The sequence below is a fragment of the Dysgonomonas sp. GY75 genome, from assembly GCF_015234155.1.
Lineage (GTDB): Bacteria > Bacteroidota > Bacteroidia > Bacteroidales > Dysgonomonadaceae > Dysgonomonas > Dysgonomonas gadei.
Genome location: NZ_JADCLQ010000052.1, coordinates 288,356 through 387,710 on the forward strand (window position 1 = coordinate 288,356; position 99,355 = coordinate 387,710).

Below are 99,355 nucleotides of genomic sequence, written 5' to 3' on the forward strand. Positions count from 1 at the left end.
ATGGCCGCATCGAATTGTTACAGGCTAACTTTGCCCCTTACGAAAAGATTAAGAGATACTGGCTGTTGCCCGAACCATTCACAATGGAAGGCGGTGAACTCACCAATACATTGAAGGTTAAACGTAAGTTTGTGGCAGAAAAGTATAAAGATATCATCGACAAGATGTATAAAGAATGAATTCCGCTTTCTTATTGATGGCTGCTAACTGTTTACTGTTAACTGTTTACTGATTATGGTAGGCATTTATATACACGTTCCTTTCTGCAAGACAAGGTGCATTTATTGCGATTTTTACACCCGCACCGATATGTCCCCCAAGCATAACTATGTATCGGCTGTATGCAGGGAAATGGAATTGCGCAAACATTATATCTCAAATGAGATAGTGAAGACAATCTATTTCGGAGGAGGAACGCCTTCCCAATTATCATACGGGGACTTCCAAAGAATATTTGATACCATCCGGGCTAATTTTACGCTTGCCTCTGATGCTGAAATAACAATGGAGGCCAATCCGGACGACCTGGATACAAAATATTTGGAAACGCTCCGGGGATTACCTTTCAACCGCCTGAGTATTGGTATCCAGAGTTTCGATGACAATGAACTGAAATTCCTCAAGCGCAGGCATTCTGCCGAAAGGGCAATAGACGCGGTCAGCTTATGTAAGTCGTCAGGCTATAACAATATCAGCATCGATCTGATGTATGGCCTGCCAAATCAGACAATGGATATCTGGCAACGAAATCTGGAACAGGCTATAAATCTCGATGTGCAGCATATCTCATCTTATCACCTTATCTATGAACAGGGAACACGGCTGTACCGTTTGTTCAAATTGGGCGATGTAAAGCCTGTAGATGAAGATTTGAGCGTGCAGATGTTCTCTGCGATGATTGACAGCCTGAGCGCTGCCGGATTCCAACATTATGAGATATCGAACTTTGCCCGGAATGGCTTATATTCGAAGCATAATAGTTCGTACTGGCTTGGCGAAAAGTATCTCGGATTAGGGCCTGCTGCACATTCTTTTGACGGGCACAACCGCGCATGGAACATTCCCTCTATCTCTAAGTATGTGGAAGCCATAGGGCAGGCGAATCCGGCTATTGAAACGGAATGTCTGGATAAGAATACAAGTTATAATGATTTTATACTGACGGGTATGCGTACCATGTGGGGAGTAAACCTCGTTGTGCTGGAAAGCCGTTTTGGTACATCAATGAAAGATTATTGCATGAAGAATGTACAGAAGTATATCAATCAGGGATTTGTAACCAATAACGATAATGTATTGAAACTAACGCGTGAAGGCATCTTTATCTCGGATGGTATTATGAGCGACCTGATGTGGGTAGAATGATCTACTGTTATTACACCGAATAAAAAAGCTCCGGATTTCCGGAGCTTTTTTTGTATGCTGTGATATTATCTTTCAATATATTATTCAGCACTTTTTTCTTCAGCCGGAGCTTCTGCTTCTGCAACCGGAGTTTCAGTTTCTGCAACTTCTTCAGCCGGGGCAGCTTCTTCTTCAGCTTGTGCCTGAGCAGCATTTTCTTCAGCTTTCTTTTGTGCTACAGCGTCTGCTTTAGCTTTGTTTGCAGCTTTTTCAGCATCTAAACGGGCTTTTGCATCGGCTTTAGCTTTTGTTTCGTTTTTGTTGATGATAGCCTGGGTGCCTTTTTCTTTATCTGCTTTCCATGCTTCGAATTTTTTCTCTGCATCAGCTTCAGTAAATGCACCTTTAGCAACACCACCAAGAAGGTGTTTCTTTAACAATACTCCTTCTTCAGAAAGGATGTTACGAGTAGTGTCGGTAGGTTGAGCACCAACTTGTAACCAGTACAAAGCCCTGTCGAAATTTATAGATATTGTAGCAGGATTTGTGTTCGGGTTATATGAACCAACCTTTTCAATAAATTTTCCATCACGTGGAGCTCTGCTATCTGCAATGACGATGTGATAAAAAGGATAACCTTTACGTCCTCGTCTTTGTAAACGGATCTTTGTAGCCATTTTTCTTTCTTTTGTTAATTTTTAATTAATACATAATTGTTATTAGCGGGTGCAAAGATAAGAATAAGTTTTTGGAATACAATGAAATATTCCCTGTTTATTCTGCCGGATATAAATTTAAAAAAGGCCAAACTCCGTAGAGCTTAGCCTCTGTTTTATATTGACAGTTCTTATATTAGTATCTTATGCTAATGATTTGACGTGAGCAGCTAATTTAGATTTTAGGTTACCCGCTTTGTTTTTGTGGATAACGTTCTTTTTAGCCAGTCTGTCAAGCATAGAACATACCGAAGGGTACAATTTTTGTGCTTCAGCCTTATCAGTCAGCGTACGGAACTTTCTAACTGCATTACGGGTTGTTCTTGCTGAATATCTGTTTCTCAAGCGTCTTACTTCGGCTTGTCTGATTCTCTTTTCTGCTGATTTATGATTTGCCATGTTGACTAATCCTTATTTTTTAATTTTTTATTTTATTTTGTAGCCCATAGGGGAGTCGAACCCCTCTTTCAAGAATGAAAATCTTGCGTCCTAACCGATAGACGAATGGGCCATCTTGCGGAGTTATTGTTCTGTTTTTACAGCTGCTTTCTCCTTCGATTGCGGATGCAAAGGTAATTCATTTTTGATTACTTGCAAATGTTTGATACTATTTTTTTGAAATTAATTTTAGTTATTTTATTATGATATTGATTTTCAATGCTGTTTATTTATCACGAAAATACAAATTCATTTGCGCAAAAACGAAATTTATTTAAAATAAAATTGTCAAAGATCGATGAAAGGGTATAAAAGAGTAAAAAAACGAGAATAAGTTTAGAGATTTTACCTTTCCATATATAGATAAATGATAATTGGCTTTATGCAAAAAAAGGCTATTTTTGTATCTCACTCTTAGTAGCCGTTTAAATCCGGCTCTATTTATTAATACAATTTACAAATGAAAAAGATTCTTTCGGTTTTACTCATTATATATACTTTTAACTTAAACGCACAGAATACATACCGTTCACCCCTCGATATTCCGCTTATCCTTAGCGCAAATTTCGGGGAGTTGCGTCCTAATCACTTTCATTCGGGCATCGACCTGAAAACTCAGGGTGTGATTAATAAGCCTGTATATTCTATTGCAGACGGATATGTATCGCGTGTATCTGTATCTCCTTCGGGCTACGGATTAGCAATTTACGTGACTCATACCAAGGGGCAGACAAGCGTTTATGGTCATATAGAGAAATTTGTTCCGAAGATTGCCGGGTACGTAAAAGAGAAACAATATGAGCAGGAGTCTTACAGGGTAGATCTCTCATTGGATCAATCGGTATTTCCCGTTAAAAAAGGAGATCTGATTGCTTATAGCGGTAACACAGGTTCTTCCGGCGGACCTCATGTACATTTCGAAATAAGAGATACAGAAAGCCAGTTGGCTCTCGATGCACTTGAGTATTATAAGGGTCAGATAGAGGATAACGTTCCGCCTGTGGTAAAAGGCTATACTGTGTATCCCGTAGAGGGGAAAGGTGTGGTTAATAACAGTCCTGAACCCTTTCGTCGTATTATTGGAGCAGCACCAAGGAAGAAAGGCGCGAAAGTAGTTCCCGATTCAATAAAGGTATGGGGCAAGATTGGTATAGGCGTTTATGCAAACGACCGTATGACAGGAACTAACAATATATACGGGGTAAAGATAGTACGCCTGTTCTGCGACGATAAGGAGATATTCTCCTCGGATATATCATCTGTAGACTTTGGTAATACCCGAATGATAAACAGTATGATTGATTTCGACTATTGGTACCGTAAAAAGAGTTTCTATCAGAAGTCATTTATTGAACAGGGTAATAAACTGCCTATATATAAGACTGTCAATGACGGTTATATCGACATAAACGAGGAAAAGGTGTATAAACTGAAATACGAACTAGAAGACCTCTATGGCAACAAGGCCACCCATTCTTTCGATGTGTACGGCAAAAAGCAGGATATTCCCCGGCGGAAAGACTGTACACTACTAATGGCATGGGACAAGGAAAACCATTATGAAGGTAATATGTTCTCTATTTCCATTGCCGGCGGGTCACTGTATAAAGACCTGTGCTTCAATCTGAAGAGAACCTTGTCGAAGAATTATATGTCTGCCATCTATGAGGTCAACGATAGTTATGTCCCTCTCGATAAATCCTGCGATATAACCATCAAGATGACCAAAGACAGTATGAACAACAAATCCCAGTATGGTATCGTACGCATCACCGGCAGCCGTGAATCCTGGATAGGTGGTAAGTACAACAATGGTGCTGTTACAGCCCGTATCAGGGAATTGGGTAATACCTATGCTGTCGCCATTGATACCGAGGCTCCTACCATTACTCCTGTGCTCCCTGCCAAATGGGTGGCTAAAGGAGAAATAAAGATAAGGCTTTCTGATAATAAAAGCGGTATAGTTTCTTATCGTGGAACTATCGACGGAGCGTTCGCACTGTTTGAGAATGATGTGAAATCTCCTGTATATACCTACAAATTCGATCCGAAACGTTTGACACGGGGACAAACTCATAAATTGGTATTCACCGCTACCGATGCCTGCGGGAATGAAGGTAGTTATGAATACGAATTTAAATATTAAGGGTTAATTTCAAGATTTGGCTCCGCCGATTTTCAATTCATAAATACTTTATCAAATCACTGCTATTCATTCCCTCTATTCCATATTTCTTAGCCGCCTTATCTCCGGCCAGGCCATGCATATATACCCCCAGAATAGCTGCATGCATACTATTATAGCCCCGTGCCAGCAGGCCTGTAATATAACCGGTAAGGACATCGCCGCTACCGCCTTTTGCCATGCCGCTGTTACCTGTAGAGTTGAAATAACAGTTACCGTCCGGCAAACAGACCATGCTATGAGCCCCTTTTACAATGATGACGGATTTAAGATTGGCAGCAAGCCTTTTCACCTGTTCCATTTTTTCTTCTTCACTGTTCCATTCCCCGATCAGCCTTTTCAGTTCTCCGATATGCGGCGTAAGGATGGAGCCGGCTGGAATATTATGCCTCATCTTGTAGTGATCCGATATAATATTCAGTGCGTCGGCATCTATTACAACCGGTTTATAAACTGCAACCAATAGTTGCTTGAGTGCATCGGCTGTTTGCGGGGCTTGTCCCAATCCGCAACCAACCCCTATAGATGAATATTTGGAAGCGTTCGTTGGCAAAACGGAAAAATAAGATTCATCATCCATACTTAGTATGGCGGATGGATATACCATATTTACTGCGTACCGTTCTTCGGCAGGAATGTGTGTGGTTACCAGTCCGCATCCTGAACGCAAAGCCCCGCCTGTCGCCAGTATTGCAGCTCCGGCCATCCCTTTCGACCCGCATATGAGCAAAGCATGTCCGTATGTTCCTTTGTGTGCGAATTTATCTCTTGTCAACTTTATTTCCCCGATGAAACCGGGCGTTATATAATGATAGGAAGTTTTTTCATTGGATATGTATTGTGAACTGAGTCCAATCGGTAATATCTTGATTTCTCCGCAGTATTCCCCAGCTTCGGGTAATAGCATCGCCAGTTTGGGAAATTCAAGGGTCAGTGTTATGTCAGCCTTTACGATCTTTTGATTCTTGTTCCCGTATTCACTTATCATGCCGGAGGGCAGGTCAATGGATATAACTCTGTTTGGCAAAGAATTTACTTTGTCTATAAGGGATGATATGGGCTCTTTTATCTCTCCTTTTACTCCCGTACCCAGCAGGGAGTCGATAATGACAGTATCCCCGCTTATATTCTCTAACCCACTGTTAGCGACGCCGGAGGGCAGACGATCCAGATTGTATCTGCACTCCTCGGTGAGTTGTTCTTTATCAAATGTCATAGACACAGAACAGTTATATCCTGCATGGTACAGGATACGCGCAACGGCCAGTCCGTCACCTCCGTTGTTACCTTTTCCAATAAGGAAGAGCAGGGGATAACCTTTCTCTACATTGTTGCATATCCATTGTGCGATGGAATTAGAAGCTCTTTCCATTAATTCTATCGAACTGATAGCTTCATTTTCGATAGTATACCGGTCAGCTTCCTTTATTTGTGCGCCTGTTAGTATTTTCATATATCAAAGGTTTATATTATCGATTAACAATCAGCAGCTGATGATTTATTATTTAAAAATTACGACTTGTTAAAACTTGACAAACTTTACACTTTTTACAAAAATTCCTTATTCCTATCTTTTCCTTGTAGGGGCGAAAAATTTTTCACCCTTACTTGAACACAAAACTTGACAAACTTTACACTTTTTTATACATTTTCATCTGTAAGTTCTATCCTTTATTATTAATTATTCTTGTAACTTGTAAATGCCCATGGGGCACACTCAATTGTAACATTAATGTATAGATAAAGTTCTATGCGATCCCTTCAAAAAAAAGACTAAAAGAAAATAATTTCCCCGCCATCCGAATCTGCAAAATCTTTCAGCAAAGATTGCATATATTTCACGGTTTCGTCCAATCCCTCTTTTCCGCTATATCCGTTTATGATAGCCAGAAAATTAGTTGTACTTGGTTCTATCTTTGTCCGCTCATTGTCACTTGTCGGCGTTCCCACACCACCGGTAGCATCGCGATATACGGGGATTCCTTCAATATTCAGCATACCCCGCCCGATTCCTTCATAGGGCTCATCTGCCATCCCGACACCTAATGTCAGCGTGTTGCCTTTTATCTTATCGGCATCGAATCCTCCGATAGAATAACCTGTACGGATAGAGACCAGATTAATAAGGTCTACCAATGTATCTATCTGGTACAAGGGTAATTCCCTGACGATGCGGCGGCAAAGGGCTTCAGATGAGGGGCGATAACGGTTCGGGTCTTTTCCGAGCTTTTTATATGTCGCACGGGTAGCGGCGATAGCCGGATTCTTCTTTATATCTTCTATCTGGTGATTTTTCTTGTATTCAGCGACACACTTGTCTATCTGTTTCCATAAATCTTCATTATGAGGGGTATTCTTTACTTTGGCACAAATGGCTGCTCCGGCAAAAGCGGGGCAGGATTTCCTTATTTCCTCCGATACCTTTATTTCTATCATTCTAATAATATATCTCGATTAACAGAATTTCAAAGTTACAATTTTCGTATTGTATAACCTCAATAAAAAGCTATCTTTGTAACTGTTTTGGTGATGTAAACAGACACTCGTCTTTTACATGAAAAGGGAATCCGGTCAGAATCCGGAACAGTACCCGCTACTGTGGTCTCTATTCAGTTAACAGTTAACGGTCATCAGTTAGCAATGTTGCTGAAAAGTCTTTGAGCAATACCAAATACCACTGTTTCACAGTAATCAGTGATACAGTAATCAGTAAACAGTCAAAAAAAACTGTTAACTGTTAACTGATAACTGTTTACTGAAAATGGGAAGGCCGTTCAAAGATAGAGCAAGTCAGGAAACCTGCCGGACAAAATATTCGGTTTTTATATCCCCGGGGTCAGGGATATATTAAAATACATAAGGATTAAAATATCAGAGGATCAAAAATAATGACGAAACGGCTCAATCCCATTATGTTTGCGGGAACAGGCAGCGATGTAGGTAAAAGTATTATTACATCGGCCTTTTGTCGCATATTTCTGCAAGACGGTTATCAGCCGGCTCCATTCAAGGCGCAGAATATGGCTCTCAATTCATATGCTACCCCCGAAGGGCTTGAGATAGGGCGTGCACAAGCCGTTCAGGCCGAGGCTGCGGGTGTTCCCTGCCATACCGATATGAACCCTTTGTTGCTGAAGCCTACGACCGATAAGGTCTGTCAGGTCGTGTTAAATGGCAAACCGGTGGGAAACCAGCATGCTTATGAGTATTTCAGGGTGGAAGGGCGCGAAGAACTGCGGAAGGAAGTAAATGATGCATTCGACCGTCTGGCCCGGCGGTACAACCCTATTGTGATGGAAGGGGCAGGCAGTATCTCCGAAATCAATCTGCGGGCTGTGGACCTTGTGAATATGCCGATGGCGATACATGCCGGGGCTAATGTAATATTGGTAGCGGACATAGACAGGGGCGGAGTATTCGCTTCGGTGTATGGTTCTATAATGTTACTTACCGAGGAAGAGCGCAAGTATGTAAAAGGTATTCTTATCAATAAATTCCGGGGTGATATCAGGCTTTTCGAATCGGGAGTGAAAATGATCGAAGACCTGTGTGGCATCCCTGTTATCGGGGTAGTACCTTACTATAAAGATATATATATAGAGGAGGAAGATTCAGTGATGCTGCAAACCAAAAACTTGCAGGCAACACATGGCAAGGTGAATGTGGCTGTTGTCTTGCTACGTCATCTATCCAACTTTACCGATTTCAATGTGCTGGAACGTGATCCCCGCGTGCATCTGTATTATACCAATAATACGGATGAAATAGAAAAGGCGGATATTGTACTTATTCCCGGAAGCAAGAGCACGCTGCATGACCTGTACGAACTGCGTCGTAATGGTGTAGCGCAAAGTATTGTGAAAGCCCATAAGAACGGAGCTACAGTAGTAGGTATCTGCGGTGGTTATCAGATAATGGGGCAGGAGGTCTGTGACCCTCATCATGTGGAAAGCAATATTGAGCGTCTGCCCGGATTGGGCTTGCTACCTGTAACTACACAGATGGAAGGGGAAAAGGTGACCCGTCAGGTGAAGTTTTCTTTTCTCGGTTCCGACACCGTTTGCGAAGGATATGAGATACATATGGGGGCAACTATTCCCGTGGAAGATACCAGCCTTTCGCCATTAAATACATTGGAGGACAGCCGTACTGACGGCTATTTCCTGAATGAGAAATGTTTTGGCACATATATACATGGCATTCTTGATAACGGGGCTGTCATTGATTATCTGTTAGCTCCTTATATTGGAAAGCTGTCGGATACACCATTCGACTTCAAGGCGTTTAAAGAAGAACAATACAATAAGCTAGCCGACCATGTGCGCAGTCATGTGGATATGGAGCTGGTGTATAGGATAATTAGTTGATTAGCAAACTCGAAAATTAGCAAATTTGATGATGAAATTATTTTTTAACTCTATTTGCTAATCTGCTAATTTACGAATTAACTAATTACGACATGATACTCGGACACGGCGATGATATATATACTCACGGAAAGAAGATTGTAAGCAATTTCAGTTCCAATATACGCAGCGGGCAGGATTTATCCACCTTGCAGGAGCATCTGTGCGCTCATATCAGTGCTATACATTCTTATCCCGAACCCGACGCATCCTCTCTGGTTGAATTGTTGGCTGAGAAGTACAAGGTTAATACGGATAATATATGTGTGACCAATGGAGCCACGGAAGCCATTTATCTGATCGCTCAGGCGTTTAACAATACCCAATCGGCAATAATATACCCTACTTTCAGTGAATATGGCGATGCCGCAACTATCAACAATCATACGATATACTGGTCTGCATCTCTCGGCGAAGTACCTCAGGATGCCCGTTTGGTATGGCTTTGCAATCCTAACAATCCGACGGGTACGGTAACGGATAAAAATATACTGAAAGCATATATTGAAAATCATCCGTCTCAATATATTGTTATCGACCAGTCATATGAGCATTTCACACTCAGGGACTTATTCAGTATTGAAGAGGCGGCGCAATATAAGAATGTGATATTATTGCATTCCATGACAAAGCATTTTGCCATACCCGGGTTGCGGTTAGGGTATATTACGGCATATGCTGAAACTTTGGCTCGGGTCGCAAAATACCGTATGCCGTGGTCTGTAAACGGATTAGCAATTGAAGCCGGGAAATTCTTGTTGAATCGCGGCTTGGAAACAATAAATATCAAAGAATATTTACGAGATACTATACAATTGCAAGAGTCTCTGAGAAAAATAGAAAAAATTGTCGTTCAATCTACTGATACACATTTCTTTTTGTGTAAATTTGAAGATGGGAAAGCATCTGAACTGAAAAAGTACCTTATAGACGGATATGGTATCCTAATTCGCGATGCTGCCAATTTTTATGGACTGGATGAGTCTTACTTTCGTATTGCCACACAGTCATTTGAAGAGAACACGATACTAGTGAAGGGGGTATCAGAATTTCAGAGTTGAAAATAAGCCTTGAAATTGGAGCTAAATGGATTTGAATTTACTATATATTCTACTACCCTTAGTTCTGGGATGGATTATCGATAAACTCATCGGTGATCCTGCTTGGTTGCCGCATACAGTGGTAGCAAAGGGTAAGATAATAGCATGGGGCGAAAAAATATTGAATAAAGGTAAGAGTAAGATGCTGAAAGGCGGTTTGTTTTCCATTGTCCTTATCCTTGCGTGTTATTTTCTTATCTATTTTATAACAGAAGGATTAAATGATATCCACCCTTGGGTTTCCATAGCATTTTCTACAATTATTGTATTTTATTGCCTTGCCGGAAAAACGCTGATAGATGAAGTTCAGAAAGTGTTTATTGCAGCAGATTCGTCAGTAGAAGAAGGCCGGATGCAAGTTGCACGTATTGTTGGACGTGACACATCTAGCTTATCGCCGCAGCAGATCCGTACGGCAGCATTGGAAACATTGGCCGAGAACCTGAGCGATGGTGTTATTGCTCCACTATTCTGGTATATGATACTCGGCGTTCCGGGTATGTTTGCCTATAAGATGATAAATACGCTGGATTCGATGATCGGTTATAAGAACGAGCGATATAAACAATTCGGTTGTTGGGCTGCGCGCATCGATGATGCCGCCAATTATATTCCCGCCCGTCTTACCTCTCTACTGATGATTATAGTTAGTGGTAGACTATCGTTGGTCCCCTTTATCGAAAAGTTTGGAGGACAGCATGCCAGCCCTAACTCGGGTTATCCCGAAGCTGCTCTGGCCGGGATTCTGGGTTGTCGTTTCGGTGGGCCAAACGTCTATTTTGGTGAACTGGTAGATAAGCCCTATATAGGATATAAAGAAAAAGAATTGACTACCGCCGATATGAAAAAAGCTGTACAGGTAAATATCTGGACTGAAATATTGATGGTGGCTTTGATTGTAGCGATTGAAACTATTTATTATATAAATTTTAAATAATTTAGTTGCAAGCTGCAAATTGACAGTGGACAATTGACAATGGAAAGTATAATCTTTTTAGGACTTTGCTTCACTAAGGCGTCAGCGGACGCGCATTAGTGACGCAGGCGGGCACCCAATCCGTTGTAGACGGCGTAGAAAGGGATGGGGCGATAGCCCGTTTGTCCCTTTCAGCCGGCAAAATGGTTTTGGGTCGCCGAGGAATGAAGCGCTAGCTTTTTGCTTACTTTTGGGCAATGCCAAAAGTAAGGACAAGCCCGAGAGGGCGCGGCTGCAATTAACAAAAGAATTAGAGTTATTACAAAGAACTAGGGCAAACGCATGAAATTGTTCAACTTCTATCGAAGGCCTGTAGGGGCGTATTGCATACGCCCGCATAGCAAAATATCACAATTGGGCGTATGCAATACGCCCCTACATGAGACTGAAAACAACTTTAGGAATTTTGATGCGTTTGCCCTAACAAAGAACAGTTATATAATAAGAAATAAAAATAAAATAATATACTTATGAAAATATATACCCGCGGGGGCGATAAAGGAAAAACCGGGATTTTTGGAGGACAGCGTGTCGATAAAGACGATGTACGCATCGAAGCCAACGGCACAATCGATGAACTCAACTCCGTAATAGGAGTTGTAAGAGCCAATCTTCCGGCAGACCATGAATGGCAGTCTCTTTTATTTAAAATTCAAACCGAAATGATGTCCGTCATGTCGCAAGTGGCAACCCCTTCAACTATCAGAGATACCAACACAAATACGTTGGATGAAGATTTGGATAAACTTTGCGAGGAATGGATGGACAGAATGACCGATGAGATGGGGCCCAGCGAAACTTTTATCCTGCCGGGCGGCACTATTGTTTCGGCACACTTGCAACTGGCAAGAGCTGTTGCCCGCCGGGCGGAACGCCGCTTATGGACATTGAACAAGCAGGATGAAGTTCCGGCATCGGTAATGCGATTTATCAACCGCCTGTCCGACCTTTTCTTTACTATGGCAAGATACGATATGTATAAGGCCGGAAATATAGAAGAACGCTGGAAAGACTTTTTGTACAAAAGAAAGAAAAATGGCTAAGCAGATAATACTTATTACAGGAGGGCAACGTTCGGGAAAAAGCAGTTATGCCCAGAAACTGGCATTGTCCCTTTCTACACACCCTGTCTATCTTGCTACTTCCCGTGTATGGGATGATGAACATCGTAAGCGTATAGAACGGCATAAGACCGAGCGGGGTTGTGAATGGACTAATATAGAAGAAGAAAAAGAATTGAGCCTGCATGATCTCGCAGGACGGGTTGTGCTGTTAGATTGTGTGACCTTATGGGCAACAAACTTTTTCTTCGATATGCAAGCAGATGTTCAATCTTCCTTACAGGCATTAAAAACAGAATTCGATAAACTGATAGGACAGGATGCCCGCTTCATCATTGTTACTAATGAGATAGGCATGGGTGAGATGTCGCAAAATGATGTGCAACGCAAATTTGCAGATTTGCAAGGATGGCTCAATCAGTATATTGCAGAAAGAGCCGACAAGGTTTATCTGATGGTTTCAGGTATTCCATTGATGGTGAAATGAATAAAAAGATAATAGACAAACAATGAATATAGCGGACATCACAACTATGCGGCTTGCCAACCAGCAACTTGTTAAGACCAGATATAAAACACCACGCGAGATAGTATCATGGATGGGCGCCATGCAGGCTCAGGATTTCAATATGGCAAAATGGGGCATTGGAGTACGGCTGCCGGGAATAACCGATAAGCAGGTGGAAAAAGCTATAGACGGCGGTGAGCTGATCCGTACTCATATTTTGCGTCCGACATGGCATTTTGTGTCCCGTGACGATATACATTGGATGCTTCAATTGAGTTCTCCACGTGTAAAATTAGCCGTTCGCTCAAGTGATAGGGAATTGGAACTTTCCGACGATTTGCTGAAGAAGACAAGTGCTATTATCCGTAAAGCATTAGAAAAAGAAAGTAATCAGACCCGCCAGGAGCTTGGGGCAATATTGAAGAAGGCAGATATTGAATGTGATAGCCGCCGTTTAAGTCATATTATGTTTCATGCCGAATTAGACGGCTTGGTATGCAATGGTACGGTAAAAGATAAGAAGCAGACATATGCCCTGTTGGAGCAACGTGTGCCAAAGACATCGAACTATAACATGGACGAAACATTGTACCGTTTGGCATATAAGTATTTTCAGAGCCATGGTCCGGCTACAATACAGGATTTTATCTGGTGGTCGGGACTGACTGCTACCGAGGCAAGAAGCGCGGCAGCTTTGATAAAACCGGATTTTATATTCGAAACGGCAGGAGAACAAACATATATATATCATCAATCTTCATCAGGCTATAAGCAAAGAGATGATATCGTGCATTTTCTCCCTGCATTCGATGAATTACTGGTGAGCTATAAAGACCGGAAAGAGATTCTGTCTCTTGCTCACCACAAAAAAGTGATTACGAGCAATGGTATTTTCAAACCTGCTATTTCCTATAATGGAGAGATTATTGGCCTCTGGAAAAAAATCTTGGATAAGCAGAATATATCATCTGAATCTGAATTCTTTTCTCAGCCGGATAAAGCACTGGAGAGGCTGATAAAGAAGGCTTCAGGCGACTTTGATGCTTATTTGACAGGCTCTTAATGATGATAAACATAAACCATATAGATTCCCAGAATAGCATACAGGGTGGTTATCAATATAATCATAAAGCTGTTTATCAGAACCAGAATTCCTGATTTCAGATTGGAAATGATCCTGTTGTCATCATAGAAGCGGCGACATCCCCTGAAGAAATAAAAGGTGATATAGAAGACCATAAATGTCCATAGCAGACCCGTGGCCCATTCTGCCCCTATCCAGTCAAAAAGACAGGTGAAAATGTTACAAATAGTAATAGATAACAACACTACAGAAAAGAAGTGGAGGGTGAAGATGCCGCTATCGAAATAGATGCGTTTTCTTTTATTATGGAACAACCACAGCCAGAAGGCAAATATAGGCATATAGACAAATAAAACCTTTGGCATATTGTGGATTAAAAACTCGACAGCCTCTTTGTTTTTTTGTTTATCCTTGGAGCTCTCCACTATGGCAAGTCCCGTTTTATACATTATACCGTCGGGAGACAAAAACTGTTTTTCCTTAGGCAGAGCTTTGTATTTAGTATCTATTTTCTCTGCTGTAAGTTTACCTTGCGGATCGGTAGCGATAAGACTGTCCTTTAGATTCATTGCTTCAGCCACTTCGGCTTCCACCTCTATGTTTTTATTGCTTTTAGAAGCGTCCGGTAAAACAGAAGGAATAAAAAACGTGATGAAGCTGATGAATATATAAAGCGTAAACGGATTGACATAAGATTTTCGCTTGCCGTTCATATATTCTATCGAAAGTTTTCCCGGGGAGAGGAACAGATACTTAACTGTTCTCCAAAAGGAGCTGTCGTAATGAATAAAGTCGAATACAAAATGAGTAAACAGATGATGGAAAGATTGACGGCTCTCACTGTTTTCCTGCCCGCATTTAGGGCAATAATGAGTTTCTACAAACGCTCCGCAGTTTAAGCAGGTTTTCTTATGTCTGATTTTATGTTTACTCATATTCTATCAAAAAAATAACTAAGTAAAGGAATGTCGGCAATAAAAGGTTGTAATCGTATTTTATTTCTCTGTCGTTATTTCTACCGAAAACTCAGTCGTAGGCTTAGTGAAAATAGAGCCGCTATATTCAATTATAGCAGTTTTTCCATCCTGGGAGAATACTGCATCCGGATTGCTTATCTTTTCTATTTTTTTAGGAAAATGATATTTTACCACCATTTTTCCTTTTTCTAAAAACATGCCGAACGGATTATTACCTTTCAACAGACTATCCACCCCATTTTCAGGCTCTATATCCTTATTTGGTTCTACGGTTCTAGTCATAACCGACCCGTCCCATGTAAGTGACGTTAGATTGTATAGTTTATCAATAGAAAGGTTCTGACTCAGGGATTGTGCTTCATCATCTTTCGATTTTATTTTGTCTTCCAGTTTCTTCATAGAAACAAAAGCCTTATTGAAAGCCTCTGCATCCTTGAAAGTTCCCGATAAGGAGATTCCAAGCTTCTTGTTTGCCACATCATTCTGCATTCTGATAGCCAAAGGAGCAATATTTATCATGTCTTCTTTCATATCGTCTGTGATATTCAATGTATCTTTGAGGATGTCGGACAGATAAATGACACTGTCTGTCGGTATTTTGTCAGCCATATTCATGTTCATATCCGATGTCATGGACAATATCTCGCTGGCGTCGATAGACATATCATATTTTACACTTCCGTCTTCCTGAAAATATATATTTTCGTATATAGCACAGCTATTAAAAAATACCGTGATGAGTAGTAAAAGAGTTGATAAATATCTTTTCATAGTTTCGGTTTAAAAAATAATCCCCCTCCATATACAGATGGAGAGGGAATATAATAAAAATTGCTTATTCTAAATATGTGTATCCATAGAGGCCAGAGCGATAGTTGGAGAGGAATTCCTTCCCTTCTTCTACTGTTATGGAACCTTGCTTCACACAGCTGGTAACCCATGTTTCCACAGTGCGTACAAGTTTCTTGGCATTGTACTGAGCGTAGTCGAGTACTTCGGCTACCGTTTCACCGTCTATCATTTGTTCTATCTTATATCCTCCTTCATCTACTGATATATGTACGGCATTGGTATCGCCGAACAGATTATGAAGGTCACCCAGTATTTCCTGATATGCACCTACAAGGAACACTCCCAGATAGTACGGTTCATTTTTCTTCTTTGCATGTACAGGCAGATAAGAAGACTGGTTGCCATTAGAGATGAAATTATCGATCTTACCATCCGAGTCACAGGTTACATCCTGCAATGTGGCGGTACGGTCGGGTTTTTCATCCAGCCGGTGGATAGGTATAATAGGGAATACCTGGTCTATCGCCCATGAATCGGGTAGCGACTGGAACAAAGAGAAGTTACAAAAATACTTATCCGGTAACAGTTTCGATAATTGCTTCAACTCTTCCGGAGCATGCTTCGACCGGCCTGCGATATGGAATATTTCGCGGGCGATGGAGAAATATAAACGTTCTACCTGCGCCCTTGTTTTTAGCGTAAGTAATCCCAGGCTGAACAAGTCCAGCGCTTCTTCTCGGATTTGCTGGGCATCGTGCCATGCTTCCAACATACGCGACTGGCTGAGGTCGTCCCATATTTGATAGAGTTCGCGAACCAGTTCGTGGTCATCGTCAGACAACTCTTCGTCTTCGTCCCATTCGGGTAAAGTAGCTGTTTCCAGCACTTCGAACACTAATATGGAATGATGTGCCGTAAGTGAACGCCCCGATTCGGTAATGATATTAGGGTGGGGGATATCATTCTTATTTGCAGCGTCTACCATTGTGGCGATAGAGTCATTCACATACTCCTGTATGGAATAGTTAACGCTGCTTTCGTTGTATGATGAGCGTGTGCCGTCATAGTCTACACCTAGTCCGCCACCGATATCCACAAATTCTACTTTGAAGCCCATCGTATGCAATTGCACATAGAATTGGGCGGCTTCTCGCAGAGCTGTCTTGATACGGCGGATTTTTGTAATCTGGCTACCAATGTGGAAATGGATCAGACGAAGGGATTCTTGCATATTATTCTTCTCAAGGTAGGCAAGGGCTTCAAGCAATTCACTCGAATTCAGTCCGAATTTGCTGCCGTCACCTCCCGATTCTTCCCATTTGCCGCTACCGGAACTGGCCAGCTTAATACGGATACCGATGTTTGGTCTTATTTTCAATCGTTTGGCAACCTTGGCAATGAGCGGAAGTTCATTTAGTTTCTCAACAACTATAAAGATACGCTTGCCCATCTTCTGCGCCAACAGAGCCAATTCGATATAGCTCTCGTCTTTATACCCGTTGCATATAATCAGCGAGTCAGAGTCGGTATTAATAGCGATAACGGCATGGAGTTCGGGCTTTGAGCCGGCTTCGAGACCGATATTGAATTTTTTACCATGGCTGATAAGTTCTTCGACCACAGGGCGCATTTGATTTACCTTGATAGGATATATGATATGGTTCTGCGCCTTGTATTCGTATTCTTCTGCCGCCAGTTTGAAACACGTCGATATCTTTTCAATCCTGTTATCCAGAATATCGGGAAAGCGAATCAGTACGGGAGCCGATACATCGCGAAGTTGCAGTTCGTCCATCAGTTCTTTTAAATCAACAGCCACTCCGTCTTTACGAGGAGTTACGACAACGTTACCTTTCTCGTTGACAGAAAAGTAATTAATTCCCCATCCCGGGATGTTATACAGCTCGGATGAGTCTTCGATGCGCCATTTTCTCATTCTTTCTTGTAAAGTGATAAATTATTTAATGGATAAAAATGTGGTGATTTTCGCATTGGCAGGATCTTTTGCTTCCTTACCATATACATCAAAATCAGCCAGGTATCGTCTGTTTATATCCGATTGCCAGATATGCGCCCAAGTTTTACCAACGGCATATGGCAATTCACCTTCGGATATATATTTATAATATTTGCTGGAAGGAATCTCTTTGATAGTCAGGCTCAGGTTGGTGGGGATACTTTCTGCATCCGCAACCTTATAGCCCAATACGGTGGTATATTCACCTGTATAGTCACTCTCGTAATCGGTGTAGATACAGTAAATATCATCCGATACCTTCGGCATCGACTCCAAATAGCCGTTTCTCAGGAATATTTCCCACAACTTGGCTATATCACCCTGTGACTTATAATCCTGATTGGTAGTCCTTACGGAGATGCCAACAACAGAGAATTTATCCAAGACTACTTCCTCTTGTTTCATTTTTCCAAAACTTTAGTTATTTCGGCAATATATAAATAATGGAAATCTTTTTCGGGATACCATCTGTCTATTATCTTTTCATCAAGGAAAGCCCCTTCTTCGATACGCTGTACGAAAAGCTTCTTTGCAAAGATTACCCTTTCTGCTTCTTCGAAATAAGGCACACCATTGTCCATCGCAACGGATAATCCTGCTTTTGTTATCTTGTCCTCATCTCTTCCCGAAGCTTTTCCCAGATAAGCAAGAGCTTTCTTATAGCTGTCGTCGAAGAATGTCAGCGATAATGATTCTGAACTTTCTACGAATTCCCTTGTAAAACGTTGAGGACGTATAACAATAAAAACCACTTCTTTGTTCCACATGATGCCGAAACTACCCCAGCTTGCGGTCATTGTATTTACCGTACCATCGGCTTTGGCAGCGGAGATTAGCATCCATTTGTCTTTTATTTCAAACGGGTTGGGGGAGAAGTTTTTTATATTTATTTCTTTGAATAGACTCATTGTTTATTTATTGGTTGCTTAAACTCAGGAAATTCATAAAAATACAGGCTTTCTCCTTTCTCTTTATATTCTTTATTTTCAGCCTCAATTCTAAATACTATATAAGGTTCAGCAGACTTGTTTTTAGGCTTGTCAACTTGCACAATATAGCCTGTTATCGGCATGCCTCCTAGGAATTCTTCGACAGGCTGTATTGAATTTATCTTGAGCAATTCATTGTCAGCAAAAACTTTAATAGCCAAATTTTCCGGTTTTACAGAAATGTCAGCCACTTGTTCAGCTTTCTTTTTATCTAAATATATTTCTTGAGAATAAGATAAATATTTAGTTATGCTCATTGGGCGAAAATAAATGAAAAAACCGGGATAGCCGCCGAAGTTCTGAAATACTGTTGTACCATATACTTCCAGACGGTGGTAACGTGGGTTTATAACTAAATCCTTATTGGCTATAACGTTCCATGCCCAAAATTCTAAACGCATATCATCTTTAGGCACAGCATTCTCCCTTGGATATTCTTTTTTGCGCATAGCATACATTGCCATGTATTTACCTTTATCTACATTCTCTAACTTATAATATCCATCCTTATCTGTATATGTTATATAAGCATTGCTAAAGTCAGGATATAAAAGTCTGACCACACTGCTGTCTTTTGGCATACCTTCAAAATCGGTCACTTGTCCCGATATTGTAATTGTTTCCTGTGCTTTGATATATACTTTAGTATACATCAGTAATATAATTGATATAAAGATGATTTTTTTCATCCTTAATCCAGTTTTAATACTGCAAGGAATGCCTTCTGAGGTACTTCCACATTACCCACTTGTTTCATGCGTTTCTTACCTTCTTTCTGTTTCTCCAGCAATTTACGTTTACGGGAAATATCACCACCATAGCATTTGGCAGTAACATCCTTACGAACCGCCTTTATTGTTTCACGGGCTATAATCTTAGCACCGATAGCCGCCTGTATGGCAATGTCGAATTGCTGGCGGGGGATCAGTTCTTTCAGCTTTTCGCACATGCGGCGTCCGAATGTTACGGCATTATCCACATGGGTAAGCGTAGATAAGGCATCCACCGATTCGCCGTTAAGCAGGATATCCAGCTTGGCAAGTTTCGCCTCGCGGTAGTCGTGCATATGATAGTCGAACGAGGCATAACCTTTCGATATGCTTTTCAGTTTATCATAGAAGTCGATTACAATTTCGCCCAGAGGTATATCGTAAGTGATTTCCACACGGTCGCCCGATATGTAATCCTGCTTCAGTAAGATACCACGCTTACCGAGACACAATGTCATGATAGGGCCTATATAGGTCGTGTTTGTAATCACGGACGCGCGTATATACGGCTCTTCTATATAGTCGATCAATGTCTGGTCGGGCAATCCGGCCGGATTATGCACTTCCTTCGTATTTCCTTTTTTATCGTGCACAATGTAGGATACATTCGGCACGGTGGTTATCACATCCATATTGAATTCCCTGTCGAGACGCTCCTGTATGATTTCCATATGCAGTAGCCCGAGGAATCCGCAACGGAAGCCAAAGCCAAGGGCAACCGATGATTCAGGCTGGAAAGTAAGGGAGGCGTCATTCAACTGAAGTTTTTCGAGTGAGGCGCGCAAATCTTCAAAATCTTCACTTTCGATAGGATATACTCCGGCAAATACCATGGGCTTCACTTCTTCGAATCCGTCGATAGCCTCTTTACACGGGTTCTTTACATGGGTAATGGTGTCACCTACTTTTACCTCTTTCGATGTTTTAATACCGGATATGATATAGCCAACGTCTCCGCATGTCACTTCATTGCGGGGCGACATTTCGAGCTTTAGGACTCCGACTTCATCAGCGTCGTATTCCTTGCCGGTGGCGAAGAATTTAACCAGGTCTCCTTTACGGATTGTTCCGTTTACCACTTTAAAATATGCGATGATACCACGGAAAGAGTTGAATACCGAGTCGAAGATCAGAGCCTGTAAAGGTGCTTCCGGATCTCCTTTTGGTGCAGGAATACGCTCGATGATGGCATCGATTATATCATACACACCTTCTCCGGTTTTCCCACTGGCACGGATTATCTCTTCACGTTTTACTCCGAGCAATTCTATAATCTGGTCTTCCACCTCATCCGGCATTGCGCTGGGCAGGTCTATTTTATTCAGAATCGGTATAATCTCCAAATCATTTTCTATAGCCATGTAAAGGTTAGAAATAGTCTGAGCCTGTATACCCTGCGCGGCGTCTACAATAAGCAAAGCACCTTCGCAAGCCGCGATGGAGCGAGAAACTTCGTAGGAAAAGTCGACGTGTCCGGGAGTATCTATCAGGTTGAGGATATATTTTTCGCCTTTATATGTGTATTCCATCTGGATGGCATGGCTTTTGATCGTGATACCACGCTCACGCTCCAAATCCATATTGTCGAGTACCTGTGCCTGCATATCTTTACCTTCGACAGTGCGTGTGTATTCCAAAAGCCTGTCTGCAAGCGTACTCTTACCATGGTCGATATGTGCTATAATGCAAAAATTCCGTATTTTATTCATCTATATAATTTGATTCTTTTAATCTTCTTCAAACCGGGATAGAAACACTACCCCAAATTAGAGTGCAAATATACAAAAGAAATATCAACTTTTAATTATCGGACATTGCAAGCTTAGCGTAAACCGGTAATTTTTAAAAATTGTTTTATCGGTTTTGATTTTATTAAAGAAATATGTTCCTTTGTATGACTTACTTGTAAGATTCCCACCTGTTTTTATCCCTTCTTTTTTAAGGAAATTCAATTACCTGCCCGGATACGATCCTGTATGTTTAATCCTGATAACGAAGACTAGATTTATTCTTATATTAATAAACTCAGATAGTATAAATTATGATAGTAAAAAATAACTTTTATATAATTACCAGAGGTCCCGGTGCAGGTAAGACAACTTTGTTGAACGAACTTCGGAAAAATGGTTATAACTGTGTTCCGGAAACCGCACGGAATATAATCAAAGAACAGGTCGAAGCCGGAGGTCGTGCTTTGCCTTGGGATGATACCAGAGCATATTCGGATTTGATGCTTTCCCGTTCAGTACAGGATTTTATCAATTTGAAAGATAGGGAGGATATTTACTTTTTTGACAGGGGTATCCCCGATACATACGGATACGAGGTATTGATGGGGTTTGATATTGGCGGTGTATTGAAAAATGCTGTTGAGCAATATCGTTACAATCCTCTTGTATTTATTCTGCCTCCGTGGAAAGGAATATATGAAACAGACAGCGAACGAAAGCAGGATTTCCAGACTGCTATTGATACATACAAAGTGATGGTTGATGTATATAAGAATTTAGGTTATATACCTGTTGAAGTACCTCTTCTGACTGTATCAGAAAGAGCAGCTTTTGTAATACGGGAATTAAAATAGATATTACTGTATCAGTATAAATACATTTCCCTCATTTTCTGTATGTCAACACCTAAAACCTTTGTCAGATAGTTTTCTACCGAACCATGGTCTTTTTTTATCTGATCCAGTCCTGCCTGAAGAAATTCAGGTTTTACCTCGAAAAGTGAAGATATAGCCGGATATTGTGATTTTAACCCGGCATATTTATTAGCCAGATATGTATTTGATAATAAATAATCTTTCAATATAATTTGTTCATCAACACCTAGTGCCGATAGAACTAATGCAGCACCCATTCCGGTACGGTCTTTTCCTGCCGAACAATGGAACATTAGCGGAATATCATCGCCGTTCTGCAATAATTTGAAGAATTCCTTGTATTGATGTATACAAGCCGAATCGGTAACTAAGAGAATATTCATGTCTTTCATCATCCGGTTGGCTTGTTCTGCATTAATTTTGCTTATATCTTGTTTTACTGCTGCCATCAGGTCTCCCGGACTGATGGAATAAGTATAATTGTTCTTTACCGAAGAAGGATTCTTATCGGGGGCCTGTTCCATTTCTTCACCCGAACGGAAATCCACAATGGAAATTAACGGTATGGCAGCAAGATAACCCAGATCGGAGTCGGTCAGCTTGTGTAAATCATCGGAACGGAATATTTTACCCCATTTCACAAATTTGCCATCAGTGGTTTTGTATCCGCCTAAATCTCGGAAGTTATAACCTCCCGTCATTGGCAAATGCCTGTCGGATACAATTGCACTTCCTTTTTCTGTAATTATTTCAAAATAAGAACGTGCCGAATCTGTAATATTTAACGGGAATGTGCCACTGTCTATGCCTTGTGCTACAGGCTGGGAAAAGTCGATTCCATCAACAGACCTGCCTGCGTAAAGCACCCATTTACCTTGTGTATATATCTGTATAGTTGCAGCTTTCGTTGTTTTGTCCCTGATGATGGATACATCTTTCGAAATGTCTTCCCCGGTATATCCGGCTTGGTTCTGCGTCGCTTTCTTGTCGCATGATATGGCAATGAGTGAAGCTAAAATCATAGGTATAATAAGTTTTTTCATTTGTGCGTGTAATTTATCAGATAACAAAGGTACTCTGGTTTGTTGTAGTAAGCAAAACAAAGAATTCGTTTTCGGCCTTTATATGATTGAAAATACCTTTATTTAACATTTTGTATGATATTGATTATATGTGAATTGTATATAGGTTACAGAATGTGATGAAAAGTTAAATAATAAATATGGATTAAACCCCGGTCTCCAAATCATATCTAACCACTATAAAACATTTAAAATAAAGATTATGAAAAGATTATTTTTATCATTGGCTATAATAGCATCTATTTCCCTTACAGCATCAGTTAGTGCACAGGGAGGAAAAAGGGATGGAAAGCGTGGTACAGATTTTCAGAAAGAATTGAATCTGACTGCTGAACAGAAAGAAAAAGTAGAGTCTACCAATAAGGACTTTAAATCTAAAATGGCCGAACTAAGAGCTAAGTCTGATTTGTCGAAAGAGGATCGGCAGGCAAAAGTAAAGGAATTAAGAACGCAGCATCAAACAGCGGTAAATAATATACTGACTCCCGACCAACAAACTAAAATGAAAGAACTCATGGCTCAGAGGGGAAACAGAGACATGAAAAAAGGAGGTAAGGAGTTGAGCATGCGTGGAAAAAAAGATGGACGCAGTAAAGACATGAGAGCGGAAAGAAGAGGAGACCGTATGAAGGATTTAAATCTGACAGAGGATCAGAAACAAAAGATCAAATCATTGAATGAAGACTTTAGGACAAAATCACGAGAGTTGGCAAAAGCGCATGGTGAGGAACTGAATAAAGTATATACTCCTGAACAACAAAACAAACTGAAGGAATTCAGAAAAGATTTTAATAAAGACCGTCGTTTCGCGTTTAATGGAAGGAGAGAAATGGCTAAACTTGATGAAGCAAGCAAGACCAAATTGAAATCATTGCGTGAAAACTTTGAGAAGGAGAAGAAAGCTGTGGAATTGAGCCGTATTGCTCCTGATGCTCAAAAACAAAAAATTGCTGATTTACGTCAGAATTTCCGAAGAGAAAAACAAGAGATAATCAAAGAAGCGCGTAAAACTCAAAATAGCCAACCTACATAACACATTTATATATTTTCAAGAAGGCTGTCAAATATTTTGACAGCCTTCTTTTTTTGGGGTATTCTACTGCCTGCTTTGTTTTTCAAACTCTTTGGGTGTCATACCATATTGAATCTGAAATAATTTGATAAAATAGGATGGAGAGTTTATTCCTACAAGATAACAAATTTCATTTATCCTGTATTTCCCTTCCTGTATCAGTTGAGCTGCTTTTTGCAGGCGGACCAACCGTATAAAATCGGTAGGAGTAGTATCTATGGTTGCTTTGATTTTCCGGTGGAGGCTGGAGCGGCTCATATGAATGCGGTCGGCCAGACCTTCAACATTGAAGTCTGCATCAGTTATATTGTCATTAATGACTTCTATCACTCTGTTCAGGAATTGTTCGTCGGCTTTGTTCATATTTGATTGTTGAATAGGTAAGAATGGTTTTTTCAGGAATAGCTCTATTTCCCGTTTCCTGTTGTTCATCAGCGAAGTCAGCAATGTTTGCAGGTATTGAAATGAAAAAGGTTTCTCTACATATGCGTCGGCGCCTATCTCAAGACCTTTGATTTTGCTTTGCAGGTCGTTCTTAGCCGTAAGCAGAATGACAATTATATGGCTGTATTCTATATCGGATTTTATAGATTCGCATAATTCGAATCCGTCCATTTCCGGCATCATTACATCGCTGATTACAATATCTATACTTTTTACCTTTAATATTTTTTGAGCTTCTATTCCATTTTTTGCCCGCTCCACAATATATAGCTCGTCTAGTTTGTCAGCTATGAAATTGAGCATATCCGTATTGTCTTCAACTACTAAGACCGATTCTACATTCCTTTTCTTTGTCGAGGTTGTGTCGTGCTCTATAATATATTCTGATTGGGGTTCCGGTGGTAATTTATCTTCTATTCTGGACTCCTGATGCAAAGGGATTTTTAATATAAATGTATTCATTCCCGATTGTGAACTGTATAATAAATACCCGTCATGAAGTTCTGCTAAAGAGCGGGCAAGGGAGAGACCGATCCCAGAGCCGGAGGTTTCACGGAAAATAGTCTTTAATTGAAAGAACGGTTCAAATATTTTTTCTTTTAACTCTTCAGGTATTAAAGGCCCGTCATTTGATATCTGAAAAGTAAAGTATGTTTTGTCTCCGGAGAGAGAAATATCTATTGATGAATCCGAATACTTGAAGGCATTCGACAATAAATTGGTTAATATTTTAGTCAATCCTTCTCTGTCTACCGATGCAAAAATAGGATTATTGTCTGATGGCTGTATATTGATTGATTTTTTTGCAGAGGTAAATTGTTCGTCGAAGCGAGAAAGTATTTCGTTTAACAACAGGGTTATATCTGTATTTCTGAAACTTAGCAGGAACTTGTTGCTATCCACTTTTCTGAAATCCAGTAATTGATTGATGAGGTTAAGCAATTGCTTGGTGTTTTGTTCTATTATTGTAAGGTTCCGTTTGACAGAATCATTCGGAATGTCCATTTCTATTATAGATTCCAAAGGGCCATTGATGAGAGTAACAGGTGTGCGTATCTCATGGGCTATATCAGTGAAAAAATCGACTTTGGCTTCATAAAGTTCCCTTTCTTTTTCTATTTCAAACAGCTTCTGCTTTTCGTTATTCCTTTTCTGATATTTATTCAGAGAAAATCTCATAGAAAAATATAAAGAGGTTATGAATAGTATGAAATATACGAGATAGGCAATATTCGATGCCCACCACGGTGGTAGTATCACAATCTCCAGTGAAGCACCTTTTTCATTCCATAAGCCATCATTGTTTGTACCTTTAACTTTGAATATATATTTACCCGGAGGAAGTTTGGCGTAAGATGCGCTGTGATTATTTTTTGTATATATCCATTCTGTATCTATATTCTCCATTTTGTAAGCGTACATATTGGCTTGGGGTGCGGTATAACTGAGAGATACAAAGTCGAGGATGATATTGGCCTGATTGTATGGTAATTCTATCTTATCGGTATATAGAATACTTTTTTTAAGGGGCGAGCCTTCCATATTAGAATCAACTTCCTTATTGAATACTGAGAGTTTGGTAATATATACAGGAGGAACAAAATTGTTTGCTTTAAATTCTTCAGGCTTGAAGGCAATCATACCTTCCATACACCCAAAGAAGAGTTTACCTGAATTACTTATCAGTCCCGACTTATAGTTGAACTGGTTGGATAATAATCCCTCGTTCTGTGTAAAGATTTTTATATCCTTTGTTTCAGGATTAAAGCATACCAGCCCCGAATTAGTCCCAAACCAGAGATTATAATGTTTGTCTTCCAGTATCTTATATGCGACATCGTCGGGTAATCCTTCCTTTATTGAGTATGACGTAAATTTTTTGTCTTTCTTGTTGTAAACACAGATGCCACCCCGGTCGGTAGAAAACCAGATTTGGCCTAAATGGTCTTCGGTTATGCTGCTTACAGAATTGGAACTTAATTTGTTTTCTCCCTCAGCTTTGTGATGTATGACAGTATCTTGTTTAGGGTCATATTGGAAAACCCCATTACCCATTGTAGCTATCCATATATAGCCATCCGAATCCTCCATAATGTCGTATGTATAGCTTAGACCGAACTCCGTCATATGCCTGAATTTCATACTGCCTTTGTCGGCAATAAATATGCCCCAGGCATTACCCAGCCATATTCTTCCATTCCGGTCTTCACATAGTGCGTATATACTTTCTTCATTCAGCCCCATGTCTAGGTGCGAGTAATGTTGCATATTATCTGATGGACGATGGATTATGTCGAGTCCGTTTTTAAAGAAACCAACCCAGATTTTTGATTCCTGAACCAATATAGCCAGGGTCTTATTGTAAGAAAGATTATTTACCGGCCTGAATTTTTGTGTCTCCGGATTAAATACGGAGACGCCAGCATCTTCAGTGCCAATCCATATAGTTCCGTTCTTATCTTCTTTTATTTCCCGTATCCGTTTCGAGTTGAGAGAGCCGTATTCGCTGGTAGGGAAATATTTCTCGAATTTATTATTCCTGTTCGGAAGATAATTCACACCGCCAAAGTTAGTTCCTACCCATATTCCTCCCTCCTTATCCTTATATATCTTTTCTACTATATTGTCGGAAAGAGAATGGCTGTTGAGAGGGTCTTCTTTCACATGGTCTACAGTATGCAGTTTTTCGTTTATAATGTATAGGCCGGCTTGTGTGCCTACCCATATTTCTCCATCGTTGATAATGGTCACATGCCTGATTATTTTGTAGTTCAGGTCGGGCACATTCATATCTCTCAGTATATTCCGGCGTTTATCTAGCTTTAACAATCTCTCTTCGTGTATACCAATAATAATATCATCATTATCATGGCAAATCGTATATATGTTTTTTCCTGCAAGGGTTATATTATTCACTACATTGCCCAGATATTGGGTAAAAGTATCATCAGAATCATTATATAGAAATACCCCGGACCCGTTCGAGCCGATCCATACTCTTCCGTTTTTTTCTATGGCAATACATTGTGGGTTGCTTATGCTGGGCTTAAGGTCCTTAACGACTGTATACAAATATAATTTTCCGGAGGTAAGTTCATATCTGAATACACCCTGATTGGGTACTACGATCCAGATATTATTATTCTGGTCCTGTTGTATATCGGCGACCCATTCTTCAATGCCTGTACCCTGTGATGTGTTTAAGTCAAAAGAGCTGAACCTTTCTGTTACAGGATCGAATATGAAGATTCCCTTGTCTGTTCCCAGCCATAACTTTCTGTCCTGGCTTTCAAATATTGCACTGACGTTGTTGTTCCCTTTTTTTGTCACATTATCATAACAGTTGTATACTTTAAGAGAAACTCCATCGTAACGGTTGAGCCGGTTGCGTGTACCAAACCACATAAATCCGTGACTATCCTGATAAATGGATTTGACATTGTTTTGGGACAGGCCCATATTACCGTCGATTATAGAAAAATAATAATCGCTGGCGGATATATCTATAGTGAAAGACAGAAATATAAATATTGTGGTTAAGTATAAATTTTTCATGGAACAATATTATGTGAAAGAAAGTATTTAATGTAACACCACTTAACCATAATCGGCTATTGTTGCAGATGCTAAAATGAAAGATAGGTCTGCGACCTGAATAACGGATATCGTATTTGTAGCAAATATACGTATTCTAAAAATTACAACCGTCGCAATAAATATAACAAATGTCCGATTCTGGACAAAAAATACTTTTTACGACATATCTTTTATTTTTTGACATGACAGGAATTCCTGCAATAGAAGGTTAAATTTACATTTGCATCGGAGTGGATATTAAGGATACCGGTAAAACATATTAAATAATCCATGAGCTACCATTTGTGTTATTTTATTATAAACATTTAAATAAAAAATGCTATGAAAGAAAAGAATCCATAATGAAGATGGATAGTTTTTTGAAAAACCTGATCACGACGTCTATTATATTTCAAACAATTAAAACCATAAATCTTTTTATCTAAAATAAATAACTTATGAACAAGCGTATAAATCTCAAATCCGAGCTGAAAACAGTACTTACACTTCTGCTGTTTTTTATGTCGGGAGTCATTGCTTTTGCTCAGAGTATAAATGTTACAGGAGTTGTAACAGACGGGCTGACAAAAGAACCTCTAACAGGTGTTTCGGTTGTTGTTAAAGGCACTACTACAGGAACATTTACGGATATTGAAGGCAGATATTCTATATCAGCCGCAAAAAATGCAGCATTAGTATTTTCTTTCTTAGGTTTTGAATCTAAAGAAGTCCCTGTAACAGGGGAAATAATAAACATCTCATTGGAATCTCAGGATTTCCAGATAGATGAAGTAGTGGTAGTCGGCGCCGTTATGAAAAAAAGTGACTTGACCGGAGCTGTTTCGGGGGTGAGCGGTAAAGTATTACAGGAAAGACCGGTGACTAATATCAATCAGGCACTTCAAGGCCGTGTAGCCGGTGTTCTTATTAACTCTGCGGCGAAACCGGGAGATGATTCTTCCATAAAAATCAGGGGTATCAACACTATTGATGGAAAAACCGATCCGATCTATGTAGTTGACGGTTTAGTTATGGATAATTATGGTGGCGGATTTAACTCGGTCAACCTGAATGACGTAGCTTCTATTGAAGTATTGAAAGATGCTTCGGCGACAGCTTTATATGGCTCCCGCGCCGCTAATGGTGTTATTTTGGTTACAACAAAAAAGGGGAGTAAAGGAGAAGGCAGAGTGAATTATGACGGATGGGTTGGGGTTCGTTCATATGCGAAAAGACCTGCGACAATGAACTCAAAACAGCTATTTGAGCTTCGCAGAGATGCGGCTAGTAATAGTTTTATGGCAAGACATCCGAATGCGACACAGGCCGAAATTGATGCCAACATGCAGAATCGTATTATGACTGCCTATAATCCAAGAGGCGGGGGAGGATATGTATTCGGGCAGTATGAACTGGATGCCTATAACAATCCCAATTTTAAGGATTATGACTGGTTGGACGAGGTCACCCGTGATGCGGTGGAACACAATCATGTTTTGAGTTTTACAGGCGGAAGCGATAAAGGAACTTATTATTTAAGCTTTGGTTTTTCTGATCAGCAAGGTATGGTAAAGAAGATGGGAAGTAAAAACTATACGGGACGTGTCAATATTGATTTTAACGTTAAACCTTGGCTGAAAGTAGGGACAAATACTTCGTATATCCGTACAGAGTCGCAAATACACGCCAACGACGATGTTTTTGACAAAGCAAGAGGTGCTAACCCGATGTTGCCGGTTGATTACGATCTGCTTACACTAAACTATGGAGGATATGATGATGAGAATTACTTCAATCCACTGGGAACATTGCGTATAGACAACGACAGGGTAAGAAACCGTATCATTAGCTCCAATTTCTTGAATATCAATCCGGTTAAAGGACTGAATATAAGGACGACTTTCGCAATTAATAATTTTGAAGAATCCACTTTCAGATATCAGCCGAACGATATCCAACAAGCTATTCGTTACTCTAATAAGGGAGAAGCAGAACACAAAAGAGATAATGTTACAACCTGGCAATGGGACAATACTATTTCGTACGACAATACTTTCGGAGTTCACCGGATTAATGCGTTAATAGGGACCAGTACATCTAAAAATTCACGTAACTATACCAATGTTACAGGACGTGGATTCGATTCCAACCTTTTCGGATATCATAACATAGGAGCCTCGGAACGCCTTAACGACAGACTTATCAGTTCTGATTTTTATACCTCATCCTTGATGTCATATTTTGTGCGAGGCAATTATACATACGCCGATAAATATTACCTGACTGTTACTGCCCGTTATGATGGTTCTTCTAAATTTTCACAAGGTAACAGATGGGGTTTATTTCCATCTTTCTCAGGGGCATGGAACGTTACTCAGGAAGACTTTATGAAAAATATGACGTTTTTCGACCAATTGAAAGTACGTGTCGGGTATGGTATTGTAGGTAATCAGGAAATTGACAATTATTCCTATATGACCCTGTATAAGCCCAATATAGTAAACGATCCTAAAAACGGTTACTCTACAGTTTACGTTCCTGATTCTAAACAAGGAACACTGGATATCAACTGGGAATCGCAACATCAATTCAATGTCGGATTGGATATGGCATTCCTCAACAATAGAATCAAGATTTCGGCAGACTATTTCGATATTACCAATAGTGATCTGTTGATGACCAGAAATCTGGCTGAAACTTCAGGTTTTAAAACGGCTGTTGTGAATATCGGCGAAATCAGGAACCGGGGCATTGAGTTTACGGTAGACGTTAATGCGTTGAGAACAAAAGATATGGAATGGAATATATCGGCAAACTTCTCTAGAGACAAAAACAAAGTTACCAAGCTGTATGGAGATGTTGATCACGTCTTTAAATATGATGATTGGCAGAGTCTGAAAAAAGACGGTAACCTGTTTTTGGGTGAATCGCGTAACACTATTTACACGTGGAAAACCGGAGGCATTGCTCAAGCCGGCGATATGGATCGCCTAAACCAAATAGACTGGCAGGGTAAAAATGTAGGACCCGGCGATTTGTATCCGCTGGATGTTTCTGGTCCGAACGGTACACCCGACGGAAAAATAGACGATAATGACCGGGTGATAGTAGGTTCCTCCGACCCTAAGTTTTATGGAGGATTCTCTACAGATTTCACTTATAAGGGTATTTCTTTGAACGCGGTATTTAATTATTCCTACGGGGCTAAAAAGTTGAGTTCTTTGTACGAAACACTTATTGGTAGCAATGGCAGGAGTCTGGCTTCCGTCGATCTGCAGGATCGTTGGACACCTGAAAACACAGATGCCAAATTCCCACGTCCTATGTATCAGGATGGAAACGATGGAGCGTCGGCGTTTAATCCGTTTTCTGCCAGCCAAATGGATTTCTCTGTACAAAACGCTTCTTATCTGCGTTTATCAACACTGACTTTGTCGTATACTTTTCCGAGAAATATAGTCAATAGTCTGAAACTGGACAATCTGAGAGTGTACAGCACTGCTTCTAATGTATTCTGTCTGACTCAATACAAAGGTTATGATCCTGAAATGGGAGACTGGTATCCGCCGACAAGAATGTTTGTCTTTGGATTGAATGTATCATTCTAACTATTTATTAATGAGGGAAACCGATTGTAAAATGAATTAGAAATAAACCAAATTATTATGAAAAAAATAAATATAGTGTTGCTTGCTGTTGCCAGTTTGTTCGGTAGCTATTCATGCAGCGATTTTTTAGACGAAAGACCTCAGGGTGCGCTGACGCCTGATCAGGTTTATAAGGATTTAGGAATCTTGGAGCGTACGGTTGACGGTTTATACAAATCGTTTCGTGATTCGAAGGTACAACGACAGGGCTTTACCTTTTACCTGATAGGTACAGACGAAGCCCAACAAGGTATTAAAGAAGTGTTGACATATGCGAGTCAGCCTGGGCTCGATTACTATAATGGCCAGTTAAACAGCGAGTCTGATAGAATTTCAAATATGTGGCAGAGTAAATGGCCTATCATAAATACGGCATCGTTGAGCGTTTGCGGACTTAGTGTTTTGGAACAATCGGAGACGGATGAGGCAAAACTGAAAAGGATCAAGATACTGAAAGCCAATGCCAGTTTCATGCGTGCCATGTCTATGTTTGAACTGGCGATGTATTGGGGAGAGGTTCCGGTTATTGAAATTACAGATTTGAACCAGACAGAAATCGATAGATCGAGAAGACCATTGACTGAAGTGTGGAAACAAATTTTTGAAGACTTTAAATACGCATCCGAAAATCTGGACGAAGGCAAACAGACCGGGGATCGTGCCACCAGAGGGGCGGCTGTAGCCATGTTGGGCAAAGTATGTATGTATGCGCCTCAGGAGAGCGGTTATCGTGATTTTCAGGAAGCCATCGGTTATTTTGAGCAAATAAATGACGGACGCTATTCTTTAGAGCCTAGTTACGCGACATTATTTGACGAATGGGGTACGTTGGAGTTTAATTCTGCCGAGTCGGTATTTGAGATCAACTACGAACCTAATGACAACGGAAGAAGCGGATGGCAGTGGGACTTTGGTTCTAAAACCCTGGGACAAGCCGGTTATAGCGAAGAATGCTATCTTGGAGGATGGGATGTGATTATGCCGACAGTATATGCATACAGTATGAAAGACGATGGTGGAGTTTGGGAAGACGGAGACTTGCGCAAAAACGTCAATCTGCGTTATGAATGGATTTACGATGGTAAGACCTACACCGTTCCCACAGATGCAGCCGATGAATTGGATCCCCACGTTAAAAAATGGGAAGATAGACGCATTGATAAATTTGCACCCGCTTATCCGAATGTCTCTAACAGAAGTTATTACAGGGTGGGTAAGAATTATCCGATGATTCGTTTTGCGGACGTTCTTCTTTGTTATGCCGAATGCCTGAATGAAACAGGAAAAACTGCCGACGCGATCAACGTTGTGAACAATCAGGTGCGTAAACGTGCCTGGGGAGGAACACTTCCGGCTGATAAAGAGTGGAAAGGCCTTTCTCAGGAACAATTCAAAGAAGAGATGATGAACGAACGTATGAGAGAACTTTGTTTTGAAGGATGGAGACGAATGGACCTTATCAGAACCGGCAGTTTTGTGAAGCTGATCAAAGAACGCAATCGATGGGCTAAAGAATCCAATACGATTCAGGAATATCACATGCGCTATCCCATTCCGAATACCGAAATCAATAACAGTACGGATATTACGGAAGAAGATCAGAACCCGGGATATAATTAAAATAAAAACGAAATGGCTAAAACAACAGGTTTTATAGCTTTTATTTGTATAAGTTGCATATGCCTTCTGGCATGTGCATCTTGTACAAGTGAAAACAAAATAGAAAATAAAGAGTGGTCTGTCATTTATAATGAAGGTACCAAAACATTAGATTACAATCACAATGGAAAAAATATATTGTCCGGTGTATTTGTAAAAGCAAAAGTAGGAGATGACTTTATAGAAAGCACTGCTTATCCGGAAGTAAGTATTGCTAAAGAATCTGTTTCCGATATATTCGGCAATGGACAAAAATTTACTGTCAGTTATACTGGCTTATCCGGTAAACCTGATATCAAACAGGTATATTATTTCTATTCTGATAAGGAATACTTTCTTACAGAAGTATATCTGGAATCTTCAACAGATATTTCCAGTAATTATATAGCTCCGGTGTACACTATGGCACGAAATACTTTTTTACCACATGATGACAGTAACCGAGCATTGCGTGTCCCATTCGATAATGATGCTTTTGTACACTACCTTTCATCTCCCCTGACAGGAGAGGATATATCTTTCGAAGTAACGTCCATATTCAATGGAAAGGATCGGAACGGATTGGTTATCGGCTCGGTGGAACACGATACATGGAAGACTGGCATTCGTTACAAAGGGGAAGACAATCAATATATTACCGAACTGGAATGTTATGGCGGCGTAGCTCATGAATTAACAAGGGATATCAGTGACAAACCGGACAGGCCATCAAAAGAACACGGTAGTATAAAAGGAAAAAGCCTGAAATCGCCTAAAATATTCTTTGGCTTTTTCTCCGATTGGCGCCGAGGATTGGAGACGTTTGGTGAAGCGAATGCTTTGGTAGCTCCTCCCCGTAAATGGAATGGCGGAACACCTTTTGGCTGGAACAGCTGGGCTGCAATGGCAGAAAAAGTAAACTATGAGGGGGCAATAGATGTTTCCGATTTCTTCAAAAATGAATTACAGCCAAATAGTTTCGAAAACGACAATACTGTTTATATCGGACTGGATTCTTTCTGGGATAACTTTTCAGAAGATCAACTTCGTACTTTTGTAGAGCATTGTAAAGCTAACGGGCAGAAAGCCGGGATCTATTGGTGCCCGTTTTCTGACTGGCACGGAAATGCAGAAGCTACAGTTGAGGGCACTGACGGCAAATGGAAATACAAGGATATTTACTTATATGCTAACGGCAAACCCCGTAAAGTGGAGTCATTGGCCGTAGACCCGACTCATCCGGCAACAAAGCAAAGAATGGATTATTACATCAACAAATTTAAGAAACTGGGATATACTTATGTGAAACTCGACTTTATCAATAACGGCACGCTCGAAGCCGATTCTTTCTACAATCCTGCTGTAACAACAGGTGTACAGGCATATAACGAAGGTATGAAATACCTGTCGGACCTGTGTGGTGAAGATATGTTTATGGCCTTGTCCATCGCCCCTACATTTCCATCTCAGTATGGGACATCGAAGCGTATCAGTTGTGATGCATGGGGAGCGATGACAGAAGGTGAATGGGGCACTACAGGTTATATGCTCAATAGCCTTTCATTCGGATGGTGGCTCGACCGCGTTTATCCGTTCAACGATTCGGACCATATCCTGTTATATAAACCTCAGGAGGCGGCAGATTATAAAGAAGGAGCCAACAGAGGACGTATTACTTCGGCTGTTATTACCGGTATCTATATGCTGGGTGATAATTTCAGTCTGAAAAGAAGTTTCCCCGGAGATAAGGAAGCCCGCGATAAAGCCATGAAAGTGGCTACAAACAAAGATATCAACGATATAGCACGTATAGGCAAGTCTTTTTATCCGGTAGAGGGCTATACCGCCGCTGAGCCGGATAAAGCGGAATTGATGTATATGCTAGACACAAAAGAATATATTTATGTGGCTATCTTCAATTTTGACAAAAATACGGTTAAAGAAGGAAATCTGGATCTGACCCGTGTGGGACTGAAGAATGCCGATAAATCAGAAGTGAAAGAACTGTGGACATCCACTCAGCTTTCTATTAACAATAATAATCTGCAATACTCTGTTCCGTCACAGGATGTAAGAGTATATAGAATAGATAAATAATCCGCATAAATAGAGAATGATGAGAGTTTGGTTATCATGATCTAGTGTGGCAGATATACATATATACCTCGTATACAAATGAATGAGTGAGCGGCAAATAATTCTCGTTTGTTTAGAGGTGTATATGTATTCTCCACAAAATCGAAGGCAAAAGGAATAAAGATTAATAATAAAAAGAATATCTACTTTGTATAAAAATACAAAGTAGATACGTCTTCTAAAACATCTAATTTAAATGAGAACATCTGTATTAAGTATTTTTCTGCTATTTCTGACGACATTAAACGTATTCAGTCAGGAAAAGAAAGTTATACAAGTGGAAACGGACAATCTGGCGATGATATTCACCGCTTCTCCCAACGAAAAAGTAATCTTTCAGTATTGGGGTAACAAATTGAATGGGGTTTCCTCATTCACAGACAAAAAAATAAAAGGACAGCCCGACACAAACGATGATTTTGCCTCACAAATGTATCCTGCATACGGGGGGCGTTATTATCTCAATCCTGCATTAAAACTAACACACGATGATGGAGTCCTTACTACCGAACTGGTTTATGTGGGTACTCAGACAAAAACTCTGGATAGTAACAGGACAGAAACAGTTATAAGTCTGAAAGAAAAATTGTATCCTGTCTATGTAGATATCCGTTTTATTGCTTATAAGAAAGAGAATATTATTGCACAGTCGGTTACGATATCCCATAAAGAAAAAAGCGGGATAAAAGTAGAAAATCTGGCATCATCATATATCCCGATTCATGCCGAATCATATTATCTCACCCATTTCAACGGGACATGGGCTGCCGAAATGCAGATGGAAGAGGAAGAACTTACTCATGGGTTAAAAGTGATAGAAACAAAGAAAGGGGTAAGAGCCACCCAGTCGGAGAATCCATCGTTTCTTCTTTCATTAAACGGGCCTGCGAATGAGGACTCGGGTGAAGTATACGGCGGCTCGTTAGCATGGTCGGGCAATTATAAATTATCGTTTGAACTCGATGAAACAGGCAAGCTGGGTATTGTAGCGGGGATGAACCCTTTCGCTTCTACTTTCTATCTGAAACCGGAACAAAAACTGGAAACACCCGAAATGATTCTGACCTATAGCGCCAGCGGTGTGGGACAGCTATCGAGAAATTATCATGACTGGGCACGTAAATACGCTCTTGTTCATGGAGATAAATTGCGTCCTGTTATTCTCAATAGCTGGGAAGGCGCTTATTTTACATTCGATGAAAAGACTATAACAGATATGATAGACGATGCCGCTAAGTTTGGTGTGGAAATGTTTGTACTTGACGATGGATGGTTTGGTAATAAATATCCGCGTAATGGTGACAATGCAGGTCTCGGCGACTGGCAGGTGAACAAGAAAAAACTACCTAGAGGTATTAACTACCTGGCAGACTATGCAGTAAGTAAGGGTGTGAAATTTGGTATCTGGATTGAACCGGAGATGGTTAATCCTGATAGTGAACTGGCAAAAAATCATCCGGAGTGGATTGTCAAAAGCGGTAAACGCGATATTCTTCCGATGCGTAACCAATGGCTATTGGATTTAAGTAATCCTGAGGTGCAGGATTTTGTCTTTAAAACATTTGACGATGTGGTCTCCTTGTCTAAAAACATAAGTTATATCAAATGGGATGCCAACAGACATGTAGATAATGTAGGGTCCGATTATCTGCCCAAGGATGAGCAAACTCATTTCTGGTATGAATATGTGAAGGGATTGTATAAAGTATATGATAGAATCAGGGCAAAATATCCCGATATAGAAATACAGTTATGCTCTTCCGGTGGCGGACGTGTGGAATTCGGTGCATTGAAGTATCATACCGAGTTTTGGGCGAGCGATAACACAAATGCTTTGGATCGTATTTTTATCCAATATGGGACAAATCTGTTCTTCCCGGCTATCGCTACAGGATCGCATGTGTCTACCAGCCCTAATCATCAGACTGGTATGATAACTCCGCTAAAGTTCCGCTTCGATGTGGCTATGTCGGGCCGTTTGGGAATGGAACTGCAGCCCAAAGACATTGGGGACGAATACGAATTTGCCGTCAATGCAATAAAAGACTATAAAACAATCAGGCCGATTGTACAATTCGGCGACCTGTACAGGCTGATATCTCCGTATGGAAAGCATGGATGGGCATCGCATATGTATGTGTCGAAAGATAAGAAGCAATCAGTCTTTTTTGCTTACAGCCTTAAGTATCATGGGCGTACGACATATCTTGAAACCAAGCTGAAAGGTCTCGATCCGGGTAAGAATTATAGAATAACAGAATTGAATGTTAAACCGGGTAATAGCTCTTTCTCTGGAAACGGGCAGGTATTTTCCGGTGATTATCTGATGAAAGCAGGTATCAATCTGAATATAGGAAATCCGTTCGATAGTACTGTCTTGCTTATTTCTCAGGAATAAGGATCTGCATAAGTTAATCCTGTTATCCTGACTCAACATAATTTATAGAAAATTAATTCAAATGAAATTATTAAGAAATTATTCTCTCAAATTGACCTTATTGGCATTGATCATATTATTTTGTGACCCGGTATCGGCTATACCCATAAAGAAAGAACTCAACTCGGGTTGGAAATTCAGACAGTGGCGGTTAAACAACTGGTATCCGGCAACAGTGCCAGGTGTAATCCATACCGACCTGATTGCGAACGGGATAATTGAAGATCCGTTTTACAGATTGAACGAAAGAAGTGTACAATGGGTAGACAAGGAAGACTGGATGTATGAAACTCACTTCGACCTGGATGATGACACATTCAGTAGAGAAAATATCCGCCTGCACTTTATGGGGCTGGATACGTATGTACATGTTTATCTGAATGGAGAAAGTATTCTTGAGGGTGATAATATGTTCCGTGAATGGAAAGTAGACATTAAAGACAAGGTGAAGCGGAAGGATAATAAGCTGGAAGTCCTTTTCCGCTCACCGATCAAAGAAGATATTCCCAAATGGGACGCTTTGCCTTTTCAGTATCCGACCGGACCCGATCAGTCCCAACAGGGTGGAATCTTCAATAAAACAGTCAGTACATTTGCACGCAAGGCAGGATACCATTATGGCTGGGACTGGGGACCTCGTTTGGTAACGTCGGGTATCTGGCGTCCTGTGTATCTCGAGGCTTGGAATGATGTGAAGATAGAAGATGTATTTATAGAACAGAAAGAAGTCAGTTCGAAAACAGCCCGCATTACGGCCCACGCTGAACTTCTTTCCGATAAGGACTTAGCAGATGTCAAAGTAATAATAAAGGATAAAAATAACAATACGGTTTATGGGACAAAGGATTTGGAACTGAAAAAAGGAATAAATACCGTTTCTGTCGATTTTACAATCGATAATCCCCGCTTGTGGTGGAGTAACGGACTGGGAGAACCCAATTTATACGAGTTTACGACAATAATAGACCTGAAGTCGGCAACCGTTGATACCAAAAATATACGGACAGGGATACGTTCTATTAAAGTCGTGAATGAAACGGATAAAGACGGAGCTTCATTTTATTTTGTATTGAATGGTGTTCCTGTGTTTGCCAAAGGTGCGAATTATATTCCCTCCGATAACTTCCTTCCCCGTGTTACCCGCGAAAAGTACAGGAAAACAATACAGGATGCCGTAGATGTAAATATGAATATGCTCCGGGTATGGGGTGGGGGTACTTACGAAGAAGACTATTTCTATGACCTGTGCGACGAAAACGGCATAATGGTATGGCAGGATTTTATGTTCGCGTGCAGTATGTATCCTTCGGAAGGCGCGTATCTCGAAAATGTGAAATATGAAGCGATAGATAACATTAAGCGTTTACGGAATCATCCTTCCATTTCTGTTTGGTGCGGTAATAATGAGGCTTATGACGGTTGGTTCGGATGGGGACGCCGCGAAGATTATACAAAACAAAATCCCGAATATGCCCGTATTATGTGGAAACAATATGCCGATCTGTTTCACAAATTACTACCCGATATGGTAGCGCAATATGCTCCTGAGTCTTTTTACTGGCCTTCTTCTCCCTACGGCTTGCCGGGACAAGGCTGTGACGATAAGCACGGCGACAGGCATTACTGGGGTGTATGGCATGGGAAACATCCTATTGCCCAGTATAACACAGAGAAAAGCCGGTTCTTCAGCGAATATGGATTTCAGTCATTTCCCGAATTTGAGTCGGTAAAGATATACGCACCTAAAAAAGAAGATTGGGCAATTACATCAGAGGTGATGATGGAGCATCAGCGGGCAGGTACTTATGCCAATAATCTGATAGAAGAATACCTGTTGAACGAATATCAGAAGCCAAAAGATTTTGAATCATTTCTTTATATGAATCAGGTGTTGCAAGGCGATGCTATAAAGATAGCGATGGAAGCGCACCGTAGAAATATGCCTTATTGTATGGGTACTCTTTTTTGGCAACACAACGATTGCTGGCCTGTGGCTTCATGGTCGAGCCGGGATTACTATGGGCGTTGGAAGGCGCAACATTACTTTGCCCGTGAAGCGTATAAAGATGTGCTGGTTTCCCCCATTGCTAAAGATGATAAACTGGATATCTATATTGTATCGGACAGGCTTACCGAATCGAAGGGAACCCTAAATTTAAAGATCATAAAACTGGATGGCCATATTATTGGCAGCAGAAAATTAAATATAACAATACCCAAAAATACAAGTAAGAATGTATTTACCGCTTCTGTAAATGATTTATTGAAAGGAACGGCAAAAAATGATGTGGTAATTCATGCGGAACTGACGGATAATAAGGGAAATATTTATAAAAATAACTACTTCCTGCTGCAACAGAAGAACATAAATTTTCCTCAGGCAAACATATCTAAAACGGTAAAACCTGTTAATGAAGGCTATGAGGTATCCTTGTCGTCCGATAATTTTGCCCGTGCGGTATTTATGTCTGTTGAAGGAATAGATAATTTCTTTGAGAATAACTATTTTGATATCCTTCCGGGGCAAGTAACAGTAGTAAAAGTAAAAACATCTTTGTCCCGGCCCGAATTTGAAAAACAGTTGAAGGTTGTATCGTTAAGAGATGGTTTCTAGGTACTGTTAGGAACTTTTACGCAATTTACTTTATCTATATGGATAAAACCTGTACCTTCAGCTTTGATGTATTGGATAAGCAGTAAGCAATAAATGAGAATTATATAAAGAACAAGTTGTTTGCTGCTTACCGATTTGCTAATTGAATTTAAAATCATGAAAAAGACTTATACTATATTATTAATATCAATACTAATCGTTCTAGTAGCGAACGGTCAATCAGTATTTTCGCAAAATGCCCGGTCATACATACTTTGGTATGAGAATCCGGCCGATGAATGGATGAAATCTCTGCCTCTGGGTAACGGGCGTATAGGAGCAATGGTATTTGGAGGTATAGAAAAAGAAGTTATCGCTCTTAACGAGGTGACGATGTGGTCGGGGCAACCTGATAAATTTCAGGAACGCCCATTGGGTAAAACAATGCTGAATGACATCAGGCAATTATTCTTTGAAGGGAAGTACGCAGAAGGAAATCGTGCAGTTACCGAGTTTATGTCGGGTACACCTCATTCATTCGGTTCTCATGTTCCCGCCGGAGATCTTAAGTTGGATTTTAAATATCCCGCCGGCGCAGTATCAGGCTATAAGCGGGAGTTGAATCTGGAAAACGCCATTAATACAGTTTCATTCAAGGTTGGTAATATACTATATACAAGGGAATATTTTTGCAGCAATCCCGACAATGCGTTCATCGTTCGCCTGACAGCCAATAAGGCTAAATCGTTGACTCTGGATGTATCGTTAGATATGCTGCGTGAATCAGTTATTAAAGCTGTGGATAACAGCCTTGAGTTTTCAGGGAAAGTCTCTTTTCCGAAGCAGGGCCCCGGTGGTGTTGACTTTATGGGGAAAGTAGGAGTGACAGCCAAAGACGGAAACGTTTCTGCATCAAATAATAAAATTAGTATAGCGGACGCCACATCTGTTACTATTATCCTCGATCTACGGACCGATTATAATAATAAACATTATAAGGAAGATTGTTTTGCAACAGTGAATAAAGCATTATCACAGGATTATAATCGTTTAAAAAATAAACATGTAAGTGATTATTCAAATCTTTTTAAAAGAGTAGACTTATTTTTTGGCAAAAGCGAAGCCGATAAACTGCCTACCGACAAGCGATGGGAGCGGGTGAAAGCCGGAAAAGAAGATGTAGGTCTCGATGCATTGTTCTTCCAGCATGCAAGATATCTGCTGATTGCCGCATCACGGGAAGATTCTCCGCTACCTGCCAACCTGCAAGGGATATGGAACGACAATCTGGCTTGTAATATGGGTTGGACCAATGATTATCATCTGGATATCAATACACAGCAAAATTACTGGCTGTCTAATATCGGAAACTTGCATGAATGTAATATACCACTGTTCGATTATATCAAAGATCTTTCCGATTATGGACAAAAAACAGCAAGAAATGTATACGGAGCAAGAGGCTGGGCTGCAAATACTGTAGCCAATGTATGGGGATATACTGCTTCGGGACAGGGAGTCAATTGGGGGCTGTTTCCTCTTGCCGGTACATGGATAGCATCTCATTTGTGGACGCATTATATCTATACGATGGATGAGAACTATTTAAGAAACAAGGCTTATCCCATATTGAAAAGCAATGCGGAATTCTTACTCGACTATATGGTACAAGACCCCAAAAGCGGCTATCTGATGACTGGACCGAGTACCTCACCCGAAAACTCGTTCAGATACAAAGGCAATGAATTATCTGTATCATTAATGCCTGCCTGCGATCGGCAACTTGCTTATGAGGCTTTTGCATCTTGTATCGAAGCATCGAGAATATTGAATGTAGATGATAGGTTCAGGGATAGCCTGAGCATAGCATTAAAGAAATTACCACCTATTATGATAGGTAAAAATGGTGCTATACAGGAATGGTTCGAAGATTTTGAAGAAGCGCAACCTAATCACCGTCATACAACACATCTGCTGGCTCTGTATCCTTTTGCCCAGATCAGCCCGGTAAAGACTCCCGGTCTGGCCAATGCCGCCCGTAAAACAATCGAATATCGCCTTGCTGCGCCAAACTGGGAAGATGTGGAGTGGAGCCGTGCCAATATGATTTGCCTCTATGCCCGTTTATTCGATGCGAAGAAAGCTTATGAGAGTGTTGTACAACTTCAGCGTGAATTTACCCGGGAGAATCTCTTGACTATTTCACCGGAAGGCATTGCCGGGGCGCCATACGACATTTTTATTTTCGATGGCAATGAAGCCGGAGGGGCGGGAATAGCCGAGATGCTTATTCAAAGCCATGAAGGATATATTGAATTGCTTCCGGCTTTACCTCAGCAATGGAATACGGGTTATTTCAAAGGTCTATGCGTAAGAGGCGGTGGCGAAGTAGATTTGAAATGGAAAGATGGGCAGGTTCAGGATATAGTGATTAAGGCTATCACGGATAATAAATTTACGTTCAAACTGGTAAATACTAAGGGTAATATCTCTTTTCCGAAAGGAGCAAAAGACGTAGATTTGCAAATGAGTACCGAAAACGACTATACTTATGTAACCATTTCCTTAAAGAAAGGGCAGCGTTTTGAAATGAATTACAGATAAGATACATTTTTTTTAATAGCGTTAATTATATAAGTGTAAAAAAGTAGAGTGTAGATTTCGTATAGAGAAATATAATCCGCCTGGGTATATCATTGTACCCATAAAAAGTGTCTTTCATTAAGGCACTTTTTATTTTTTTATTCTATCCTGAATAAATTTTTGTAACATTTTCACTTTTCTTTCGTCATATAGCTAGTATCTAGCTATATTTGATACGTTAAAATATAGAATATTCAGGTTTATTGTTCTTATTATTTTGTTTCAATACTATGATCTCTATTGGGTATAATTAGTTGATACAGAATTAAATGATTATTATTGCTTATTTAATTAAAATATTATGAGAAAACTTTTATTCACTGCTTTTTTCCTCTTTTTCATAGTCGGATTGAAAGCGCAGGAGTCCCCTTTGTGGCTGCGATATTGCACTATATCGCCCGATGGTAATCAGATTGCGTTTTGTTATAAGGGAGATATTTATAAAGTATCCGCTTCCGGAGGTCGTGCCATGCAGATCACGACTCATCCTGGATACGATACCCGTCCTGTATGGTCGCCCGATAGTAAAAGTATTGCCTTTTCCTCCGACAGGGAGGGTAGCCTTGATGTATATCTTGTGTCGGCCGAAGGAGGTGCACCTCAACGCCTGACTACACACTCTGCGGGTGAATATCCGGTTGCTTTCCGCGATAATGAACGATTGCTTTATTCGGCCAGTATCATACAGGATGTGAAAGACGGAGAGTTTCCGTCAGGACTATTTGCTCAGATTTATGAGATTAACACATCGGGAGGACGTCCGTCTCTATTCTCATCGCTGACAATGGAAGACCTGTCTATCGATCCCAGCGGGACGAAGATTCTTTACCATGACAGGAAAGGGTATGAAGACCCGTGGCGTAAGCACCACCAATCGTCTATAACACGCGATTTATGGTTGTGTGATTTGAGTGGTGAAAGAACATATAAAAAACTGACAACTTTCAGAGGGGAAGACCGTAATCCGGTTTGGGCTGCGGACGGACAAAACTTTTATTACCTGAGTGAGCAAAGTGGCTCGTTTAATATTTATAAAAGTGGTTTGAACGTATCTACACCTGTAAAACTTACGAATCTGGAAAAACATCCGGTACGCTTTCTTTCATCAAGTAAACAGGGAAAGCTTTGTTTCTCGTATGACGGTGAAATATATACGATGAATGAGGGGCAGCAGCCTCAAAAGGTGAACATTCAGATTGCTACGGACAATCAGGAAAATAAATTGAAATATATCAACTTCTCTACGGGAGCAAGAGAAATGGCCGTTTCTCCGAGTGGAAAGGAAGTTGCCTTTGTGATACGCGGCGACGTGTTTGTTGCTTCAGTGGAATACGGTACTACAAGACGGATAACTAATACGCCGGAACAGGAACGCAATGTATCTTTCAGTCCGGACGGACGTTCAGTATTGTATGCTGCCGAGCGGAACGGATTGTGGAATGTATATCAGTCTACACTTACACACAAAGAAGACGAATCTTTCGTTTATGCGAAGGATTTTAAAGAAGAACAACTGACAAATTCCACGCTTGCTTCTTTTCAGCCATTATATTCGCCTGATGGAAAAGAAATAGCATATCTCGAAAATCGTACGACTTTGCGTGTGCTAAATCTGGCAAGTAAAGAGATACGGACGATACTGGATGGTAAATTCAATTATTCGTATGCCGATGGAGACCAGTGGTTCAGGTGGGCACCGGATAGTAAATGGCTTTTGACCCAATATATAGGTATTGGAGGCTGGAACAGTACGGATGCCGCTTTGGTAAAAGCGGACGGCAGTGGGGAACTCACCAACCTGACAGAGAGCGGATATAGTGATGCTAACCCACGCTTTGTGCAGGACGGAAAAGCAATGATTTGGTTCTCGGACAGGGCCGGGTACCGCAGTCATGGCAGTTGGGGTGCATACATGGATGCATATATCATGTTCTTCGACGGGGAAGCATACGACAAGTTCAGGATGAGTAAAGAAGAACTTGCTTTGCAAGAAGAGCTGGAAAAGAAAGATAAGAAAAAAGAAGAGGGAAAAGATAAGGATAAGAAAGACGGCAAGGGGAAGAAGGATAAAAAAGACGACAAGAAAGATAAAGAAGTGAAACCGCTGAAATTCAATCTGGATAACAGACGGGACTGGATTATCCGCCTCACTCCTAATTCTTCGTCATTGGCAGATGCCATGCTCAATAAAAAGGGTGATAAACTTTATTACCTGACCAGTTTTGAGAAAGGTTATGATTTGTGGGTGTATGACTTGAAAGATAAGTCGTCTAAGATATTGGTAAAAGAAGCAGGAGCAGGCGAACTGAATACAGACAGCATCGGGAAGAATATCCTGTTGCTGGGAGGCGGCCAACTGAAGAAAATAGATATGGAAAACGGAACCGTGACTCCTATCAAGATCAACGCGCAGTTTGAATATCAGCCCGAAGAGGAACGCAGCTATATCTTCAACCATGCCTGGAAGCAGGTCAAAGACAAGTTTTATGTAACAGACCTTCATGGTGTGGATTGGGATGGATATAAAACTGCTTATGAACGTTTCCTTCCTCATATCAATAACAATAATGATTTTGCCGAAATGTTGTCGGAAATGCTGGGTGAACTGAACGGGTCACATACCGGGGCACGAAGTTACGGGCAGGGTTCTCCGATGCCTACAGCTTCTCTGGGAGCGTTCTTCGATGAAGCCTATCTTGGAGATGGTATCAAGATTAAGGAAATCATTAATCAGGGACCGTTAACCAATGCGAATACGAAAATAGGAGAGGGGACTGTTATATTGAAGATAGACGGTAAGCCGATAGTGAAGGGAGAGGATTATTATCCTTTGCTGGTAGGAAAAGCCGGGAAAAAAGTGCTGCTAACATTTAAAACATCCGAATCGGGTAGTGAGATAGAAGAATGGGTAAAACCCGTTTCTTACGGTGAACAAAATAACCTGCTTTATAAGCGTTGGGTAGAGCAGCGTCGTCAGATGGTAGATAAACTATCGAACGGAAGAATAGGTTATGTACATGTGCGTGGCATGAATAGCGACAGTTTCAGGGAAGTATATTCCGAATTGTTGGGCCGTTGCCGAAACAAAGATGCTGTAGTGATAGATACACGACATAACGGAGGAGGCTGGTTGCACGACGATCTGGTTACTCTCCTGAGTGGAAAAGAATATCAGCGTTTCGAGCCTCGCGGGCAATATATAGGCAGTGACCCGTATAATAAATGGACTAAACCGTCGGCCGTATTGATGTGTGAAGATAATTATTCGAATGCGCATGGATTCCCGTGGCTGTATAAAGAACTGAAAGTAGGTAAGCTGATAGGAACGCCTGTTCCAGGAACGATGACCGCAGTATGGTGGGAATCACAGATCGATCCGGGTATCGTTTTCGGTATTCCGCAGGTAGCAGTGAAAGATATGCGCGGGCAGTATCTGGAAAATCAGGAATTGCAGCCGGATATTGAAATATATAATGATCCTGCTTCGACATTACAAGGCAAGGACAGCCAATTGGAAAAAGCAGTGGAAGTCCTGTTGCAAGGAAAATAAAGAATAATTACTATACATTGTAATTACAGAGTCGCAAGTGAGAATTTGTGACTCTGTTTTTTTGTATCTGCTTATTGGTGCTAATTTGCTGTTAAAGCGATTATTGTAGTGTAAAATTGTTCGATTTTTTCTAACGCACCATCCGGCTTGTTTTTCTTAACTTTTTCTTGATAAAAAGTTACGAAAATCAAGGCTGCATCCCCCGGCGACCCAAAACCGCAGCTCCGGTGGGGCAAAATAATACGGAATCATCTATAGCCGGATTATCAGGCCAGTATAGCAGCTACCGTATTTTGCCCTACACCTCCGCTTTGCGGATTGGGTGCCCCGCCTGAGGGACGAGGCCGGGATCGCGATGCGTCGACAGGACAGAGGCTCTTCATGCTTTAGCCCCACGTGCGTCAGCCGACTCGTAACTCGTAACTGCTCACAGGGCGTAGTAACTTGTAACTAAAAATCGAACGTTTTATACAGCAATAATAATATCCCCCCGCTGGCGCAGACGTCCCGTCTGTGTGTTGCATAGCAAACATTTTTGTCCTGTCAGCAAGACACGGACTGGAAGTCCGCGCCAGCGGGTGTAGCGTCTCTCGCTACGTCGGGTTAGACGCAAGTCTCCGGACTTGCAGCGATAACTGGGACGTCCGCACGAGCCTCAAATTTATCAAAAAAACTTTATCTATATAAGAAACTAATTATTAACATTAATATTTAAGCCTTATGAAGTATAACAACAAAACCGCCGAACGCATTGTAGAGATGATTGAACAAGACCTTTACGGAGTATCTGAAATATGTAAGATTCTCCGGATCAGCCGCCAGACTTTCTACGACTGGAAAAAGAATAAACCGGAATTTAAGGAAGAAGTGGAAGAAGCGTTTATCCGCAGGGAAGAAGTGCTGATAGCAAATGCCCGTATCGGACTGAAACAATTATTAGAAGGGTATGTACAGAAAAAAGAAAAAGTCACATACGTCCCTGACAAGAACAATCCGGTGGAGGATGTGGAGAAGTGCCGTGTAGTGGAAAAGAAATTCTGCCCGCCAAGCATCCGCGCGATAAAGTACGTACTCGACCGTGAGGAAAGGAGGAAAGAGCAACAACGGTTGGAAAGCAGGGAAAAGCGTCCCTTAGTCATAGAGGTACAGGACGAGGAAACCAGACGGCAACTGATGATATTAAAGGAGAACGGTTTCCGCTCTGGCGGTGCGCTCGCTCCGGAGATCGTGGCGGCCGTGGACAGGAAGCTGGGAGAAGAACGAACCAACGGTCACAGGAGCGAAGCGTATGTAAAAGTGAAAAGTGAAGAACTAAAAGTGGAAAATGGGCAAGAGCAAACTGAACAAGGGCAAGTTATGGAACAGACGCCTGCCGCTCCGGTAGAAAAGCCTAAGCCGAATCCTTATCCGTTTCTGCCGCCGGGGTATACATCGAGAACGGATTGAGTTGAAAGATGAAAAGCAGCGAATCGAAAATATGGAAATAGTGCAAAAGTTGTCAAGTTTGTCAGGTTTTAACAGGCAGTAAGTTCCAAAGAAATAAGTATTGAGTTACTTAGGCTATAACTACGGCTAACGGCTAAAAACCAATTATAACATATGGCAAATTAAACAGCCAGCCAATGGGGATTATACCCGTATGTACAAAGGATACAAATTATAACAATATTTAAATCAATTGGATAGAGAACTTTTATCATATGATAGATTTTATAAATTAAATTTGTTAAATTTGCAACGATAAATTATAGATTTTAATAATAACAATACATTTATATGCACAATTGGTTTGAATGCAAGGTAAGCTACGAAAAAATGCTGGAAAACGGCATGCAGAAAAAAGTCACAGAACCTTATCTTGTAGATGCTCTATCATTTACAGAAGCAGAAGCACGTATCATAGAAGAAATAAAACCTTATATAACAGGTGAATTCACCATCACGGATATTAAACGCGCTAAATTGTCCGAACTGTTTTTTAACGACAATGGCGACCGCTTCTTCAAAGCTAAAGTGATGTTTATCTCTTTGGATGAAAAGAGCGGCACGGAGAAGAAAACGGCGGTAAACATGCTGGCTCAGGCTTCAGACCTGAAGGAGGCGCTGAAAGTTGTAGAGAAAGGTATGGAAGGTACTTTGGCCGATTATGCCATAGCCTCCCTGAGTGAAACAATGATAATGGATGTATTCCCTTATTCGGAAGATCAGAAGAAAAAAATAGTTCTTGTATAAAATATACTGAATGGGCATATCCGAAAATATACATAGTATAAAAGATCGTTTACCGGAAAATGTAAAACTGGTAGCAGTATCTAAGTTCCACCCGGTGGATGCTATCAGGGTGGCGTATAATGCCGGTCAGCATATTTTTGGAGAAAGCCGGATGCAGGAGATCAGCCAGAAGCATCCCTTGCTGCCTCAGGATATAGAATGGCATTTTATCGGACATCTGCAAACGAATAAAGTAAAGTCGATTATACCTTATACGCATACGATACACAGTGTCGATAGCTGGAGACTGCTGTCTGAAATAGAGAAGTCCGCAGCCCGTATAGGGAAACGGATTTGTTGTTTGCTGGAGATCCATATAGCACAAGAAGATGCCAAGTTTGGATTTTCTTTTGATGAATGCCGTAGTTTTTTATCGGGAAACCAATGGAGAGAGTGTAAATTTGCTTATATTGGAGGAGTAATGGGCATGGCTTCCAATATCGAAGAAGAATCACAAATCAGAAAAGAGTTTAAAAGTCTGAAACTATTTTTCGATGAAATAAAAAATGACTATTTTGCAGAGGATGATTGCTTCTCTGAAATATCAATGGGTATGTCGGGAGATTATACCATAGCAGTCGAAGAAGGGTCTACAATGATAAGGGTAGGCTCATCTATTTTTGGAGAACGCGAATATTAACACAAAATATAAAGAAAATGAATATACAGCAACTGGAATATATTATAGCAGTGGATAACCATCGCCACTTTGCTAAAGCCGCTGAGTCGTCATTCGTTACTCAACCTACGCTGAGTATGATGATTCAGAAGTTGGAAGATGAGTTGGGCGTAAAAATATTCGATCGTAGCCAGCTGCCTGTTCAGCCTACGGTAATAGGCACTCAAATCATCAATCAGGCCAGGGTAATTGTTTCACAAGTGAAACAGATCAAAGAGATTATCCAGGAAGAAAAAGGTGTGGTGCAAGGTGTATTCAAACTGGGTATTATCCCTACCATTGCTCCTTATCTGCTGCCTAAACTGATGCAGGTGCACGATCAGAATGGTTACGACATTGTGTTGGTAATAGAAGAAACCACTACCGCTCAGATAATTGAAAAGCTGCTCAATGGGGCTTTGGATGGTGCTATACTGGCCACTCCGCTTAAAAACGAAAAGATAACTGAGCATCCTATCTATTATGAACGGTTTTATGCTTATGTCTCGCCTCGTGAAACATCGTTGTATGCCAAGAAAGAACTGGAGGAGGAAGATTTGAATATCAACCGCCTGTGGCTACTCGAAGAAGTACATTGTTTCCGTGGGCAAATATTGCGTATATGCAATATGCGTAAGCGCAAGAGTTCTCATTCGCTCTTCTCATACGAAGCAGGAAGCATCAGTACCCTGATCAATATCGTAGACAATAACAGCGGGTTGACCATAATCCCTGAAATGGCGATAGAGGAACTGAATGAAAAGCAGAGACGCAATGTACGTCCTTTGAAAGGGGTATCGCCTGTGCGTGAGGTGAGTCTTGTTACCCGTAAGGAATTCTTACGCGAACGGGTACTCGACATTATTGTATCCGAGATAAAACAGTCTGTGCCTCAGCCGTTATTGAACCTTGAATTGAAAAAGTTTGTGGTGGATATCTAAGATTTTCTGTAAAAGTATAATTGGATAACAAAAAATATTATCTTTGTATCCGATTCGGGGAATTAGCTCATCTGACTAATTTATATTTTAATATTAATGTTCTGTTATTTAAGTATTTATATAAATATTGAGACTGCTTGTTATTAAATTTGTTATAAAAAAAAGAGGCTTATGTTGCCCCCTGCTTATATGCAGGGCTTTCGCCCTGCGGGATTGTTGATTATATTTTTTCAAGTTTTGCAAACTTTTTCAATAATTTTTTTTCACCAACTTTTTCAAAAAAAACAACAATGTAAGTATCGTCATGAGATATTACTTTGCCTTCGCCAAAATTATAATGCCTTACCTTGTCCTCAGCCTCGATACTACTATATACTTTTTGCGCTAAATCTGCGCTTTCTTTAGTCGATTTTTTGGCCGCTCTCTTAGCTGCAGATTTAGCCGTTTTTTTCGCTTTCTGAAACGCAATATACTTATTGCGTTCTTCTATTTCAGCACCTAATTTCTCGCAATATTCGCTCGATTTCTCGAGCTGGTAAGCGATTACCCATAGTTGTTTGTCCGAGAAACGATCACCGGTATTACTTATTAATACCTTATACGCTGTACTATCTACGGGTATATAAGGCATAATAGAAGCTATTACGCTATCTGCCATCTGCTGCGCTTGCGCTGTAACCATATCGCCTAGCGAGCTTATAGTAGTTACAGACGGGTTTATATACCCTATTTCTTCTTTAATTTGTTTCAATGTTGCTTTCATTTTCTTATATTTATATTAATAATTATTGTCCAGATTAGCCAAATCCCAGTTCTCACACCATATGGTCATTAGCTTCATATTCATTAAATCTTTATCAAAACAAGGAATTCTCTTCAATCCATTATTAAAAGCCATGTTACCAAGAACAGCAGCACTCAATATATCTGCTCTCATTTCGTCTGTAAATTCAGTTTCTTTCATCGTTAAACATTTTGTCTAAGAAAATTCTGATGTCTGTTGTTTTCATTGTTATATGTTTTATTATTCTTATACAAATGTATAAATATATTTCAACATATCAAACAAAAAAGTATAAGAATATTTAAACTTTAACTTTTATTAGTATATTAATCGTTATACAATTAATTAAATTGTATATATTTGCGTATAAATTAAATTATACATAAATGAATAAACTCAGAATACAAGAAGTATTAGATAAGTATAATATTTCTGCTGCTGAATTAGGACGTAGAATAGGCGTGTCAAGGTCTAGTATTACGAATACCATAAACAACGGTAATCCAGGTGTTCAGATGTTATTAAAATGGGCAGAATCTATAGGGTGTAGTGCTAGCGAATTTTTAGAGGACGAATGCCATGAAACCAATACTATTACATGTCCTAAGTGTGGTACTAGATTAGAGGTGAAAGAAAAAGAATAAAATTACTTTAATTATTTAGAATCATTCTAAATAAAGTTATATATTTGTATTAGAATTAATTATTATGAATGTTTTAGATTTAATTATTAAGAAAAAGCACGCCCGCGAAATAGCAGCCAAAATGAAGATTCGAGAATATCGAAATTTCAATGACTTCTATATTAGAAGATTATGCGAGATAGAGAAAGCTCCTGATGGAGTATATGAAGCAGTAGGATGTAAACAATTCGATCAGATACGATTTCACGATTATAATAATAGCTTCGAGGTTATATGCAAATTGAAAGATTTATATATCTTCTTAACAGATGAACAATTTGCGTGTGAATTTGCCGATGAGGTGGAAACAGTTGCCGGTATTGATTTATTCTGTATAGAATTAGGTGATATAGTTAGTGTTAAAGGCATAGATGTTTAATTAAATAAATATTTTTATTATGGCAGAAGGTGGAACTTATAGAGGTAGTAATACCATGCGAGCAAGAGCTGCAGCACGTAGAGCAGCACCAAGGCGTTAATTATGCAAAAGGCTATTGACATAATAAAAGAGATAGCCCGGCAAACTGATAAGGTAATACTTTTTCACTCGGCTTCGGGTAAAGATAGTATTGCCTTATTGGATTTATTACACCCCCACTTTAATGAGATCGTTTGCGTGTATATGTTTATTATAAAGGATTTGGAGCACATAAATAGATATATAGCCTACGCGCAAAATAAATACCCGAAAGCCAGGTACATACAAATTCCTCATTACTGTGTATATTCTTATATAAAAATCGGATTTATGGGTTGTCCTCAAAATCCGAAGCAAAAGAAATACACTTTGTCTGAATTGAATGATATTATCAGGGAGAGAACCGGCATAGAGTGGACGTGTTTAGGATTTAAGCAATCGGACAGCATGAACAGGCGGTTAATGCTTCGGGGCTACCGGAATGAGGCAATATGTGATAAATCTAAAAAATTATATCCGTTAAGTTCTTATAAGAATGCCGATATACTGGCATATATACAGGAAAAAGGGCTTATTAAGCCTGAGAGATACGGCAAGCGCGGGCAATCGTCCGGTACTGATATAATGGATATAGATTATCTCCTTTACCTGAAAGCTAACTATCCAAGCGATCTAAGGAAAGTATTAAGACAATACCCACTAGTCGAACGAATAATATTTGAATATGAATATAAAGCAGAGCGAAACCCGGATAATTAAGAGGTCACAAATAAACCTCAATCCGTATAATCCCAAGAAGCACTCCGATAAAGCAATTTCGGATCAGAAAAAGAATATCCAGAAAGTAGGGTATTTAGGCGGTATTACATGGAATGAGATAACAGGCAACCTGATAGACGGACACCGCCGATTAATGGCTTTAGATTCTCACTATAAATATGACGGCTCGAACGATTATGAATTAAAGGTGGAAGTCGTTCACTTCGATCCTAAGACCGAAAAAGAGCAAATGACATATATGGCTATCGGAAATACAAAGGCCGACCTTCAGATGATAGCTAATTACTATCCGGAAATAAACTTATCCGATATAGGTGTAAGCGATAATATTCTTCTCGGTATAGAAGACTTTATTATCCCGGATATAGCCCCGATAGAAACAATAGATATTATCGAAAAGAAACAACCTGAAACAAAAGAGCAGATCAAGGCTAAAAAAGAAAAGTTTAAGGAGAATGATATACAAAAGTATGAGGATATGTCTGCATACCTCACATTGTCATTTTCCAGCTTTGAAAACTTTGTCGCTTTCTGTGATATGTTCGGTTATGACCCATATAAGGACAAGATTATAAAGGGGGAGGAATTTGTAAGTAAGTTGGAAGAGTAACGACACAAAAGACACATTATAAAAAGATGAAACCAAAGAAACCGAAATATGAAGATTTTAAAACCGTATGTAGTGCCAACGGGGGTATTATATCGGGTATTGCTGCATATTTTGGTGTGGAACGTAAAACTATTTACAGGTGGTGTGATGCTGATGAAAAATTCAAAGAGGCGTTAGAGGATTCGCGAGAGAATTTCCTAGACCTTGCTGAAAACAGGCTTCAAACCTTGGTAAAAGGTATCCCGGAGTTTGGAGAAAACGAAAATGGGCATCGCGTTCAGGTTGGATGGAAAGTTCCACCGGATAATGCTTCTGTCTTTTTTGTGTTAAAGACTAAAGGTAAAAAACGCGGGTACTGTGAACGTCAGGATATTAATATGAATGCTAATGTAAGCATGGAAGGACATATAGATATAGATCAGTGGATAAAAGATAAATCTAAGAAATGATTATTCCACAAGATATATATAATCCTCTTTACACTAATAAAGATAAATTTATAATTCTTATAACCGGAGGTAGAGGTAGTGGAAAGTCTTTTAATGTATCCACATTTATTGAACGCCTTACATTTGAGATAGGTCATATTATACTGTATTGCCGTTATACAATGACCGCCGCGAATATATCCATCATCCCTGAAGTAAATGAAAAAATAGAGATGGATTGCGTTGATAAATATTTTAATGTCACCAAACAGGATATAATCAATCTTAGAACGGGATCAAAGATATTGTTTCGGGGAATAAAAACGAGTTCTGGGAATCAAACTGCGAAATTAAAATCTATCCAGGGAGTCACTACATTAGTATGTGACGAGGCGGAAGAATGGACGAGCGAGATTGATTTTGACAAGATAAGGCTTTCAATTCGTCAAAAAGGCATTCAGAATAGAATTATTATCATCATGAATCCAACGGATGTAAATCATTTCGTTTATCAAAAATACATCAAAAATACTCATAAAATAGAATACTACGATGGCGTACCGGTTCAGATAAGCACACATCCTCAAGTATTACATATTCATACGACATATCTTGATAATCTTGATAATCTGGGAACTGAATTTCTCCGGGATGCGGAAGAGGAAAAAGCAAATAATTCTAAAAAATACGGAGAAGTATTTATGGGCCGTTGGGCTAGTATTTCCGAGGGGTCTGTATTTAAAAACTGGAATATTGTTAATGAAATACCCGATTTTGTAAAAAAACGTGGTTTAGGTCAAGATTTCGGATACACTAACGATCCATCAGCAACGATAGATTGTGCCATACATGACAATGATCTTTATTTGGATGAATTGTGTTATCATACAAGAATGCTCACGGGTGATATAATAGATGTTTTGAAACCCATTAAAATGAAAGTTATGTCCGAAAGCGCAGACCCTAGACTAATTCAAGAGGTCGCCAACGCAGGAATTTTAATATATCCCGTTGAAAAGTTTCAGGGTTCAGTTTTAGCCGGGATTCAGAAGATGCAGGAATATAATATCAAAATTACGAAGCGGTCTTATAATTTAATTAACGAGTTTCGAAATTATGTGTGGGACAAAGATAAAGATGGGAATTACATAAATCAGCCTGTAGATAAATTTAATCACGGTATTGATGCTGCCCGGTATTGGATATTGGGTGAAATTTTAGGCAGGATTTCAGGATTTAAAGAGGTTGAAACAATAGATAGCATTAACGATAGTGAAATAGCAGGAAATGCGTTGTATATAACTCCATCTATTGATAATTACTTTATATGTATATCCGCTTATAGGTTCGGAAAAAAAATACTTATAAAGGATATATTATATAATAAGGATGGAGTAATTAACAAGGATAAGGTAACATCTATGCTCAAACCCTCTACATATTGCATTTTTGAATCGGAAAAAGAATGGTTTAATTTCGCAAATGAAATAAGGGAAGAGGCTAACTCTGTAGATAATATGCGGGTATATAAGATGAGATTAAAGGATGAGGCCCTGATAAGTTCCAGTATGGAATTAATAAGAGACAAGATAGTTTTTATTAAAAATGAAGATTACGAATATAATCTATTCAAAAATGATATGCTTAACTATCAGGAAGGACAGCCGGCAGGCCCGGCCTATGCTGTATGCCGATTACTAAGCATGTACGAATAAGTATTATACGAACGCTTTTTGTCTTTTTGATACAAAATAATGGCTAATATGCTATTATTGTAAAATAAGGATATAAAGCAAAATGATATATTTATTTCAATTTACTCAATATTAATTACTGTACTTTCCGCTCCCTGTAGCGATGATATGGGACGGTTTTCGTTATGTTATTATTATTTAGAATAATTCTAAATAATAATAATTATATTTGTGAATAAAAAAATTAATTATATGCCTTGCAATTGTGGAAAGAACCATCGTTCCGTCCGTCTGGATATTGTGGTTAAAATGGCTACTAACGAAAGTAATATTGAAAAAGTAAAATATATAATTTATGAAGATTCTGAAAATAAAATCACCTATGACAGAAAGGAATGCTGGGAAAAAGCAGGAAGGCAAGGAAAAGAGCTCCTCACAATTTACCCTGTATGATACATGTAACAAATGCCCGCTATGGGTATATATAGAGCTTGTATGCAATAATAACCTCAATGCCCTTATAATTACCGGAGATGCGCCGGAAAGTATTCTGAAAGAAGTTAAATGCAATATTTTGATTGAGTTTTCGGAACTATCTGGCGGAGAACATGCCGGAACCGTTAATAATGTATTGAAATCTATCTATAATTACCGTTCACAGATTGATTGCCTGTATATATGCATAGGATTATTGGAAACTAACAGAAGTGATAAGGCTATAGCATGGCTTAAGTCTAAAGGCATAACTGTACCCGATGGAGACATTGAGAAGTTGGTGGCTAAGGTTACCGGGATTATAAAGTCCAAAATGATATATCTCAATAAAGAGACAGATAAGTATAAGAATCTGGTCAGTGATACAGATCGAAGGAAGGTAGACGCTTCATTCTACAATGACCAATTGGTAGCCCTTAGTATACACTTTAAATTCAATATAGACATGAATATAACATTAGCTCAATATGCATCATATTTGAAGATTTTTAGTGAAAGCATAAATAGAAATAATAAATCAGCAAATTAATTATGGCAGTAAATATAGACAGTGATAGCCTTGTTCCTCAAGAAGCGTTGAATAATATGACAGCTCTTAAAAAGGAATTTATAGCGAGTATCGACGCTATGGAAAAGATGCTGGATAAAACTGATGAAGCATCTAAAGCATTCTCGCAATTCAACATTCCCGTGAAAGAATTAGTAAAGAGCATGGAAAGCTATAATAAATTGCAGAATGAACACGTAAAAGTTATAGATAATGCTCGAAAGGCTAAAAGCGATTATGAGAAGCAACAGAAGAAAATAATCGATATTGAGAGTGAAGAATATAAGACAATAGAGCGCGCACGTATAGAGCTTTCGAATAAGAAAAAGGAGATCAGGGACGCTATAAAGGAAGAGATAAATCTAAGCAAGGCAAATAAGTTGGTTGCGGATTCCGTATCTGATCTTAATGATAAGATGTCTAAGCCTAATGAATTCAAATTAGCGGAGAATGCTGAAAGCGAGCTTAAAAGGCTAACTGTGAACTTAGGGACAGCAAAGGAAGCAATGGAAGGTCTGAAGAATGCTCCCGACATATCGCAAGCTATAGAAAAGGCGGCAGACGGATCTGCAAGATATAACGATGCTATCAGTGAGGGTAATATCCGGCTTGAACGCCTTACTTTTGCGCAAAATACATTTGCCGATGCGCTGGCTAAGGAATTAATCACGAAGGAAGAATATAATTCCCTGATGTCTTCGTCAAATCATATATACGAAAAGCAGGAGCAGGATGTTAAAAGCCTGATAGCCCAACGAAATAAAGAGACTGACGCAACCAAGATATTAGCTGGCATATCGACGGAAGCCTATAATATGATGGATGCATCTTTGCAGGAATATTACAGGAACCTTGTAGAAGTGCAAACAGAGCTTTCTGTTAATAAACAGCAACAAAAAGAACTGGATGACTTATATAAGAAAGGATCTATATCCCTAAATGCATATACTAGACGCAAAGCTTCTTTAATGGTAACGGAAAAAAATCTTAAAGATGCTCAAAAAGCGAATAATGACCTAATAAAATATACTACACAGCTTGTAAATTCAGAGGTTGGCAGCTATGAAAATCTTTCGGCACAATATGCGATCCTTAAAATTCGTATTAACCAGATGGGAGAAGCGGAAGGGAAAGAACTGAAAGTTAAGAAGGATTTGGAGAAGCAAGCGGAAAAGTTATATAAACAGATGGATGCACAGCAGCAGGCCACTGGAAAATATACGCTTAATGTTGGTAATTATAAGGTAGCTACAGAGGATTTGACAAAAACAATAGGCCTTCTGAATCCTGCATTTATGTCCGCCGCTACCGGAGCTGCTGCTATGGGTAAACAGCTTTTAGTCCTATTGGCTAATCCGATAGTTGCCACGATAGCAGCAATTGTGGCAACACTAACTGCCTTGTATTATATAACGAAAGAAGTAGCCGGAGCCGCTAAAGAGAACGAAGAACAATATACATTGTTACAGCAAGCTATGGCTCCGGTACATGTAATGTCTGATAAATTAACTAACAGTTTGCATCCACTTGTAACCGTGTGGCTTTTAGTGGCAAAAGCTACCGGAGAGGCAATAGTTAAGTTTTCAGACTGGATAGGGTTAACTGATGATGCAGTAAAAAAAACGAAAGAATACGCGCAGCATGAAAAAGATAGCTTACAATTGAAAATATATAACCGTGATGCAATGGTAAAAAATGCAAAAGATGAGGTTAAAATTGCAGGATTGAGGGCACAAATTGCGGATAAAGAAAATTTATCTCATACTGAAAGATTAGCGAAAATAAAAGAAATTGAAGATCTGGAAAGAGGTATATACGTGCGTAAGAAGACATCCGCTGTATTAGAAGACAACTTACTGAAAGAAGAAGCGGCCAGGACGGCAAATTCTACGGAAATGAATGATAAATTAGCTCAATCAGAAGTTAAATTAATAAATACAGACAAAGAGCGTCAAGATTCATTAAGACAAACTGCCCGCCTAAGGCAATCATCTCTTAAGGGAATAAAAGCAGACATAAAAGAGCAGGAATCCGCTCTCGAAAAATACAATAAAATGATGGCCCGCCTGCGAACCGATAACGAAAAGGCTACGATAGAATCTGATGAAATACTCTTTAAAAAACAAGCAGAAACGCAAAAATCAATTGTTCAGGATGAAAGGAGGTCATACGAAGATAGAATGGCCGCGGCTAATGAATTCGAAAATCTGATGAGCAATTCTATAAATGAGAGGGTAAACAAACAGGAGATAGCATTGAGGGCGCAATACAATAAGGATGTTGAAATAGCTAAAAAAGCGGGTAAAACTATGTTGTCCTTCGAAGAGGAATATGCAGCACAGTTAGAAGCCTTACATAAGAAAAGGGAGGAAGAGCTTAATAAGATAAGTATTGAGGGCGGAAAATTAAGAACAGACATAGCTAATGACGCCTTAGAGGAACAGGTAACTAACTTAAAAAAAGCCCTGGATACCCGCCTTAGGGCTATAGATACAGAGCAGAGCGAAGAAGAAAAAAAACTGTCCGAGAAATACGCATCCGGCGAAATAAATGCCGAGAAATACGAAAAAGGTAAAACAGATGCCGCTATTAAAGCTGCCGGGGAAAGGTTACAGGCTGAAATCGATATGTTGGAAGAAATGGCTAAGTTAACCGGATTGAGCGAACAACAGATGGCTGATTTGAGCAAAAGACTGGCAGATGCTAAATTAGCGTATCAAAAGCATGTCAATGACGAACTTGTAAAAAGCAATGATGATGCAGCCAAGAAGCGGGAGGCAATTGAAAAGAAAACGGCCCAACTTAGCAAAGAACTTGCAAAAGAAACATTTGATTTCCTCAAAACACTTGCCGACGCCTCCGACGAAAGGGAATTACAAAGGCTTGAAAAGCAAGGTGAGGCTAACGACGAATGGCGGGAACGGGAACAAAAGGCTATCGAAGACCTCGAAAACGCCGGAGCGATATCTAAAGAGCAGGCAGAGGCAAGGAAAGCGGCAATAGACCAGCAGGCACAGGCGAGAGAGGATGAAATAGAATCCCGCAAGAAAAAAATAGAATATGAAGCTGCTAAGAGGGCGAAAGTAATAGCGATAGCAGAAACAGCTATTAACATGGCGGCGGCCATTATGAAAAATACGGCTCAATTAGGATTTGTTCCGGCTATTCCTGTTAATATCTTAACGGGTTTGCTGGGAGCTGTACAGATATCGACAATAGCCTCCCAACCTCTCCCCGCCCTTAAATATGGTACTGACGATTTTCGGGGAGGGCCTGCTATCGTAGGCGACGGAGGCAAACCGGAGTTAATACTAACACCTTCAGGCAAGGCATATAAGACGCCGTCTATACCTACACTTGTGGATATGCCTCAACACTCTATTGTATATCCCGATTTTGAAGCTATCTTACCTATGCTGGCAATGCCTAAGATGGATACAAGCAGGGTAATGGCTCCGGCTAATCCCGATTATAACAGGCAATGGGATACTATTACTAAGGAAACAAGCCGCATGCATAACAGCCTGTCACGAGGTATGGAGGCATTACAGAGAGAATTAATAGATCTGAATAAATCTACTAGATTTAAGAGGAAAGACAGGGGGATGGGATTGAATTAATTAACTGAATCAATTATGTACGAATCTATAACATCAAAAATAAATACATACAACGAAAGGCAGAGAAAACGTCGGCCCGTTATTACCGAAAGCCTGATAAAATATGAAATCTCATCTTACAGGAAGATAACGGCAGAGCAATCCACCGTGTATGACAATATGTATGTATCGAGTGATGGAACATTAGTTCCGTCGTCCAGCTGGTGGACATACTCCGCATTACTGGATATGTCTTTTCTCTCGTATGGAGCCGAAAGGAATATATATACGGGGGCGCTGGACGGTACCTATGCCGGTATTGCCGTATTCGATGCAGATAATAACCTGCTTTTGTTCGTTGCCCCGCAGACATCCGGGCTGATTACCGAACTTGAATTCGATATGCCGGAGAATGCACATCATATCTATTGTTCTTATTACAAGAACGCTCACGAAGTCCCGATATTTAGCTTTACATCCGTTAATTTCTTCCCGGTGGATATTACGAACTTCGTAGCTAACTGGAATGATTTTTCTACAAAGCTCGAAAGGGACGAATTTAGTGCGGTGGATATTGTATACAGTATCCCGATGAAATTTATAGGGCCGGCGGCCGAACTGGTAGCAGCTATGTTTAGCTACTCCGAATTTTACGCTAAAGCGGACATAACAGTTAGCAGGCGGAACTATAACAATAACAGCTATGTCGAACTAACCCGCTTTGCCCTCGATTTCTCCGGGTACCACAAAGATGATGATTTTGTAGAGCTGGATGTTGTAAACGATTCGATACAGGAATATATTAAGGCCGGCAAAAGTACCAAGTATGATATACCGGTAAGCGAAATAAAGGAGGTAAAGCAATTTAATTACGGGAGGTTGAATATTCCGGCTGGGATATCGTATGTGATTGCGGAGACTAAATATAGTTATGGACGATCTACATTGCCATTAGGTGTCGATATATCGATGACTCCTACTATAAGTTTAGATAAATATGCTATATCACAGGATGCGAATGTACAGGACGCCAGGGGGCAGCAATACGGGTTATACAATAGCGATGATGATAACGGAGGTATAGCAGGCATAGAAGAATATATATTCAGGGCTACAGAGGACATGGAGGCAGAATTGCACATAGATCTCGAATGTACTTTTGTAAATAATCAGGCCGCCGGTACGAATGATGTTTTATATATAGCCAGAAATGTTCAAAATTGGAATGATAGTACAGATCCGGCACTTAAGAGCGAAATTGGGATGTGGGAACTGCCGGACGACGGCTCTGTCACTGTAATACAAGAAACCATCCCTATAATTTTAAAAGCAGATGATAAATTAGTTATATTCATTAAAACGAGTGCAGGTAATAGCCTGCCTGCACTTGTTAATGAGTTTCAAATAACCAAATTCAATCAACTATCTATTAACCACACCCAGACGCCTAAACCTAAACTACTCGATATTATTAAGCCTCAAACACTCCTGCAACGCCTCTTAGATAACATTTCACGCAAAGGCATGTTTCAGGCTGTTATTAACTGGGATGAGACATTCAGCCCTATATTATGCTGCGGGGAAACTCTCCGGCAATTCAACGAACCGAAACTACACGGGAGCCTGAACGATTTAATGGAATGGCTTAATCTTATGGGATACAGTTACAAGTATTCAGGTAATCAGATGATATACAGCAAAAGGGCTAATCTGTATGATAAGAATATAACGGCTATTGTACTCGACCCTAACGAAGTAGCCAATTTTGAAGAGGAAGCAAATGATAACCATTCTTATACATCCCTAGAGATAGGCTATAAGAAAGAGACATACGATAAGGCTAAAGGCTTGCTAGATCCTAATGCTACATTCAACTATTCCACCGGGTATATTAATTCAAAAGAGAAAAAACTATCGCTAATAAGTCCCTATAGGGCTGATCCGGTAGGCTTCGAATTGATACTATGGGATGAAGTAGCCAAGACAACCGATACAGACAGCAAGAACGATAATAATATATTCGTCCTGCAATTAACGGAAAATGCCAGCGACTATACTGTAGATACTACCAGTATGATGAGGGTGATAGACTATAATGGGTATAGCTTTGATTTGTTTAACGGAATCCTTAACCCACATTTCTTAGCGTTAAGGAACAATGACAGATTAGGTATTGTTGCTAAATTACTTAAATTCGCATCTACAGACGGGTACGATAAGGCACGTATTCCGGGGGTTATCAATGGGCAACCGATATTGCTGGATATACTATATACAGATATAGATGTAGACAAGCGGGAACGGCTGTTTCGCCCTGTTAATTATACGTTCGAGGCCGGTACATGGAAGAACCTACCTGAACTATCCGTAGCCGACGGAATAGTACAATTTACATATAGGGGCATCGTATACCGGGGATTTATTAATTCTGTTGAAAAAGTATACGGAAGCGAGAAAAAGGCAAACTGGGAGTTACTGGCAATATAGATTAATATCTTTCATTTAATATATTTTACTTTTAGAAAGGGCCCGGCTGTGAAGTCAGGCCTTTTTATTTTGTGATATTAACTTAAAAAAGCTCTCCAAACAAAAAGAGTAGCTACATCAATAGCTACTCTTTTTTTATATGGTTTCGATTGAATTACTGTATTTCCTGATGGCTTTTACTTATATCTTTTACGTCCGTTATTTCCGTAATGTCTTTATCAAAATAAAACTCGTAATGTCCTATCGTTTTACTACCCATGGCATTATTAGCCCTGTAGCTATGCCTGATTGAGTATCCCACGAGTTCCGGCTTGAAAGACGCTTTAACACTATCATTGATAGCAGTATAAAATTTCATAGATTCTAAACTTTCAAGCATTTTAGCTTGAAGATTATTACAATCACTTGATCTGTAACCGTAATAATTTACACAACTCACATCATACATAATACTATCTTCTATATATTGTGCATATGCTGTAAAATAGTCTTCATGACTTTTTTTATAGCTCTCATCCTCATATATAGATGTATAAACAGAATCTAATTTCCCATATGATACGGATTCATAGCTCTTTTCATCATTCAATGTTTCGTGAAGGCGATTTTGTATTAATTTTTTAGCCCTATCCTCTGGGGTGGATACACAGGAGAAAAAGAGGATGAGACACAGAATAGATATTAAACATTTCATAATTTATAAAATTTGAGTTAATAAAATTTCACGAAAGTATAAATTATTCTTTAACATTATCTATTTCAGAAAGCATTTTTTTATGTCGGAGATTAATCTTGAATTGTAGTTAATTTCCCGTTCTCAAAATATAAATAATAGTATAACGATTACAACAACTATACCTAATATAAAAAACATTTGCTTATTCTCTCCGCCTAATTCTTCTTTATATTGTTTTTTTTTGAATAATTCTATTTCATTTTCCGTAAAGTTGCCTGCATGCGTCATACCCGCATTGCTATAACAGGCATATTTACCATCCTCTGTAATCTCTTTTATTCGCATCTGTAAGCCCGTGGATATAAGAATAACTAAATCGTTTTCTTTAAATTTAAATCCTTCCCTAGGTAAAACATTCTCATCGTGCAGGGTATTTTCATTTTCTTTATATAAATATTTATACTTTATCTCCCTGATGTCATTTGTCATTCCCCATAATTTGAAGAATAGAATGATTTGAAAAATAAAGAATATTATACAAATAATCACAAAAAGAATATCAAATATCTTATCCCCTGAATGAGAATAAGAATCAGCATAAAGTAAATTAACAGACAAGTTTTTCATATCAAAAATTTTAAAATTAATGATACAAAGGTAAAAATAGATGTTAAATAGGGAAGTATTTTATATGATTACCGTATAATTTATAATCGTTCTAAATTTTATACAAATTATTATATGATTTTGATTTATTTATACTTTTGCGAAGTTAAATATTTGAAATTGTATCGCCAATAAACTTAAATACACTTTGACATGAACAAAACAAGTAATCATTCAGATCTAAAACATTACAAAGCCTTAAAAAACAAACATGGAATATACATCCTTTCCATAAGTGCTTTAATTATTAGCATTATATCTATTTACCTTCATTTTATGAAAAATAAATATCAGTTTGATGACAATATATCTCCATCAGTTACCGTGTTGTGTATTTTAGTAACCATCTTAATATCTGGTCAAATATTTAATTATGTGTCTTTTGAAAATAAGATAAATAAGAAGATAGAGGAGTTGGAGAATATCGAAGATAGAATTAAAGAAAAAACAAACGAGATTATAGATGAATCTAAAAATGAAATATATAAACATATTGAAGAAAAATATAGCCTAACCAATATAAAAAATCTCTTTGACAAGATACAAGATGAAAGAGAAAATACAGATTGTAATTTTATTGCAACATTAGGATTATTTGATAATTTTAATGATAATGTCCATAAAGGAGAAGAGGACGAAGAAGAGGACGAAGAACAGCATAAGATACATTATATAAACGTTATCATTCATTTTATAAGCAATAATAATTTTAGACTAACTAATGTTCAAAAAACTATTATTAGATGTATTATTGATATCTATAATATAGATAAAAATAGAGTCTCTGATTTAAAAAAATTGTTTCCTGTTGAACCGGTAATTTTCAGGGAATCTAAATCTCCTAATAATGAATCCTGAAAAAATATAAATTATTATATTGTAATAGTTAATCTGACAATTATAGGTATCCTATAATTGTCAGATTTCTTTTTTACTGACATCCTTGTTCTCTTTTTCCTCTATATCAACTATTATTTTTTTTAGTTCTTCTAAAGTGGAAGCTTTATAAAATTTCCCTCTATGATTTATTAAGGCGGTTAATTCATCTTTGGAAAAGGATTCAAATAACTCTGAAACATCTACATTTAATGCGTCAGATATACGTTCCAACGTTTTTAATTGTGGATTTTTCAGATTTCTTGTTAGTGTATCGTTCACAATACCTAGTTTTTCAGACAATTCAATCATTGTCATTCCTCTTTCTTTTAATATTTCTTTTACTCTTAATCCCATAATTATATAATTCGATATACAAATATCGTATTCAAAAGTAATATTCTATACCTTAATATAGTTAAATAAAGTTAATTCGATATATTAGTATCGAAAGTCATTTGTTTATTCGATATTTATATGTATGTTTGCATTATAATAATCGACATTAAAGTATCGAAACAATGACAACCTACAACAAATCCAAAATATTCAAATTAGCCCACAAGCTAAGAAAAGACTATCACTTAAGTCTGTCAGAAGCATTAAGAGAAGCCTGGCGTTACACTAAGATTGAGGTTAGAAACAACGCTATACTAGCAGCAAGAAAGGCAGCCGGTGAAGCTAAGAGGGCAAAAGAGAATGCAGGGTATAATGCTAATTATATAGCAGGGCCTGCAAGATATTACGGTAATGGTAGGTATAACGGGGATTAATAATATTAAAATAATTACAGATATGAAAGCAACATTATCAACAACATCAGAACAAAAGAATTATTCATTAGGTAGAATAGTTACAAAAGTAGAAGAAACTGTTTATATGATATCTTTTGAAAATGGATTCAATGTTAGTTTTGCAAATTTCGTTGGCACGTTATTCAATGAATATAAAAACTATGCTTTCAGATGCGAGTGTGATAAAGTTCGCAGATCGAAATCGCTAAAGGTAATGCAAGGTTTTATTGAAAGAAACAAAGCTAATTACATAGCTGTAATGACGAGAGAACTTCCCTTAATATTTACAGTCAATTAATACACCGCCCCTTCGGGGGCTTAAAAACAAAGATCATGTATTCAATAAATTTCGACAAAAACGCAATATTTGAGTGCGAGTTAATAGAAGCTCTCGCAGATAAATACGGCAAATATTATATTGTTGGCGTGTGTGATAAGGATGATGATATTGCAGATGAGATAGAGGTATACAATATATATGAAAGCTATGTAGAGGCTGAATCGTCCTTATTCGAGAATATCGAATGTGACCTATCATCACAAAATTACGCTTGTGGATACAATTACGCTTGTGGTATATACGATTAAAAAAGCAATAAACATGAAAGCAGATATTACCTTCTTAGAACTTAACCAGCTCGATACAGAGCATCTGAAAGCCATGCTAGACACTAACAAGCTTACAGACGAGAACCGCCGGCGCATAGCCTACGAGATAAGAGTAAGAAGTGTAGAGGTGCCGGATGAATTGAAGTTAAACAATTAAATAAAAAAAAATAACAAATACGGGAAAATTTAAATCCCCGCCGTATTCGGGGTAAAGTCATGAGAAAGAACACGACAGAAAAAATTGAAAAAGAAATAATAGTAAGAAGTAAGGCTAAGCCAGGGTATGCTCTGGGTCGCAATACGGGTAATGTAGGTAATATATATAGGATATACAACATCTATAAACTAGAGGATAGCCAATATAATTATAATTACGAAAAGATCGGTGAATATAGAACTACCAGTGTAAGTTTTAATTTGCCGAACGGAATATCCGTTGATTATATTGAAATTCCTAAATTGTGGTTTAGTCTTGGCATGCAAGCGATGCCACACAATACCTTAATTAATGCTTAATTTTTTCAGCAAAAACAAGGCTGTAACCATACAGGCTACAGCCTTTATATACGAATTTTGCCGAAAATCGAAGCGAGACAGTGCATATAAGCGCAAGTACCGTAATATAGCTAACAAGCTGGCAGCATTCGAGAGCGACAGAGGTATATCGATACTATCTAATAGCTTCAATTCTGAACTTGCAGAGGATTTTATTTGTTTTCTTCAAAATCAAAACCTAAAGCATAATACCATCAGGCAGCTATATGATGGTGTGGCTTATATGTTCCGGTTAATGGGTAAGAGGGGGTACGCTGTCAATTTTTCATTTGAAGAAATAAATATAGACAAAGAAGAATCTACACAGGTGTATTTAATGCTCCCGGAACTGCACAGGCTATACAGCCTCAATATACGGGATAAAAATGTAGCCAAAATCAGGGACTTGTTTCTGATCGGATGCTTTACCGGGCTTCGCTTTTCGGACTATTCCCGCATCGATACGGCTAATTTCGACGGCAAAATAATAAAAATAAAGACGAAGAAAACAGGTGTTATCGTCCAGATCCCGGCGAATAGCTATGTACGTGACATCATGGCAAGGTATAACGGCAATATCGAATACCGTAATAGCCTATACAATTTTAATTGCCGGATAAAAACCTTATGCAGACGCGCCGGGATTAACGACAAAATACTCGTCGAATATACCCGCGGGCACAAGGCTGTACGGGAAAGTAAACGAAAATACGAACTTGTAGGCAGCCACGTGGCCCGGCGTTCGTTCGCTACAAATGCGTACCTTGCAGGCATACCCGCCGCCCGCATCATGCTGTTAACAGGGCATCAGAGCGAACAATCATTCTTTAAGTATATACGGATACAGAAGGCTGAAAATGCTAAGACGTTGGCCGATCATCCGTTTTTTAAGTAGAAAATTTTGGTATAAATAAAAAGGGTAACAAAGGGTAACATTGATTGTTACCCTTTTATTTTACCATACAAATAATAAATCTTATTTAGAATGATTCTAAATAAAATACATTATCTTTGCTTAGCGGAAAATCCCCCGCCTCCGCTTCACTAATGCTTGGTAGGTCTAGTGAAGCTATAAAGTGCCGGAGCACACGACGAAGGATTATGAGAATGATCTGTAGCCTGTGTTTCCGGCATTTTTTTTAACACCGGATTTAAGTAAAACAAATTACCTGTTAAAATGTTTAAAGCCTACCTGCAAAATATAATGTCTGTATGCCTGGAGGAGTTCGAGGTATCATTAGATGATGTCGTATCATCTTCCCGCCGTCAGGAGCTCGTTTACTGCCGAAAGGCTTTTTGTATTATCGTCAAGGAATTATATGATGTAAAATATGAGGTTATAGGGATGGAACTGAATAAGTCGATGGCTGCTGTATCTAAATATTTGGCCAATCAACCTGATAATAAGTACTACATGCATTGTTTAAACAGAATCAGGATAAAGATAAACGAATACAAAATAAACTAACTATTAAATAATACCCTACAAATCATTTAGCATCAAATAACTATCTCCTATGTCAACCTTCTGTATTCGCCTACATTCGTATGTCGATATTGACAAATAATCTAAAACTTTTTTAACTATGTTAAGGAACGAAACAGATGTGGTTAATCCGGGCGGAGGCTACGGTGGCGGAGGCTGGGGAGGTGATGGTATCCTGGGGCTTATCGCTCTTTTATCCATTTTCAGGGGTAACCTCTTCGGAGGTAACTACGGGGAAGCGAGAAATAATTTAGCGGAAGTTGAAAATCAGTTATCTAATGTCCGTGCTGACATCGGTGATGTGAAGTTCGATACTGTGTCCAGTATCCTCAATCAGACTTCATCCTTGCTTTCAGCAATTAACGACGGGCGGATAGAAAATGTATCTGCAATCCTGAACCAGACAAGCCAGTTACAATCAGCTATTTGCGGTTTACAACAGAGTGTATTGAACGGTCAGTACAATCTGGGTTCTGCAATCGCTAATTCTGCCTTTGAAAATTACAAAGGACAGGTAGGTATCCTGATGCAGAATTCAGATATAGCCGCCAGGGCCGCACAGGATTCCTGCGCTACAAACCTGAATATTACCCGTCTGGGTTATGAAAACCAGCTAAGCAATGAGCGTCAGACCAATGAGCTCAGCCGCCAGATTTCAGACTGTTGCTGCTCTACCAATTTGCGTATGACGGAACTCGACTATCAGGGGCAACTTCGCGATCAGGCTAATTTCGCAGCTTTGCTGAACGGCCAGACTGAAATCAAGTGCCTGATAAAGGACACTGCCAAGGATCAGGAAATTGCACGCCTGACACGTGAAAGCGACCGCTCGTTTATCTCCAATGAGATCAATAAGTCGATCAATACCACTGTCGGCAGCTGGGCAGCCGCCCGCGCCTTCAACGGGCCTACTTATCCGAACCCTCCGTACAACGGGGCATGGGGATTCTAAACAAGGGGGAGCGATCCCCCTTTCGATGTATAACCAAATCAATATATAAAGATGAGTTATAATAATTTCAATTATCCGGGTTTACCGAATGATTATATGAACCAGCTAAGGCGATTACAGCAGGAATATTCCAGTAAGATGGATGAACTCCGAAACGGATTTAATGCCTCTATACAAAACCAGTTCAACCCACCGCCGGTAAATCCTAATTTGCCGCCTCCGGCCGGAATGTCCCCGGCCGCGCAGCCGGAAGGATCTATCCCGCCACATATGCAGATCATAGCCGCAATTGGCGATATTAAGGGTGAACTGGCAGCTATTAAGGATGCTTTGACTAAAAAAGAGGATACGGTAAGCCCGGTTATCGAAGAAAAAGCCCCGGCAGATAATGAGAAGAAGCCCGTGATCCAGGGTGAAGGCACAAAAGTAAATACATCTAAACCAAAGCAAAATGAAGAATCTAAAGCATAAGATAGAAGAGGAGCTGCATAAATACGATGCAGCCGTAGCTCTCGATAAATATGAGGAGCTGGACGAGGATACGCTCGACATGGTAACAAAACTGGCGAAGGCTTACCATTATTTACATAAGGCCTGTGAACTTATGGAAGGCAAGCAGGATCCGGAAGTGCAACAGTTCCGTAAACCGATGCTGTGATGGAATACGCGGATGATATAAAAACCCAGCTTCAGACGGCAGTCAATCTTCTTTGTAAGGCTAAGAAGTTTGAAGAAGAATATATGGGTATTGCCCAACGCCTCGGATTGCAGGGAGAAAAACGCCGTATGCGTTATGAAAGCGCATGTAATCATAATTTTATAAACTTCCTGAAATGTGATGCTTATGACGTGTACGGAATAACGCTTACAAGCGAGCCGCAGAATAACGGTATTCCGGGAGCCGCGAATATGAAGGCTTTCTTCGAGACTTACCTCGCGAAGATGGAAGACCAGTATGACACGTTACATACAATAGCGAACAAACTGGTAACGCTGAACTGCCAGCATACTGCATCGCATCTGTATTGTAAATGTAAATGCCTGATAGAAGATATCAAGTATTACCGGAGAATAATACTGGAGGGAAACGCCGTATCATGGAGGCCGGAATTTATATTGCTGCATCAAACTACGGAATGTAATATCCATGACCGTTTCGAAGAAAAAGAGAAAGAGGTCGGATACGACTACTAAGTGGGAGCGGTGTAAGGCGTATTTCGGCTATCGTTGCGCTTATTGCGGCAAGGCGGGAAAACTCACAAAAGACCATGTTATACCCCGTCATTACGGCGGGCCTGATATGGTCTTTAATATTATACCTGCCTGCCAAAGCTGCAATTCTTCAAAAGGAAAAAGGAATGCCGGACAATGGTACAGGCAACAGCCTTTTTACTCTATGGGACGGGAAGTCAGGATAAAAATGTATTTATTTAATACCTGCATGAATCTATGATATACGAGTTAGCAAAACATCTTATTTTTACCGTTATTATCAGCTTATCGTGCATAGCTGTTAATGCCGTGACATGGAAAGGAATGATATTTTATTCGCTTGCCAATAGTCTGGAAAGTTTTTTTATTGCCGTCATGGGCCCGGAAGCAGGCTGTAAAATATGTATGCCTTTATTCAGGTGCCCGATGTGCATGTCGGGCGTATGGAGCTTTGTATTCTGGGTACTATTCTCATTCGCTTTCAATCCGGTACTTATGGTATTGACCGTTTGCGGGCTGAATGTAATTTTAGTTAGTTTTATTCAAAATATTATGGATGATGGAAAGTAAGGAAGAAGTAATGATGGAAATAAACAGGCTTATCGAGATACTGGAGGATGTCTGCGGGGTGGACCAGACGGAAACAATCGAGAGGTTAAGAGAGTTGGTCGCATTATTATAATCTATGCCGCGCTACGAATATAAAACGTTCTTATCCATTAATCCGGAAGAAGAACTGAACGAACTCGGCCGGCAAGGATGGAGACTGCTTACAACTGCCGTGGCCGTCGCGTGGATAGCCGAATATGGCTATTGGTATACAAGTTATTATATTATGGAAAGGGTATGTGAAGAGTAATTACTTTTTCTTCCTGAAGTTCCACGGAGCTATAGGATTTTTCATACTCCATATATTTAATTCATTTTTTCTGGCCTGATTCTCTAATTCCAGATATCGCATTGACTTATTATGCTTATATCTCCATGCAAGCCCATTTTTAAGAAGCTCTTCATTTATATTTACTTTTCCTGCATAAACAATACCGAGAATACGCCCGTATATATCGGTCCCTTCAATCTCTACCGTTACATTTTTACCCGCGCATAATCCTTTTGTAAAATCAGCCGCTTTTGTTCCGTAATCCTGTTTCTTTTCTGGGCAGTCTATCCCGTACAGCCGTATTTTATGCTGTACGTTTACGCTATCTAATAATATAATTGTATCTCCATCGGAGACACGTATTATTTTTCCTGTCAATACCTGTGCATTAACCGAAATATTTAGTAGAAAACAGATTAAATATAAATGATATTTTTTCATAGAATACAAATTTACGAAATACGAATATTTTTATAAATATCTTATGATTATTTAGAATCATTCTAAATAAAGTTATATATTTGTAGAGGATTATAAATGCCCTTATATCCTTTTTATGAATATATTAGGTTTTGAAATAGACATAAGACGAAAATCTATGGAACTGCCGGATGAAAATACGCAGGTAGTTACCAAAACACAACGTATTCTCAATATAGAGGATATACTTCCTATATTCGAACCGTCAGTTATTCATAAGAACCTCGTAACATTATTTCATGAAACGGCGGAAATTTACCATCCTGTAAGCATGATAACAGATAGATGTTTGAATGCTAAAATAACGCTAAAAGAATATAAAACAGACTCGGAGATATGGAATAATGATAAGATTAATAAATTCCTTGAACACCCGAACGCTTTAAATTCATTCCGGGATTTCATGTCTAATTTGTTAAAATACTATTTGGTTACGGGAAATGCTTATATAACTTCCGATCTGGACGGATATAAAACAACCGATCTATGGAAATACGCTAATAGCTACCATATACTGCCATCGCAAGCCGTTGATATTAAATTACGCAATAATGGAAGGATCGACTTATTCCGGTTTGACAAGATATCTGATATTATACAGTCATACGATGTTAAGTTGAATGGCCAATCTGTATCTTTTCCTGCTGATTCTGTTTTACATATTAAGGAATCTAATTTATATACAAATAAAAACATATTAAAAGGCATAAGCAAGCTGGACGCTTGTAAAATGCCTATCGCTAACCTTATAGCTCAATACGAGGCCCGTAATGTAATATATTTAAAAAGAGGGCCATTAGGAGCTATTGTTACTAAGAATAAGGATGATTCGGGTTATACTATTCCGTTGCTGGATAGCCAGAAGAAGGATATAAATAATGTTGTCAATGAAAATTACGGATTAAAACATTATAAAGACCAGCTTCTTTTTTTAGATAAAGAAGTAGAATTCGTTAAGTTTAGTGCTGATATAAAAGATCTGCAACCCCACGAGGAGCATTTATCTACGACAATAGTAATAGGATCCGCATATTCTATTCCCCGTGATCTTTTAATAAATAAAGACAAATCTACTTATGCCAATCAGGCGGGAAGTGAAAAATCGTTATATGAGAATGTATGTATACCGTTAACAAATAAATGTTTAAGTTCTATAAGTAATTGGCTCGGATTAACAGGAAACGGGCTTTATTTAAATGCTGATTTCTCCGACATACCTTGCTTGCAGGAAAATAAAAAAGAGCAGGCTACTACATTCAGTCTTAATACCAGATCATACACTCAATTGTATAATGAAAATGCTATAACCTATAATGAGATGCGGGTAGGGCTTGGTTATGAATCAGTAAAAGGAATGGATAAGTATAAAAAAGACATAGAAAAAGAAAATGGAACAGAAGAGGAACATAATATACAAAACCAAAACGCTTGATTTAGACGAAAAAGGGATCGTCAAGATTGCTGTTAATGCGTTCAATATAAAGGATGCAGACGGAGATATATCTGCCAATGGTTCATTCAAAAAAACACTGAATGAAAATTTTCCATCTATGAAATGGCTTCTAAATCATGATTTCAATAAGATGTTAGGAGTTCTATTGTCAGGTGAAGAAACAGATAAATATTTAGTCATGACGGCTAAATTTAATATGAATAAGCAGCTATCATTAGATGTATATTATGATTATCTATTGAATCACGAAACAGGAAGAACGCTGGAACATTCGATTGGTGTTAAGGCAATAAAGCGAGATCCTAAAAATTTAGCATTAGTATTGGAATGGAAACTATTTGAAGTTTCTACACTTTATGGCTTCGGTGCAAATCCTGATACAATGTTACTGGACATTAAGAGTATAAAAGAGGATTCCTCCAGCCAAATAGAATTTCTTAAAAAAGCCCTCAATCTGGATTATTCGGAACAAAGGCTTATAGGCATAGAGAAATCAATACAGATGCTACAAAAAGCAATTAATAAAGAGGCATTAATGGTTGAATGTCCATGCTGTAAAGCCATATTGAATTATAATGATTACGATGAACATTCCATACAGCAACAGTCTATCGAATCTGCTATTAATCATGCCAGATGGATAACTGAAAATGTAGTAGCCGAAAGAATGACGGCATTAGAGCCTGCGATAAGGGAAGAAGTGAGTTATTTATTATCTCAAAAATCACTTAATATTAATGATTTGTCTTCATTCTCATATATATATTGCCCTAAATGTTGGACTAAAATAACAAAATCAGCCATAATAGAGCCGTCAGATGACACTCAACAGGAAAAAAGCCGCGATAAAAGTACTTTAGACCTTAAAGAAATGGCAAAATATATAAAATTAAATTAATCATATTTTTATTATTATGGACGAAAAAGAATTAACCCAGGAACAAAAGGAGTTTATAGAAGTTGTCAATAAACAGGTGAAAGAGACTGTTGAGACAGTTCAAAAGTCGACAAAAGAAGCCTTTGACGCCAAAATGGCTGAAATTGAAAAATCAATAAAGGATAAAGGAGGCGATAACGTTGAAATAGCTAAAGTGCTGAAAGATATCGAAGATATTAAGGCGAATATGGCTGAGATATTTAAGCGAAAAGGGCAGAATATCGACATGTCGGAGAAAGACGGTATCGAGGAAATAGCCGATAAGATACTTGACAATGAAAATTTCAAGAAATTTGCGAATGGTAAAGGAGGCATTACAACCGGCGAAATGAAATTTGAAACCAAATCGGTAGTGTCAATGGAAAATAATTATACCGGAGACATTCTGATAAGCCGACAAAGTAATGTAGTTGTGACTCATCCGCAGCCAAGAAAGATTAATGTCAGGGATATTATAAGTAAAACGACAGGAGACCCAGAGTATACATCACTTACTTTCTCCAAAATTACGGATATAGACCGTAACGTAGCTATGGTTTCCGAAAATGGGCGATTACCACAAGCTTCATTTAAAGCAAAGGAGGAAACTTATTATGCGAAAAGAATAGGTGTTCATATGCCTATTTCTAAAAGAATGCTTAAATCACGCGCTTACGTACGTTCGTGGATAACAAATAATGTTCCCAAATGGATTCGTCAGTCGGAAGATTTCCAGCTATTGAAAGGGGATGGTAACGGTGAAAACCTGCTTGGTATTATGAATCAATGTCAGGATTTCAAAGATATACTTGGCGATTATATAATAGGAGCCGCCGGAACTATTAAAGCCGTTGAAACATATAATTCAGGCGCAAATACTATCATAGAATTCACCGATCCGCAGCCGTTAATCAATAACGGAATGAATATTACATTTTCCGGATTCGCTAACGCAGCATATAATGCTAAATTTAAAGTGAATAAAATAAATGACCGGAAAATAATGATAGAAGTCGCTTATACTGCTCAAACAGATGCACAAGCATTAGCCGCTTCATTTAATGCCGGGAATGAATTCGCTAATACAGTAGAAGCTCCGAATATGGTAGATGCCATCATAGCGGGTCAAAAATACCTTACATACGGAATTTATACACCAAATGCCGTTATGCTTAATCCGATGGATGTTTTCAGGATTCTAACCCTGAAGAATACGTTAGGAGATAAGCTGCGGACTACGGTTACAGTAGATGCCGGAGTTACGTATATAGGCAATCTTCCTATTGTAGAAACTACCGCCGTATTGCCAAATGAAGCTCTTATGGGAGACTTTAGCAATGCCGCCGAAATAGTAGATTATACTGCTTTGAATGTTGAATTCGCTGAAGATATAGAAACCAAACTGACAAATCAGGTTGTAATGATAGCACAGGCTGAACTCATATTTCCTGTTTACAATCCTTATGCTTTCCTTAAATTTAAAATAGATGAAATAATTAATCTATTGGAAATATGAAAATTGTAATTGGAGGCGATACTAAAGCCATTGAAAACATTATAAGAGAAAAATCAATCCTCGTCAGACGAGGATTGATTACTATTGACGTATATGAAGATAACGAAAAATCCAATCCCGAAACAGTAAAAAAACGTGGGAGAGGAAGGCCTTTATCTTCAGAAAACGATGACGAAACTGAATAAATTTTAAGTAAATGATTATCGATGCTTCATATTTTCACGGGGAGATAGTAATTCCTTTTTTAAAATCATCCGCTACCGTTACTGGTGTGGACGCTATTTTGCAAAGCGTAACAAATCAGTCTATAAATGATTTTATCTGTCAATATGAATCCCGATTCTTAAAGAAATTATTGGGGCAAGAATTGAGAGACGCTTTTTTAGCGGGATTGGAAGATGAAATCCCAAATGAAATATGGATAAGATTAAAAAATTTATTGCTGGATACTAAATGTAAAACAAGTCCGATAGCTTATTATGTATATTATTTCTTTAAATGCAATGAAAGTACCATAACTACCGGATTGGGAGAGGTTATGCCTACGCAATCGGAAGGAACAGGTGTAGACGCTTCCCGTAAAATGGTCAATACCTGCCGTAAGCTGCGCGAATCAGTAAATGAATTCTACCGCGTATTCGATGCTACCAACTATATATTATATTATGGAAACGGTATAGGAAAAAAATCTAAATTGTGGTGGAATAAGGAGTTTAATATAAATATCTGGAATGTATGAAAATGTTCTCCGCTAATAAAGTAATTGGATATCTTGTTTATCAGACAAGAAAAGCATTGAATGAAAACGCGCGATTCAAAGAAGCCGTTAAAGTTTATTCATTGCATCCTACATGCTTTTCAGGGAATTATTTCAATCTATGGCATTATCCGGGGACAAGCGACGAAATTTCAGGAGTATTCAAACAAATAGATAAGGTTCGCATGGGTGGAAAACTCAAATTTCCGGCGATACTGAATTTCAATCCGATAAAACAGGTTATATCCGAATCGAAACATACTGTATATTATAATCTCGCTTTTATTGCTCCTGTGGAGAATGACTGGAAAACAGACCGCAGGGATAATGAAGTATTCGAGCCTTTATTAAGATGGGTATATAGCGAGTTTATAAATCAGATACAAAAATCGGGTATTATAATATCTTACGGAACCCCGGCACATACTTATCATGAGGTGTTTTCAACGGATGACAGGGATAAATTTCTGATAGAAAGATATGGAGCTTACATAGATGCCATAGAGCTACATAACCTGACTATAGACATGAAGCAATTATGCGATAATCAAATACAAAAAATATACGAATTTGATAAATTGGTATTTAAGGATATTAACGAATTAATTATTAATTAAAATGGATAGAGGAATAATCCCCTGTATAACAGGGAAAGAACAGATATTTACAGGAGTAAGTAACTGTAATAAATTAGAAGGCAAACCGGTAACGCTGGTTATTTGCGGATTGAAATCAGAATACTCGGCAGATTCCACAGAGTTTAACACTCATTTTCAGGAATATGTAAATGCTGCCCCGGATGATGTGCAAAAAATGCTTATCATCAAAAATATAGTACTTACATCTTCAAATGGAGGCGATATAACAACATCAGACGCCGGATACGGCTCTACAGTACCGGTAGGATATAACGCGCTATCGCAGGTATTCAGAATATCGGGGGGTGGAGATTGCCTCGCTAAGCAATTGGCTAAATTCAATGGGCAGAAAGTGCTTATATTCCGTATAGATGATGAAAACGCTATTTATGGGAAAGCATCTGAGAAATCAGATAAATCTATTGTATTCAAGGGGTACGAAGCGTTTATTATCATGTCTGAATCTCTGGCTGACGGATCTAATCCGTATATTCTTAATTTGAATGTATATTATGCCACCAATTACGATAAAGAACGAAAAGACAGGCATGCCATCCTTCTGGATAATATTCCTGACGGGCTTAATGGCGTAATATTACAGAAAGGAACCGCTACATTAACTGCCAAAGTAGTGGATATATGCTCTACGGATGACTATACATCCATGTTCGGTAATGAATGGGATTATAGTATGTTCGTAGATGAATCGGGAGCTAATCCAACTACTGTGACATACGATGCCACTACCGGATTACTGACATTCGCTCCTGCCGGATCTTACAAAATAGAAAATGCCGGGGTGCTTTCTACCGGTAATATTATAGGAATAGAAGGCGTGAACAAATATGTGCCATTATCATGAAAGTAAAAGTAGATAAATTTTCCATATCGATAAATGAAGACAAAGTAAAAAGTTATGCTTCCAAACAAAATTTTGTCAATGATATGGTAAAAGCTCATCAATTCACAAAAATTGGAGAGGACAAATTAAAGGAAGTATTCGGAGATGTTTATGACACATTGGTTTTGTCCGATAAAAAAGGAAAAGAACCCGTACTTTGATATTTTTGTTTAGTTATTAATAGGTTTTATAGTTATTAATGGGAGGGTGTATTTATTACATCCTCTATTAATAATATACGGCATGAAAGAAAATATAAGGAAGTATATAAAACGGTATAAGGAAATATTGGAAAATATAGAGTCTGTTCAAACAGCTATAGATTTCTGCGTTGAGAATAATAGGGATGAAATTCTTTCCCTTAATAGAGACCAGATGCTATACGGACGCGACGCGAACGGTAATATACTCACGCCTGATTATCATAATGATCCCTATTTTGAGACAAAGGAAGCGGCGGAAAAGTACGCTCAACATAAATATGACATTGAAAGCGAACACGAAAGCCTGATAAAACATAAAAATATATACGGAAAGAAGCCAAAGGATACGCCCAACATATTAATAACCGGAAGATGGTTTCAGAATGAAATGTATATATTAACCCGTTCCAAATCATTCGAATTGGGATCGACAGGAATAAAAGCGAGACAAATAGAAGAAAAATACAACCCTGTTTTAGGATTGTCTCCCGAATCGAAACAATATTTCTGGATAAAATATCTTAGATATGAGATATTAAAACATTTGGGATTTAAGAAATAAAGAAAAGAAGTAACTGTTTCCTATTGTCAACTATTTTTAATGTATTATTTAGAATCATTCTAAATAAAGTTATATATTTGTATGGGATAATAAATGCCTGTAATATATGGATAACGCGTTAATTATATCACAATTCAGTAGCCTTAATTTTTCCGAATGGAAGCATCATTTTGAGAAACAGGAGGCTTACTGGCAGGTGTTTTCCGTACTGGACGAGATAAAAATACAGTATTCGGTAAAGAATGACGCCGTATTCACCCTTACTCTTAAGAATACAGACACAGGGGAAATAATACCATTATCACCCATAATAATTACCGGTTCGGTTGATTTTACTACTTATCTGCTTGAATTCCCAGAATTGGATAACGGTTATTACATGCTTCGGTTCAGCAACGCCTACAGTGACACGGTAAGATACGCATGTTTCTGTAAACTGAATATAGATGATTTAAGGCTAAGGGATACCGTTAAATTCAGGTACACGAACAGGGAAGACAACTTCGATGCTCATTTCATAAAAGCAGACGGAGAAAACAGGTATTTCGATTTTAGAATAGAGGGGGGATTTCTTTACGGAGAAATGATTTTCGATAACGAAAGTAACGGTTTCAGGAATCAGGAATATATAAATACGCAATTATCTGCCTACCCATTTGAAAAGCATAAACTTACATTAGGTACTCCTAAAGGCGTTCCTATATGGGCAGCAAGGAAAATAAATCTTATATACAGCTTATCGGAAATAACGGTAGACGGTAAGACATACATCAGGAGTGACGGAAGCGCGCCGGAAATAACTCAAATAATTCCGTCTTACCCGCTATATGTAATTAAGATAGATGTAGAACCGGATGATTTCTATTCCGAAAGAGCCCCTGAATTTGTTCCTGCTTACCTGATAACGGAAGACCGCAAAAACTGGATATTAACAGAGGATAAACATTATATCAAATTATATGGCTAAAGGAGAAAGAACGATATTAGAATTACCCGTAATTGATGATATTACCGATTTGTGGGTATTGGGATCAAAACAGGGGAATACTCCGGGAGAAGTATTTTCGGTCCGGTGTTTAGTGGCAGCCCTAATCCCCAAAGGCTTCTTTCAATATCAGGAAGAAACTATAATTTTTATAGTACAAACGCGGGCCGATCTGCCTACTACCGCTTCGCCTGTCCCACTTCCCCCGGCAGAGGGCGACACTGCCCTGTATATGTCCGATGATAAAACGATTGTATATAAAACGACCTATACAAATGATGCGTGGAGTGATGGTGTGGATGTAAACGCGGTAGCCGGTTATTTGTGGACAGAGTCAGTGAGTGATAATGGTTACTATTTCATTCCGGGCCAGAACTGGAACCAATTAGATGCAAGTGTAGCCTCTGCCATAGCGAACGACAGCTCCGTAACCGGTGCTACCGTAAAAGACGCATTAGAAACCCTATTCAACAAAGGCGACGAATTCCGTAAATGGAAAACCCTGAATAACCACCTAATAGCCGGTAAAGGGGCAACCGGTACTGCAGATGGCGCTATATTTCTGGTAAATAATCCCCAGTCACAGCCGAAGGCGGATAGCATATCTATCGGCAATCGTTCGGTGGCCGGGCTCCGATCTATAGTAATAAAGACTGACAATGACGCCAATAACGCGGGCGCGGATAATACCGGGCAAAATGTGATAGCTATGGGCCACAGTACCAGATATCACCATCTCAAGCCGGAATTCAGCATATTTATGGGAACCAACGTGTTTCCCGCTTACAATGGTGTCGGAGATACCGGAAATTTGATAATCATTGGTAGAGAAATCACGCATTCTACCGTAGAACATAATGTTGTCGCTATCGGCCGGAATATCGGATTAACCTACAACAATGGCCAATTGGTTGTTATAGGAGGTTCCGACTCAATGCGGAATCTGCCGAATAATTTGTATAATGCCATTATTCTCGGATACAATTCTACAGCATCCGGGAATGATACCATGTCTATAGGTTCCGCTTCTATCAAGCGCAGGATAACGAATGTGGCGGCAGGCACGGCGAATAATGATGCTGTAACCGTAGCGCAGATGAATGCTGCTATTGCTGCTGCTTTCGCCGATTATGTCAACCTTTCCGAAACGTCACATCTGCTTCCCGCAGCGGGGGGTACATTTACGTTAAGTATCGCCTCTAATGCTCATTGGAGTATTGTAGACCTTCCGGCATGGGCAACTGCGAATATCACATCAGGGGGCACGCAGAAAGTAAATACTTTGACAAATGTGAATATAACGGTAGCAGCTAACGATACCGGGAGCCCTCGGAACTCGTTTTTCACCGTCGTTACGGATAGTGCGGCGGCCAACGGCGTATTTCAGATTTTGCAGGATATTGCATAATAATACAGGGCCTTAGCCTCACGGTTATGCCCTGCTACCTAACACAAATTATATATTTAGAACTATTTCTAAAATATACGGTATAAAGTTAATATAAATCGATAAATAAAAATGATATGCTGACAATTACGACAGATGATAAATCGGTAAAATTTCTTGACGCCATAGGTGTGAAGGTGGGATTTTCCAAAAATAAAATATCCTACAGGATAGCTAATGGTAAGGTATATTTTCATGTATTAAATAACGTTACAGCTAAGTATGAACAGAGATTTACAGACGGAATTATACTTAACGGGGTGGTCCTTACTCCTGATAATGCAGAAGCGGAATTAGATGATATATTTAGCTTAGCGGGTGGCGGGGCGGGGACAGACGATCATACGCAATTAACGAATAGAGACGCTGCCGATCAGCACCCTATTGGGGCGATAACAGGCCTGCAAAATAGTCTGGATGCACTAACTACCATGCAGGGAAACTGGCTGGGGGAAGATTTTGCGACATACGCAGACCTTGTAGCTTATGATTCGGGATTAACTGCAAAGCCAGCCGATAAAACATGGACATTCGTACATGCCGATGAGAACCCCGCCGGAGGAAATGGTGCGCAGGCATGCTATGCGTGGCTTACTCCTGACGGTGGCACGGAGCCTGAATTGTCTTTCAGGTACAAAATATTAGTGCCAACTACTGAAACTGACCCGGTATTTACGACATGGAAAGACAACCTGTATTATGGCCCAGCTAAAGTATACTATGTGGATGGGGGTATAGCAAGCGAAGCGGGAGCTACCGGAGACAGGTTAAGACCGTACAAACGGTTTTCTACTCTTCTGGCGGCACACGGAACCGAAACGGGAGTAGTTGTCTTCCTGAAGAACTGTGATGACCAGAATATCAATTTAACTGATAAAACCCGGTGGACAGTATGTGGAGGACTTGCCACCAAGGACGCGGCCCGCTCGAATATCGGTTACCTGGCTTTCGCAGGAACATCTAATTCCTGCTATGCCATCGGCTTAGTGCTTAATAGCAGCTTGACCGTATCGGGCACAGCGCAAAACAACTATTTACGGTATTGTACGGTAAAGGGGGCTACCTCGCTCTCATGCGCCGGCTATATCTGTATTGAACTCTCCAGTCTGGAAAGTTCGGTAAGTGTAAATAATGCATCTACACGGCTTGATTTACTTAACAGCCAGATGGAGGATGCCGCGGTATTAAAAATAATAGATGGGAATGCCGTAATTACATCCTGCCGTAATGTGTCGCTAAACGTTTCGGGGGGTATAGTACAGATACTTGGTTCTACCAATCTGGCCCCGGCTACAGGTGGAACATACAGCATTATTTCTACAGGTGGCACAGTAATAGTAGGTGATGCAGTGAGCGTGAAAGCTGACGGCACACTAGCCCCGGTAAGCCTTGTAGGCGTGGCTTATAATCTGGGAAAGATGCTGTTTGACTTGGAAAATTCCTATCTGGGAGGAATAGAGTTAGATGCGGTATTAACTGCAAGGCAGATAAAAACAAAACTAAAGGACAATGATGGGTCTACGGATCTGCCTCCGGTTGGTTACAGTAGACTGGACAGTATTATACAGTATTTCCGGGACAATCTAAAAGCTTTATTCTCTTACTTTACTAATGGAAAAGCAAACGATGCCGCACAGGCTGATAAGTTAACTACTGCCCGTACTATCTCCTTATCTGGAGATGCGACAGGCTCGGTAAGCTTCGACGGCTCGGCGGATGCAGATATTCCTGTAATACTCAATTCATTGGGGCTGGTGAAGAACGGCGTTGTTCGGATTTCGGGCAACGGAGGTGATTACGCTTCTACAGTAGGTCCATACCAAGCCCGGAGATACTTTAAACTAGCCGATATTCAATATCAGACACAGGGCTGGGACAGTAAGTTGCTATTCGATATATTTTACACGCAGGCTTCTAATGGTGCAGGTTCCGGGGAGGTATCCGACAAGGTTGTATTGCAACTTGAGTTTGCGGATAACACTTTTAATATCATACAACGAACTAACGGGGTCAATGGCAACGGTATAGTAATAATACACGATTCGGCAAGGCAAATATTTGAGGTGTACGGCTGCGCTTCTCCGGGTGTAGTAGATTCTAACAGGCTGTATATAGATGTGCGGAATATGTTTTTTTACATCGTTAATAACGATGATAATAACGCTCCGGCCATTAACTTCTTCGCAAATCAGGGAAGCTATTCGAATAATACCGGCCTGACACAGATAGAATTTAACGCCCTACCAAAAACGAGCATGAAATGGCTTTGGGATAACCTGTTTAACGAATTATTACCGTCTCAAGTACAGGTAGGTGATAATGTATCTGCATTCGACTTTCTCGCCGAGCCTGACCCAACCGTTATTATAACAAGTGTGTATACTATGTTTTCAATGAACAGTAATGCGTTGAGACTGGCGGAGGTATCGCAGGATTGGTTAGAAGGGAATGGAAACTTAGCAGCAGGGGCACTTGGGGTATTTGATTATAGCGGCACATTCACTCCGATATGGACGTACAACAATGGTTGGCAGGATTCATTTGAATTTGAATATCTTAATGACGGTAATTCTCATACAGTAAGATGGAATACAGATATAAAACGAATAGGGTTAACTGTTCCGGAACCTGTAACTTCTAATAATACCGGTGATGGTTATGACGATGGTCTATTTATTGTTGAGATGGCGTAAAATAAAAAGCCTGTCTCACGACAGGCTGGTCTGTAAAACAATCGTTTCATTTATTTCTAACACAAATTATAAATACAAATATAAATTAAAAATTTAAACCTTAACCGTTATGAGAAATTTATTTTGCGAGGATGATTGCCATTCGAAATTCTGCATCAGAAGGGTAGCCGGATTTATCGGATTTATGGCGTTCATGGGTTGTATTATCGTAAGGATACAGCATCCGTCTATTGATTTGCTGGGAATGTTGAGCGCATCATTGATAGGAGTAACGACGGTGGATAAGTTGATTAAAAAGTAAAGATATGGACATTTTAAAGGAAATATTACTACCCTACTGGCCTGTCATCTGGAAGATACTGCTTTGCTGTATTGTGGTGCTGGCGGCTATCGCCCTGGACTTAATGGCCGGGATACGCAAGGCCCGCGAAGCCGGGATAACCGTTGTGCATACCTACGGCCTTGACCGTACGTTAGACAAGATACGCAAGCGGTTCAACCTGCTGTTTGCATTTACGATCATAGACATTGTGCTTATCGCCTGCGGAATACATGACAATATGGTCCCGTATGCTACGGCTATTATCACGGTTATATTCTGTATCGTGGAGGCAAAAAGCATCTTCGAGAAAGATAAGGACAAAGGGCGGTATATAGAAGCTGCCAAGACAGCCGCGGAGATGTGGAAAGGATTTGATAAGGAGGAGTTGGCGGATATAATTATTAAAAAGATTGACGAACGGGGAACCGGTATAAATGAATATGATGCAATAGCAAGATCTGCTCACGAAGATATGTTTAAAAATGGCTAAAATTGAATTATTAAAAACTGAATAATAAAGATGGCAACACACATAACTAAAAATTTTACATTGGAAGAACTAAGTCATTCCAATACAGCAGTAGCAAAAGGTATAGAGAATACGCCTGATGTTCAACAACAGTTGAATTTAACAGCGTTAGCCAAAAGACTATTGCAACCATTGAGGGATATATACAATGAACCATTTATAATAAATAGCGGGTTCAGGAGTCAGGAAACGAATAAAGCAGTAGGAGGTGTCCCGAACTCACAGCACACGAAAGGGCAGGCCGCCGATGTTCAGGTTAAAGATCCCCGAAAGCTACTCGCTGCGTTGCTAGGCAGCGGCTTAGACTTCGATCAGGCTATTTTATATCAGGATGGTAGAAATAACTTCTTGCATATGTCTTATAATTCAGGGCATAATAGGAAGCAGGTATTATATAGCAAGGGGACAAGGCCATGAAAATAGGATTTATAACATTACTAAAACTAGCGTATCACTCTGCAATATTCGCATTGATGCGCTACTTATCAAATCATGTTTGTGATAAAAAGTCTACTGAACTTATAAACTATTGGATGGAAGTACACAGGGCTGGTATAAGGCGGTTATTGAATCGTAAGCATGATAAAATGTTTGGGGAATGAAAAGAGCCTGTTTGGAGATTTGAACTCCAGACCTACGCGTTACGAATGCGTTGCTCTACCGCTGAGCTAAACAGGCAGAGGGTGTATGAATAAATTGTAATAGTCAGACCTTTTATGCATACACTCTTTAATACTTTTGATGCGGATAGCCATATTCTTCGTTGAGATCATAGAATTTCTTGTATAATTCTGTTGGATCTCGTGAAGTCATGACCCATTCACTAATGATTTCCACAACCCGTGTCATATCTTCAGCGTATGTTGTACGACAATCTCCTCCCCTTATTCCGTCTTCTCTTAATACTTTACCTCTATTTAAGAAAACTAGTTTTTCTCCATTTACTATTTTTCGTACTTTTTTATCAGGTACATACTTATTTATTAATCGCTGTATACCTTTATAGAATAGATTATATTTCTCTTCCGGATCTTCAATAGAACGATTAATCATTTCCTTTAACTCATCAACCTCCCGGAAATCATTATTTTCAAAATCAAAATCTAATCTTGTACCTATATTAGACTTTGATGTTTCCAGTATGTCTAACACTTCATCTAAATTAGATTCTGCACTTTCTTTTAAGATTTCTTCTTTTTCAGTTTTCTTATTCATATTTACTGTATTATTTCTAATTCAAATATTTTTTTTAGTTCCATAGCTTTTTCTGGTATTGTATCTTTCTCCCACACCAAGGGAGATAAGCCTTTAGTTGCGATTTCTACTTTTGGAAAATATTTAGAAAAAGCCTTCCAATAGTCACGGCCATCTTTTTCAGAAATGAAATATTGAAAACCTCTATATACAAAAGAGGGATGGATAGAATGTTTTTTTGCATAGTTATTAACTATGTATTCATTATGAATATTTGGAGCTATTTGCCTATACATTTTTTCATCAAAAAAATAATCTTGTGCAAAATTATCCGCTGCATTTTCATTTACTAAAAACATGTCAGGTTGCCCCGTAAGATGATATCCTTGTCTCTCTATTGTTTCCAAGTCAAATAAAACATGATATAATTCATGCAGTAATGCAAACCAGATTGTAGGGTACATTTTATTTAAGTCAGTCAATACAATGCATGGTTTGTTATTAACAACAAACGTCGCTCCTCTATATTGTGATGTTGTCAAATGTGTCTGTATAGATACAGTAACTCCGTGATTATATAATAACTTGCATATATTAATTAAACCATTCTTGACGTCTTGACAATATGGCTTCATCTTTTTTATCAAATTTTTAAGATCTTCTCTATTATATCTATTTGGATTATCAGTAATCTGAAATGTTCTATATGCAGATAATATCGCAAACTCTCTCATTTTATCATCATGAGTTCTTTTTGTTTTACTGAACAGGATATTTTGATATTTCGCAGAGAATTTTTCATATTCTGTAATATTTTCAAATCCGAAGAAAGATAAGATTCTATTTAATATAAACTCTGCATCATTCTTACTATGTATGAGTTTTGCTTTTGTCAATCTATCTATATCGAAGTTTTTAGTAATAAATGTTAGATTATTTGCCTGTTCTAATCTAGTTACTTGTTCTCGATCTTGTTTTGAAACAAGATATATGATAATATCCTCAATATTTATCTCTAGGAAAGATGATAGTTTAATGATGTTAAAAACATTAGGTTGCTTGATACTGCCATCCAAGATAGGATCTAATATTTTATTACCCATTCCTAGTGTTTTTTGAGCATGCTCTTTGGTTAGCCCGAGAGAATCTATTTTATTATAGAACAATTGTTTTATATCTATAATATCGTCAGAAAAAGATCGTTTCAGTATATTGGTTATATCCATAGAAAACATACATGCTTTTTAAAGTCAAGAAAATTTTCTTAAAAGTACATATTTATATTGAAATACACAATAAAAGTCAAGAAAATTTTCTTGACTTTTATTGTAGTGAAACAAACCTAAATAGAACATCGAAGAATAAAAACCGGTTGATAACCTGATTAAACAATAAATATTTTACTATCAAAATAATATCAATATGATATTATAATTTCGTAACTTTGAAAGAAAAGGAATTATGAAAAAAGCACTCACAATATCCGTCCTTATACTCGTCTGTCTTATCATAGACTACGGACTGGGATTTTATATAGGTAGATACTACATAAAAGAATCTACCGTAACGAAGTATATAACAGGTGAGACTATAACCGGATCGGTGGATAGTTCAAAATTTGAACTGGTAAAAGAGGAAAAGCCGGAAATTCAGTATAGGGATACAGGTAGCACTAAGATAAAGTATGTAAATCTCCCGGCTGATACAGCTGCTATTATAGCAGACTGGGAATTAAAGCGTACCTATAAAGCTATGGTTTTCGAAAGCGACACATTAGGCAAGCTGGAGATATTCCCGACTATACAATATAACAGGCTGACAGGGTTGGACTATAATTTCACTCCGACGATAAGGAATAATTATATTATTAAGACTAAAGTATTGCAGCCGTTTCTATCAGGCTCATATTCCACACTTGGTTATGTAGGTGTAGGCGGCGGTGTGTTCTATCATAAATTAGGGGTTGAATATCAGTATCAGTTGGATTGTAAAAGTGGAGGTAGGGGACATATGATTGGGGGGAAATGGATGTTTTAAGTTTTTCATGGTATTAGGTTAATCGGGGCCGCCTGTCTGGGAAGATAGGCGGCTTTGTTATTCACTTCTACTTGAAATACAATATTTCATGTTAAATTATAACAATATTTCATGTTAAATTATATATCTATACATAACAGTCTGAAAAATAGCCGATACGGGAATTCCCGTTTCGGCCATAAACCAACAAAGGCCGCCATAAAGCAGCCTTTGGAGAATAATAACTAATATAAAATTATGAAACAACGCAAAAATCCATATACAAAGATACATAAAATAACCATTATCCCTTATTGTATTCCTCCCATTTTTCGGGACAGGTAGTCATTATATATCCGTGAAGCGTATCTACCCTTTTCAGCTTCTTTTGAATCTTTTTCTCTGTTTTTTTCACTTCTTTCAGTAAGTTTTGACCGGAGCTTAATTGCTCTGATTTTTCTATGCCGGATATTACCCCGGTATGATTTGTATCTGTTACTTTTTTCATTTTGTTTATAATTTAGTTTATTGGCTTCCATTCGGTGACACCGTGATAAGAGAATACTTCATTTTGAGTAATACCATCTTTAATAACCCAGATTGTTTTATACTCTCCATTCTTTAGTAATCCTAATACTTGATAGTCTTTCTCTATCACTTCCGGCAGCTCCTCACTCACCTTTATCCATCTGTTAGCGTGTTGGATATGGGATAGGGCGAAATTTGCGCCATCAATAAAAGCATCATACTCTGGTCTTAGCAGAGATATATCAAAATTTGGATCGCTGGGCGCGATACTTTCTATATAACTGATAGCTCCTTCCTCTATCATCTTCTGTATGTCGGTAACCCGCTGATCAATTAACCAATCAGTTAAGCTCTCTTTCGTTTCTGATGCTAATGCGTCATCTAATTGCTGTTCCATTTTGTTTAAATCTAAGTTGTTCATTATTCTAATATTTTAAATTCTTGTATTTCACACGGATGATAAGCTTCCCATTCTTTCTCTTTCATTTCATGCATCAATTTAAATTGTTCAGCCGTGTAACCCCCACGGTCAACAAATTCAAGATCTTCACTCTCCTCATTATAGCCATATCTTAATTCCTCCCACTTTTCCTCCGGCATAGGAAATTGACAGTTAAATAAGTGCGAATCGTCAAATATTTTCTTTGCTTTTTTTGCACCTTCAAGGGATATATGTATACTTTCGGTCCAACGTGTATAGTCATCCCACTCTCCCTTTGACGCCATTAGCGCATAAACTTTAGTTCCTTTCATAGCTGTATGTTTAAATCGTTTCCTGTTAATATTTTAAATAAGTTCTGGAGCTGATGTAGGTATTCGCAATTAGCTACCGAATACCCATAGTAACAAGTTTTATTAACACAAATATTAATATGGGCTTTATTTATCTTGCTACCTGAGAACGTCCAAAAAGAATAACCATCTATATGTTTAACTTTTCTTGCTCCACACTTCAATACTATCTCTTCTGTTAGATGGATGGGGGATTTAATTATCTCGTCAACAGTTGGACCATCAATAGTCAACAACCCAAAGTGGGCTAGATTCCACTGAAACGGTTTATCATCATATCCTATAAACCAGTTGCCTAACATTATATCGCTTGCTTTTATTTCATTCATCGCTGTTACTATTTTCGCTATTAAACAATCCATCTTCACACCAACTGCTGCAATGTGTAGGTTCCAGATGATACTCACACCAGCCGTCGCCGTTTATATCTTCGTCTCTAAATATGATGCAATTCCCGCAGCATTCTTCTTTTGTTTTAGTCATAGTCTCTTACATTTTTATAATACTCCCTTAACTCGTTTTTTACCTTATCTAACCCTAGAGATTCCCTTTCCAAAATGGATAAATTAAGTTTCTCTACCTTACGGATTAATTCCGGTAAGTCATTTAGCAATGACATCTCTAATGCCTTTAGTTCTTCTTTTGTCATTCTTTACTATTTTACTTCGTTACAATACTGAGGGTTACTTCTTCAAATTCAATATTTCTTTTTTACCAGAGTTCTCAACGCTCTCAACACCTGCGCTGAAATCGTGATAATCACAATATTGAAGTTCATCATCATACAGACATTCGGCAGCATCGTCAATCGCTTGGTTATATGCGTCTTTCTGAACCTGACTTATCATATTTTCGAACAATTCGTTTTCTCGCTTATTGAAGCGAAATTTACTCATATCATTTACAGTTCTATTATATCCCGATATGGCTTCGTCTAAATATTCTTTTGCTGTTCTCATCTTTTCTTTCTTTTATCTCCCCTTTAAAATGATAGAGAAAGGGAAAGGGTTATTACATATTGCTTATATCACTCATATCTATACACGTGGTATTTTCGTAGGTTTCTTGCGCCTTCTTCGTTCGACGTGCATAGTAGTCAGGCGAATGCTTATTATTTAACCTAGCCCATTTTCGGCACTCATTTAATGAATTGGCAGTGTGCATGGCTTCCTTTGTATGAATATTGATTATTTCATATTTCATTTCTTATATTTTATTAGTTGATACTAAATTGGTTGAAAATCATTTTACAACCGTTTTTGTTTGTATTTTAGAATTACAGCTTATATAGGCTGTATTAGGTTATTGGCTTCCATTCTACATACTTTTCTGATAATTCATGTATATGTTGATGAGAATGAATAACTGTTGTATCATATCGATTTCCACTTTTAAGTAATATTGTCATTCCCAAATTAGGTAATTCATCAGTGCCGAACTTTCTCCACCTGTTTTCGTGGAGGATGAAGTTGGCGCCTGCTTTGAATGATTCTCTTGCTTGAATAGAACAAGCTGTCGAGGCTTCCCAACAAAATAATTTGTCGTTCTCGTTTGAACAACCACAAATATACTCCTGTGATGCGATGTAATCTGTTTCATCCTTATGTTCGTTACTCGCTTCCTCTATCATCTTTTGTATGTCATCTTTATTCATATTAAATAATATTTAACATTGTTGATTATAATTGCTATTGTTAATTACTTATTTATGTTGTAGATTTGTAAAGATTTTGAAACCTGATAGAGTACACGCTCCCCAAAATAAAAATAATGACTATGAGAGAGCTTGGAAAATCAATGAAATAAACCCGGTATCCTACTACTGGGTTTTTCTCTATGGTAGGACATAGAGCGTAAGATGTCTAACATCACAAAAGAAAGGAGGTGTACTCTATATGAAAGGTTTCAAAATCGAAAATGGCAAGCTCTATAAGCTTATCTACTGCAAGTCAAGAAGAATAAACGGTAAAACTGTTTATCCGACAAAGGCAAAATGCTTTAGGTTCTGGGTAGAGGTCTAACTTGCCAAAACTGTGAGATGGTAGGACATCTCACTTCAAGTTCCATTATCCAGAACATCCTATTTCATACTTCTACTTTTAAATCGGTTCCTGTTAGTGATTTGAATAGGTTCTGGAGTTGATGGAGATAGTCTATACTTGGGAATGATTTATAATAGAATAGATCAGAGTGATAAAGTTCTGACAGCTTCCATTCTTTAAATGAGATCTCATTACCGTCATCATCTTCATCCCAAAATTCCACATAAGTAAGTTCAATAGTGTCTCGCTTGTATCTTATTTGATCTGTATTTCTTTTCTCAAATCCGCACTTCAACAGTATATCTTCTGTGAGGGGGATGGGTCGCAAACATCCTAGTGTAGTTCCTTTTTCCAAACCAGAACCATCGTAAATGGTTACAAGTTTACTTTTTAATATTTCAGCGATAAAAACTATTTTATTATCATATGAGAAATAGTTTCCTTTCATTATCTCCGTTTCTTTTATTTGTTCTGACATGTTTATTTATTTTAAATACTCTGAGCAATCCCAAAAACTTAGTTTTCCTTTTACATTTAAAATAGGTTCATCGAATAAGACAGGGTTGCGTAATATCCAATGAAAACAATCAGGCTCAGCCCAAATAGAATCGGATCCTTTTCCATTTTTAACTTTCGATATGCAGTTGACTATGTCAACGTGTCCGATTATAGCAGACCTCATAAACGTTTTTTGATATTTCGGTATACAGTCTATTGCTCTTGATTGTTCTAAAGTAAAGTCAAAAGTTTTTGCTAGCTGTACACTTGCATGAATATACACCCGTCCTCTATATTTTGTATCCCAAGTTCTATTCTCTACATCTTTTATCCCGGCACATATCAAATATGCCCAAGGTTGTTTGATTGATATTGCTTTATTCATGTTTATTTTTATTGAAAATTTATACACGTTAATTTGATATGTATAGAAAATCTAACTTTACTATACACGTCTGAAATGTTCTTCTAGTTCTTCTAATGTCGCCTTATGGGCTGGAACAATTGTACTGCAAAAGATAGGATCTTGCCCCATATATCTATCTTCCAAAAGACATAATTCAAATGAACCTTTAGGTATGTACATATCTTGATTAACCCACGATTGATTAGCTTCAGTAACAAACCACTGCATATAATCGCTATCATCCCTCATAGCTGTTACGGCTTGGAATAATTGAGGGTTTCCGATGCAGTTAATGGTCTCAATACCGTTGCATTTATTACTATCAACCCAAACCTCAAGCTCTTCTTTATCAACCTCCATATATGAATAAGTATCATTATCAAAGAATACAGATATTATAATATCGTATTCATTCTTTTTGAGATATAGTATTCTATTATTATACCCTATCTTATCCAACCACTCTCTATTCTCAGGGAAATTATCCCCTATGCAACTATAAATAAAGCTCATATTATGCTATTTTAATTGTTGATTTTTTAAACCGATTATCACTATAAGGATCTATATCATTAAGTTTACCTTCGTGATATTTCCACAAACTATTCGATGCAAGCCATCCGTTTTGTATAGCTCTAATGATTTTAGTCGAGTATGTTTCATTGCCTTTGGCAGCAGATAATATACTGTCCCATGTTTTTACAAACTTTCCTCCAATAGTATATTGATTTATCTTCTTTGGAATAAAAAGTTTTCTATTCGGGTACTTATCTATAAAGTCAATTATCAAACGCTGTGCTAACTTATTCCTTTGTATAGTTATTGGATTATTCATATTAGCCTTATGTGTACACCACCTTAAATTATCAACACCATTATTTAATTTGTCTCCATCAATATGATCTATGCATGGAAGATTCTCAATGTTTTCGATAAAAGCTATTGCCACAAGTCGGTGGACTGAATGGTGTTTCTTAACGCCTTTTACACATAATCCAACTTGAATATATCCCCAAGTGCTTATCCTGCCTTTTAGTACTTTTTTGTATCTAAATAGGCTCTTAACCTTTCCCGTATTCGATACCTGATACAACCCTTCATATCCTACAATATCTCTCCAAACTTCCGCTATTTTCATCTTTATTTATTTTTAGGTTAGTAATTCGGGGTTGTCGTGGATTTTACTCTCTATGAAATTAATTTCTTCCTCCGAGTAATACCCTCTATTTTTTTTGATCTTGAATTTTCCTCTGAACATTATCTTTCTCATATCATTCGTTATTAAGTAGTTGTTTATGAATCACTTTGCATAATCGAACTATTGTTTGCTTTGAACTCTCATCATTACTATTGTATTCTAAGTGTTCCAATACATGAGTAATTAATGTATCTAATTCGTTCTTGTACTGAGTGAGGGTGTCGGATGTTATATACTCACGACACGCTTCTATCACGTCAAACATTTGCGATTGAGTTAGTAATAATCCATGTTCTTGGTACATATGATTAAAAAGGTTCTGTTGCATATAATCATATTCAATTCTTTTCTCTTCTATATTTTTATCGTTCATCTTACCGTATCTTTTTCGATTATTATTACTTTGGTTATCTTATAGCTTTGAAGCATTTCTATTAGAGAGTCTTGTTTTTCAATGAACCTATCTTTTCTTTCGTTTGTCAAACTATCCATGTAGTGTATATTACGATATAGGTCTAGTTTCTTATTCTGTAAGTATAACTGACTGGTCAAAATAGCTACTACCAGAAACAAGATTATTGATATTATCTTTAGGATATTACTCATGGCTGTCCTCCTTTCCTAGTGCTTTATTGATGGCGTATTTAGCACTATCAACACTTATACTATTCGCTTTGCATATTCGAACTAATTCTTGCAATTCAAAAAGTAGCATCGGTGCAGCCGCTATAAGCTGAGCATTGGCGATTACTTCATCATCCGTTCTATCAACACCACCGCGATAAGCACATGCGACATAGTGAGATTGACTACATCCTATTTGAATACCGTTTTGCCGATGCTCTCCGATATACCATTCTTTCTTTGTTCCCTTGAAATCTTCCATCGTTATAATGTTGTTATTGATTAATAATTAATAGCAAATGGTTCGCAGCTATCCTCACATCCGTAAGTTAGATCTAAATCATCCCACAAGTCCTCTTGTATAAATTTCACAGTATCTTTAGAATCATCACGAGCCGTTTCAAATGGCTTCTCAGTTTGCTTTAACAACTCTATTATTGAGCGATTTTTGCGAAAGAAATAGTATTGACCTTTACCGTATTTCTTTTGCATCTCATCCCACCATTCAGCACGATTGGGATTTTCAAGTAAAAGAGTGAGAATTTTACGATCTGATTTTTTCCAACATAAATCACAATTACCTTCATATCCTTTTAGATTCAATCTGAAATCCTGCATTAACCAGAATATGTTCACATCTATTTTGTCAGATGGATTCATATTCAGAGCAATAAATGGATATACGAACCGACGTTTTTTGTAGTTTTTATCTATTCTGTCTATTTCATCCTTTCTGATACCTATCGCAGTGTAATATCTTTTCCATCCTAACGATTTGATATATTTATGAATCGGAACTGTTTTCAACTCACGTGTGCAATGAGGAAATGACGAGTTTGGAATACCATATTTTTTTATTACTTCCTCAAATGGTTCTCCGTTTCGACTCGCCGTTTCAAAAGACACAACTTTAAAAGATGTTCCTTTTCCCTTTTCAGGATTAACAACAGCTTCCACCCAAACGGTATTAAACCCGAAACGGTTATCGCATTCATTGACAAACTGCAATGTTTCTTCTCGTTCTTTTCCTGTATTAGCAAATACAACAATGATCTCATATTGGCTTGAAAGATTATCTAAACACCACTTTGTCATATATGCGGATGTTTGCCCCCCCGAAAATGATACTAATAGTTTCCTTTTCATTTCACGCTTCTTTTATCTATTGCTAATCCTAATTTCAACCCATACACCAAGTAGTTCCGTAGGTTGGTTATGTTTAGTTCCATAATGTCCTTATTTTATTTTTACGTTACTAAATTTTTTATTGATCAGATCATCCGTTTCCATTACCTCGATTATTTTAACCTCCGGCGACATCTTAGCTATCAACCGCATCATGATCCGTATCAGGTATACAGGTACTCCGGTATGGTAAATGGTCAGGACGATCTTATTCATAATAAATCTGATTTCTTAACCCGAAAATGATTCCCATTAATTTCTCTAATCTCAAAATCACAGAATGAAGCCTGATTCTTAGTCACTAAATTGCATACATCGTTGTATGTATATAGCTTTATTCGCCTATCAAACCTTATAACATCAGATACAACAAGCTCTTTGTATTGAAAATTATCAAGAATATGGTTTACAGCATCCTTCAGGCGTTTACCTGTAAATCCGTTTGCTATAATCCTCTCTGTTAGAACATTAAAAAAAGTGCTTTCCATTTTAGGGAAAGATACTTTTAGCCTTGCCATGTTTGTGGCAATTTCATCAGGGGTTACAGGATTATCGACATATAAACTTAATGCTAAATCATTGTTACTTCTCGTAATTAGCTCTTGCGATTCCCTCTGCGATATTTCTTGCGAGGTCGTCCGTAATTCCTGTGTTCTTATTATTTCCGATATTTTTGTTGTCATAATTTCCTGATATTATTTTCTCAAAATTTGTAGGTTTTATTATCCAATCAAAAGAAGCCTTGAAATCACGCCTCCCAGAGCCCTTTAAAAAATCGCTTTTATATGCAATCTTAATAGCTTCACAGAATAAATCTTTACCGTGTTCTCTTATTCTGGAACGAATCATACCTTTTCTTTTTTCGGACAATGGAATCCGTAAAATACCAAATACCCCATTTGTAGTTTTATTAAACCAATTGACAAGTTCCGTGTAATTGATATCGTCAACGTGAGGCTGCGAAGTCTCACATAGTAGTACGTCAGTACTACTACTATTATTAATATCATTATCATTATCATCATCGGGTTGTTTCGGTTGTTTTTTTAACCGTTCGGTTGTTTCGGTTGTTTTTTTAGCATTTTTATTACCTTTTGGAGCACCTCCTTTAAATGAATTTTCTTTATTCTTGGCACATTTATCGGCATATGCTTGCGCATCCCTGTCGATGTCATTCTTTATAAAGTTAAAAGCTATATTTGCCATAGGTTTAAGCATCGGCATGATTCCTGTAACAGCATACTCTATTATGCTGTCGTAAATCTCCAATCTTACATCATCCGGCAAATCCACAATAGCGTCTTTCCACCCTTTATAAAACACAAATGATTTTTTAGCCATGTTATTAATTCTATTATTGTTATACTGCTATCTAAATGAGTCTTAATATTATTACTTTTTCATAAAACTTAATATCCATACTATTACATCTATAGTCCATCCGTTACCACACATTTTATATATTTGAGTGTCTGAAGCAAACTTATCTATCTCGGATGCGTAGTATTTAGCTACGGGAATACCAAGTTGTTTTAATGCTATCTGTCCTCCTGACATACCATCGAAAAGGCTCAATACGGTTATTTCTTCTTTCATCTCAATTGAATAGTACGTTACTGACTTCGATATTCACAGGTTTCATTAGTTCATTAAAATAATACCGGATTAATTTTACTTATCTCACTTTTCGCATAGCCAAGTTCCCTTAATTCTGTAATCCGCTTTTTGTTTTCTTCCAATAGCTTGACAGCTTCTTTATAAAAATCTTTTTTGATCTCAAAGCCAAACGATTTTCTATTCATATTATCGGCGGCTATAAGCGTTGTACCACTTCCGGCACAGGGATCTATAACTACGTCGCCCTCATCCGTGAATATTTTTATCAGAAATTCCAAAAGAGGCACGCTCTTTTGTGTCGGATGTATTTTTTTTGTATTTGTATCACGCGGATAATCTATACAATTCATAACCATTTTGCCTTCATTCCTGAATTTCGGGAGCTTATCACGATAGAGTAATAAACCATACTCACAATTACCGACGATACGCATATTCGATTTTAAAACCTGTGCGGAGAAGTTTTTACGGAAAACCAGATTGATATAATTATTTAAGCCGTATCGCATGGCAAGCTCAATCAGGTAAAATTGCTGATCGAAAGCGCAAAAGACAATCATACACGGGGCCTGATTCTTTTCTTTCGGCTCTTTCCGTAACATCTGTGAACAGAAGTGCATAAATTCGGCAGGACGAAAATCTTTATCGGTATCGAAAAATTCTTTTCCCGCTAATTCGCTTTCGCCGTTCTTATTATCTCCTCCTATATACCAACTGGGATTAGAGCCATACGCATTCTTTCCTATATTATAGGGTATATCGGCTATGATAAGCTGTGCCTTTGGGATGGCATACCGCTTGAAATTCTGAAAGTGATCGTTAATAAATTCCATTATTTTATACCTCCTTAATTCTTATACTATGCACCTGTAACATCAGCTTGCGCTTGATTATATAATCTTTGGTCCTGAAACCTTTTGTATCTTCTACTATAAAGGTTCCGTTCTCATCACAATAGGTAAAATCGGCAATATAGGAGCACTGCTTTTCGATACATTTCTTCTTACCGTCTATTACGGCATATTGTGCCGGAATGAGTTCAAATCTTACCTGTTCCTTCAGTCCTGATATCCGCCCTGCATTCTGAAGGGCCTTTAGGATATCCGCACGTTCTTTCTCTTTTTTAGAGTCATATCCAGCCACCTTACGATTACCGTACTTGGACTTTTTCTTAATTAATTTCTTGAATTCATGTACATTCATCTCAAACTCCTCTCAATCGCCTGTTTCAGATTCATATTAGCAGCATGCCAGTCAAATGACTTGAGCATCCATTCTTTGTATTCTTTCGGGATATCCTTAAAGTTTTCACCCTTATGCTTTCCGAATGGCATTGTTTCAAGAGGTTTACCAATATTGGAACTACTTTTCGGTACTTCTTTTTCAGCGTCACCTTTCTTTATAGTACCGATCTCATGTATAGGAATGCCAGAAAGAAGTCTTCCGCCAGTACCGTACATTTTCCAGATTCGCTCTTTCTCGAACGTTATATCTTCCACTTTTCCGAAACGATCCACATTACTGGATAGGTCTGATATCAAACAATTCTCTTTCTCATCATCGATACGAGTACCACGACCAAGTATCTGATAATACAGAGCGATAGAAGCTGTTGAGATACCGAGAATAATACAATCGATCTTAGTATAGTCAAATCCTGTTGAGAGAACACGCACGTTGAAAATGACACGGATATTCCCTTTTCGGAATTCGGATATCACTCGCTCACGTTCAGATGTGTGCATGCCTGAATAGATGGCCGCCGAATTCGGATACTCCTGTGCGAATTGAATCGCTTCGTCAATAGATGGAACAAATGCCAGGATATGCTTTCGATCACTATTTATATCAAGTTCTTGTTTGATCTGATTATGTATATCGTTGTCTGCAAAGGCTCGTTGCATACTATCTTCGGTGAACTCTGATTTGGAAGAGTTGTAAACGAGTTGTGAGCTGTCGAATCCGGATGTTTTATATTCTAATTTAC

The 99,355-nt window shown here is 38.7% G+C and carries 104 protein-coding genes, 2 tRNA genes, 1 pseudogene and 1 riboswitch (1 of these 108 only partly in view); of the genes and pseudogenes, 63 read left to right on the forward strand and 44 right to left on the reverse strand.

The annotated features are described in order from the left end of the window. A protein-coding gene (locus IR083_RS20560; RefSeq protein ID WP_194225701.1) for an AMP-dependent synthetase/ligase crosses the window boundary here: on the forward strand, positions 1–179 show its 3' end. The gene continues 1,633 nt to the left of window position 1, outside the view; the window shows 179 of its 1,812 coding nt (coding positions 1,634–1,812); the start codon falls outside the window, past its left edge; it ends in the stop codon at positions 177–179. 55 nt (positions 180–234) lie between these two features. Continuing rightward, on the forward strand, positions 235–1,365 hold the full coding sequence (gene hemW / locus IR083_RS20565; RefSeq protein ID WP_194225702.1) for a radical SAM family heme chaperone HemW: 1,131 nt from the start codon (positions 235–237) through the stop codon (positions 1,363–1,365). Between the two features lie 80 nt (positions 1,366–1,445). Here hemW and IR083_RS20570 read toward each other — a convergent pair whose 3' ends face one another. From IR083_RS20570 to IR083_RS20580, 3 genes are all read right to left on the reverse strand, one after another. Next, positions 1,446–2,021, reverse strand: a complete 576-nt coding sequence (locus IR083_RS20570; RefSeq protein ID WP_194225703.1) for a 30S ribosomal protein S16 — start codon at positions 2,019–2,021, stop codon at positions 1,446–1,448. Positions 2,022–2,204: 183 nt separating this feature from the next. Beyond that, positions 2,205–2,459, reverse strand: coding sequence for a 30S ribosomal protein S20 (gene rpsT, locus IR083_RS20575; protein ID WP_006799499.1), 255 nt, complete (start codon positions 2,457–2,459; stop codon positions 2,205–2,207). A gap of 40 nt (positions 2,460–2,499) precedes the next feature. Continuing rightward, a tRNA-Glu gene (locus tag IR083_RS20580) sits at positions 2,500–2,571 on the reverse strand. A gap of 387 nt (positions 2,572–2,958) precedes the next feature. Between IR083_RS20580 and IR083_RS20585 the strand changes: the two genes are divergently transcribed. Continuing rightward, the gene (locus IR083_RS20585) at positions 2,959–4,644 is read left to right on the forward strand and encodes a M23 family metallopeptidase (RefSeq protein ID WP_194225704.1); all 1,686 of its coding nucleotides are present in this window, start codon (positions 2,959–2,961) and stop codon (positions 4,642–4,644) included. Positions 4,645–4,681: 37 nt separating this feature from the next. Here the strand turns inward: IR083_RS20585 and IR083_RS20590 are convergent, their stop codons facing one another. Together IR083_RS20590 and IR083_RS20595 are read right to left on the reverse strand one after the other, a co-directional pair. Further along, positions 4,682–6,136, reverse strand: coding sequence for an NAD(P)H-hydrate dehydratase (locus IR083_RS20590; RefSeq protein WP_194225705.1), 1,455 nt, complete (start codon positions 6,134–6,136; stop codon positions 4,682–4,684). Between the two features lie 320 nt (positions 6,137–6,456). After that, complete coding sequence (locus tag IR083_RS20595; RefSeq protein ID WP_194225706.1) at positions 6,457–7,119, reverse strand: B3/4 domain-containing protein; 663 nt, start codon at positions 7,117–7,119, stop codon at positions 6,457–6,459. A 71-nt stretch (positions 7,120–7,190) separates the two neighbouring features. Next, positions 7,191–7,505: riboswitch (cobalamin riboswitch) on the forward strand. Positions 7,506–7,571: 66 nt separating this feature from the next. Here IR083_RS20595 and IR083_RS20600 point away from each other — a divergent pair. From IR083_RS20600 to IR083_RS20625, 6 genes are all read left to right on the forward strand, one after another. Next, a complete protein-coding gene (locus tag IR083_RS20600; protein ID WP_194225707.1) occupies positions 7,572–9,050 on the forward strand; it encodes a cobyric acid synthase in 1,479 nt (492 codons plus the stop codon). Positions 9,051–9,142: 92 nt separating this feature from the next. Beyond that, a complete protein-coding gene (locus IR083_RS20605) occupies positions 9,143–10,150 on the forward strand; it encodes an aminotransferase class I/II-fold pyridoxal phosphate-dependent enzyme (RefSeq protein ID WP_194225708.1) in 1,008 nt (335 codons plus the stop codon). Positions 10,151–10,175: 25 nt separating this feature from the next. Continuing rightward, the gene (gene cbiB, locus IR083_RS20610) at positions 10,176–11,126 is read left to right on the forward strand and encodes an adenosylcobinamide-phosphate synthase CbiB (protein ID WP_194225709.1); all 951 of its coding nucleotides are present in this window, start codon (positions 10,176–10,178) and stop codon (positions 11,124–11,126) included. 509 nt (positions 11,127–11,635) lie between these two features. Beyond that, complete coding sequence (locus tag IR083_RS20615) at positions 11,636–12,208, forward strand: cob(I)yrinic acid a,c-diamide adenosyltransferase (protein ID WP_006799492.1); 573 nt, start codon at positions 11,636–11,638, stop codon at positions 12,206–12,208. After that, the gene (locus tag IR083_RS20620; RefSeq protein WP_194225710.1) at positions 12,201–12,713 is read left to right on the forward strand and encodes a bifunctional adenosylcobinamide kinase/adenosylcobinamide-phosphate guanylyltransferase; all 513 of its coding nucleotides are present in this window, start codon (positions 12,201–12,203) and stop codon (positions 12,711–12,713) included. The genes IR083_RS20615 and IR083_RS20620 overlap by 8 nt, the downstream gene beginning before the upstream one ends. A 22-nt stretch (positions 12,714–12,735) precedes the next feature. After that, positions 12,736–13,797, forward strand: a complete 1,062-nt coding sequence (locus IR083_RS20625) for a winged helix DNA-binding domain-containing protein (protein WP_194225711.1) — start codon at positions 12,736–12,738, stop codon at positions 13,795–13,797. Here the strand turns inward: IR083_RS20625 and IR083_RS20630 are convergent. From IR083_RS20630 to lepA, 7 genes are all read right to left on the reverse strand, one after another. Beyond that, positions 13,794–14,753, reverse strand: coding sequence for a DUF3667 domain-containing protein (locus tag IR083_RS20630; RefSeq protein ID WP_194225712.1), 960 nt, complete (start codon positions 14,751–14,753; stop codon positions 13,794–13,796). The genes IR083_RS20625 and IR083_RS20630 overlap by 4 nt on opposite strands. A 60-nt stretch (positions 14,754–14,813) precedes the next feature. After that, positions 14,814–15,566, reverse strand: coding sequence for a hypothetical protein (locus IR083_RS20635; protein ID WP_194225713.1), 753 nt, complete (start codon positions 15,564–15,566; stop codon positions 14,814–14,816). 64 nt (positions 15,567–15,630) lie between these two features. Then, positions 15,631–17,523, reverse strand: a complete 1,893-nt coding sequence (speA, locus tag IR083_RS20640; protein ID WP_006799487.1) for a biosynthetic arginine decarboxylase — start codon at positions 17,521–17,523, stop codon at positions 15,631–15,633. A gap of 21 nt (positions 17,524–17,544) precedes the next feature. Beyond that, a complete protein-coding gene (locus IR083_RS20645; RefSeq protein ID WP_006799486.1) occupies positions 17,545–18,009 on the reverse strand; it encodes a GyrI-like domain-containing protein in 465 nt (154 codons plus the stop codon). Then, positions 18,006–18,512, reverse strand: a complete 507-nt coding sequence (locus IR083_RS20650) for a flavin reductase (RefSeq protein WP_194225714.1) — start codon at positions 18,510–18,512, stop codon at positions 18,006–18,008. Before IR083_RS20650 ends, IR083_RS20645 begins: the two co-directional genes overlap by 4 nt. Further along, positions 18,509–19,192, reverse strand: a complete 684-nt coding sequence (locus IR083_RS20655; RefSeq protein ID WP_317174779.1) for a carboxypeptidase regulatory-like domain-containing protein — start codon at positions 19,190–19,192, stop codon at positions 18,509–18,511. The genes IR083_RS20650 and IR083_RS20655 overlap by 4 nt, the downstream gene beginning before the upstream one ends. Positions 19,193–19,284: 92 nt before the next feature. After that, a complete protein-coding gene (lepA, locus tag IR083_RS20660) occupies positions 19,285–21,072 on the reverse strand; it encodes a translation elongation factor 4 (protein WP_006799483.1) in 1,788 nt (595 codons plus the stop codon). A 332-nt stretch (positions 21,073–21,404) separates the two neighbouring features. Between lepA and IR083_RS20665 the strand changes: the two genes are divergently transcribed. Then, positions 21,405–21,947: an AAA family ATPase gene (locus IR083_RS20665; RefSeq protein WP_194225716.1), complete on the forward strand. Its 543-nt coding sequence runs from the start codon at positions 21,405–21,407 to the stop codon at positions 21,945–21,947. 11 nt (positions 21,948–21,958) lie between these two features. On the opposite strand, the gene IR083_RS20670 is transcribed toward IR083_RS20665, so the two are convergent. Next, on the reverse strand, positions 21,959–23,011 hold the full coding sequence (locus IR083_RS20670; protein WP_194225717.1) for a tyrosine-protein phosphatase: 1,053 nt from the start codon (positions 23,009–23,011) through the stop codon (positions 21,959–21,961). Between the two features lie 241 nt (positions 23,012–23,252). Between IR083_RS20670 and IR083_RS20675 the strand changes: the two genes are divergently transcribed. Continuing rightward, positions 23,253–24,083, forward strand: coding sequence for a Spy/CpxP family protein refolding chaperone (locus tag IR083_RS20675; RefSeq protein ID WP_194225718.1), 831 nt, complete (start codon positions 23,253–23,255; stop codon positions 24,081–24,083). A gap of 63 nt (positions 24,084–24,146) precedes the next feature. Here IR083_RS20675 and IR083_RS20680 read toward each other — a convergent pair whose 3' ends face one another. Further along, positions 24,147–28,121 (reverse strand): two-component regulator propeller domain-containing protein, encoded by a 3,975-nt coding sequence (locus IR083_RS20680; protein ID WP_194225719.1) that lies wholly within the window; start codon positions 28,119–28,121, stop codon positions 24,147–24,149. A gap of 479 nt (positions 28,122–28,600) precedes the next feature. On the opposite strand from IR083_RS20680, the gene IR083_RS20685 reads away from it, so the two are divergent. The 11 genes from IR083_RS20685 to IR083_RS20735 all read left to right on the forward strand — a co-directional run bounded on the left by IR083_RS20685 (position 28,601) and on the right by IR083_RS20735 (position 50,656). Next, a complete protein-coding gene (locus IR083_RS20685) occupies positions 28,601–31,750 on the forward strand; it encodes a SusC/RagA family TonB-linked outer membrane protein (RefSeq protein ID WP_242052497.1) in 3,150 nt (1,049 codons plus the stop codon). A gap of 57 nt (positions 31,751–31,807) precedes the next feature. Further along, entirely contained in the window at positions 31,808–33,409 is a 1,602-nt protein-coding gene (locus IR083_RS20690; protein WP_006799475.1) for a RagB/SusD family nutrient uptake outer membrane protein, read from the forward strand. 12 nt (positions 33,410–33,421) lie between these two features. Further along, complete coding sequence (locus tag IR083_RS20695) at positions 33,422–35,524, forward strand: alpha-galactosidase (RefSeq protein ID WP_194225720.1); 2,103 nt, start codon at positions 33,422–33,424, stop codon at positions 35,522–35,524. Positions 35,525–35,759: 235 nt separating this feature from the next. Then, entirely contained in the window at positions 35,760–37,961 is a 2,202-nt protein-coding gene (locus IR083_RS20700) for an alpha-galactosidase (protein WP_194225721.1), read from the forward strand. 61 nt (positions 37,962–38,022) lie between these two features. Then, a complete protein-coding gene (locus tag IR083_RS20705) occupies positions 38,023–40,614 on the forward strand; it encodes a beta-mannosidase (protein WP_194225722.1) in 2,592 nt (863 codons plus the stop codon). A gap of 156 nt (positions 40,615–40,770) precedes the next feature. Beyond that, positions 40,771–43,197: a glycosyl hydrolase family 95 catalytic domain-containing protein gene (locus tag IR083_RS20710; RefSeq protein WP_242052498.1), complete on the forward strand. Its 2,427-nt coding sequence runs from the start codon at positions 40,771–40,773 to the stop codon at positions 43,195–43,197. A gap of 340 nt (positions 43,198–43,537) precedes the next feature. Then, positions 43,538–46,786, forward strand: a complete 3,249-nt coding sequence (locus tag IR083_RS20715; protein WP_194225724.1) for a S41 family peptidase — start codon at positions 43,538–43,540, stop codon at positions 46,784–46,786. 720 nt (positions 46,787–47,506) lie between these two features. Continuing rightward, positions 47,507–48,232, forward strand: coding sequence for a helix-turn-helix domain-containing protein (locus IR083_RS20720; RefSeq protein ID WP_194225725.1), 726 nt, complete (start codon positions 47,507–47,509; stop codon positions 48,230–48,232). 330 nt (positions 48,233–48,562) lie between these two features. Beyond that, positions 48,563–49,018 carry a DUF4494 domain-containing protein gene (locus tag IR083_RS20725; RefSeq protein ID WP_006799468.1) on the forward strand — a complete coding sequence of 152 codons (456 nt, stop codon included), beginning with the start codon at positions 48,563–48,565 and terminating at the stop codon, positions 49,016–49,018. Between the two features lie 10 nt (positions 49,019–49,028). Continuing rightward, entirely contained in the window at positions 49,029–49,697 is a 669-nt protein-coding gene (locus tag IR083_RS20730) for a YggS family pyridoxal phosphate-dependent enzyme (RefSeq protein WP_006799467.1), read from the forward strand. Between the two features lie 17 nt (positions 49,698–49,714). Next, on the forward strand, positions 49,715–50,656 hold the full coding sequence (locus IR083_RS20735) for a hydrogen peroxide-inducible genes activator (protein ID WP_006799466.1): 942 nt from the start codon (positions 49,715–49,717) through the stop codon (positions 50,654–50,656). A gap of 220 nt (positions 50,657–50,876) precedes the next feature. On the opposite strand, the gene IR083_RS20740 is transcribed toward IR083_RS20735, so the two are convergent. Continuing rightward, complete coding sequence (locus IR083_RS20740; RefSeq protein ID WP_194225726.1) at positions 50,877–51,419, reverse strand: hypothetical protein; 543 nt, start codon at positions 51,417–51,419, stop codon at positions 50,877–50,879. 15 nt (positions 51,420–51,434) lie between these two features. Further along, the gene (locus IR083_RS20745; RefSeq protein WP_194225727.1) at positions 51,435–51,620 is read right to left on the reverse strand and encodes a hypothetical protein; all 186 of its coding nucleotides are present in this window, start codon (positions 51,618–51,620) and stop codon (positions 51,435–51,437) included. A gap of 206 nt (positions 51,621–51,826) precedes the next feature. On the opposite strand from IR083_RS20745, the gene IR083_RS20750 reads away from it, so the two are divergent. The 9 genes and pseudogenes from IR083_RS20750 to IR083_RS20790 all read left to right on the forward strand — a co-directional run bounded on the left by IR083_RS20750 (position 51,827) and on the right by IR083_RS20790 (position 63,181). Next, the gene (locus IR083_RS20750) at positions 51,827–52,084 is read left to right on the forward strand and encodes a helix-turn-helix domain-containing protein (protein WP_194225728.1); all 258 of its coding nucleotides are present in this window, start codon (positions 51,827–51,829) and stop codon (positions 52,082–52,084) included. A 121-nt stretch (positions 52,085–52,205) separates the two neighbouring features. Beyond that, the gene (locus tag IR083_RS20755; protein WP_194225729.1) at positions 52,206–52,502 is read left to right on the forward strand and encodes a hypothetical protein; all 297 of its coding nucleotides are present in this window, start codon (positions 52,206–52,208) and stop codon (positions 52,500–52,502) included. A 102-nt stretch (positions 52,503–52,604) separates the two neighbouring features. After that, positions 52,605–53,300, forward strand: coding sequence for a phosphoadenosine phosphosulfate reductase (locus IR083_RS20760; RefSeq protein WP_194225730.1), 696 nt, complete (start codon positions 52,605–52,607; stop codon positions 53,298–53,300). Next, on the forward strand, positions 53,266–53,931 hold the full coding sequence (locus IR083_RS20765) for a ParB N-terminal domain-containing protein (RefSeq protein ID WP_194225731.1): 666 nt from the start codon (positions 53,266–53,268) through the stop codon (positions 53,929–53,931). The genes IR083_RS20760 and IR083_RS20765 overlap by 35 nt, the downstream gene beginning before the upstream one ends. A gap of 26 nt (positions 53,932–53,957) precedes the next feature. Continuing rightward, positions 53,958–54,380: a hypothetical protein gene (locus IR083_RS20770; RefSeq protein WP_194225732.1), complete on the forward strand. Its 423-nt coding sequence runs from the start codon at positions 53,958–53,960 to the stop codon at positions 54,378–54,380. Then, positions 54,377–55,615: pseudogene (locus tag IR083_RS20775) on the forward strand (PBSX family phage terminase large subunit); the annotation flags it as partial. The gene IR083_RS20770 and the pseudogene IR083_RS20775, both read left to right, overlap by 4 nt. 793 nt (positions 55,616–56,408) lie before the next feature. After that, positions 56,409–57,077 carry a hypothetical protein gene (locus IR083_RS20780; protein WP_194225734.1) on the forward strand — a complete coding sequence of 223 codons (669 nt, stop codon included), beginning with the start codon at positions 56,409–56,411 and terminating at the stop codon, positions 57,075–57,077. Positions 57,078–57,079: 2 nt separating this feature from the next. After that, the gene (locus IR083_RS20785; RefSeq protein ID WP_194225735.1) at positions 57,080–60,715 is read left to right on the forward strand and encodes a hypothetical protein; all 3,636 of its coding nucleotides are present in this window, start codon (positions 57,080–57,082) and stop codon (positions 60,713–60,715) included. A 15-nt stretch (positions 60,716–60,730) separates the two neighbouring features. Next, the gene (locus IR083_RS20790; RefSeq protein ID WP_194225736.1) at positions 60,731–63,181 is read left to right on the forward strand and encodes a hypothetical protein; all 2,451 of its coding nucleotides are present in this window, start codon (positions 60,731–60,733) and stop codon (positions 63,179–63,181) included. A 154-nt stretch (positions 63,182–63,335) separates the two neighbouring features. Here the strand turns inward: IR083_RS20790 and IR083_RS20795 are convergent, their stop codons facing one another. Both IR083_RS20795 and IR083_RS20800 read right to left on the reverse strand, forming a co-directional pair. Continuing rightward, entirely contained in the window at positions 63,336–63,875 is a 540-nt protein-coding gene (locus IR083_RS20795; protein ID WP_194225737.1) for a hypothetical protein, read from the reverse strand. Positions 63,876–63,998: 123 nt separating this feature from the next. Then, positions 63,999–64,484, reverse strand: coding sequence for a hypothetical protein (locus tag IR083_RS20800; protein ID WP_194225799.1), 486 nt, complete (start codon positions 64,482–64,484; stop codon positions 63,999–64,001). Between the two features lie 192 nt (positions 64,485–64,676). Here IR083_RS20800 and IR083_RS20805 point away from each other — a divergent pair, with 192 nt between their 5' ends. Beyond that, on the forward strand, positions 64,677–65,381 hold the full coding sequence (locus IR083_RS20805) for a hypothetical protein (protein WP_194225738.1): 705 nt from the start codon (positions 64,677–64,679) through the stop codon (positions 65,379–65,381). A gap of 60 nt (positions 65,382–65,441) precedes the next feature. On the opposite strand, the gene IR083_RS20810 is transcribed toward IR083_RS20805, so the two are convergent. Next, entirely contained in the window at positions 65,442–65,756 is a 315-nt protein-coding gene (locus tag IR083_RS20810) for a helix-turn-helix domain-containing protein (RefSeq protein WP_194225739.1), read from the reverse strand. A 164-nt stretch (positions 65,757–65,920) separates the two neighbouring features. Between IR083_RS20810 and IR083_RS20815 the strand changes: the two genes are divergently transcribed. The 15 genes from IR083_RS20815 to IR083_RS20880 all read left to right on the forward strand — a co-directional run bounded on the left by IR083_RS20815 (position 65,921) and on the right by IR083_RS20880 (position 71,845). Beyond that, complete coding sequence (locus IR083_RS20815; RefSeq protein ID WP_194225740.1) at positions 65,921–66,172, forward strand: hypothetical protein; 252 nt, start codon at positions 65,921–65,923, stop codon at positions 66,170–66,172. Between the two features lie 22 nt (positions 66,173–66,194). Continuing rightward, the gene (locus IR083_RS20820) at positions 66,195–66,491 is read left to right on the forward strand and encodes a hypothetical protein (protein ID WP_194225741.1); all 297 of its coding nucleotides are present in this window, start codon (positions 66,195–66,197) and stop codon (positions 66,489–66,491) included. Positions 66,492–66,526: 35 nt separating this feature from the next. After that, positions 66,527–66,781, forward strand: a complete 255-nt coding sequence (locus IR083_RS20825; RefSeq protein ID WP_194225742.1) for a hypothetical protein — start codon at positions 66,527–66,529, stop codon at positions 66,779–66,781. Next, on the forward strand, positions 66,747–66,959 hold the full coding sequence (locus IR083_RS20830; RefSeq protein ID WP_194225743.1) for a hypothetical protein: 213 nt from the start codon (positions 66,747–66,749) through the stop codon (positions 66,957–66,959). The genes IR083_RS20825 and IR083_RS20830 overlap by 35 nt, the downstream gene beginning before the upstream one ends. A gap of 59 nt (positions 66,960–67,018) precedes the next feature. Further along, positions 67,019–67,318, forward strand: coding sequence for a hypothetical protein (locus IR083_RS20835; RefSeq protein ID WP_194225744.1), 300 nt, complete (start codon positions 67,019–67,021; stop codon positions 67,316–67,318). After that, entirely contained in the window at positions 67,311–68,231 is a 921-nt protein-coding gene (locus tag IR083_RS20840) for a tyrosine-type recombinase/integrase (protein ID WP_194225745.1), read from the forward strand. Before IR083_RS20835 ends, IR083_RS20840 begins: the two co-directional genes overlap by 8 nt. Positions 68,232–68,513: 282 nt before the next feature. Further along, a complete protein-coding gene (locus IR083_RS20845) occupies positions 68,514–68,804 on the forward strand; it encodes a helix-turn-helix domain-containing protein (protein ID WP_194225746.1) in 291 nt (96 codons plus the stop codon). A gap of 118 nt (positions 68,805–68,922) precedes the next feature. Next, on the forward strand, positions 68,923–69,774 hold the full coding sequence (locus IR083_RS20850) for a hypothetical protein (RefSeq protein WP_194225747.1): 852 nt from the start codon (positions 68,923–68,925) through the stop codon (positions 69,772–69,774). Positions 69,775–69,825: 51 nt separating this feature from the next. Further along, on the forward strand, positions 69,826–70,245 hold the full coding sequence (locus tag IR083_RS20855) for a hypothetical protein (RefSeq protein ID WP_194225748.1): 420 nt from the start codon (positions 69,826–69,828) through the stop codon (positions 70,243–70,245). Continuing rightward, on the forward strand, positions 70,226–70,432 hold the full coding sequence (locus tag IR083_RS20860) for a hypothetical protein (RefSeq protein WP_194225749.1): 207 nt from the start codon (positions 70,226–70,228) through the stop codon (positions 70,430–70,432). The genes IR083_RS20855 and IR083_RS20860 overlap by 20 nt, the downstream gene beginning before the upstream one ends. After that, positions 70,432–70,968, forward strand: a complete 537-nt coding sequence (locus IR083_RS20865; protein ID WP_194225750.1) for a hypothetical protein — start codon at positions 70,432–70,434, stop codon at positions 70,966–70,968. Before IR083_RS20860 ends, IR083_RS20865 begins: the two co-directional genes overlap by 1 nt. Next, complete coding sequence (locus tag IR083_RS25025) at positions 70,922–71,227, forward strand: HNH endonuclease signature motif containing protein (protein WP_194225751.1); 306 nt, start codon at positions 70,922–70,924, stop codon at positions 71,225–71,227. The genes IR083_RS20865 and IR083_RS25025 overlap by 47 nt, the downstream gene beginning before the upstream one ends. Further along, positions 71,224–71,556, forward strand: coding sequence for a hypothetical protein (locus IR083_RS20875; RefSeq protein WP_194225752.1), 333 nt, complete (start codon positions 71,224–71,226; stop codon positions 71,554–71,556). Before IR083_RS25025 ends, IR083_RS20875 begins: the two co-directional genes overlap by 4 nt. Continuing rightward, positions 71,543–71,668, forward strand: coding sequence for a hypothetical protein (locus IR083_RS24850; RefSeq protein ID WP_262893190.1), 126 nt, complete (start codon positions 71,543–71,545; stop codon positions 71,666–71,668). Before IR083_RS20875 ends, IR083_RS24850 begins: the two co-directional genes overlap by 14 nt. A 3-nt stretch (positions 71,669–71,671) precedes the next feature. Next, complete coding sequence (locus IR083_RS20880) at positions 71,672–71,845, forward strand: hypothetical protein (RefSeq protein ID WP_194225753.1); 174 nt, start codon at positions 71,672–71,674, stop codon at positions 71,843–71,845. Here IR083_RS20880 and IR083_RS20885 read toward each other — a convergent pair whose 3' ends face one another. After that, positions 71,846–72,307, reverse strand: a complete 462-nt coding sequence (locus IR083_RS20885) for a thermonuclease family protein (protein ID WP_194225754.1) — start codon at positions 72,305–72,307, stop codon at positions 71,846–71,848. Between the two features lie 115 nt (positions 72,308–72,422). Here IR083_RS20885 and IR083_RS20890 point away from each other — a divergent pair, with 115 nt between their 5' ends. The 15 genes from IR083_RS20890 to IR083_RS20960 all read left to right on the forward strand — a co-directional run bounded on the left by IR083_RS20890 (position 72,423) and on the right by IR083_RS20960 (position 85,685). Beyond that, a complete protein-coding gene (locus IR083_RS20890) occupies positions 72,423–73,778 on the forward strand; it encodes a phage portal protein (RefSeq protein WP_194225755.1) in 1,356 nt (451 codons plus the stop codon). Then, a complete protein-coding gene (locus IR083_RS20895; protein WP_194225756.1) occupies positions 73,735–74,697 on the forward strand; it encodes an HK97 family phage prohead protease in 963 nt (320 codons plus the stop codon). Before IR083_RS20890 ends, IR083_RS20895 begins: the two co-directional genes overlap by 44 nt. Positions 74,698–74,713: 16 nt before the next feature. Beyond that, positions 74,714–76,231: a phage major capsid protein gene (locus IR083_RS20900; protein ID WP_194225757.1), complete on the forward strand. Its 1,518-nt coding sequence runs from the start codon at positions 74,714–74,716 to the stop codon at positions 76,229–76,231. Continuing rightward, positions 76,228–76,416, forward strand: coding sequence for a hypothetical protein (locus tag IR083_RS20905; RefSeq protein ID WP_194225758.1), 189 nt, complete (start codon positions 76,228–76,230; stop codon positions 76,414–76,416). The genes IR083_RS20900 and IR083_RS20905 overlap by 4 nt, the downstream gene beginning before the upstream one ends. Positions 76,417–76,427: 11 nt before the next feature. Continuing rightward, positions 76,428–76,970, forward strand: a complete 543-nt coding sequence (locus IR083_RS20910) for a hypothetical protein (protein ID WP_194225759.1) — start codon at positions 76,428–76,430, stop codon at positions 76,968–76,970. Further along, complete coding sequence (locus tag IR083_RS20915; protein ID WP_194225760.1) at positions 76,967–77,605, forward strand: hypothetical protein; 639 nt, start codon at positions 76,967–76,969, stop codon at positions 77,603–77,605. The genes IR083_RS20910 and IR083_RS20915 overlap by 4 nt, the downstream gene beginning before the upstream one ends. Before the next feature lies 1 nt (position 77,606). After that, positions 77,607–78,488 (forward strand): hypothetical protein, encoded by an 882-nt coding sequence (locus tag IR083_RS20920; protein ID WP_194225761.1) that lies wholly within the window; start codon positions 77,607–77,609, stop codon positions 78,486–78,488. Continuing rightward, complete coding sequence (locus tag IR083_RS20925; RefSeq protein WP_194225762.1) at positions 78,485–78,688, forward strand: hypothetical protein; 204 nt, start codon at positions 78,485–78,487, stop codon at positions 78,686–78,688. Before IR083_RS20920 ends, IR083_RS20925 begins: the two co-directional genes overlap by 4 nt. Before the next feature lie 82 nt (positions 78,689–78,770). Next, positions 78,771–79,292: a hypothetical protein gene (locus IR083_RS20930; protein ID WP_194225763.1), complete on the forward strand. Its 522-nt coding sequence runs from the start codon at positions 78,771–78,773 to the stop codon at positions 79,290–79,292. Positions 79,293–79,398: 106 nt separating this feature from the next. Beyond that, positions 79,399–80,259, forward strand: a complete 861-nt coding sequence (locus IR083_RS20935) for a hypothetical protein (protein WP_194225764.1) — start codon at positions 79,399–79,401, stop codon at positions 80,257–80,259. Beyond that, on the forward strand, positions 80,252–81,685 hold the full coding sequence (locus tag IR083_RS20940; RefSeq protein ID WP_194225765.1) for a hypothetical protein: 1,434 nt from the start codon (positions 80,252–80,254) through the stop codon (positions 81,683–81,685). The genes IR083_RS20935 and IR083_RS20940 overlap by 8 nt, the downstream gene beginning before the upstream one ends. A 116-nt stretch (positions 81,686–81,801) precedes the next feature. Continuing rightward, complete coding sequence (locus IR083_RS20945; protein WP_194225766.1) at positions 81,802–84,417, forward strand: hypothetical protein; 2,616 nt, start codon at positions 81,802–81,804, stop codon at positions 84,415–84,417. 109 nt (positions 84,418–84,526) lie between these two features. Further along, on the forward strand, positions 84,527–84,718 hold the full coding sequence (locus IR083_RS20950) for a hypothetical protein (RefSeq protein ID WP_194225767.1): 192 nt from the start codon (positions 84,527–84,529) through the stop codon (positions 84,716–84,718). 4 nt (positions 84,719–84,722) lie between these two features. Beyond that, complete coding sequence (locus IR083_RS20955) at positions 84,723–85,229, forward strand: hypothetical protein (protein ID WP_194225768.1); 507 nt, start codon at positions 84,723–84,725, stop codon at positions 85,227–85,229. A gap of 30 nt (positions 85,230–85,259) precedes the next feature. Beyond that, positions 85,260–85,685 (forward strand): D-Ala-D-Ala carboxypeptidase family metallohydrolase, encoded by a 426-nt coding sequence (locus IR083_RS20960; protein WP_194225769.1) that lies wholly within the window; start codon positions 85,260–85,262, stop codon positions 85,683–85,685. A 189-nt stretch (positions 85,686–85,874) separates the two neighbouring features. Here the strand turns inward: IR083_RS20960 and IR083_RS20965 are convergent. From IR083_RS20965 to IR083_RS20975, 3 genes are all read right to left on the reverse strand, one after another. Beyond that, a tRNA-Thr gene (locus IR083_RS20965) sits at positions 85,875–85,946 on the reverse strand. A 51-nt stretch (positions 85,947–85,997) separates the two neighbouring features. Next, positions 85,998–86,483: a hypothetical protein gene (locus IR083_RS20970; protein ID WP_194225770.1), complete on the reverse strand. Its 486-nt coding sequence runs from the start codon at positions 86,481–86,483 to the stop codon at positions 85,998–86,000. A gap of 2 nt (positions 86,484–86,485) precedes the next feature. Continuing rightward, the gene (locus IR083_RS20975; RefSeq protein WP_194225771.1) at positions 86,486–87,688 is read right to left on the reverse strand and encodes an ImmA/IrrE family metallo-endopeptidase; all 1,203 of its coding nucleotides are present in this window, start codon (positions 87,686–87,688) and stop codon (positions 86,486–86,488) included. Between the two features lie 235 nt (positions 87,689–87,923). On the opposite strand from IR083_RS20975, the gene IR083_RS20980 reads away from it, so the two are divergent. Further along, on the forward strand, positions 87,924–88,499 hold the full coding sequence (locus tag IR083_RS20980) for a hypothetical protein (RefSeq protein ID WP_194225772.1): 576 nt from the start codon (positions 87,924–87,926) through the stop codon (positions 88,497–88,499). Positions 88,500–88,782: 283 nt separating this feature from the next. Here IR083_RS20980 and IR083_RS20985 read toward each other — a convergent pair whose 3' ends face one another. The 21 genes from IR083_RS20985 to IR083_RS21085 all read right to left on the reverse strand — a co-directional run. Beyond that, on the reverse strand, positions 88,783–88,986 hold the full coding sequence (locus IR083_RS20985) for a hypothetical protein (protein ID WP_194225773.1): 204 nt from the start codon (positions 88,984–88,986) through the stop codon (positions 88,783–88,785). 12 nt (positions 88,987–88,998) lie between these two features. Further along, positions 88,999–89,427: a hypothetical protein gene (locus IR083_RS20990; RefSeq protein ID WP_194225774.1), complete on the reverse strand. Its 429-nt coding sequence runs from the start codon at positions 89,425–89,427 to the stop codon at positions 88,999–89,001. Next, positions 89,427–89,759: a hypothetical protein gene (locus IR083_RS20995; protein ID WP_194225775.1), complete on the reverse strand. Its 333-nt coding sequence runs from the start codon at positions 89,757–89,759 to the stop codon at positions 89,427–89,429. Before IR083_RS20995 ends, IR083_RS20990 begins: the two co-directional genes overlap by 1 nt. Further along, complete coding sequence (locus IR083_RS21000) at positions 89,756–90,127, reverse strand: hypothetical protein (protein WP_194225776.1); 372 nt, start codon at positions 90,125–90,127, stop codon at positions 89,756–89,758. The genes IR083_RS20995 and IR083_RS21000 overlap by 4 nt, the downstream gene beginning before the upstream one ends. Then, positions 90,120–90,281, reverse strand: coding sequence for a hypothetical protein (locus tag IR083_RS21005; protein ID WP_194225777.1), 162 nt, complete (start codon positions 90,279–90,281; stop codon positions 90,120–90,122). The genes IR083_RS21000 and IR083_RS21005 overlap by 8 nt, the downstream gene beginning before the upstream one ends. Further along, the gene (locus IR083_RS21010; protein ID WP_194225778.1) at positions 90,274–90,447 is read right to left on the reverse strand and encodes a hypothetical protein; all 174 of its coding nucleotides are present in this window, start codon (positions 90,445–90,447) and stop codon (positions 90,274–90,276) included. The genes IR083_RS21005 and IR083_RS21010 overlap by 8 nt, the downstream gene beginning before the upstream one ends. Positions 90,448–90,481: 34 nt before the next feature. Further along, positions 90,482–90,757 carry a hypothetical protein gene (locus IR083_RS21015; RefSeq protein WP_194225779.1) on the reverse strand — a complete coding sequence of 92 codons (276 nt, stop codon included), beginning with the start codon at positions 90,755–90,757 and terminating at the stop codon, positions 90,482–90,484. Positions 90,758–91,095: 338 nt separating this feature from the next. Then, positions 91,096–91,452, reverse strand: a complete 357-nt coding sequence (locus tag IR083_RS24710; RefSeq protein ID WP_242052500.1) for a hypothetical protein — start codon at positions 91,450–91,452, stop codon at positions 91,096–91,098. A gap of 431 nt (positions 91,453–91,883) precedes the next feature. Then, a complete protein-coding gene (locus IR083_RS21025) occupies positions 91,884–92,318 on the reverse strand; it encodes a hypothetical protein (RefSeq protein WP_194225780.1) in 435 nt (144 codons plus the stop codon). A gap of 6 nt (positions 92,319–92,324) precedes the next feature. Then, positions 92,325–92,723, reverse strand: coding sequence for an ASCH domain-containing protein (locus tag IR083_RS21030; RefSeq protein ID WP_194225781.1), 399 nt, complete (start codon positions 92,721–92,723; stop codon positions 92,325–92,327). Positions 92,724–92,783: 60 nt separating this feature from the next. Beyond that, entirely contained in the window at positions 92,784–93,257 is a 474-nt protein-coding gene (locus IR083_RS21035) for a hypothetical protein (RefSeq protein WP_194225782.1), read from the reverse strand. Between the two features lies 1 nt (position 93,258). Next, the gene (locus IR083_RS21040; protein ID WP_194225783.1) at positions 93,259–93,882 is read right to left on the reverse strand and encodes an NUMOD4 motif-containing HNH endonuclease; all 624 of its coding nucleotides are present in this window, start codon (positions 93,880–93,882) and stop codon (positions 93,259–93,261) included. Between the two features lie 658 nt (positions 93,883–94,540). Beyond that, entirely contained in the window at positions 94,541–94,828 is a 288-nt protein-coding gene (locus IR083_RS21045; protein ID WP_194225784.1) for a hypothetical protein, read from the reverse strand. Positions 94,829–94,848: 20 nt separating this feature from the next. Continuing rightward, positions 94,849–95,712, reverse strand: coding sequence for a phosphoadenosine phosphosulfate reductase family protein (locus IR083_RS21050; protein WP_194225785.1), 864 nt, complete (start codon positions 95,710–95,712; stop codon positions 94,849–94,851). 90 nt (positions 95,713–95,802) lie between these two features. Next, complete coding sequence (locus IR083_RS21055) at positions 95,803–95,967, reverse strand: hypothetical protein (protein WP_194225786.1); 165 nt, start codon at positions 95,965–95,967, stop codon at positions 95,803–95,805. Continuing rightward, entirely contained in the window at positions 95,964–96,269 is a 306-nt protein-coding gene (locus tag IR083_RS21060; protein ID WP_194225787.1) for a hypothetical protein, read from the reverse strand. Before IR083_RS21060 ends, IR083_RS21055 begins: the two co-directional genes overlap by 4 nt. A gap of 64 nt (positions 96,270–96,333) precedes the next feature. Beyond that, entirely contained in the window at positions 96,334–97,092 is a 759-nt protein-coding gene (locus tag IR083_RS21065) for a DUF6291 domain-containing protein (protein ID WP_194225788.1), read from the reverse strand. 51 nt (positions 97,093–97,143) lie between these two features. Beyond that, positions 97,144–97,347 carry a hypothetical protein gene (locus tag IR083_RS21070; RefSeq protein ID WP_194225800.1) on the reverse strand — a complete coding sequence of 68 codons (204 nt, stop codon included), beginning with the start codon at positions 97,345–97,347 and terminating at the stop codon, positions 97,144–97,146. Between the two features lie 53 nt (positions 97,348–97,400). Then, positions 97,401–98,201: a DNA-methyltransferase gene (locus tag IR083_RS21075; protein WP_194225789.1), complete on the reverse strand. Its 801-nt coding sequence runs from the start codon at positions 98,199–98,201 to the stop codon at positions 97,401–97,403. A gap of 4 nt (positions 98,202–98,205) precedes the next feature. After that, positions 98,206–98,571: a DUF1064 domain-containing protein gene (locus tag IR083_RS21080; RefSeq protein ID WP_194225790.1), complete on the reverse strand. Its 366-nt coding sequence runs from the start codon at positions 98,569–98,571 to the stop codon at positions 98,206–98,208. Continuing rightward, a partial coding sequence (locus tag IR083_RS21085; protein WP_194225791.1) for a DEAD/DEAH box helicase occupies positions 98,568–99,355 on the reverse strand: 788 nt, incomplete at its 5' end. The genes IR083_RS21080 and IR083_RS21085, both read right to left, overlap by 4 nt.

What these genes read in the sequence shown, in the direction of transcription:
- IR083_RS21040 (WP_194225783.1), bottom strand. Translation starts at nt 93,882, where the DNA reads ATGAAAATAGCGGAAGTTTGGAGAGATATTGTAGGATATGAAGGGTTG.
- IR083_RS20925 (WP_194225762.1), top strand. Translation starts at nt 78,485, where the DNA reads ATGAAAGTAAAAGTAGATAAATTTTCCATATCGATAAATGAAGACAAA.
- IR083_RS20750 (WP_194225728.1), top strand. Translation starts at nt 51,827, where the DNA reads ATGAATAAACTCAGAATACAAGAAGTATTAGATAAGTATAATATTTCT.
- IR083_RS20760 (WP_194225730.1), top strand. Translation starts at nt 52,605, where the DNA reads ATGCAAAAGGCTATTGACATAATAAAAGAGATAGCCCGGCAAACTGAT.
- IR083_RS20620 (WP_194225710.1), top strand. Translation starts at nt 12,201, where the DNA reads ATGGCTAAGCAGATAATACTTATTACAGGAGGGCAACGTTCGGGAAAA.
- IR083_RS20685 (WP_242052497.1), top strand. Translation starts at nt 28,601, where the DNA reads ATGAACAAGCGTATAAATCTCAAATCCGAGCTGAAAACAGTACTTACA.
- IR083_RS20625 (WP_194225711.1), top strand. Translation starts at nt 12,736, where the DNA reads ATGAATATAGCGGACATCACAACTATGCGGCTTGCCAACCAGCAACTT.
- IR083_RS20725 (WP_006799468.1), top strand. Translation starts at nt 48,563, where the DNA reads ATGCACAATTGGTTTGAATGCAAGGTAAGCTACGAAAAAATGCTGGAA.
- IR083_RS24710 (WP_242052500.1), bottom strand. Translation starts at nt 91,452, where the DNA reads ATGAATAAAGATGACATACAAAAGATGATAGAGGAAGCGAGTAACGAA.
- IR083_RS20930 (WP_194225763.1), top strand. Translation starts at nt 78,771, where the DNA reads ATGAAAGAAAATATAAGGAAGTATATAAAACGGTATAAGGAAATATTG.
- IR083_RS20810 (WP_194225739.1), bottom strand. Translation starts at nt 65,756, where the DNA reads ATGGGATTAAGAGTAAAAGAAATATTAAAAGAAAGAGGAATGACAATG.
- IR083_RS20605 (WP_194225708.1), top strand. Translation starts at nt 9,143, where the DNA reads ATGATACTCGGACACGGCGATGATATATATACTCACGGAAAGAAGATT.
- hemW (WP_194225702.1), top strand. Translation starts at nt 235, where the DNA reads ATGGTAGGCATTTATATACACGTTCCTTTCTGCAAGACAAGGTGCATT.
- IR083_RS20975 (WP_194225771.1), bottom strand. Translation starts at nt 87,688, where the DNA reads ATGGATATAACCAATATACTGAAACGATCTTTTTCTGACGATATTATA.
- IR083_RS20860 (WP_194225749.1), top strand. Translation starts at nt 70,226, where the DNA reads ATGAAGAATCTAAAGCATAAGATAGAAGAGGAGCTGCATAAATACGAT.
- IR083_RS21045 (WP_194225784.1), bottom strand. Translation starts at nt 94,828, where the DNA reads ATGGAAGATTTCAAGGGAACAAAGAAAGAATGGTATATCGGAGAGCAT.
- IR083_RS20880 (WP_194225753.1), top strand. Translation starts at nt 71,672, where the DNA reads ATGCCGCGCTACGAATATAAAACGTTCTTATCCATTAATCCGGAAGAA.
- IR083_RS20995 (WP_194225775.1), bottom strand. Translation starts at nt 89,759, where the DNA reads ATGAAAGGAACTAAAGTTTATGCGCTAATGGCGTCAAAGGGAGAGTGG.
- IR083_RS21075 (WP_194225789.1), bottom strand. Translation starts at nt 98,201, where the DNA reads ATGGAATTTATTAACGATCACTTTCAGAATTTCAAGCGGTATGCCATC.
- IR083_RS20765 (WP_194225731.1), top strand. Translation starts at nt 53,266, where the DNA reads ATGAATATAAAGCAGAGCGAAACCCGGATAATTAAGAGGTCACAAATA.
- IR083_RS20590 (WP_194225705.1), bottom strand. Translation starts at nt 6,136, where the DNA reads ATGAAAATACTAACAGGCGCACAAATAAAGGAAGCTGACCGGTATACT.
- IR083_RS20905 (WP_194225758.1), top strand. Translation starts at nt 76,228, where the DNA reads ATGAAAATTGTAATTGGAGGCGATACTAAAGCCATTGAAAACATTATA.
- IR083_RS20585 (WP_194225704.1), top strand. Translation starts at nt 2,959, where the DNA reads ATGAAAAAGATTCTTTCGGTTTTACTCATTATATATACTTTTAACTTA.
- IR083_RS20800 (WP_194225799.1), bottom strand. Translation starts at nt 64,484, where the DNA reads ATGAAAAACTTGTCTGTTAATTTACTTTATGCTGATTCTTATTCTCAT.
- IR083_RS20980 (WP_194225772.1), top strand. Translation starts at nt 87,924, where the DNA reads ATGAAAAAAGCACTCACAATATCCGTCCTTATACTCGTCTGTCTTATC.
- IR083_RS20740 (WP_194225726.1), bottom strand. Translation starts at nt 51,419, where the DNA reads ATGAAAGCAACATTGAAACAAATTAAAGAAGAAATAGGGTATATAAAC.
- IR083_RS20570 (WP_194225703.1), bottom strand. Translation starts at nt 2,021, where the DNA reads ATGGCTACAAAGATCCGTTTACAAAGACGAGGACGTAAAGGTTATCCT.
- IR083_RS20645 (WP_006799486.1), bottom strand. Translation starts at nt 18,009, where the DNA reads ATGAAACAAGAGGAAGTAGTCTTGGATAAATTCTCTGTTGTTGGCATC.
- IR083_RS20630 (WP_194225712.1), bottom strand. Translation starts at nt 14,753, where the DNA reads ATGAGTAAACATAAAATCAGACATAAGAAAACCTGCTTAAACTGCGGA.
- IR083_RS20705 (WP_194225722.1), top strand. Translation starts at nt 38,023, where the DNA reads ATGAAATTATTAAGAAATTATTCTCTCAAATTGACCTTATTGGCATTG.
- IR083_RS20695 (WP_194225720.1), top strand. Translation starts at nt 33,422, where the DNA reads ATGGCTAAAACAACAGGTTTTATAGCTTTTATTTGTATAAGTTGCATA.
- IR083_RS20635 (WP_194225713.1), bottom strand. Translation starts at nt 15,566, where the DNA reads ATGAAAAGATATTTATCAACTCTTTTACTACTCATCACGGTATTTTTT.
- IR083_RS20915 (WP_194225760.1), top strand. Translation starts at nt 76,967, where the DNA reads ATGAAAATGTTCTCCGCTAATAAAGTAATTGGATATCTTGTTTATCAG.
- IR083_RS20805 (WP_194225738.1), top strand. Translation starts at nt 64,677, where the DNA reads ATGAACAAAACAAGTAATCATTCAGATCTAAAACATTACAAAGCCTTA.
- IR083_RS20985 (WP_194225773.1), bottom strand. Translation starts at nt 88,986, where the DNA reads ATGAAAAAAGTAACAGATACAAATCATACCGGGGTAATATCCGGCATA.
- IR083_RS20855 (WP_194225748.1), top strand. Translation starts at nt 69,826, where the DNA reads ATGAGTTATAATAATTTCAATTATCCGGGTTTACCGAATGATTATATG.
- IR083_RS20785 (WP_194225735.1), top strand. Translation starts at nt 57,080, where the DNA reads ATGGCAGTAAATATAGACAGTGATAGCCTTGTTCCTCAAGAAGCGTTG.
- IR083_RS21070 (WP_194225800.1), bottom strand. Translation starts at nt 97,347, where the DNA reads ATGAAAGAAGAAATAACCGTATTGAGCCTTTTCGATGGTATGTCAGGA.
- IR083_RS20825 (WP_194225742.1), top strand. Translation starts at nt 66,527, where the DNA reads ATGTATTCAATAAATTTCGACAAAAACGCAATATTTGAGTGCGAGTTA.
- IR083_RS21005 (WP_194225777.1), bottom strand. Translation starts at nt 90,281, where the DNA reads ATGACTAAAACAAAAGAAGAATGCTGCGGGAATTGCATCATATTTAGA.
- IR083_RS20845 (WP_194225746.1), top strand. Translation starts at nt 68,514, where the DNA reads ATGTTTAAAGCCTACCTGCAAAATATAATGTCTGTATGCCTGGAGGAG.
- IR083_RS21060 (WP_194225787.1), bottom strand. Translation starts at nt 96,269, where the DNA reads ATGGCAAGGCTAAAAGTATCTTTCCCTAAAATGGAAAGCACTTTTTTT.
- IR083_RS20650 (WP_194225714.1), bottom strand. Translation starts at nt 18,512, where the DNA reads ATGAGTCTATTCAAAGAAATAAATATAAAAAACTTCTCCCCCAACCCG.
- IR083_RS25025 (WP_194225751.1), top strand. Translation starts at nt 70,922, where the DNA reads ATGACCGTTTCGAAGAAAAAGAGAAAGAGGTCGGATACGACTACTAAG.
- IR083_RS21080 (WP_194225790.1), bottom strand. Translation starts at nt 98,571, where the DNA reads ATGAATGTACATGAATTCAAGAAATTAATTAAGAAAAAGTCCAAGTAC.
- IR083_RS20690 (WP_006799475.1), top strand. Translation starts at nt 31,808, where the DNA reads ATGAAAAAAATAAATATAGTGTTGCTTGCTGTTGCCAGTTTGTTCGGT.
- speA (WP_006799487.1), bottom strand. Translation starts at nt 17,523, where the DNA reads ATGAGAAAATGGCGCATCGAAGACTCATCCGAGCTGTATAACATCCCG.
- cbiB (WP_194225709.1), top strand. Translation starts at nt 10,176, where the DNA reads ATGGATTTGAATTTACTATATATTCTACTACCCTTAGTTCTGGGATGG.
- rpsT (WP_006799499.1), bottom strand. Translation starts at nt 2,459, where the DNA reads ATGGCAAATCATAAATCAGCAGAAAAGAGAATCAGACAAGCCGAAGTA.
- IR083_RS20935 (WP_194225764.1), top strand. Translation starts at nt 79,399, where the DNA reads ATGGATAACGCGTTAATTATATCACAATTCAGTAGCCTTAATTTTTCC.
- IR083_RS20770 (WP_194225732.1), top strand. Translation starts at nt 53,958, where the DNA reads ATGAAACCAAAGAAACCGAAATATGAAGATTTTAAAACCGTATGTAGT.
- IR083_RS21010 (WP_194225778.1), bottom strand. Translation starts at nt 90,447, where the DNA reads ATGACAAAAGAAGAACTAAAGGCATTAGAGATGTCATTGCTAAATGAC.
- IR083_RS20720 (WP_194225725.1), top strand. Translation starts at nt 47,507, where the DNA reads ATGAAGTATAACAACAAAACCGCCGAACGCATTGTAGAGATGATTGAA.
- IR083_RS20710 (WP_242052498.1), top strand. Translation starts at nt 40,771, where the DNA reads ATGAAAAAGACTTATACTATATTATTAATATCAATACTAATCGTTCTA.
- IR083_RS20615 (WP_006799492.1), top strand. Translation starts at nt 11,636, where the DNA reads ATGAAAATATATACCCGCGGGGGCGATAAAGGAAAAACCGGGATTTTT.
- IR083_RS20600 (WP_194225707.1), top strand. Translation starts at nt 7,572, where the DNA reads ATGACGAAACGGCTCAATCCCATTATGTTTGCGGGAACAGGCAGCGAT.
- IR083_RS21055 (WP_194225786.1), bottom strand. Translation starts at nt 95,967, where the DNA reads ATGAATAAGATCGTCCTGACCATTTACCATACCGGAGTACCTGTATAC.
- IR083_RS21050 (WP_194225785.1), bottom strand. Translation starts at nt 95,712, where the DNA reads ATGAAAAGGAAACTATTAGTATCATTTTCGGGGGGGCAAACATCCGCA.
- IR083_RS20970 (WP_194225770.1), bottom strand. Translation starts at nt 86,483, where the DNA reads ATGAATAAGAAAACTGAAAAAGAAGAAATCTTAAAAGAAAGTGCAGAA.
- IR083_RS20780 (WP_194225734.1), top strand. Translation starts at nt 56,409, where the DNA reads ATGAAGATTCTGAAAATAAAATCACCTATGACAGAAAGGAATGCTGGG.
- IR083_RS20840 (WP_194225745.1), top strand. Translation starts at nt 67,311, where the DNA reads ATGCTTAATTTTTTCAGCAAAAACAAGGCTGTAACCATACAGGCTACA.
- IR083_RS24850 (WP_262893190.1), top strand. Translation starts at nt 71,543, where the DNA reads ATGATGGAAAGTAAGGAAGAAGTAATGATGGAAATAAACAGGCTTATC.
- IR083_RS20670 (WP_194225717.1), bottom strand. Translation starts at nt 23,011, where the DNA reads ATGAAAAAACTTATTATACCTATGATTTTAGCTTCACTCATTGCCATA.
- IR083_RS21000 (WP_194225776.1), bottom strand. Translation starts at nt 90,127, where the DNA reads ATGAATGAAATAAAAGCAAGCGATATAATGTTAGGCAACTGGTTTATA.
- IR083_RS20945 (WP_194225766.1), top strand. Translation starts at nt 81,802, where the DNA reads ATGCTGACAATTACGACAGATGATAAATCGGTAAAATTTCTTGACGCC.
- IR083_RS20885 (WP_194225754.1), bottom strand. Translation starts at nt 72,307, where the DNA reads ATGAAAAAATATCATTTATATTTAATCTGTTTTCTACTAAATATTTCG.
- IR083_RS20990 (WP_194225774.1), bottom strand. Translation starts at nt 89,427, where the DNA reads ATGAACAACTTAGATTTAAACAAAATGGAACAGCAATTAGATGACGCA.
- IR083_RS20950 (WP_194225767.1), top strand. Translation starts at nt 84,527, where the DNA reads ATGAGAAATTTATTTTGCGAGGATGATTGCCATTCGAAATTCTGCATC.
- IR083_RS20595 (WP_194225706.1), bottom strand. Translation starts at nt 7,119, where the DNA reads ATGATAGAAATAAAGGTATCGGAGGAAATAAGGAAATCCTGCCCCGCT.
- IR083_RS20680 (WP_194225719.1), bottom strand. Translation starts at nt 28,121, where the DNA reads ATGAAAAATTTATACTTAACCACAATATTTATATTTCTGTCTTTCACT.
- IR083_RS20940 (WP_194225765.1), top strand. Translation starts at nt 80,252, where the DNA reads ATGGCTAAAGGAGAAAGAACGATATTAGAATTACCCGTAATTGATGAT.
- IR083_RS20815 (WP_194225740.1), top strand. Translation starts at nt 65,921, where the DNA reads ATGACAACCTACAACAAATCCAAAATATTCAAATTAGCCCACAAGCTA.
- IR083_RS20920 (WP_194225761.1), top strand. Translation starts at nt 77,607, where the DNA reads ATGGATAGAGGAATAATCCCCTGTATAACAGGGAAAGAACAGATATTT.
- IR083_RS20850 (WP_194225747.1), top strand. Translation starts at nt 68,923, where the DNA reads ATGTTAAGGAACGAAACAGATGTGGTTAATCCGGGCGGAGGCTACGGT.
- IR083_RS21030 (WP_194225781.1), bottom strand. Translation starts at nt 92,723, where the DNA reads ATGAATAAAGCAATATCAATCAAACAACCTTGGGCATATTTGATATGT.
- IR083_RS20960 (WP_194225769.1), top strand. Translation starts at nt 85,260, where the DNA reads ATGGCAACACACATAACTAAAAATTTTACATTGGAAGAACTAAGTCAT.
- IR083_RS20745 (WP_194225727.1), bottom strand. Translation starts at nt 51,620, where the DNA reads ATGAAAGAAACTGAATTTACAGACGAAATGAGAGCAGATATATTGAGT.
- IR083_RS20900 (WP_194225757.1), top strand. Translation starts at nt 74,714, where the DNA reads ATGGACGAAAAAGAATTAACCCAGGAACAAAAGGAGTTTATAGAAGTT.
- IR083_RS20875 (WP_194225752.1), top strand. Translation starts at nt 71,224, where the DNA reads ATGATATACGAGTTAGCAAAACATCTTATTTTTACCGTTATTATCAGC.
- IR083_RS20835 (WP_194225744.1), top strand. Translation starts at nt 67,019, where the DNA reads ATGAGAAAGAACACGACAGAAAAAATTGAAAAAGAAATAATAGTAAGA.
- IR083_RS20910 (WP_194225759.1), top strand. Translation starts at nt 76,428, where the DNA reads ATGATTATCGATGCTTCATATTTTCACGGGGAGATAGTAATTCCTTTT.
- IR083_RS20865 (WP_194225750.1), top strand. Translation starts at nt 70,432, where the DNA reads ATGGAATACGCGGATGATATAAAAACCCAGCTTCAGACGGCAGTCAAT.
- IR083_RS20715 (WP_194225724.1), top strand. Translation starts at nt 43,538, where the DNA reads ATGAGAAAACTTTTATTCACTGCTTTTTTCCTCTTTTTCATAGTCGGA.
- IR083_RS20665 (WP_194225716.1), top strand. Translation starts at nt 21,405, where the DNA reads ATGATAGTAAAAAATAACTTTTATATAATTACCAGAGGTCCCGGTGCA.
- IR083_RS20675 (WP_194225718.1), top strand. Translation starts at nt 23,253, where the DNA reads ATGAAAAGATTATTTTTATCATTGGCTATAATAGCATCTATTTCCCTT.
- IR083_RS20955 (WP_194225768.1), top strand. Translation starts at nt 84,723, where the DNA reads ATGGACATTTTAAAGGAAATATTACTACCCTACTGGCCTGTCATCTGG.
- IR083_RS20795 (WP_194225737.1), bottom strand. Translation starts at nt 63,875, where the DNA reads ATGAAATGTTTAATATCTATTCTGTGTCTCATCCTCTTTTTCTCCTGT.
- IR083_RS21065 (WP_194225788.1), bottom strand. Translation starts at nt 97,092, where the DNA reads ATGGCTAAAAAATCATTTGTGTTTTATAAAGGGTGGAAAGACGCTATT.
- IR083_RS21035 (WP_194225782.1), bottom strand. Translation starts at nt 93,257, where the DNA reads ATGAGCTTTATTTATAGTTGCATAGGGGATAATTTCCCTGAGAATAGA.
- IR083_RS20730 (WP_006799467.1), top strand. Translation starts at nt 49,029, where the DNA reads ATGGGCATATCCGAAAATATACATAGTATAAAAGATCGTTTACCGGAA.
- IR083_RS20735 (WP_006799466.1), top strand. Translation starts at nt 49,715, where the DNA reads ATGAATATACAGCAACTGGAATATATTATAGCAGTGGATAACCATCGC.
- IR083_RS20820 (WP_194225741.1), top strand. Translation starts at nt 66,195, where the DNA reads ATGAAAGCAACATTATCAACAACATCAGAACAAAAGAATTATTCATTA.
- IR083_RS20895 (WP_194225756.1), top strand. Translation starts at nt 73,735, where the DNA reads ATGGAACAGAAGAGGAACATAATATACAAAACCAAAACGCTTGATTTA.
- IR083_RS20790 (WP_194225736.1), top strand. Translation starts at nt 60,731, where the DNA reads ATGTACGAATCTATAACATCAAAAATAAATACATACAACGAAAGGCAG.
- IR083_RS20700 (WP_194225721.1), top strand. Translation starts at nt 35,760, where the DNA reads ATGAGAACATCTGTATTAAGTATTTTTCTGCTATTTCTGACGACATTA.
- IR083_RS21015 (WP_194225779.1), bottom strand. Translation starts at nt 90,757, where the DNA reads ATGAGAACAGCAAAAGAATATTTAGACGAAGCCATATCGGGATATAAT.
- IR083_RS20890 (WP_194225755.1), top strand. Translation starts at nt 72,423, where the DNA reads ATGAATATATTAGGTTTTGAAATAGACATAAGACGAAAATCTATGGAA.
- lepA (WP_006799483.1), bottom strand. Translation starts at nt 21,072, where the DNA reads ATGAATAAAATACGGAATTTTTGCATTATAGCACATATCGACCATGGT.
- IR083_RS20755 (WP_194225729.1), top strand. Translation starts at nt 52,206, where the DNA reads ATGAAGATTCGAGAATATCGAAATTTCAATGACTTCTATATTAGAAGA.
- IR083_RS21025 (WP_194225780.1), bottom strand. Translation starts at nt 92,318, where the DNA reads ATGTCAGAACAAATAAAAGAAACGGAGATAATGAAAGGAAACTATTTC.